Here is a 112,973-nt window from a genome sequence, read left to right on the forward strand (position 1 = left end):
TAACTGGCGGCGCGAGCCGGACGCGCACCTCATCGAATGTCGGTGTCGCGCTGCGGCATTTGACGGTGACCCGTTGCTTTAGCTCTTTTGTTTAGAAAGGCGATCATTCGAAAATGCCCGGTTTGAGCGAGACTGTCCATATCGTGAGAGAGATCTGCATAGCCGGCGCGATTCTTGGTATCGTCTACAATATTCTCGCTGCAATCCTGGCGACTCGCTTTAACAGACCGTCGACGCTCGACCGATTTTCGACGCGACCGGTGACGATATTGAAGCCGTTGCACGGAAGCGAGCCAGGCTTGTTTCAGCGGCTCGCGTCGCTTTGCAAGCAGCGGCATGGCGGAAAGATCCAGCTTATCTGCGGGACGCAGCAATGCGCCGATCCCGCAAATCAGGTGGTCCGGCTCGTGCAGAGGTTGCATCCTGTCATGGAGATCGATCTTGTTGTCGGCGACCGCTTGCGGGGCGAGAATCCAAAAATCGCAAATCTGGTCAATCTGGAAGCGAAGATTCGTCACGAAATCGTCGTCTTGTCCGATAGCGATATCGTCGTCGATGATCAGTTCGTCGGTCGCCTCGTTGCCGAGCTCGATAACTCCCAGATCGGAGCGGTGACCTGCTTATACCACGGAGTTGCAGCCGGCGGCGTCTGGGCCAAGATCTCCGCGCTTAACATCAACGCACAGTTTCTCCCTAACGTGATTATCGCGTTGACGTTCGGCGCAGCCAAACCCTGTTTCGGCTCGGCGATCGCCATGCGAAAAGATGTTCTGAGACGTATTGGCGGCTTTCAACCGTTTCTGGACGAGCTCGCGGACGACTACGCGATCGGTCGAGCTGTTCGCGCGATCGGGCTGGATGTCAGTGTCCCGCCTTGGGCGGTTGGGCACGTCTGCTTTGATCGCAGCTTCCGCTCATTCTGGGAGCACCATATGCGCTCGTCGCGCACCATCCGCTCGATTGATCCCGTCGGTTATGTCGGAACCATATTCATGCATCCGGTGATGCTCGCCTTGATCGCCGTCCTGACAGGGGCGCAGCATCCGATCGCCTTGCTGAGCATCGCATTTGCCAGCCGTGCCGTCCTGAATTTCAGCATCGAACGAACCTTCAACTTGCGACCGCACGGGCTATGGCTGCTAGCGCTTCATGACACGATCTCATTTGCGGTTTTCCTGTGCAGCTTCTTCGGCGCCGAAGTCGAATGGCGTGGCCAGAACTACCAGATCTTTCGTGACGGCACGATCCAGAAGGATAGCCTCGACTAAGAATCGGGGCGGCGTTTGGCGGGCTAGCGCCCTACCGCCCATTTCGTAGCTTGCGCCGTCTACAGCGGGCGAACCGCGCAATGAGGCGGCTCAATTCGAGCTTGTACACCAGCGGCAGCCTGTTCGGCCGGCAGCCACATCATCCGGCGTTGGCCACGCTCGGGCCAACAGCGCTTTTGCGCGCGCACTTTCAACCGAAACAGCCGGATTGTCATTCGGCATGCAAGAATTGCATGCCGAATGACAGCGAAGTGCGGCAAGTTCAACAGGCCCGCGACAAGAACGGGTTCAAGGCCGGCTCAACGGATGCGCGTTGGGGCAACGAAACCCAAGCCGCCGTGAAGCAGTTCCAGCAGAGCAAGCAGCTACAGGCGACGGGACAGCTTGACCGGCAGACGGTCGCCGACTTCGGGTTGGATGCTTCCAAGTTTCTGCAGGCGCAAAAGTAACGGCTCAGGAACCCTTCAGCGAACTGGCCGCTCCCCGACGCGATCCCCTCCTCCCGCCGGATTGCGTCGCGGGCCCCAAGCTCGGCGCCTGAGCTTCGGGCTCTGTCCCCCGCTTCTAACTTCGGGACAGATAATCGCTAAAAGTCAGCGCGAACATGAACATCATCCAGAACAGGCCGGTGATCGCGACGACGCGCACCAGCATCGTCCCGCTCTTCAAATCCATCAGGAAGATCGCGAGTACAACGGCCATCGCCGCCGCAATAATGAGATTGAGCGCAACGTTGCCGGCGCCGAGCGGTAGGTAGGCCGAAGCGAGACTAATCGCTGCAAGAACGAGCAGCGCGGCCCATGCCAGCACGGGTCCGCGCCAAAGAGTTTTATGGCCGCCTGATGCTTCGTTCATGATCGACCAGCCAAGTAGATCAAGGGGTAGAGGAATATCCAGACCGTATCCACGAAGTGCCAGTAGATCGCCACACCTTCCACGGTTGAGCCCTGCACCGGAATGGTCTCGCGCCAAAACAGCGTCATGACCACGGCGACAACACCGATGCCGGCGGTCAGATGGATGGCGTGGACACCGGTCATGATCCAGTACAGCCCCCAGAAGATCGCGGTGGCCGGGGGTGTCAGGGGGAAGCCAGGTCCGGGAACCAGATGCTCGTCGATATCACCGCGATATTCCAGGCCCTTCGTGACCAGGAACGCGACGCCGAGAACGGCTGTTGCGCCGAGGCAGACGAGCGTTAGCCATCGCAGTTGGGCCGTCGCCGCGCGCAGCGCAATCGTCATGGTGAGACTCGAGGTCAGGAGGAGCGCCGTGTTGATGGAGCCATAGATGATCTCCGTGTGTGCCGCTGCAATCCGAAACGCCTCTGGATTGAAGCTTCGATAGATCGCATAGCTGCAGAACAGCGCCGCAAAGAACAACACCTCGCTGGCGAGGAAGAACCACATGCCGAGGCCGACCGCTTCGCGCTGCAAGCGAATGTCAGGCCAAGGCTCCTGCAAAGCGCCGGAGAGATCGGTCACCGCGTGCCCCCCCCGGCCCGCCATCGGCGCCTGTTCGTCCTCCTCGCGCGCACGGCCCACGTCGTGATACTGATATGGCGCAGAAGTGACCTGCGGCGGTTGCAGAAAGTTCTGCTTCGGTGGCGGTGAAGGCGTCTGCCATTCGAGGCCTGTCGCGCCCCACGGATTGTCCCCAGCCCGGGCGCCGTTGAACAGCGACCACCCGAGGTATCCGAGCGGCAGAAGATAGGCGACGGCGAGCATCGCTGCCCCGCCGCTCGACAGCACGTGCCAGATCTGAAACACGTCCGGATAGAAATGGTAGCGCCGAGGCATGCCGAGCCAACCCATGATGAATTGCGGGATGAACGTCAGATTGAACCCGAGAAACATGGTGATGGCAGCGAGCTGAGCTGCAAACTCGTGGTAGCGCCGCCCGGTCACCTTGGGCCACCAATAGTGAATGCCGGCCATAAAGGCAGAAACCGTTCCGCCGACCATAATGGTGTGAAAATGCGCAACCACGAAATAGGAATCCGTGGTCGCGATATCGATCGGAACCGAGGCGAGAAACAGTCCGGTGAGGCCGCCGATGGTGAACAGTCCCAGAAAGCCCAGCGCATAGAGCATGGGCGCCTCGAAGCCGATTTGTCCCCGATAAAGCGTCGCGGTCCAATTGAAGACCTTGATCGCCGACGGGACGGCCACAATGAAGGACAGAAAGGAGAAGATCAGGTTTGCGAGCGGTGACTGGCCTGCAACGAACATGTGATGTCCCCAGACCATGAAGCCGACCACGCCGATCATGAGCAAAGCATAGACCATGAACGCGTAGCCAAATACCTGTCTCCTGGCGAAGCAGGCGAACACCTCCGATACAACGCCCATGGCCGGCAGGATCATGATGTAGACGGCGGGATGGCTGTAAAACCAGAACAAGTGCTGAAACAGCACCGGATCTCCACCGACGCGGGCATCGAAGATTGGGAGGCCGAACAGCCGCTCTGCACAGATCAGGAGCAGCGACATGGCAAGGACAGGCGTCGCGAGCACCATCACCATGCTGACGACGTACATCGACCAGCCAAACAGCGGCAGGCGAAACCACGTCATACCGGGTGCGCGCAACAGGTGAATGGTGGCCATGAAGTTGACGCCCGTCGCGATCGACGAGAAGCCGACCACGAATACGCCGACCGCAGCTGGGACAACGCTCGAGTGCGAATAACTGGACGAGAATGGCGGATAGAACGTCCAGCCGGTGTCTACGCCGCCGCTCAGCAGCACATAGACCGTGAAGCTGGCGCCGATCATGTAGAGGTACCACGACAACAGGTTGAGACGCGGAAAGGCGACGTCGGGCGCACCGATCATCATGGGCAGGACGAAGTTCCCCATCGTGGCGGGGATTGACGGCACCAGGAAGAACCACACCATGATGATGCCGTGAATGCTGAAGGCGCGATTGTACTCGTCGGAGGTCATGAACCAGCCGGTCGGGCTGATCAGTTCGAGCCGCACCAGGCCGATCGCGATGCCGCCGATGAAGAAGAAGATGGTGATGGAAACCGCATAGAGAATGGCAATTCGCTTGTGATCCGTGGTCAAGAGCCACGACAGCACCGTGTGACCTTCGTCGAGATAGCTGGCGGCCGCGTGCTCTTCCGCCGGCGCATATGGCAATGTCATCTCGCTCATGGCAGCGGAGCTCCTTGCCCTGTATCGGCCGATTGGCCGGAAAGTGATTTGATGTACGCGACCAGCGAGATGACTTGCCCGGGGGTGACCGAGCCGCTGAAGTTCGGCATCAAGGGCGGAAAGCCGGCCACCCTGTTCTTGTCAGGCAGGAGGATGCAGTCGCGCAAATAGGCTTCATCGGCCGTGACCGTCCGGCCGTCGGCAAGCTGGACTGAGCTGCCAAAGACGCCTTTCAGGTCCGGCGCGTGGACGGTCGAGCCAGGAGTGTGGCATCCAGAGCACCCCAGCGAAAGGAACAACGCCTTGCCTTGGTGGGCAAGATCATCGCCCTCTGGCAGCGCGGCGTTCCATCGCGAATATTCCTCCGGAGTTACGACCACAAGGCGCCCCGCCATGACCGAGTGATCTGTGCCGCAGAATTCCGCGCACGTCAGATGAAAAACGCCGGTCTTGGTCGCATTGAACGAAAGATAGGTGTAACGGTCCGGCAGGACGTCCTGCTTCAGCCGGAGCGCTGGAAGGTAGAGGTCATGGATCGCGTCCTGCGACGTCATGATCAGCCGCACGTTGGTATGGACGGGCACGTGCAGTTCGTCGATTTCACGCGCCCCGCTCGGATGCTGGATGCGCCACATCCATTGCTTGGCGACGACATGGATTTCCAGGGCAGGCTCGGGAGTGGCCAGCGCCGATAGCTGGCGGGATGCCGCCCACCAGAACAGGAACAGAAACGTAAAGAACGTCGTCGCGGTCCAGCCGATTTCGATCTCCCGATTGAGGCGTTCCGGCGTCTCACCGCGCGGTGCGCCGGACCCCCTGTGGTAGCGAATCAGGAAATAGGTGATCAGCCCCGCAACGAGCGCGACCACGGCTCCCGAGACTACGGACAGTAGTATGAACAGCGCATCGACATGCGCGGCATAGTCCGAAGCAGCGGTGGTGAACTCGGTGAGCTTCATGGCGGCAAGCTCCGACGGTCACGCAGCGCCATCAGGGAAATGCCGCTCAGCAGAACAACCAGCGTGATACCTGCGGCGAACGCGAGCAAGCTGCTGATGCGTTCCGTGTAAACTCCCTTCACCGGATCGTAGCCGTAGCACAACAGATGGATGCGATCGGCGAGAGTGCCTACCGAGCCTCGCCCCGCATCCACAACGGCTAGCCGCAGATCAGCGCCGTCAAGGCCGAGCGGCGACAGGACGCGCCGCACCCTGCCATTTGCACCAACGACATAGACTGCAGCTGGATGGGCATATTGGTCGTGCTCCGCATCGTAATAGTAATGCAGCCCGGCTGCTTGCGCGACGGCGCGGACGGCCGCTTCGCCGCCGGTCAGAAAGACCGCAGCGGCGTTGATCGAGCTTCCGCTGTCGATGTGCCGCACGCGCATCGCCTGCGCCGCCGCCGGCTTATCCTTGGGATCGATGCCGATCGCTACCAGGCGATAATCGGCACCGGGCTTGAGACCGGTCTTCGCCAAGCCGCTGGTGGTGAATTCCAGGATGGGCCCGCACAACGTCCGACAGGTGTAATCCGCGAAGACGAGAACCGTTGGCAGGCCGCCGATAGCGGTGCGCAGGGTCACGGCACGACCGGCTTCGTCGATGAAGCCAACGTCGAGCGGCAGCGCTGCATCCGGTGCCGGCGCCGCCTCGACCTTCCTGACCTCGGCATCAACGAGCCCCGCTCTCGCCGGCCCCAACGCCGCAAGCGGCGCGCAGATCAAGAGCAGGATATGGGCGAAAGACATTCTCATTTGCCCGGCTCCGGCGGCGATTGTGCACCTTTGGGCGCAGCCGAAGGTGACTTCCCTTGCTGGATCGTTGTTCGCTCGCCCGCAGCGGTAGGCGCCGACAGCGCAGCCTCCGGTGAGGACAGCAGCGGCTCGTAGGCGCTACCGCCCTTCTTCACGAGCAATTGCATCGCCCGTTCGATTGGCACTTGCACCGTCGAGTGCTGCTGATCCGCCCATTGCCAGGTTTCGAGCGTCTTGCTGTGAGCATCGGTAATGCGCCGCAGTTCCTCGCTTTCGGATGTGTCCACGCGCGGCTGTGGGAACGCCTGAGGAGCCGGCAGACCCCTTGGGGGCGCCACGGCGTGATAGATTCCGTAGAGGCCGCCGATCGACACCACGAGCAGGAGCAGCGCGCCCAGCGCTGACCAGCCCACGAAAGCCATGCCAACATTCGGCGATTCGGGGACGTAGCGGATATGATGGTGCTCACGTGACATCGAGCGTCCCCCATGCGAACGGCCGTGGTCCTCTCCGCGCAAGGAAAGGAGTCACGCCGATGATGATGAGGCCGATGCCGATGATGGACAGCAATGCGCTCGCAAGCACGGCGACGCCCCTCGGCGGCGCAATAAGATACGCGTCATTCGCACCGATCCCGACGAGCGTTGTGAGACCGATCGCCCGCAGCGGGCGTCGGTTGTTCCGCACCCGCGCCTGAATCAAGGCAAGCGTCGGGATCAGGGATCCGAGCGCGAAGGCGGCGACCGCCAGTGCGGTCCAGGGCAAGTCACCTCGCGCCACGAACCAGACTTCTTCGCGCGGAAGATCGCCATACCAGATGACGAGAACCGCCATGAAGTCGATGTAGGTAATCCCAAGAATCGTCGCCAACAGCAGCGCGCCGACGTCACCGACGGCCGGCTCGTCGTCCGGCGCCGGCATCCACACCGCAGCCCAGGCCAACGCAGCAACAAGCGAGGAAACTGCAACGCTTGCCCCGAACGACGAGGATGTAAAGGGCGCCTCCATCGAGAGATACCAGTCGATCGACACACTGCTGATAATGGCGGAATGGAACACCAGTCCGAACGCCGCCAGCAGCTGGCCTCGCGCGCCGGCGGCTCGCGGAAGAAGAAACGCCAACGCCGACCAACCGGTCAATGCCACCAGTGAGCGGACGACAAAGGCCGGACGATTGAGATAGAGCAACAGCACATCCGGCTTCACCGTCGACGGCTGCTGCGCCCACGGATACAGTGCCGGAATTGCCACAAAGATCGGCACGGCAAGAGGAACAAGTAGCGGTATGGAAGCTGCGGCCGGTTCGGTGGCGGGCGCGATGATCTCGCCCCAGTCCCCGGATGTAAGCCGATGAATCATCATGAGGGAGAGACTTCCCACCAGGATCTGCGCCCAGAACACAAATCCGACGAGCCACCCTGCGGAGGCTGCCGCCGGATCAACGATCGCACACCCAACGACGCCGAGCAGCGCCGCGACGCCGCCGATCAGTCCTGCGATGCTCCGGCTGCGTGGGGTCATCTGAGGTGCTCCGCTGCATCGGGTACATCGGCGACCTTGGTTCGCCGCGACAATTGCAGGGCACGGATATAGGCGGCGATTGCCCACCGATCATGGGGCGGCACGCGATCGGCGTAAGAAAACATCACTCCATAGCCGTTGGTGATGACGTCGTAGAAGTGCTGGGCCGGAGCGGCCAGAAGACGGTCGATGTGATAGGACGGCGGCGCCGGAAATCCATGCGCGACGATGACACCGTCTCCGTCTCCTGCTAGACCGTGACAGGGTGCGCAGAAGACGCCGAAACGCTCGCGCCCACGCGTCAGGAGCGTCTCCGTGACTGGCGGCGGATCCTTGGCAGCAGCGGCACGCTCGACGTCGCCCTGCGCGACCACACCGTCCGGAAGCGGCCGCGCAGTCGTCCCGTCCGGCCACAGCGCGGTCGGTGCATAGGTCGTGAGCTTGCGCTGCTCCGTCATGCTCAGATCGCAACCGGCAAGCAGACCGACGCATGCCGCCATCGCCAGGAGCTTTGCGGTCACGCGCATCATGACTGGACCTCCCGTACCGAAATGGCACCGAAGCCCGCGAGCATCTCAGCCGCGGCGGACCGATCGTCGTTGTCCTGCGGACACTCGATCGCCAGCATGAAGCGGTCCTGGCTCGCTCCTCCAAAGCCGCCCGAGGCGAACAGCGGGTTGCTGAGATAGGGCATCCCTGCCTCGAAAAGAAACGTTGCGAAGCCGCAAACCGCCGCCACGAGAATGCCGGTCGCAAACGGGACCAGCATGAAAGTGGGCCATGCGTCGAGCGGACGTCCGCCGCTGTTATAGGGATAGTTGATGACCGCCGAATAGTATTCGAGGCCATAAGCCAGGGCGGCCGTCAAAACGCCGCCGGCAAACATCACCGGACGTATCCGGCTCGCCCGATGACTGTGCGCAACAGAGAGCTCCTCGAGCGGATAGGGCGTGTATGCCTCAACCACACGGCATGGTGCGTCGCGCGCGCGGCGGACCGCCTCGACGAAGCGCCGCTGATCCGTGAACTCGCCGAGAAGCAGCTGCGTCATGGCGATTGCCCCTCCGCGATGAGCTTTCGCACCTCATGCATTGAAACGACCGGAATGACGCGTACGAAGACGAGAAACATCAAGGCGAACAGGCCGAGCGAGCCGAACGTCACCATCCAGTCCCAGATAGTCGGAAGGAATATCCGCCACGCGCTCGGCAGATAGTCATGCGACAGCGTGTTCCAGATGATCAGGATGCGCTCCAGCCACATCCCGATGTTGATGATGACGGCGATGACGAAGACAGCGGCCACGCTGCGGCGTACGCCCGCCCACCAGAATGCCTGCGGTATCACCACATTGCAGAGCAGAAGTGCCCAGAACAACGGCGCGTAATGCCCGGCGAACTCGAACATTACGAGGCTGCGATCCGCACGCTCGCCGCCGTACCAGGCATTGAACCATTCGGTGGCGTACGACAGGCCCATGATGATCGACGCCGCCAGCATGATCTTGGCCATCACGTCGAAATGCGCCGTTGTGATCAGGCCGTGCATGCGAAAGCCCCACCGCACCAGCGCCGCCAGACAGGCAACCATGGCAAAGCCGGAATACATCGCACCGACCACGAAGTACGGCGGGAAGATCGACTCCTGCCAGCCGGGCATCAGGCTGGCGGCAAAGTCCATCCCGACCACGCTGTGCAGCGACACGACAAGGGGAACACCGAGGCAGGCCAGCGCGAGATGAAGTTTCTCGTAAACCTGCCATTGCCGCGACGATCCGCACCAGCCAAGGGCGAGCGCTCCGTAGAAGGCCGCCTGCCCCCGCTTTTGCGCGCGGTCCCGCATGGTCGCGAAGTCCGGAATCAGGCCGACATACCAGAACAGGATCGAGAAGAGGATGTAGCTCAGGATCGCCCAGAAATCCCAGATCAGCGCGCTGCGCCACTGCGGCCAGACATGCATCGTGTTGGGATAAGGAGTGAGCCAGTAGAAATAGAGCGGCCGCCCAAGGTGAATGATGGGAAAAATTCCGGCGATCGTGGCGGCAAACAACGTCATCGCCTCGGCGAAGCGATTGGTCGACGCTCGCCACCTTTGGCGCATCAGCAACAACATCGAGGAAATCAAGGTTCCCGCGTTCCCAATGCCGATCCACCAGACGTAGTCGGCGATGGCAAAGCCCCACACAACTGTTGAGTTCACACCCCAGATGCCGATGCCGCGATAGAAGACGAGAAACACGGTGACCAGAAATGCCATCGTGGCCGCAAGGCTCACGCAAAATCCGATCCACCATGCGCGCCAGCTCCAGGACGAGCGCTCCAGCAATGGCGCTGCAACGATTGCGTTGACGACTTCCATGCTGCGCGCCTCCGGCAGCGTCCATCGCTCCGACTCAGCCGATTTCTCCACAGGGATGGGCAGCGCCATGGTCATGAGCGAGCCTTCCCATAGTCCGAATTGGGGTTGTGCAGACGAGCCAGATAGGTCGTTCGCGGACGTGTCCCAAGCTCGCCTAGAAGCGAATAGCTCCTTGGGTCGGCACGCAACGCATTGATGCGTGAATTCGAATCGGACATGTCACCGAAATGGATCGCCTTGGTTGGGCATGCCGCCTGGCAGGCCGTGACCACCTCACCTTCCCGGATCGCGCGACCTTCCCGTTCGGCGGCGCGCCGGGCGACGCTGATCCGCTGGACGCAGTAGGTGCACTTCTCCATGACACCCCGGCTGCGGACGGTTACGTTCGGATTGAAGACGGCCTTGGCGATATCCTCGCCAAGATTGCCGTACTCCTGGCCATCGGCGTAACCCGCGAAATTGAAGCGGCGGACCTTGTACGGACAGTTCGATTCACAGAAGCGCGTGCCGACGCAGCGGTTGTAGACCTGAACGTTCAGTCCCTCGCTATCGTGAATCGAGGCCGCCACCGGACAGACAGGTTCGCATGGTGCGTGCTCGCAATGCATGCACGGCGTCGGACTGAAGCCCGGTCGCGCATCGACCACATAATGGTCGATCCGCATCCAGTGCATGTCGCGGCCCATGGCGATTTCGTCGGGACCGACAATCGGAACGTTGTTCTCGGCCTGGCACGCCACGACACAGGCGTTGCAGCCGATGCAGGCCGAAGCGTCGATCGCCATGGCCCATTCGTAAGTGTCGGCATGCGCCGGCGGGTAGAGTGTCGGCGGGTCGCTGCCGGGCCGCTCGAAATGGAAGTTGCCGCTGGCGAGGTTCGCGAGCGTCAAGCGCGGCTGTAGCTTTTCAGCCTCGCTTTCGAGATCGAAAAAGTGTTGCGTCTGCAATAACTCGGTTCGGCGCCCCGTCCTGGCAATCGTGATATTGTCGATCAGCCACGGCGAATCTGCGTTCCGCCAAGGGTAAACGTCGAAGCCGATACCGGTCCCGATCGTCCCGGCATTCCTTCGACCGTAGCCAAGCGTCGTCGCCAGCACGCCGGCCGCCTGCCCCGCTCTCACCAGTGCCGGCACTTCGAGCGTCGTTTCGCCGCGCTTGAGCTGCACCACCTCGCCATCACGGAGCCCGAGTTCCCGCGCATCGGGCTCCGCCACGTGCAGCGCGTTTCCCCAGACCTGGCTGGTGAATGGCTTCGGGCATTCCTGCAGCCAAGCGTTGTTGGCCATTGCTCCATCGAAGACGGAAGGATCGGGAGCGAGCGCCAGTGTAAGGTTCCCCGCGACAGCGGCTGGAGCGAGCTTGGGAAGATTGACCGGCGGCAGCGAAATCTTCGCGAAAGCCGAGTTGGCAACGACTCCATCGTGCAAGGTTTGCCGCCACCAATCCGCGCGGTCCTTGTCGGCAGCAGCCGACCTCCACTGGTTGCGAAGGATGTCGAGCGTCGGCGAACTGGCCTCCCCCTGCAGCATTGCCAGGATCTGATGCTGATCACGGCTGTCGTAGAGCGGAATGAGCAGCGGCTGGATAATGCTCGCAGTTCCGTCAAAGGTCCTGATGTCGGACCAGCGCTCCAGCACATGCGTAAGCGGAAGGTGCCACGTGCAATGTTGCGCTGTTTCGTCACGGAAGCCGCCAAAATGCGCCTTGAAGGGCACCGCCTTGATCGCTTCGTCTACCCCGAGCGAGCCGGGGGCGTCATAGACTGGGTTAGCGTCAAGGATGATCAATGTCTCGACGCGCCCCCCGCTCACGTCGGAGACAAAGTTACGCAAGGATTCGGTGTGCCCCTCCGTAACGGGGTCGACTGGCGCAATGAAGTCCACCGGCGCCTGCAGCTGCCCGTTGATCCAGTGGCAAAGCGCATGGACCTCTGACGGTTGCCGCGGTCCAGCCGTCACCAGGGCCGCACCGCGCCGCGCCTGGAGATCCGCCGCGGCCGCCGCGGCAAATTCCTTGGCCTGATCCGGCAGAGTAGCCGGCTCAAGCGGCGCCCCCATCGCGCGCGCAACCTCGATCGCCACGTTGCGGATCAATTCGGGTCGCAGGGCGACGCGGTGATCGGCCAGCGCTCCGGTCAGGCTCCAGTCCGGTTCGGCAGAATAGAGCCGCAGCGAGTTCGCCGGCACCTGCGGGCGGCGCGCATCGACGATCTCGCGCGCATAGCGGATTTGTTCCGGACCAACGCCAATCGGATCACCATCGAGCGTAAGCACGACGCGGGCATCGGGAAAGCGCGGCAGTGCGGTCGCGAGACGGCCGAAGGCCAGCTTCACCCCGTTGCGTATCGCGTCGTCCTCGATCGCTTCGTAGCGATACCACTTCATCTGCGGCATCGAGCGCTTCAACGTGTCCAACTGAGCAATCATGCTCGGCGAAGTGACGCGCCCGGTGAGGATCGCCAATCCTTCCCCTTGCTTCGCGCGATGCTGATCAAGTCGCGGGCCCAGCGCGGCATCGAATGCGCTCCACGACTGAACCCGGCTCTCGCTATGTGGTGCCTTCGAACGATCCGGGTCGTAGAGCGACAGCACCGTTGCTTCGCCGTAGACGTCGGTTGAGCCGAGGCTGGCTGGATGGCGTGGATTTCCTTCGATCTTGATGGGGCGGCCTTCGACCGAGGTGACAAGGACTCCGCGACCGTAACCGGCAAGGGGCAACGCGCTCGCGAACCGCAGCGGTACGCCCGGCGTCGCACGTTCGGGGATCTGCACATAGGGCACGACCTCCTCCGGAGGGCGCCCGCAGGAGGCCAGCGTGGCCGCAACGCCGGTCATGAACAGCTTCAATGCGGCACGGCGATCCATGCTGGGATCCGACACGTGCAGGTCATGCCTGATGTTGCGAGTGACTTTCATGGCGGCTCATCGATGGCAGATCGAACAGTCCGTGAGATGCTTGTTGTCGAGGTACTGATGCGCCAGGATGACGCCGCGCTCGGCCTGGTCATCCGGAAATTTCCAGTACGGATCGAACACTTTGGACGCCGGGCGCATCTTCGCTGCGGGATTGCGGTGACAATCGAGGCACCATCCCATCGTGAGCGGAGCGGCCTGCCGCATCAGCGGCATGTTTGCGACGTCGCCGTGGCACGTCGTGCAGCCGATGCCTTTGGCGACGTGGATCGAGTGGTCGAAGTAGACGTAGGCCGGCAACCGATTCACCTTATTCCAGTGAATAGGGCGGCCTTCCGCAAGGCTCTTCCGGACCGGTGCAAGCATCGCGGCCTGCGTGTAGAGCTGGGAATGACATGTCATGCAGGTGTGGCTCGGCGGGATGCCGGCAACGGGCGACGACTCAACACTGGTGTGGCAGTAGCGGCAATCGAGGCCGAGACCGCCGACATGATGCGCGTGGCTGAAGGGTACAGGCTGATCGAGCGTGATCTCTTCACCCGTTACATGCTCTGAGGCCGATACCCAGTACGCGAGACCAATAGCAATCAGCGGCACGACCACAATGGCTACCAGAACGCTGCGCGCGACCGTATCCGCGAGAGGTCGGAATAAGTGCGGCATGCTGTTCTCACCGGCCCCAAACCGCGCTCCAACATCTGGCGACGAAACCCGCCCCTCTAACGCGATCACAAATCCATGGTTCCTAAGCGGCGTTGCGCCCACACAAGGACGCCTCCTGCAAAGGCTGGAAGAGTTCGTGTTTAAGCCGCTCGACTTGCTTGGACTTTCTTTCGGTTATCCTCTCCAGCCAGCTCGATCGGGACGACTTCTCCGATAAGAACTTTAGTATGACATGCCAACTGCTCAGGTTCGGCATCGTTCACTTCCGGAACAACCGCACTTACGAGTGTCTTGGCGCGATCCTAAGTTGGAAATCGTCACCCATACATGCCGCCACCGATGTCGCACGATTTCGGAAGCCGCCGCTCGAGTTGGTCAGCAGCGGCGAATACTGCCGCGGCGTCGGAGACGTCCACCGCTTCCCATTCCACGGCCTTGACGCCGGATGCCAGCAGTTCCCGTTGGACATCCTTCAGCGCGGTTGGGTCTCGCGCGATGAGACCAACGCGATCGCCCTCCTGAGCGAAGCGATGGGCGATCGCGCGGCCCACCCCAGCGGAAGCGCCGGTGATGATAACGGTGCGGCCGGGACGCTTCACTTGAAGCATCGGCGATCAGCTATGGTTGAGCTCGTCGGTCCGGATCGGCTCGGCGTCGATCACTGTCACGTGGGGTTTCGCCAAAAGATCCTCGTGCGACATCCGGGCCAGGACTGGCAGCTGCAGCACGGTCGCTCGCTGTCCCGGGCGAAGGTCCGTCAACAGCACGACCTGGCCGTTCGGAAATTCGATGGCGTCGTGATGTCGGGATGCGCGCTCCATGTTCACCTGCCGGAAGCGCGCGAGCCGACCGCAGTGCGGCCTTCTCTGAAACAGACCAAAGAGCGGGCGACGCCACTCGACGTCATTTTCAAACGCAAGTTCGGTGCCCGGCAGAAGACAGACCGCTACCGCGGGCTCATTGACGGCTGCAAAGCCGCGGGTACTGGAGCCTGGAAAACATGTCGTTACGAGCTCGTCGCCGGCTTTGGCTGATCGCGACAGAACGGAGTGAAGGCTGTAGTCACACATGGAGGCCTCTTTCGCATGCTCGGATCCCCCGCCGCAGTCGCCTAACCTTCTGCCGCCGTGCGTTGTTCCTAACGGAAGTTTAGTGCCCGGGTATCGAACAATCTGGTGGTCCGGCGCGTTTTGCCCCTGTTCCTCCCGTTTTCTCGTGGTGTTGAGCAAATTGTAATGATCCGGTCGGCGATCGTCAGAATCGTTTGCGTCTGCGCCCAATTTCACCGGGCTGTGATCGTCGCCGGAGCGGTGTTGATGGCAGTGGCGGCCATCTTCGACGTGACGCGTTTCTCGATCAACACTGACGTCGAGCGACTGATCGCCCAGGATTTGCCCTGGCACGAGCGCCAGATCGCTTTCACGCAGACGTTTCCGCAGAAGGGCATTTCAGCGGTCGTGACCGCGCCAACGCCCGAAAACGCCGAGCAAGCCACCGATGCGCTCGCGCAATCCCTGAAGAAGAATCCCAACCTTTTTCCGCGGGTCGCACAGCCGGACAGCGGAGATTTCTTCGATCGCAACCAGCTTCTGTTGGCCTCGACGTCCGTCGTCAGGCGGACCGTTGCGGGCCTGATCCAGGCGGAACCGGTCCTGAGCGAGCTCTCGCGAGACACGACCCTTCGCGGCGTCATGAACGTTCTGTCGTTTGCTGCAGGCGAAGTTCGGCGCGGGCGGCTCAAACTCGATCAATTGAAATGGCCGCTAACGCTTGCCGCTGAAACCCTGAATGACGTCCTGTCCGGCAAGCCGGCTACTTTCTCCTGGAAGGAACTGCTTCAAGGGCATCACTCATCCGCAGACGAGCGGCGGCATTTCCTGGAGATCGAGCCGCGGCTTGATTTCACCAAGCTGCAGCCTGGATCGGTTGCGGATCGAGGTATTCACCAAGTAGCGGCGCAATTGGACCTGAAGCAAAGGTTCGGCGCGATAGTCAAGTTGACCGGACAGGTCCCCATGGATGACCAGCAGTTTTCGGTCATCCGAGACAGCGCACTGCGCGACACCATCACAGCCGCGCTAGGAGCCTGTCCAGTTAGCTCCGGGAAGGCGGGCTAATGATAGCGGCTCATGCGACCCTCGCCAGCTTGACGAGGTTGTGAGCGGTGCAGATCAGGGCCCATTCGGCCTTCACTTTGTCGATGCCGCGCAGCAGGAATTGCCTGAACCCTCTTGCCTGTTTGATCTGTCCGAAGACGGGTTCGACGATCTGCTTACGCAAGCGGTAGCGACTTCGGTAGCCGGCGCGCTTGAGCTTGGTGCTCATCCTGGCGATCAGCGATCCGGCTCTTGAAGCCGTTTTCGCAGTGGCGGACGGGGTGCCGTGCTTCTGCCTCCCGGTGGCGATGTAGCCCTCGATGCGCCGCCGCTTGATCGTGCGAAGATTGGCGGCGGAGCAGTAGCCGGCGTCGGCCGACACTTCGTCGGGATTGGTCCCCAAATTGGCCCTGATCCCGTCGAGCAACGGCGCCAGTTGCGCCTGATCGCTGGAGGAACCGGTCAGCGTCTGCGCCACGATGATCTGATGGGCACCATCGACCGCGGCCTGGGCGTTGTAGCCCTGGATGTAACCGTCCTTGGTCTTCAGGATGCGGCTCTCCGGGTCGGTGAAATTGCGTTGCGCCTTGCCGTCGGGCTCGGTTTTCGTCGGCGTCTTGCCGCTCTTCTTGCGGCCTTCGGCGACGCGACGCTCCTCGGCCTCGGCCCGCGCCTTGCTCTCCGCCTCGGCTGCAGCCTTGGCTTCGGCCTCCAGCGCGGCCTTGGCCTCGCGTATCTTCTCAAGCCGCTTCTGCTTGTCGGCCACCCAATCGGGCATTTCGTCGCCGCGCTGGTCGCCGTAGCGCTGGTCCTCCTCCGCATCGGCGGCCTCGGCGGCCTTGAGCCAGCGATCGACCTCCGCTTCAAGCTCCGCTTCCCGCTTCTTCATGCGATCGTAGCTCATCGCCTTGTGCTTGGACGCGTTCGCCTTGATCTTGGTGCCGTCGAGCGCAACGTGCCCGAGCTTCACCAACCCGGCCTTCTCGGCGAGCTTCAGCACCTGCACAAACAGGTCGGCCAGCGCCTTAAGGTGCCGCCGCCGGAACTCCGAGATCGTGCGGAAGTCCGGCGGGTCGCCGGCCACGATCATCATGAAATCCGCCCGCTCCACCGTCGCCTTGGCGATCCGCCGCGACGAGTAGATGCCGCTCGCATAGCCGTGCAGAAGCAGCGCCGTCATCATCCGCGGATCAAACGGCGGCTGACCCAGCCCACTCCGGTAGCTGCCGAGGAGCGCCGATAGATCAAGGCTTTCCCTGACCAGCGACACGATCAACCGCGAAACGTGATCTTGCGGCACATAATCCTGCACGCGCGGCGGCAGAAGCTGGGCCTCATCGATCTTCCAGGGGCGAAATTCCTTGCTCATCGCTATGTAAGGAATCAGACTCGCACCCTCTTGACCAGTCACTACTCAGACAGGCTCCTAGCTGCGTTGATTTGATCTTCGTGCGAGGCGGACCTCACTTCGGTCGAAAACGCCGTGCTAGCGCGCCTCCAGCATGGCGACGCGGAAGCCCAAATAGATGAAGAGACCGCCAAGCGAGCGGTTGATCCAGGCAATGACGCCGGCCGATTGCCGGATACGGCCGGCGGCCTTCGACGCAAAGGCTGCGACGCCAAGGCACCACAGCGTGCCGTTGACGATGAAGACCAGCCCGAGCATCAGGAAGGCGAGCGGCTTGTGCGGCGAATCCGCTGCCACGAATTGCGGCAGGAAAGCCAGGAAGAACAGCGCCACCTTGGGGTTGAGGATGTTGGTCAGCGCCCCCTGCCAGAACACCCGGGAGACCGAGGTCTCGCCGCCCTGCGCCGTGATCTCAGCGATCGGCTTCGCACGCGACAAGAGCATCTGCAGGCCGGTCAATACCAGATAGGCCGCGCCGACCAGCTTGACGGCCAGGAACGCGGCCGACGACGCCATCAGGAGCGCCGACAGCCCGATCGCCGCGCCCGTCACATGAACCAGACAGCCGCAGCTGATGCCGATCGCGGCAGCGGCCCCGCCGCGCCACCCGAGTTGGATGCTGCGGCCGATGATGTAGGCGGTATCAGGCCCCGGCGTGATGTTGAGCACCAGACCGGAGAGAATAAAGAGCCAGAGTTCGTGAATTCCGAGCATGTGAGCGAGACTAACCTATGGAAGTAAGAAAGCGGAAAGGGCTCTCGATCAGGATCGCGCCATCCCGACGACACACGAATCCGGTAGAGAACTGGACCACAGCGTCCGTTCGCAGCATGCCAACTCCTGCTACAATGCATTATAGCTGCCTGCAAAGCGAACTTCCGTCAGGCCCGGCATGTCTTGTAAGTATTGGACTCGGTCACGTCGGCTGAGTGGCCATCCAGGGCACAGGACACATGGAAAGACGGCTAGCTGCCATTCTTTGCGCTGATATCGCCGGTTATTCCCGCATGATGGGTGCCGACGAGGCGGGCACGCATGCCTCGTTCAAGGCCCATCGCAGCGCGATCTACCCGATCATCCTCAACCATGGCGGCCGGATCGTCAAAAATACCGGCGACGGCTTCCTGCTGGAATTTCCGAGCATCATCGGCGCCATCGAGGCCGCGGTCGCGATGCAGAGCCTGATGGCCGAGCGCAACGAGCACCTGCCGGCCGACCGCGCCATGCACTTCCGGATGGGCGTCCATATGGGCGACGTCATGGCCGACGAGGACGAGGTGTTCGGCGACGACGTCAACATCGCCGTCCGCCTCGAGACGGTCGCAGCTCCCGGCGGCATCGCGGTGTCGGAGAAGGCGCGCACCGAGGCGGGGCGGCGGCTTGCCGTCACCCTGATCGACGCCGGCCCGCACCGCTTCAAGAACATCGCCGAGCCGATCAATGTCTGGACCTGGTCGCCGGCGGGATCGGAAGTCCAGGAGAAGCCCCCGCAGGAGGGGCCGCATCTGCCGGGGCAGTACCGGACCGCGATCGTCGGCGTGTTGCCGTTCGACAATCTCAGCGGCAGCGCCGACGAATATTTCTCCGACGGTCTGACCGAGGATCTGATCCACGCGCTGTCGCTGCAATCCTTCTATCGCGTGCTGAGCCGGAACTCGACCTTCGCCTACAAAGGCAAGAACGTCAGCACCCGCCTGATCGCGCGCGAGATCGACGCAACCTATCTGATCCAGGGTTCGGTGCGGCGCGCCGGCAACAAGATCCGCGTCACCGCCGAATTGATCGCGCCGGAGAAAGGCGAGCAGCTGTGGACCGGACGCTACGACCGTGACATGGGCGACCTGTTCGCGATGCAGGACGAGATCACGGCCAACCTCTCGGCTGCGGTCGCGCAGGAGATCTATCGCGCCGAGGCCTCCGCGCCGGCGCGCTCGCCGAACTCCGAGTTGACGGCGTGGGATCGCTTCCTCAAAGGCCTGTCACACTACTATCAGCAAACCAAGGCTGATTTCGAAACCGCAATCGCCCTGTTCAAGGAAGCGATCGAGCTCGATCCCGGGCTCTCGATAGCGCGCGCCTATCTCGCGCTGATCCAGATCCAGGGTGCCCAGTTCGGCTGGATTCAAAGCACGCGTGAGCTATGGGCGTCATCGGTCAGTCTGGCGGAGAGCAGCGTCCGGCTCGACCCGCGCTCCTCGTTCGCATTTTCGCTGCTGGCCTATCTGCACGCGATGCAGGGTCACTACGAAGCTGCGATGGACGCCATCAAGCGGGCGATCGAGCTCAATCCCTACGACATGGGAGCGCGCGGCGTGCTCGGGATCTGTCACATGGTGGTCGGCGACCACCGCAAGGCGGTCGAGCTGTTCTCGACGGCGGTCCAGCGCGGCAACAGCGACCCCCGCTACCAATGGGCGGCGCTGAACGCGTTCAGCCATTACTTGCTCGGACAATATGACGCATCGCTGTCGTGGTCGCGCGAGGCGCTTTATCTCAACCCGAACCATCTGCAGGGCCTTGCGATCCGCGCCGCGGCGCTCGCTCAACTCGGACGTTCGAACGAGGCCACAGAGGCGGCCGAGGCGCTGCTCGGCAATTATCCGACGCTCACGGTCGAACGGCACTTGCGCAATTTCCACTGGAAGAACCCGGCCGACATCGCCCACTATCGTGAGGGGCTCTTGAAAGCCGGCGTCCCCTTCGGCAAGCTCGCTTTGGTTGCATCCTCATCAAGGTTCGCCGTAGACTCCTGAGCCAATTCATCGCTTCGTAATTGGTGGTTCTTAGACTGAAGACTTTTCAGGATGTGATTTCATGCCCGATCTGGCCGCAGGCGAGGCGCCCGCCCCGCAGGTTTCACCTGATAATCCCTGCCCGTTCCTGCGCGCGCTGGCGGCCGGCGGCTATGTCGGCGGCCATGTCGTGCCGCTGCCGGAGCTGACCCGGACTATCGGCCGCGCGACCGGCAAGACGGGCCTGCCCGCGCTGATCGCAGGTGCGCAGATCTTCATGGTGGCGCAGATCGCAAACGGCCTCGGTCCGTTCAGCCAGCTGCGCAGCCTGACCAAGGGCGCCATCCTCGACGAGTTGCGCAACGGCCCGCTCGACAAGCACGGCGCCGGCTCGCGCATCCTCGACCAGCATGCCGTGGTGCATGAGGACGAGATCGCGCGTCTCGCCACCTTCGGCAAGGACTACAAGAGCCCCGATGGCAGCGTCGAACGCGGGCTGTCGGCGTCCGACATCAAGGCCTTCATGGCCGCCAATCTCCAGCGCGCAAATGACGAGCATCCCTGGTATTACGCGATCCTGCGCTGCTACTACCCGCTTCTGATGCTCGGTGAATGGCCGGTGCTGCTCGATATCATGGGCAAGGGCGACGGCAAGGATCGCTATCTCAGCGTCGCCGAGGTCAGGACCCTGTTCGTCGAGCGGCGCTTTCCCGACCGGATCGTCGCGCTCCTGAACAGCTAGAGTCGTGTCTGCGCAGTCTTCTTTGACGCGTTTTCTTCACGCGAACCGGTCTCCACTTCGCTCGAAAACGCTATGGTTCACTTGAACAGCGGCGTGCCCGGCACGAAGGCGTCGAACGCCGCCCAGAATTGCGCGCGGTAACGGTCCTGCTCCTGCAGGATCTCGTGCTTGGAGCCGGCGATCACGAGGTGCGAGCCGGCGCGCAGATGATAGGCAAACTCCTCGATCGCCGGCGTCGACACCACCTGGTCGTTGCTCGCCGCGAGCATCAAGATCGGTTGGCGGATGTCTGACGGATAGGACAGGCCGCGGAAGGTGCGCATCGCGGTGAACGCCGTGTCGGCCCAGGCAACCGTCGGCGCCGCGATGCCGAGCGTCGGATCTTCCTCCAGGATCGCAGCGTTGCGGGCGTAGCGCACAGGATCGTTGGTCAGGGGATTGCCGGCGAAGTCGGACAAGCCGACGAGCTTGTCGCTGCCGCCCGGAACATAGTTGCCGCCCTGCCCGGTCAACCGCATGAGCCGCAACAGCGCGCTCGGGACGAACGACACGCGGCGGCCCGGCAGGTCGATCATCGGCGCCGACAGCACCATACGGTCGAACCAGCGCTTGCCCGCATGCGCCAGCCGCAGCATCACCGCCCCGCCCATCGAATGCGCCAACGCGAAGTAGGGCGGCGGACAATCCGGCAGCACCACCTGCTGCACGAAGGTCTCGACGTCGATCTCATAGTCGGCGAAGGCGCGCACATAGCCCTTGCGGGGATCGCGCAGCCGCCGCGACGAGTGGCCCTGTCCGCGCCAATCGATCATCGCCACCGCGAAGCCGCGATCGCGCAAATCGCGCACGGTCTCGAAGTATTTCTCGATCATCTCGCCGCGCCCGGTGAAGACACAGACGGTGCCCTTGCGGCCGGGCGGCGGCGCCCATCGCGCAAAACGAAGCTCCGCTCCGTCTGGGGTCTTGATCGTGCCGCTGACAACGTCCTCCGGAACCGGATTGGCAGGAATCGAGACGAGCGTCATGCAGGGAACCGGCAAGGTGGACGGGTGGAGATCAAAGGCGCGGGCGCCAGAAAGCGACGCGATTTCGGCCTCTTGAACGCGACATAGCCCCTCCCATATCACTGGAGTGCAGGCCGCTACCAGTGTTTCGGAACCGGAACATCAGGCTGCACACACTTAAGCCCGGCCCGATGGCGGGCGGGTAACTGAACAGTCGCTCAATGGAGGACTACCCTATGCGTAGCTACGATCTCACCCCGTTCTATCGTTCCACCGTCGGCTTTGACCGCCTCTTCAACCTGCTCGACCAGGTGACCTCGGACGGCAGTCCCGGTTATCCCCCCTACAACATCGAGCGCACCGGCGAGAACGCTTACCGGATCAGCGTTGCGGTCTCCGGCTTCTCACAGGCCGAACTCTCGATCGTCGCGAAGGAAAACACGCTGACGATCAAGGGCGAGAAGACCGCCAACGAGACCTCCGGCAACAACTCGGAAGTGCTCTATCGCGGCATCGCTTCGCGTGCCTTCGAGCGCGTCTTCCAGCTTGCCGACTTCGTACAGGTGAAGAACGCCTCGCTCGAGAACGGCCTGCTCCACGTCGATCTCGTCCGCGAGATCCCCGAGGCCAAGAAGCCCCGCAGCATTCCGATCAGCGGCGAGAAGGCCCCACAGGTCGTCGACGGCTCGGCCAACAAGGTTGCTGCCTGATCAGCCTCCAGCGTCGGCAGATATTGGCCGCACGCGAAAACGCCCCGGGAAACCGGGGCGTTTTTTGTTGTCTGATAGCTGCGTTGCTCCAGACGGCGCGGCGGCAGGATCTATTCGAACCCCTGCACCTTCGGCATCTCCTGGGTCGGCAGGATCGCAGGCGCGGCCGGCGCCGCTGCCGGCGGGGCGGCCTGGCCGATCGTCGACACCGCGGGCTGCGCGGGCGCAGCCCCGGGTGCTGCGGCCTGGGCTTCAGCCGGCTTTGGCGCGGCAGCGACCGTCTGCTGGGCCGGCGCGGGTGCTGCCGCTTCTGTGGGAGCGGGCGCAGGTACCGCGGCCTGGGCCGGAGCTGGCGCCGGCGCGGGCTTGGCCGCGAGCGGGCTCCGCTTCGGCACCGGCACCGCGCGGCGTGCAACATGCGGGATCGGTAATGGCGGCCGTGGCACCCGGGCCTGGATTGGTCGCGGCATCGGGCCGATGGGGCCGTAGGTCGCGGTCGGCTCGTTGTCGTAATCGTCGCCCATCCGGTCGGCCGGCGTGAAGCTGACGATCCGGCCGTTGCGGGCGTCGATCACCAGCCGTCCGTCAGCGCCGTCGCGGTCGATCACCGAAATTGTGTAGACGAAGCCGCGCTGCTGTGGGGCGCCGAGCGGCAAGTACCCGTTCTCGCGCAGCACCGTGTAGACCTCCACCGGCGGAAGCAGGCTCGGGACCCGGCCATAGCGGGGCGGCGGCGGAACATCCGGCGGCATGGCGGCATAGGGCCCGTCCAGATCGGACACCCTGATCAAGGACGGACTGCCGAACTGAGCGGGGGTCAGCAACTGCGCGTGCGCCGAGGCGGCGCCGAGCGCCAGACCGGCCGCCGCGACCCAACCTGTGTACAACTTCATCGCCGTAGCTCCTGTCTGCCCCGCGCCCGTGGAACGTTCTCGCTCTCTTGTCGGTTGCCCGGCACGAAATTTCATGATGAATTCCGGCGGTCCTTGGCCGGTCCTTGGGCCACATCACGGCGCGTTTGCTTCAAATCGGGGGCGGTCCGCGCCCGCCGAGACGTCCGATTTGACATGCGGGCGAGGACTTTCACGCGCTTGTGTGATAGACAAAAATTTGGCAAGGTCGGAGTTAGGACAGCAAAGCTGTCTCAATTTCGGGGCCATCCCGGCATAGGGATTGCAACGAAACCTCGGCGCCCCGGGCTCCGAGAATGCTGCAGGCAGGGCCGTTCCTCAGGGACGTTGAACGCCCCTCGCCTGAATTAAAGAAATTGCGGCTCGCGGCGGACGAGCGGTGGCCCCGGTGGGTGCCGCAACGCCCAAGGTGCGCCAATGACAGTGAGGCCCCTTTACGGAAGGGAGAGGACACATGAGCGGGTCGGAATTCGAGCGCGAAACCATCGTGGCAGGAACGCTGTCGGCGACCGCGGACTCGAAAGCCGCCGAGCCCGCGCGTGAACTGCACCCGCTTGAACTCCACACTTGGCGCCCGAAAGCCGAAGGCCTGTTCGATCCGAGCCTGGAAAAGGATTCCTGCGGCGTCGGCTTCATCGCCAACATCAAGGGCCAGAAGTCGCATCAGATCGTCTCCGACGCGCTGAGCATCCTGTGCAATCTCGAGCATCGCGGCGCCGTCGGCGCCGACCCGCGCGCCGGCGACGGCGCCGGCATTCTGGTGCAGATCCCGCACGCCTTCTTCACGCGCAAGACCGCCGAGCTCGGCTTCAAGCTGCCGAAGCCCGGCGACTACGCCATCGGCGCGCTGTTCATGCCGCGCGATTCCGCGTGGCGGAACGTGATCAAGAGCATCATCGCTGACGAGATCAGGAACGAGGGCTTCAAGCTGCTCGGCTGGCGCGACGTGCCATCAGACAATTCCTCGCTCGGCGCCACCGTGAAGCCGACCGAACCCTATCACATGCAGGTCTTCATCGGCCGCAACGGCGCCGCCAAGAGCGACGACGATTTCGAGCGCCGGCTCTACATCCTGCGCAAGTCGATCTCGCAGGCGATCTACCAGCGCCGCGACCGCGGCATGTCCGGCTACTACGTCTGCTCGATGTCGTGCCGCACCGTGATCTACAAGGGCATGTTCCTCGCCGACCAGCTCGGCAAGTATTATCCCGACCTGCACGAGGCGGATTTCGAGAGCGCGCTGGCGCTGGTGCATCAGCGCTTCTCGACCAACACCTTCCCGACCTGGTCGCTGGCGCATCCCTACCGGATGATCGCCCATAACGGCGAGATCAACACGCTGCGCGGCAACGTCAACTGGATGGCGGCCCGCCAGGCGTCCGTGCATTCGGAGCTCTACGGCAAGGACATCAGCCGTCTCTGGCCGATCTCCTACGAAGGCCAGAGCGACACCGCCTGCTTCGACAACGCGCTCGAATTCCTCGTGCAGGGCGGATATTCCCTTCCGCATGCCGTCATGATGATGATTCCGGAAGCGTGGGCCGGCAATCCGCTGATGGATGAGCAGCGCCGCGCCTTCTACGAATATCACGCCGCGCTGATGGAGCCGTGGGACGGCCCGGCTGCGATCGCCTTCACCGACGGCCGCAAGATCGGCGCCACCCTCGACCGCAACGGCCTGCGCCCGGCGCGCTACCTCGTCACCAAGGACGACCGCATCGTGATGGCGTCCGAGATGGGTGTCCTGAAGATTCCGGAGGAACAGATCGTCACCAAGTGGCGGCTGCAGCCCGGCAAGATGCTGCTCGTCGACCTCGAGCAGGGCCGCCTGATTCCGGACGACGAGATCAAGGCCGATCTCGCCAAGAGCCATCCCTACAGCGACTGGTTGCATCGCACCCAGATGCAGCTCGAGGAGCTGCCGGATGCACCGACCAAGGGCGTGCGCTCCAACCTGCCGCTGCTCGACCGGCAGCAGGCGTTCGGCTACAGCCAGGAAGACATCACCATCCTGATGACGCCGATGGCTGCCACCGGCGAGGAAGCCGCGGGCTCGATGGGCAACGACACGCCGATCTCGGCGCTGTCGAACCGGCCGAAGCAGCTCTTCACCTACTTCAAGCAGAACTTCGCGCAGGTCACCAACCCGCCGATCGATCCGATCCGCGAGGAGCTCGTGATGAGCCTCGTCTCGATCATCGGGCCGCGGCCGAACCTGTTCGACCTGCAGGGACTGGCCTCGACCAAGCGCCTCGAAGTGCGCCAGCCGATCCTGACCGACGCGGACCTCGAGAAGATCCGCTCGATCTCCGACGTTGCCGAAACGCACTTCAAGTCGCGCACGCTCGACACCACCTTCCACGCCGGCTTCGGCGCGGCGGGCATGGAGCAGGTGCTCGACGAGCTCTGCGCGCGCGCCGAGGGCGCGGTGCGCGAGGGCATCAACATCATCATCCTGTCCGACCGCATGACCGGCACCGACCGGATCCCGATCCCGTCGCTGCTCGCCTGCGCCGCCGTGCATCATCATTTGATCCGCACCGGCTTGCGCACCTCGGTCGGCCTCGTGATCGAATCCGGCGAGCCGCGCGAAGTGCATCACTTCGCCTGTCTCGCGGGCTACGGCGCCGAGGCGATCAATCCCTATCTCGCGTTCGAGACCATCCTCGCGATGAAGGACAAGCTGCCCGGCGCGCTCGACGACTATGAGGTCATCAAGCGCTACATCAAGTCGATCGGCAAGGGCCTGCTCAAGGTGATGTCCAAGATGGGCATCTCGACCTACCAGTCCTATTGCGGCGCGCAGATCTTCGACGCGGTCGGCCTGAAGGCGGACTTCGTCGCCAAGTATTTTGCCGGCACCCACACCCGCATCGAGGGCGTGGGCCTTGCCGAGATCGCCGAGGAGACGGTGCGGCGCCACATCGACGCGTTCGGTGACGCGCAGGTCTACAAGAGCGCGCTCGACGTCGGCGGCGAATATGCCTTCCGCACCCGCGGCGAGGACCACGCCTGGACCGCGGAATCGGTCTCGACGCTGCAGCATGCCGTCCGCGGCAACTCGCAGGAGCGCTACCGGGCGTTCGCCAAGATCCTCAACGAGCAGTCCGAGCGGTTGCTGACGCTGCGCGGCCTGTTCCGGATCAAGACCGCCGATGACGACAAGCGCAAGCCGGTCAAGCTCGAGGAAGTCGAACCGGCCAAGGAAATCGTCAAGCGGTTCTCGACCGGTGCGATGTCGTTCGGCTCGATCTCGCGCGAGGCGCATACCACGCTCGCGATCGCGATGAACCGGATCGGCGGCAAGTCGAACACCGGCGAAGGCGGTGAGGAAGCCGATCGCTTCAAGCCGCTGCCGAACGGCGATTCGATGCGCTCGGCGATCAAGCAGGTCGCCTCGGGCCGGTTCGGCGTGACCACGGAGTATCTCGTCAACTCCGACATGATGCAGATCAAGATGGCACAGGGCGCCAAGCCCGGCGAAGGCGGCCAGTTGCCCGGCCACAAGGTCGACGCGACCATCGCCAAGGTCCGGCACTCGACGCCGGGCGTCGGCCTGATCTCGCCGCCGCCGCATCACGACATCTACTCGATCGAAGATCTCGCCCAGCTGATCTACGACCTCAAGAACGTCAATCCGGACGGCCAGGTCTCGGTCAAGCTCGTCTCCGAGGTCGGCGTCGGCACGGTTGCCGCCGGCGTCGCCAAGGCGCGTGCCGACCATGTGACGATCGCGGGCTTCGAGGGCGGCACCGGCGCCTCCCCGCTGACCTCGATCAAGCATGCCGGCTCGCCGTGGGAGATCGGTCTCGCCGAAACCCACCAGACGCTGGTGCGCCAGCGGCTGCGCAGCCGCATCGCGGTGCAGGTCGACGGCGGCTTCCGCACCGGCCGTGATGTCGTGATCGGCGCGCTGCTCGGGGCCGACGAGTTCGGCTTCGCCACCGCGCCGCTTATTGCGGCGGGCTGCATCATGATGCGCAAGTGCCACCTCAACACCTGCCCGGTCGGTGTCGCGACCCAGGACCCGGTGCTGCGCAAGCGCTTCACCGGCCAGCCCGAGCACGTCATCAATTACTTCTTCTTCGTCGCCGAGGAAGTGCGCGAGATCATGGCGCAGCTTGGCTACCGCAAGTTCGACGAGATGGTCGGCCAGGTCCAGATGCTGGACCAGACCGCGCTGGTCTCGCACTGGAAGGCCAAGGGCCTCGACTTCTCCAAGCTGTTCGTGCGGCAGCCGGAGGAGAAGGGCCAGACGATCTATCACTCGGAAGCCCAGAACCATCATCTGGAAGCCGTGCTCGACCGCCGGCTGATCGAGAAGGCGCAGGCCGCGCTCGATCGCGGCGCGCCGGTCAGGATCGAGGAAGAGATCCACAACACCGACCGTTCCGCCGGCGCAATGCTGTCGGGCGCGGTAGCGAAGATCTATGGCCATGAGGGGCTGCCGCTCGACACCATCCATGTCGACCTGAAGGGCACGGCGGGACAGGCGTTCGGCGCGTGGCTTGCCAAGGGCGTCACCTTCGAGCTCGAGGGTGAAGGCAACGACTATGTCGGCAAGGGCCTCTCCGGCGGCCGCATCATCATCAAGCCGCCGAAGGTCTCCGGCATCGTTCCGGAAGAGTCGATCATCGTCGGCAACACCGTGATGTACGGCGCGATCGCGGGCGAGTGCTACTTCCGCGGCATCGCCGGCGAGCGCTTCGCGGTGCGCAACTCCGGCGCGGTCGCGGTGGTCGAAGGCTCCGGCGACCATTGCTGCGAATACATGACCGGCGGCATCGTGGTGGTGCTCGGCAAGACCGGGCGCAACTTCGCGGCCGGCATGTCCGGCGGCATCGCCTATGTGCTGGACGAGGCCGGCGACTTCGCCAAGCTCTGCAACCTCGCGATGGTCGAGCTGGAGCCGGTGCTGTCGGAGGAGATGATCAACGCCGGCACCTATAATCACTCCGGCGATCTCGAGGCGCATGGCCGGGTCGACGTGTTCCAGAACCTGCTCGACTCCGACGTCGAGCGGCTGCACGTCCTGATCACGCGTCACGCCAAGCTGACCGGCTCGAAGAAGGCCGCCGAGATCCTCGCGAACTGGAAGACGTGGCTGCCGAAATTCCGCAAGGTGATGCCGGTGGAGTACCGCCGCGCGCTGAAGGAAATGAAGGCGAACGCCGACGCCGAGCCGAAAATCGCGATCGGTGCGTAAGCTTTGGACGGAACCGTCATTGCGAGCGCAGCGAAGCAATCCATAGATCCCGCGGATGGATGGATTGCTTCGTCGCTCGGCTCCTCGCAATGACGGGACGTGAGAGAAGACATTTGGACGAACACATGATGCAGGGGCATCGGGTTTAATGGGAAAGATTACAGGTTTTCTCGAGATCGACCGCAATGAGCGCAAGTACACGCCGGTCGCCGAGCGGTTGAAGAACTTCAACGAGTTCGTCATCCCCTTGAGCGAGAAGGACACGCGCGACCAGGCCGCGCGCTGCATGAACTGCGGCATCCCCTATTGCCACGGCACCGGCTCCGCCGCGCCGGGCACGCCGGGCTGCCCGGTCAACAACCAGATCCCCGACTTCAACGACCTCGTCTATCAGGGCAACTGGGAAGAGGCCTCGCGCAACCTGCACTCGACCAACAACTTTCCGGAGTTCACCGGGCGCATCTGTCCGGCGCCATGCGAGGCGTCCTGCACGCTCAACATCGACGACAACCCGGTCACCATCAAGACCATCGAATGCGCGATCGTCGACCGCGCCTGGGACAATGGCTGGCTGAAGCCGGAGATCGCTACGGAGAAGACCGGCAAGAAGGTCGCCATCATCGGCTCCGGCCCCGCCGGCCTCGCCTGCGCGCAGCAGCTCGCGCGCGCCGGCCACGAGGTGCATGTCTACGAGAAGTACGCCAAGGCCGGCGGCCTGCTGCGCTACGGCATCCCCGACTTCAAGATGGAAAAGAACATCATCGACCGCCGAGTGGCGCAGATGGAAGCCGAGGGCGTCACCTTCCATTACGGCAAGCCCGTTGGCGGCATTGCCATGAACGCGATCGATCCGCAGGAGCTGGTCAAGCAGTATGACGCCGTCGCGCTGACCGGCGGCGCGGAAGCCCCGCGCGACCTGCCGATCCCCGGCCGCGAACTCGCCGGCATCCACTTCGCGATGGACTTCCTGCCGCAGCAGAACCGCCGCGTCTCCGGCGAGCCGCAGAACGGCGCCGCCGAGATCCTCGCCGGCGGCAAGCATGTCGTCGTGATCGGCGGCGGCGACACCGGCTCGGACTGCATCGGCACCTCGTTCCGGCAAGGAGCGCTGTCGGTGACCCAGCTCGAGATCATGCCGGCGCCGCCCGAGCACGAGAACAAGGGCGTGATCTGGCCGAACTGGCCGCTGAAGATGCGCACGTCGTCGAGCCAGGCCGAAGGCGCGGTGCGCGAATTCGCGGTGCTGACCCAGAAGTTCGAGGGCACCGACGGCAAGGTCACCAAGCTGCATTGCGTTAGGGTCGACGACAAGTTCAAGCCGCTGCCCGGCACCGAGTTCACGCTCGACGCCGAGCTCGTGCTGCTCGCGATGGGCTTCGTGCATCCCGTGCACGAGGGCCTGCTCAAGACCCTCGGCGTCGATCTCGACCAGCGCGGCAACGTCCGCGCCAACCTGCAGGACTACCAGACCTCGCAGGCCAAGGTGTTCTCCGCCGGCGACATGCGCCGCGGCCAGTCGCTGGTGGTGTGGGCGATCCGCGAAGGCCGCCTCTGTGCACGGTCGATCGACACGTTCCTGATGGGGAAGACGGATCTGCCGCGGTAACGCGGCAATTCGGCCGAACGACAACCACAAGCTCGACTGTCATCGCCCGCGAAAGCGGGCGATCCAGTATTCCAGAGACGCCAGGGTTTAAGCCGAGAAGCCGCGGCGTACTGGATGCCCCGCATGCGCGGGGCATGACGAGTTACGATCGCGGCGAGAGTTCAACAGCTCAATTCTGCACGCGCACGCCCAGCATCACCACCGTCGAGGCCGAGCTCTGTCCCGGCTGGTTGGAGTCCAGCCAGTCGCGGCGCACCGTGCCCTTGACCCAGAGGCTGCGGGTCATCTTGTAGATCAGGTCTGTCGACACCGAGTAGATCGAGTCGGTGCGGTTGTCGCCCTTGTACTCGAGCGTGCCGTAGGTGAACTTGCCGATCGCGGTCAGCCAGCGGCGGAAATCGTGATCGACCTCGACGGTGTAGGTGCGCGACAGCACGCCCGAGGTGCCGGGCAGCGTGGTCTCGCCGAGCTGCGTGTCCGAGTAGAACTTGGCGGTCGTCAGCGACGTCGCGGTCCAGGTCAATGACGCCGTAGTGAGCAGGCCCTCGAGCCGGCCGAGCCGCGTGTCGGCATAGTCGCGCATCGCGTAGCCGATCGAGACCTCGCCGAACAACAGCCGCGTGAACTCGAAGGACGTGCCGGCCTTGGCGTAGCCGCCGTTCGAATCGCGCGCGTAGCCGGCGCGGTCGAGATAGAGATCATGGACGCGGCTGTCGCCTTCCACCTCGAGGAACGGCTTGACGGCGGGCGTCAGCTCATAGCTGACGCGGCCGACGCCGCCATACTGGGTGAAGTTGCGATCGTCGTTCGACGACGTGGTGCCGTCGGTGAGCTTGGACCACTGATAATCGGTGCGGTCGATGGTGGCGCCGGCGGAGACCTGCAGGCGGTTGAAATTCTGGTCGAAGCCGAAGGTGCCGCCGATCGTGCTGTAGAGCGGATATCTGGCGAGGCCGGCCTGAATGTTCGGGCTGCCGGGATTGTCGGTCGAGACCAGGAAGCGCGCCTGCGCGGTGAGGCGCGTGTCTCTCGAAACGTCGAAGCGCCCGTCGACATGGCCGACGAAATTGGGACGGTCGATGTCGAGCGGCGCCGACAGCGGCGTGCCGTCGGCGTTCGGCGTCAGGCCAGAGCCATAGCCGGTGAAGGAGCCGCGCAGGTCGGCCACGACCGCGTGGCGCTCCCAGTCGGACACCGCGAGGAATTCCGGTGCGACCATGTAGAACGCGCGTCCCTGCGGCGAATACAGCCGGCCCGGATTGGTATCGTAGCCGGCCATGACCTCGACCGCGGTCTTGATCAGGAACGAGCCGGCGTAATCGCCGACCGCACCGAACGGATCGTCATCGAGCCTCAGCCGCCTGCGCGGCGGTTGCCCCGGAATGGTGCCGGCCATCGCCGGCGGGACCGGCGGCTTGTTGGCCGTGGCCGACGGCGGGATCGACAGCCGCAACTGCCCGGCGGCGTCGAGCGGCGGCGACGCAGGCGGCGGCGTGCCGGGGCCCGGCGACGGCTTCGGCCTGGGCTGGCCCGGATAATATTTCGGCCTCTGTCGCTTGCGGTTGAGCGAGTCGTAACCCGAGGTCGACGCACCGTTGGCGGCCGGCAGGCCGTAGGTCGGGACCTGGCCGGTACCGACCTGGCCGGCACCGGTACGCGATGGCGCACGCCGGTTGCGATCGAGGTCCGGTAAGCCCGAGCCGTTGAGCGAATCGCCCGCATCGGCCGTGATTGGCCGCAGCGGCGAGTTCGGATTGATGAACTGGCTTTGGCGGGTCGGGCTGAAGAGATCGGGCGTGACGGTCTGGGCCTCGGCGAGCCCCGTGGTCGCGGTCAGCGCAAGACACGGCAAGGCAACGCGAACGAGACGCCCGCGCCCAGCCCGGCCCCTTGCTGGCCTCCGCACCACGACAGAAAATACCCCAACAAATTCACGTACTTGACGGACGCATTCCAACTGCCGCCGGAAAACGTCGTTAATGCAGTAAAAACAATTATGGTTAATGAGCCGTTGAGGGCTGCGCGCCGCACGTCGCCTCTACGAGTGGACCGTGCTAAGGGAGACGCCCGGGCGCAAAGCCCCTCCCCTGGAATCCAATATGGCCAAACCGAAACCGCTGATGACCAAATCATCCGGCCCTGACGACGGTGCCGTTCAATCGGCGCTCCGCACCCTTGATGCCGAAGCGAGCGGCGTCGCCGCGATCGCTGCGGCGCTCAAGTCCGACCTCGGCGTGTCCTTCATCGCGGCGGCTGAGCTGATCCGCAACGCCAAGGGGCGGCTGATCGTCACCGGGCTCGGCAAGTCGGGCCATATCGGGCGCAAGATCGCGGCGACCTTCGCCTCGACCGGCACGCCGGCGTTCTTCGTGCACGCCGCGGAGGCGAGCCACGGCGACCTCGGCATGATCACCGCCGACGACGCGATCCTGGCGCTGTCCTGGTCCGGCGAGCAGCCGGAGATGCGCAACCTGATCGCCTACGGGGCGCGCTTCGGCATTCCCTTGATCGCGATGACGGCGGACAAGGACTCGACCCTGAGCAAGGCCGCCGACGTGCAGCTGACGCTGCCCAAGGCGCGCGAGGCCTGCCCGCACAATCTGGCGCCGACCACATCCTCGCTGATGATGCTGGCGCTCGGCGATGCGCTGGCGATCGCGCTGCTCGAAGGCCGCGGCTTCACCTCGACCGATTTCAGCGTGCTGCATCCGGGCGGCAAGCTCGGGGCCATGCTGAAATTTGCGCGCGACCTGATGCATGGCGGCGATGCCGTGCCCTTGAAGCCGCTCGGCACCAAGATGTCGGACGCGCTGGTCGAGATGACCTCGAAGGGCTTTGGCTGCGTCGGTATCGTCGACCGGCACGGGCATCTCGTCGGCATCGTCACCGACGGGGACCTGCGCCGTCATATGCGCCCCGACCTGCTGGCGCTGTCGGTCGACGAGGTGATGACGGGGACCCCGAAAACGATCGGCCGCGACACGCTCGCCGGCGAGGCGCTGGAGCTGCTCAACGCGTCGAAGATCACCACGCTGATCGTGACGGATGCGAAGAAGCCGGTCGGCATCATCCATCTGCACGACCTCTTGCGCGCGGGCGTGGCGTAGACCAGCGCGGTCTCTCACCTCGTCATTGCGAGCGAAGCGAAGCAATCCATCCTTCCGAGCGCGAGGAAAGATGGATTGCTTCGTCGCTTCGCTCCTCGCAATGACGGTTCATTACCTCGGAAACCGCGCCGCGGTCGCCTCCAGTGGCATGGCCAGCGCGTTGGTGAGATAGGAGACCGTGCGGTAGAAGCCGCACAGCAGGATGATCTCCAGGATCTGGTCGTCATCGTAATGCGCTTTCAGCGCTGCGAACTCGGCTTCGCTCAACGTCGCGTGCGCATGCAGCGCGTCGACTGCCGCGATCATGGCCTGTTCGGCCGGTGACCAGCAACTTGCGCCGGCCGGGCCGTGCACGGTGGCGCGGACCTGCTCCTCCGAAAGCTCGGCGGCCGCGCCGAACGCGGTGACGTGCACACCCCACTCATATTCGCAGGCGTTCAGCGCGCAGGTGCGGTCGATCACGATCTCGCGCTCCCGCAAGGGCAGCGGCCCGCGGTCAAGCAGGCTGCCGCCGCGGAATTTCTCCCATGCGCGCGGATGGCCGGCCATGACGCGGAACAGCACAAGCGGCGTCCTGCCGCGCATGATGCGGTCAAATTGCTGTTGAACTTCGGCTGCGTAAGGCGGATCGAGCGGTGCGATGCGTGACATGGCCTGATACTGTCGCTACAATTACTGTAGCGTAAAGCTACAATATCTGTAGCGACGTGCAAGAGGGATTCGCGCTCATGCCGAAGCAGGCTCAGTCCGCCAGACCCGGCGTCCGCGGCTCGCGGACCGGGCGCCCGATCATGGCGCTGCTCGACCTGCTGGGCCGCCGCTGGACGTTGCGGATCATCTGGGAATTGCGGGAGAGCGCGCTGACCTCGCGCGCGCTGCGCACCGCCTGCGATGAGGCGTCGCCGACGATCCTGCAGACGCGGCTGACCGAGCTGCGCGACGCCGGTTTCGTCGAACTGACCGATGACGGCTACCGCCTCACCGCGCTCGGCGGGGAGCTGTTGCAGACTTTCGCTCCGCTCAATCGCTTCGCCGAGCGCTGGCGCAGGCAGAGCAGCAGCTAGGCCACCGCCACCGTCAGGCTGGCGCCGTCGGCGCGGATGACCTTCACCCGGCTACCGGCCGGGGTATCGGGGCCGGCGATGCGCCAGATCGTATCGTCGATCCGCACGGTGCCTGTGCCGTCGATGATCGGCTTCTCCAGCGTGAATTCGCGACCGATCAGGGCCTCGTTGCGGCGATTGAGGAACGGGTTGCTCTTGCTCGCCTCCGTCGCGCTCTTGGCAAAATGCCGCCACGCCGGCACCGCGGCCGCGGCGAACACCGCGAACATCAAAAGCTGCGTCTGCCACGACGGATTGATCACGAACGACAGCAGACCGACCAAGAGCGCCGCAAGCCCAAGCCAGAACAGGAACATGCCGGGCGCCGCCAGCTCCAGCGCCATCAGGATGAAGCCGAAGATCAGCCAGTTCCAGGTGCCCAACGTCGAAAACATCTCGGTCATGACACGACCTCTATGATTGCAGGCGCGATGCTATCACGCCCTCACCTCTGCGGCGGCAGAGTCGGCCCGGCCGGCGGCACTGCCGGCGGAGTTGGCCCAGCCGGCGGCACCGAGCCGCGCCGCGCGGCCGCCGTGGCGGACGCGGCGCTCTCGCCAAACGTGGCGCGCGCGATCTCGCCGATGCCGGCAAGCGAGCCCAGCACGCTCGCGGTCTCGATCGGCAACATCAGCACCTTCTGGTTCGGCGATTCCGCGAGCAGACCGAACGCCTTGATGTACTTGTCGGCGATGAAATAGTTCAACGCGGCGACGTCGCCTTTGGCGATCGAATCCGAGACCATCTGCGTCGCCTTTGCCTCGGCCTCGGCGAGACGCTCGCGCGCCTCGGCATCACGGAAGGCGGCTTCGCGGCGGCCCTCGGCCTGCAGGATCTGGCCTTGCTTGGCGCCCTCGGCGCGCAGGATCTCGGACTGCCGCTGACCTTCCGCCTGCAGGATGTCGGCGCGCTTGACGCGCTCGGCCTTCATCTGCCGGCCCATCGCCTCGACAAGGTCGGCCGGCGGCACGATGTCCTTGATCTCGATGCGGTTGACCTTGACGCCCCAGGGCGAGACCGCGGCGTCGACCACGCGCAGCAGCCGCTCGTTGATCTCGTCGCGATGCGACAGCACCTGGTCGAGATCCATCGAGCCCATCACCGAGCGGATGTTGGTCATGGTCAGCACGGTGATCGCCTGCGTCAGGTTGGCCACCTCGTAGCTCGCCTTCGCGGCATCGAACACCTGGAAGAATGCGACGCCGTCCACCGTCACGGTGGCGTTGTCCTTGGTGATCACCTCCTGCTCGGGGATGTCGATCACCTGCTCCATCATGTTGATCTTGCGGCCGACGCGATCGAAATAGGGCACGATCAAATTGAGGCCCGGCGTCAACGTGCGGGTGTATTTGCCGAACCGCTCGATGGTCCAGTCAAAGCCTTGCGGGACGGTCTTGACCCCGGCAAACAGTGTGACGATGACGAGAAGAACAAACGCGATCGCGAAAATATCGAAACCAGTCATGAAGTCCTCCAGGGCCGGCCAGAACCGTCGCCGGGCGCGGTCCGTGCATTGGTCGGCAGGACTGCTGCGCCGGTTCAGCCGGCTGTTCTTTTGACCATTACGTAGGGAGCGGTCTTGCGGGCTGCCAGATGTATGAAGGCTGAACGGACGCGGCGTGTCCAGCGTCATGGATCGTTAACAATCTAGATCCAGTCGTTAACGATCAGATCCAGCCTTGCAGCTCGCGCAGCACCAGCTGGCGGATCACGTTCATGCCGCCGTCACTGTCGTTGAGGCAGGGGATCGCGGCGAACTGCTCGCCGCCATTGTGCCTGAAGATTTCGGCATTCTCCTGCGCGATCTCTTCCAGTGTCTCCAGGCAGTCGGCGGAGAAGCCGGGCATGACCACGGCGATCCGCCGCACGCCATCCTTTGCCAGTTTCTCGACAGTCTTGTCCGTATAGGGCTGTAGCCACTCTGCGTTACCGAAACGCGACTGGAAGGTGAGGATCAGCTTCGACGCTTCGAGCCCGAGCCGTTTGCGCAAGGCGTCCGTCGTTGCGATGCACTGAGCCTGATAGGGATCGCCCTTCTCGACATACTCCTTCGGCATGCCGTGGAAGGACGCGAGAATGATCTCGGGCTGGAACGGCATGCCAGCCAGATGCGCATTGATCGACTGCGCCAGCGCCTCGATATAGGCGGGGTCGTCGTAATAAGGCGGCGTCACCCGCAGGATCGGCTGCGCGCGCATGCCGGCCAGCACACGAAACACCTCGTCGCAGACCGTTGCCGAGGTCGCGGCGGAATATTGCGGATAGAGCGGCACGACCAGGAGGCGGCTGCAACCGCGCGCGGCGAGCGCCTCGATGCGGGACTGGATCGACGGATTCCCGTAGCGCATCGCCCAGTCGATCGTGACGTGCCCGTGATCGGCGATATCGGCCGCAAGCTTCTCGGCCTGCGAGCGCGTGATCGTCTTCAGTGGCGACTCGTTCTTCTCGACGTTCCAGATCTTCAGGTAGTCGCGCGCCTTGCTGCGCGGACGGACGCGCAGGATGATGCCGTTGAGGATCAGCTTCCAGCGCAGGCCTTGATCCTCGATCACCCGCGGATCGGACAAGAATTCCCTGAGATAGACCCGCACGCCCGCGGCGTCGGCCGTATCCGGTGTGCCGAGATTGACCAACAGCACGCCGACGCGCTCGGGCGTCGCTTCCGCGGCCCGCTTCGCACTTCCGAAGGGAATGACCGTGCTCATGATGACCTTGGGCTTCGCGCGTTGCTCCAACCTTGTCAAGCCGAGTGCGGGTTGGCTACGTTCCGCTCTGAAAAGGGGAGGAACCATGACGGTCGCCGAATGGTGCGTCTTCGGGACGCTGATGCTTTCGCTCCTGACGATCGCATCCGTGAAATGGATCGGCTTCCGTCGTTTCGACAATTCCCGGCCGCGCGCCCCCGAGTTCTACGACGACCCGATCCGGTCGCGGGCGCTCGGCGCCCACCAGAACGGCCTCGAGGCCTTTCCGTTCTTTGCCGTCGCCGTGCTGCTTGCCGAGTTTCGCCTCGGCCATCTGCGGCTGATCGACGAGCTGGCCGTGCTGTTCCTGATCATGCGCATCGCCTACGTCTTCACCTATATCGGCAACCGGCCGACGCTGCGTTCGATCCTGTGGAGCATCGGTTTCGCGATCAACATCGCGATCTTCTTCCTGCCGGCGATCCGGGGGTATTTGACGGGTTGAGGGTCCTTCTCCCTCTCCCCGTTCTTACCGGGTCGAGACGAGCGAAGCTCGCTCTTGGAGGGTTGGGTGAGGGGCTGCTTTCCACGAATCGTGAAAGTGGTGAGACCTGTACCCCCTCACCCGGATCGCTTCGCGATCCGACCTCTCCCCGCAAGCGGGGCGAGGTGACTTTAGAGGCACGTCACTCGTTCGGCCGCGACGTAGCCGAACAACAGGCCCAGCCCGAACAGCAGCACGAGCGCGGCGGCAACAAACTCCAGGCCGCGCATGATCAGCATGCCGCCGCCATCGCGCGCGGTGCTGAGCTTCTCGGCCATCCCGCGTGCCGACACCGCCACGATGGCAATCGCCGCAACGGTGATGGCGGTGCCGAGCCCCATCACGAAGGTCGCGGCGATGCCGGCCCAGAACAGGCCCTGCGCCAGCGCGAACACCAGCACCAGGATCGCGCCAGAGCACGGCCGGATCCCGACCGCGACAATCGCGCTCAGACCGCGCTGCCAGCCGCCGGGACCGGCGAGCTCCACCGGCGTCGGCCCGTGCGAATGGCCGCAATGCTCGTCATGGACGTGGTGCGGGTCGTGATCGTGGTTATGGCCGTTATCATGCCCATGATGATGATCGTGATCGTGATGCTCGTGGGCGTGGTGATGGTGCTGGTCGTGCTCATGGGCGTGGTCGCCGTGACCATGCTGACGGGCGCCTGCCATCGCCAGCGCCGGGCGCGGCACCTGCAGTGCCCGGATCAGGCCGCGGCCCTTGACCCAGAGCAGCCGGGCGCCGAACGCCGCGATCAGCGCGTAGCTCGCGATCTCGATCGCCTTCTCCGCCCCGCACATGGTCTTCGCCGTGGCATTGAGCAGCCAGGCGCAGATCCCGACGACGACGATAGCGACCAGCGACTGCAGCAGCGCCGAGGCGAACGACAGCACGATGCCGCGGCGGGCGGTCTCGCGATTGGCGACCAGATAGGACGAGATCACCGCCTTGCCGTGGCCGGGCCCTGCGGCGTGGAAGATCCCATAAGCAAAGGAGATCGCAAGCAGCGTCCAGACCGCCGAACCGTCGGATTTGGCGGCGCGGATGGTCGCGGACATCTCGCGGTAGAATTCCGACTGCTTGGCGAGCAGCCAGCCGACGAGCCCGCCCTGCGGCTCGGCCGCGCGCGGCGCGCCGAACGGATTCTGCGCCAGCAGCGCGTGGCCCGCGGCATCGAGCAGCACCACCGCACCCAGCACGGCGCCGGAGATGGCGAGGCCGCGCATCATGCGGGCGAGCATTGGCGTCATGGACACTCCACCGTGATCTTGTTGGCGAACATCATGCCGAAATTGCCGTTGCCGCCGTCCAGGAAGTTCTGCTCGCCGAGCTTCTGCGCGGCAGCGGTGCCGTCATTCGGCCGCTCGAACTGCATCTTGCAGTCGGCCGATGCGCCGACCAGCTTGACCGGATCCTTGTCGGCATATTGGAAGTCGATGAAGTAGGTCGGATCGAACACTTCGAGCGCGAGCTGCCTGGCCTTGAACGGCGTCTTCACCGGCAGCGTGAAGTGCAAGGTCAGTGCCGTGTCCTTGTATTCGAGGAAGTAGTCGACCGGTTCGGTGAACTTCTGCTTCTTGCCGTCGGCCTTGGCGAAGGTGAAATAGGCGTATTCCTTCAGCGACTCGACATTGGTCTGTGCCAGCGGCGCCAGCTCCTCGCGGCTGTAAGTGCCCTTGGTCTTGGCCTCGATGCCCTGCAGCGCATAGGTCGAGAACATGTCGTCGAAGGTCCAGGCGTGGCGGACCCCGGTGATGGTGCCGTCAGGGGCGTAGATCAGCTCGCTCCTCGCCGTGATCCAGACATGGGGATGGGCAGAAGCGGCGGCCGTGCCGAGCAGGACGGTCCCCGTCAGCACGAGCCAGCCGACAATGCGGCGCAGGATCGGCGCCACCTCAGGCCGCCTCAGGCGTTTCAAGCAGGCCGCGACGTCGCAGCAGCGCGTCCGGCTCGGGCTCACGGCCGCGGAAGGCGACATAGATTTCCTCGGGATCGCGCGAGCCACCGGACGAGTAGATGTCGTCATGCAACCGCTTGGCAATCGCGGGATCGAAGATGTCGCCGGCCTCCTCGAAGGCGCCGAACGCATCCGCGTCCATCACCTCCGACCACATGTAGCTGTAGTAGCCCGAAGCATAATGGTCGCCCGCGAAGATGTGGCCGAACTGGGTCGGGCGGTGCCGCAACGAGATTTCAGCGGGCATGCCGATCTTCTCCAGCTCCTGCTTCTCGAACGCCCGGACGTCGCGGCTGGCCGCGGCCGGCTGGGTGTGGAATTCGAGGTCGACCAGCGCCGAGGAGACGAACTCCACGGTGGCAAAGCCCTGGTTGAACCTGCGCGCGGCGAGGAAGCGCTTGAGCAGGTCGTCCGGCAACGGCTCGCCGGTCTGGTAGTGCCGGGCGAAGCGCTGCAGCACCTCGGGCCGCTCCTGCCAGTGCTCGTAGAGCTGCGACGGCAGCTCGACGAAATCGGTGAACACGGAGGTTCCCGACAGCGAGGGATAGGTCACGTCCGAGAGCATGCCGTGCAGACCGTGGCCGAACTCGTGGAACAGGGTCCGCGCGTCGTCCGGCGACAACAGCGACGGCGAGTCGTCCGCGCCCTTCGCGAAGTTGCAGACATTGATGACCAGCGGGGCGACGTCGCCGTCGAGCTTCTGCTGGTCGCGCAGCGAGGTCATCCAGGCGCCGGAGCGCTTCGAGGGCCGGGCGAAGTAATCGCCGTAGAACAGCGCCTTGTGATTGCCGCTGCGGTCCTTGACCTCCCAGACCCGCACGTCGGGGTGCCAGACCGGGATATCCTTGCGCTCCTCGAAGGTGACGCCGAACAGGCGGGTGGCGCAGTCGAACGCCGCCTCGATCATGTGGTCGAGCACCAGATAGGGCTTGATTGCGGCATCGTCGAAATTGGCCCGCCGCTGCCGGAGCTTCTCGGCGTAGTAGCGCCAGTCCCAGGGCGCGAGGGTGAAATTGCCACCCTCCTCCGCGATCAGTTCCTGCAGCGCGTCGCGATCCGCGAGCGCCCGCGCGCGCGCCGGCTTCCAGACCCGCTCCAGCAGGCCGCGGACGGCCCCGGGCGTCTTGGCCATGGAATCCTCGAGCCGGTAGGCGGCGTAGGTCGGGTAGCCAAGGATCCCGGCGCTTTCCTCGCGGAGCGAAAGGATCTCCACGATGGTCTCGTTGTTGTCATTGGCGTTGCCGTTGTCGCCGCGGGCGATGAAGGCCTTGTAGACCTTCTCGCGCAGGTCGCGGCGAGCCGAGCTCTGCAGGAACGGCTCGACCGAGGAGCGCGACAGCGTCACGATCGCCTTGCCGGGCTTGCCGCGCGCTGCTGCCGCAGCCTTGGCGGCCGCCACAAATGTGTCGGAGAGGCCGGCGAGGTCGCCCTCGCCGAGCTCCATCGACCACTCCTGCTCGTCGCCGAGCAGATGGTGACTGAAGGAGGTGCCGAGATGAGCGAGGCGCTCGTTTATTTCAGCCATCCGCGCCTTGGCGGCGTCGTCGAGGCCAGCGCCGGCGCGGCGGAAGCGGGTGTAGGTGCGCTCCAGGAGCCGCATCTGCTCGCCGGTCAGGCCGAGCGAGGCGCGCTTCTCGTGCAGCATGGCGATGCGGCCAAACAGCACAGCGTTCATCATGATCGGATTCCAGTGCCGCGCCATCCGCAGCGACACCTCCTTGTCGATCTCGAGAATCGCCGGGTTCGAATGGGCCGAGACCAGGTCGTAGAACACGGCCGAGACCTTCGACAGCAGCTTGCCGGAGCGCTCCAGTGCGGTGATCGTGTTGGCAAAGTCGGGCAGCGCCGGATCATGCGTGATTGCAGCGATTTCGGCCGAATGGTCGGCGAAGGCCTGCTCGAAAGCAGGGAGGAAATGCTCCGGCTCGATCTCGGCAAAGGGCGGCGTCTCGAACGGCGTCTGCCACGCCTTCAGGAGGGGGTTGGCCTGAGCCTGCGCGCTGGTTTCTGACATCAGATGTTCCGTTTTTCGCCTTGAAAATGCAGCAAGTCTATATCACGCGATACGGCATTTTTGGGCCTTTTGCGCTTGATAGATGGGCACTTTTCGGAGAGATTGCGCCCCCTGAACAGGACCTATTCCATGACCATGCAGCCCTCCACCTCAGGCAACCGCACCATCGTCTGGCCGAGCGTTATCACCGTGATCTCCGCGGCGATCCTGATCGGCGCGGAAGTGTTCGGCGCGGCGTTCGCCGGCGGCTGGGCGCTCGCGATTCTGTTCGGGCTGAACGACGTCGGCGCACACATCGTGCAAGCCGTGCTGTTCGGCATCGGCGTCCTGATCATGATCGCCTTCGTCCGCGCCGCTCAGCGCGTCGAGCCGTTCACGCGTCGCGCGTGAGATCAGCGATTCAAGAAAGCGCTGCGGCACAAGGCTAAAACGCACACGCTTCGTTAGTCATTCTTAACAGCTGTTCATCTTCCACACGCTGAAGCGAGCGACACGCGCGAGATCGCAAGCGCGCGTTAGGGAAATTTGTCGCTATCGCAAAAAAAATCTTGCGCGACAAAGTCAAAAGACTTATTTCCTCGCTTGCCCAATTTCGCACGTGCCTGTGGTCGTGTGTCAGTCGGTAGGTATCCGGACAAGAGGCCGGACAGCCGCCAAGGGATGGAAGAACCGAGGGTCGCCGAGCAGGCGGCCAGCATCTCTCTCCAGGGATGCCGTTGAAGGTCTCGCCACTCCTTGCAACCGTGACTGGCAGCCGGAGGCGAACCGGCGCACCCCGCTCTCCACGGGGGACGCGACTTAAAGCAACGACGGATCGGGCTTTTTTGGTCTCTACCGGCAGTCCAACGCCGGCGCGGGCTACTGAAAAGGCTTGTCCTTCATTGCCAGGTGAGCGGGCGGGAGACTCTCCCAACCAATCCACGGCAGCACAGTCTGGTTTGAGTTTTTTGGCTTCGTTGCGCCTCCATCGCGCGACACGGCCAAAGCGCTCTTATCCGACGTCACGTTGAGCGGATCCCCGTCGCTGGGGCCGTTGGAGAGTGCCATGACTGAACGTATCCAGGAATTCCTGCGCAACCGCCGCAGCGAGGGCCTCGACACCGAGCCGTGCCTCGTCGTCGACCTCGAAGTCGTGCGCGACAACTATCAGAGCTTCGCCAAGGCGCTGCCGGACAGCCGCGTGTTCTACGCGGTGAAGGCGAACCCGGCGCCCGAGGTGCTGTCGCTGCTCGCCTCACTCGGCTCCTGCTTCGACACCGCCACCGTCGCGGAGATCGAGATGACGCTGGCCGCTGGTGCGACGCCGGACCGCATCTCCTATGGCAACACCATCAAGAAGGAGCGCGACATCGCGCGCGCCTTCGCGCTCGGCATTCGGCTGTTCGCGGTCGACTGCGCCGCCGAGGTCGAGAAGGTCGCTCGTGCCGCTCCCGGCGCCCGGGTGTTCTGCCGCATCCTCTATGACTGCGCCGGCGCCGAGTGGCCGCTGTCGCGCAAGTTCGGCTGCGATCCGGAGATGGCGGTGGAGGTGCTCGACCTCGCCAAGCGCCTCGGGCTCGATCCGTGCGGCATCTCGTTCCATGTCGGCTCGCAGCAGCGCAAGGTGAAGGCGTGGGACCGCGCGCTCGCCATGGCGTCGACCGTGTTTCGCGACTGCGCCGAGCGCGGCATCAACCTGACCATGGTCAACATGGGCGGCGGCTTCCCGACCAAGTATCTCAAGGACGTCCCCCCGGTCGTGCAGTACGGCCGGTCGATCTTCCGCGCGCTGCGCAAGCATTTCGGCAACCAGATCCCGGAGACGATCATCGAACCGGGCCGCGGCATGGTCGGCAATGCCGGCATCATCGAGACCGAGGTCGTGCTGATCTCGCGGAAGAGCGACGAGGATGAGGTGCGCTGGGTCTATCTCGACATCGGCAAGTTCGGCGGTCTCGCCGAGACCATGGACGAATCGATCCGCTACGCCATCCGCACCTCGCATGACGGGGCGGACATGACGCCGTGCGTGCTCGCAGGTCCGACCTGCGATAGCGCCGACGTGCTGTACGAGAAGCTGCCGTATCCGCTCCCGGTGACGCTCGAGATCGGCGACAAGCTGCTGATCGAAGGCACCGGCGCCTATACGTCGACCTACTCGTCGGTGGCGTTCAACGGCATTCCGCCGCTGAAGACCTACCACATCTGATCCGCCTCCTGTTCGAGGCCTGACGAACCGGGAGCCGGCCCGCCGGCTCCTTCCCTGACCATTTTCGAATCTCCGAACGACGCTTGCCGCGGCGTACCCATGCCGTTGCAAGCGGGGACTGACGTGCCATGACTGCAAAACGGAACACCCCCGTTGCCCTCATCCGGAATGCCGCTCCGTTCGCGATCCGTGCGGAGCGGGCATCGGACGTCGTCGCGCGCGAAGCGCTGCTGGATGCCTGCTTTGGCGAGAACCGCCATACGCGCACCTGCCAGCGCCTGCGTGACGGACGCGCGCCTGCCGCAGGCCTGAGCCTGTCGGCCGTGCGCCAGGACGGCCGGCTGGTTGGAACCGTGCGGTTGTGGCACGTCAGCGCGGGGGGCCGCAGCGCGCTGATGCTGGGGCCGCTGGCAGTTGACGACGACTGTCGCGGCCTCGGCGTCGGCGCTGCGCTGATGCAGCGCGCGCTGGCTGTCGCCAAGGCGCGCGGCCATGGCGCGGTGATCCTGCTCGGCGATGCCCCCTATTACGCCCGCTTCGGCTTCTCGACCGCCAAGACCGGCGCGCTCTCGCTGCCGGGCGCGTTCGAGCGCGAGCGGCTGCTCGCAATCGAGCTCGTTGACGGCGCCCTCGACGGCGCCTGGGGCATGATCACGCCGACCGGCGCGTTGCTGCCCAAGGCCAAGGCATCCCGCGCCCGCAACCGGGAGGCACCGCTCGCCGTGCCGCACGCGGCCTGAGGAGCCCGGTCGCCATGTCCGAGAACCTTCCCGCAACCGATGTCGCGCGCCCGCGCCTGCGCAGCCTCGTCACCACGGTCATGCTGGTCCTGATTTCAGTCATGATCGTCAGGGACATCCTGGTGCGGCGCTGGGCCGCCACGCCGCCGTCGCCACCCGACACCACGCAGCAGTCGCGCTGAACTGGCCCCGGGGGTTGCGCGGGCGCGCAGATTGCCCGTAAACCCCGCGCCAAGCCCCCTTTCAGTCGAGGTCCGAACATGCCCCGTCGCCTGATTTCCACAGGGTCGCCCTTTGAAAAGACTGCCGGCTACAGCCGCGCCGTGGTCGACGGCGACTTCGCCTTCGTCGCCGGAACCACCGGCTACGACTACGCCACGATGACCATGCCCGATGATGTCACGAGCCAGTCACGCAACTGCTTCAAGACCATCGAGGCAGCCCTCAAGGAGGGCGGCTTCGCGATGGCCGACATCGTCCGCGCGACCTACTACCTCACCGACGTCAACGGCGCGGACGCCCATTTCGCGGTCTGCGGCGAGGTTCTCGGCGACATCCGCCCGGCGGCGACGCTGCTGATCGTCGCGGGGCTCCTGAAGCCCGAGATGAAGGTCGAGATCGAAGTCACCGCGAAGCGACGCAACCCCTGATTCACTCTACCCGCCGCTAGGCACTCTCCTGGAGAAAATGATGAGCCCCTCCTCGCAGATCCACGCGAAAATTTCCGGCCCCATTGTCATGATCGGCTTCGGCTCGATCGGCAAAGGCACCTTGCCTTTGATCGAGCGCCATTTCGACTATGACAAGTCGCGCATCACCGTGATCGATCCTAAGGACGAGGGCCGCAAGGCACATTGCGAGAAGCACAATGTAAGGTTCATCCAGCAGGCCCTGACCAAGGACAATTATCGCGACTTACTGACCCCGCTGCTCACTGAAGGCGGCGGCCAGGGTTTTTGCGTCAATCTCTCGGTCGATACCGGCTCTACCGACATCATGGAGCTCTGCAACGAACTTGGCGCTCTTTATATCGATACCGTCAACGAGCCCTGGCTCGGCTTCTATTTCGATTCTTCGAAGGGCCCGGAAGCCCGCTCCAACTACGCCCTTCGCGAAGTGACGCTGGCCGCCAAGAAGGCGCGCCCCGCGGGCTCGACGACGGCCGTCTCGTGCTGTGGCGCCAATCCCGGCATGGTCTCCTTTTTCGTCAAGCAGGCGCTACTCAATGTCGCCGCTGATCTGAAGCTCAATGCTCCCAAGCCGAAGACCAAAGCCGAATGGGCGGACTTGATGCGGCAAGCTGGTGTCAAGGGCATCCACATCGCCGAACGCGACACCCAGCGCTCCAAGTCGCCGAAAGAGCCGGACGTCTTCGTGAACACTTGGTCGGTGGAAGGTTTCCTGTCGGAAGGCGTCCAGCCGTCCGAACTCGGTTGGGGCACCCATGAAAAATGGATGCCCGAGAATGCGCGTACCCACGAAGCTGGCTGCGGCGCCGCCATTTATCTGATGCAGCCCGGCGCCAACACGCGCGTGCGCACTTGGTGCCCGACCCGCGGCGCGCAGTATGGCTTCCTCGTCACCCACAATGAATCGATCTCAATCTCCGACTACTTCACGGTGCGCGACGCATCGGGCACGGTGATCTATCGGCCGACCTGCCACTATGCCTATCATCCGGCTGACGATGCCGTGCTGTCGCTGCATGAAATGTTCGGCCGCGCAACGAAGATGCAGGAAAAGCACCACATCCTCGATGAGAACGAAATCGTCGACGGCATCGACGAACTCGGCGTGCTGCTGTTCGGCCATGACAACAATGCCTACTGGTACGGCTCGCAGCTCTCCATCGAAGAGACCCGCAAACTCGCGCCCTATCAGAACGCCACCGGCCTGCAAGTGACCTCCGCCGTGCTCGGCGGCATGGTGTGGGCGCTGGAAAACCCGAACGAAGGCATCGTCGAAGCCGACGAGATGGATTTCGATCGTCTGCTGGAAATCCAGATGCCGTATCTCGGCCCTGTGAAGGGTTTCTACACCGACTGGACCCCGCTGACGGATCGTCCGGGACTGTTTCCGGAAGATATCGATACGAGCGATCCCTGGCAGTTCCGCAATGTTCTGGTGCGCTGATCGCGAAGCGCAGTCGATCGATCACAATGCCCGGCTTCGCGCCGGGCATTTTCTTTTCATGACCTATTTCGCCATGTAATCGAACGCCACACTGCCGAGACCGAGCGTCAGATCCGCCCGGTAGTGCAGCGCCGAGACCACCTCGCGCACCGGCAGGCGGGCGACATCGCAGAGCGCGTGGGGAAACAGGCCGAGCGCGGCCGGGCCGGTCCAGGCTTCCTTCAGCGTGATGTCCTCGAGGTAAAAGCGCACGAGCTCGCAGATCCGCGGGCTGCCGTCGACGTGCGGAATGATCTTGAGGATGAAGTTCGGGACCTTCATCGCGTCCAATAAAGTGTCGTGGTCGATCTTGCGATGCTTGTAGCCCATGGTCGCGGAGGCGCAGAGCACCGAGCCGTAATGCAGCGAGCCGACCAGCACGTCGCTTTCGACCTCGATCTTGGGCCGCGCCAGCTTCTTCGGAAATCCCCACAGCTCGCGCCCGCCGGCGATCGGGCCTTCGTCGTCGAGGTACATCGCGTGGGTGTAGGCGCCCTCCTCCCCCCTGAAGCGGACCGGGATCACCTGCCCGGTTTCGGTATAGTCGCCGAAGCCGGTCGAGTCGGGCATGCGGATGAATTCGTACTTCACCACCGGCTCCGCAACCTCGAGCGGCTCCGGCACGATGGCCGCGAGCGCCTCCGGATCGGTCTTGTAGGTGATGATGAAATATTCGCGGTCGAAGAACCGGTAGGGCCCCGGCGGGAACGACGGGTTGTGGTGAGCGGCATCGAATAGGCGTTGCGCCTGACGTCCTCGATCTTCATGGAATGCCCCATCTGGCGTTGCTGTGACGCCGGATTATGGGGCGGGCGAACGGCCGAGGCGAGACCGGAAAATCGGCATCGATCGTCAAATGCGCGTCACAATGCGCGGGCTCGCGAGCGGCCTATTTCTGCTTGATCGGCGGCGCGGTCTTCTCTGCGGGCGCCGGCGGCAGCACCGGCTTGGCGCCCTCCTTCTGCGCGTTAGGGTCCGGATGTGCCGGCTGCGGCGCCGGCGTGGTCGGACGCTCGCCACCGGGCTTCGATTCCGCCGGCGGCGCGGTCTTCTGTGGCTCCGGCGAAGGCTTCAGCGGTTGTGTCGCCTGCGCCATGTGCTCGGGAGCGGTCGCGTAGATCTCGCGCAGCGAAAGGCCCGATATCGCGACGCCTGCCGCCACCAGCCCGGCGGCGATCAGCATGTCCTTGCGCAACGTTCGCCTGGTATGATCCGCAGCCATCTCGTCAACTCGCGACTTGTACACGACGTCAACGATCCTGCTACGGCATGGTTCCGTGGCGTCAGACCCCTGGAACTCAGTCCGCAGTGTTGCTTTCCCAGGTCGCGTGACGCACGCCGGGCTGACGTTCGAGATCGGCGACGACGGTATTCAACTCGCTCGGATCGATCGCTGTCGAGACCAGCGTCGCAACGATCTCCAGAAGTCCGTCACTGACCTCGACCACGGCAACGTCGGCGACCGGATAGCTCGCCGCTTCGAGCTTCTCCACCAGGCGGTCGCGCATCGCGGGCAGCGCCTCCGTGGTCACCGCGACCTTGACGTAATAGGTCGCCTCCGAGGCCTTCTCGTCGAGCGGGATGCGGTTGATGGCATTGACGAGCGGACGCAGCAGCGTGTTGCCGGCGATCACGAAGACGGTCAGCGCCACCGCCTGCGCGACCAGGTCGGCACCGGCGCAGGAGCCGACCGCGGCCGAGGACCACAGCGTCGCCGCAGTGTTGAGGCCGCGCACGTCCATGCCCTGCTTCATGATGACGCCGGCGCCGAGGAAGCCGATGCCCGACACGACATAGGCGATCACCCGCACCGCGCCGTCGGCACCCGCGAGGTGCATCGCGAGGTCAACGAAGGCGGCAGCGCCGACCGCGACCAGCACATTGGTGCGCAGGCCCGCGGTACGCTGCCGGTACTGCCGCTCCGCCCCGATCAGCGTGCCGAGCACGAAGGCAGAAGCCAGACTGATCAGGGTGTCGATGAAGTCGGCGGTCTGAAACGTCGCAAGAAATCGCATGGCACCTGCCCGGCTGGATGCCGCGATCTCTTACATTTCCAGAATGCCCGCGTCACCATCTTCCGCGCCGAAGGCGAGCAGCGTGCCCTTGGCATTCCACGCCAGCCCCGAGACCGCCGCGCCGCCGTTCCTCCGCACCAGGATCTCGGCGCCGTCCTCGAGCCGGACCATCAGCACCGTGCCGTCGCTGTAGCCGACCGCCATGATGTCGTTCTTCGGATGGCAGGCGACCACAGCAACCCGCGCCGGCATCGGCGCCAGCATCGCCGGCTCCTTGCCCATCGGGCCGTCCTTGCTGGTGAACGGCCAGACGATCACGGTATCGGCGCCCGAGGTCGCGAGCCCCTTGCCGCCGGCGCTCCATGACATCGAGCGCACGCGGCCGGGATAGCCGCTCATCCGCATGTGCCTGTTGTCGGCGAGCCGCCAGCCATGCAGCGCGGGCTCGTGCATTGCCGTGACAAGGAATTTGTTGTCCGGGCTGAAGGTGACGGCGAGGTGCGAGCCGGCCCATTCTAGGAATTCCGGATTGGCGGCCATGTTGGGAAACCACAGCGTCACGCCGCCGTAATGCGCGATCGCGAGCCGCAGCCCCTTCGGCGCGAAGGCGAGCCCGCCGACCGTCGACGGCACCTCAAAGCTCTTGTCCTCGCCCTTGAGGCTGCGGACGAAGGCGGTCTTGCCCGCCGACCACGCCACCGTGCCGTCGGTATGCAGCGCCACGTTGTCGATCCAGCGCCGCTTGGCGTCGGTCGCGATCGTCGAGGTCTCGCCCTTCGCGTCTGTTACGATCAGCTTGCCGTCGTCACCGCCGGTAACGAGCCGCTTGCCGTCTGACGCCGCGCACAGGATGGCGCCGAAATGCGTCTGCACGCGGGTGATCTCGCCATCGGCGGTCGCGATCGCCACGCTTTCTTCCGCGCCGACGAAGAACGCGCGGTCGCCGAGGAAATGCACCGAACCGACGGCCGCGCCGAGCGGGAGCAGCTTGACGCGGTCGGTGATCGAAACGATGGAGGGCCCGTCGGGCGCGTCGAAATCGCTCATCACGTGGTGATGCACTGCTCGAAGCCGTCGCGGATCGCCTGTTCGGGCAGATCGCGACCGATGAACACGACCCGGCTTTCGCGCTTCTCGCCGTCCTTCCATTTCCGCTGGTGATCGCCCTCCAACATCATGTGGACGCCCTGGAAGACGTAGCGGTCGTCATCACCGGTGAAAGCGAGGATGCCCTTCGAGCGCAGGATCTTCTGGCCCTCGGTGGCGACGAGCTGCTGCAGCCACGGCATGAACTTGGTCGGATCGAGCGGCTTCTCGGAGCGCAGCGACAGCGAGTGCATGTCCTCGTCGTGATAGTGCTTCAGCCTGCCATGGTCGTGATCATGATGGTGGTGATGATCATGGTCGTGATGGTGATGATCGTGATCGTGATCGTCGTCGGCCTCGAGGAAGTCCGGCTCGATCTCCAGGATGCGGTCGAGATCGAATGCGCCGCGCTCCAGCACATCGGTCAGCCCCACCTGGCAACGCTCGGTGCGGTGCAGCTTGGCATAGGGGTTGATGCCGCGGATGCGGGCCTCGACCTCGGCGAGTTCGGGCTTCGAGACCAGATCGGTCTTGTTCAGCACGATGACATCGGCGAAGGCGATCTGGTTCTTGGCCTCGGGCGCGTCCTTCAGGCGATCGCTCAGCCATTTGGCATCGGCTACCGTCACGACGGCATCGAGCCGGGCATTCTTCTGCACGTCCTCGTCGACGAAGAAGGTCTGCGCGACCGGCGCCGGATCGGCAAGCCCCGTGGTCTCGACGATGATGGCGTCGAACTTGCCCTTGCGCTTCATCAACCCGTCCATGATGCGGACGAGGTCGCCGCGCACGGTGCAGCAGACGCAGCCATTGTTCATCTCGAACACTTCTTCGTCGGCGCCGATGATGAGGTCGTTGTCGATGCCGATCTCACCGAATTCGTTGACGATCACGGCGTATTTCTTGCCGTGGTTCTCCGACAGGATGCGGTTCAAAAGCGTGGTCTTCCCGGCGCCGAGATAGCCCGTCAGCACGGTCACAGGAATCTTTTGCGATGCTTCAGCCATAACAACTCCGAGGAACTTGAAAGGCGCTCAACCCAGGCAGGGAGGCCCCTGCCCTAGTCGGCGAGCGCGCTGGTCAGGGCCTTTATATTGTGCCTGACCATGTCAATGTAAGTGGGGGCGTCGCCGTTTTCGCCCGTCAGACTGTCGGAGTAAAGGGTCCCGCCGATCCTGGCGCCGGTCTCGGCGGCGATCTGCCGGATCAGGCGCGGATCGCTGATATTTTCGAGAAAAACTGCCGGAATTTTCGCAACCTTGATCTGGGCGATGATAGCGGCGATATCGCGCGCGCTGGGCTCGGCATCCGTGGAGACGCTGAGCGGCGAGAAAAATGTGACCCCGTAGGTGTCGGCGAAATAGCCGAAGGCGTCGTGGGTGGAGATCACCTTGCGCCGCTCCTGCGGTATCTTCTCCACCGCCTCGCGCACCTCACGGTCGAGTGCCTCCAGCTTGGCCAGATAGGCGTCGGCATTGGCCTTGAAGACGTCGGCCTGGTCGGGGGCCACGGCGATCAGCCCGTCGCGGATATTGATGACATAGATCTTCGCGTTGGCCACCGATTGCCAGGCATGCGAATCGTCATGGCCGCCCATCTTCCGCGGCATGATGCCCTTGGTCGCCACCGTGATCGGCGCCTTGCTGCCGGAAGCCTGCAGCAACCGCGGCAGCCAGCCCTCGAAGCCGAGGCCGTTGATGACCAGGAGGCGGGCGTCGGCGACCTTCTTCGCGTCCGCGGGCGTCGGCGCGTAGACATGCGGGTCGCCGTCGGGCCCGACGAGTGCAATGACATTGACGCGGTCACCTCCGACATTCCGGACCATGTCGGCAAGGATCGAGAAGCTCGCAACGACGTTGATGCGTCCCTCGGCGCGCGCCGCACCGCTCGCCAGCACCAGTGCCAGACCGATCATCCCCACCAACTTGCGCATCGCCGTCACGCCTCGAGATGCCGGCCGGGGAAGAGCTGCCGCACCAGTCCGCTGACATTGCCGAACAGCAGCGAGGCGACATAGAGCCCCGCCGCCACCAGGATGATCGCCGGGCCGGACGGAATCCGTGTCTGATACGACAGCACGAGCCCGGCATAGCCCGACAGCATGGCGCTGGCGACCGCGATGCAGATCATCGTGGTGATGTCGCGCGACCAGAACCGCGCGATGCCGGCAGGCAGGATCATTAGCCCGACGCCGAGCAGCGTGCCGAGCGCATGGAAGCCGTTGACGAGGTTGATCACGACCAGCGCGAGGAAGGCGAGATGCGCCGGCGCGCCGGCCCGGCTCACGGTGCGCAGGAACACCGGATCGACGCATTCGATCACCAGCGGACGGTAGATCACCGCGAGCACCAGAAGCGTGAGGGTGGCGTTGAAGGCGATCACCAGCAGCGTCTGGTCGTCCATCGCCAGGATGTTGCCGAACAGCACGTGCAGCAGGTCGATATTGGTGCCCTTGATGGAAACAATGGTGACGCCGAGCGCGAGCGAGACGAGATAGAAAGTTGCGAGCGAAGCGTCTTCCTTCAATTCGGTGTTGCGGGCGACGAGGCCCGCGAGCAGCGCCACGGCAAAGCCCGCGATCAGGCCGCCGGTCGTCATCGCAAACAGATTGAGCCCCGACAGCAGGAAGCCGATCGCAGCCCCCGGCAGGATCGCATGCGCCATGGCGTCGCCGACCAGGCTCATCCGCCGCAGCATCAGGAACACGCCGATCGGCGCGCCGCCGAGCGACAGCGCGATCACGGCCGCGAGCGCGCGGCGCATGAACTCGAATTCAGTGAACGGGCCGATCAGCGCATCGTAGATCATGGCAGTCAGGCGGCCCTCGAGCGCGGATCGACCGCGCAGGCGGCGGCGCTGTCGTCGAAGGCCTCGCACATCCGCATCGCGACCGTCAGGTTTTCCGGCGTCAGCGCCTGCGCGGTCGGGCCCCATTCGACCGGCCCGCGGGCCAGCAGCAGCGTCTCAGGGAAGTTGTTGCGCACCATGTCGAGGTCGTGCAGCGCTGCCAGCACCGTGCGCCCTTCGGCATTCCAGTGCTTGACCAGCGCCAGCAGGTCGGCGGTCGTCTTGGCGTCGATCGCGTTGAACGGCTCGTCGAGCACGATCAGGCGCGCATCCTGCAACAGCACGCGGGCAAACAGCATGCGCTGCATCTGCCCGCCGGAGAGCGTGCCGATCGGCCGGTTCTCGAAGCCGTTGAGGCCGACCGCGGCGAGCGCCAGCAAAATCCGCTCGCGCGCCGCCTTGCCCATGCCGCCGAAGAAGCCGGTGCTGCGCCACAGCCCGGTGCCGACGAAGTCGAACACCGAGATCGGGAAGCTGCGGTCGATATCCGCGGTCTGCGGCAGATAGGCGATATCCCTGTGCTCGATTCCGTCGAGATCGATCCCGCCCGACAACGGCGTCAGCACGCCGGCGACGCCGCGCAAGAGCGTCGACTTGCCGGCCCCGTTCGGACCGATCACGGCGAGCAACGCACCAGGCTCGACCTCGCCGTTGAGGTGATGCACCGCCGGGTGGCGGTCATAGCCGAGCGTGACATCGCGGAATGTAACGAGCGGAGCCACGGATCACCTCATCGCCAGCCAGACAACGGCCCACAGGCAGGCGCTCACCGCGATTGCCGCGGATAGCCGGGCCGGCACGGTCATGCGCAGGATCGACCAATGCGTGACCTGCGCCGGATGCGGCGACGCCGGGCCATGGCTGTGCCCGTGGGGATGGGCGTGGCCGTGGTGGGCGTGATCGTGGGGATGCGCGTGTGCCATCAAGATAGTGTTATATTATAACATAACGCGAGTCCACAAAGCGGAACCATCATGGCTGGCAGGCAAAATCGTGAGAGATTCGAACTGTGCCGACAGAGCGACGGCCTCGTCTACACCTTCGTGCGGTCCGGCCGCATGGAACCGTCGGTTGCCAGTGCTAGGACCTCTGGATCGAGCACCGGCCGGACTGGGGCTAGGGGGTCTGGGACGCGGTGAGCCAATCCTGCACGGGCGGGCCCTGGAACGTGCTGCCGGCCGATCAGGACGACCATCCGCCCCCGCATCTCGTAAGCGGACCAGCGCCCCATCCACCACCGTCGTCCCGGCGAAGGCCCATAGGCGCTAAGATAGTTGGATTGCTTGATAGCGACGCTTGTGTCTGGGCGGCTCGCGGAGGTGCCGCCGGAGCGTGGAGCGGAGTCTGCGGAGGCAAGCGATTGCGGGCTGGGGAATGATGGCTTGCCGTAGCGAAGCGACGAGCTGGTGCAGGAGACGCCACGCCCCTGGGCGGGTCAGGCGGCGTCGGCCAAGCGGGGAGAGTCCTCGAGTTCGTCGACGAGCGGCTCGAGCAGAAGAATGATCAGCAGATGGGCAAGGATATGGGGTCTGGCGGATCGCTCGTCAGTTCCGGGCGGCCCCTTCAGGCCAATCAAGCTTTTCAGCCGCTTGAAGCCGAGCTCGATGCGCCATCGTAGCCGATAGAGGGCGAAAATGTCGGCAGTCGTGAAGTCCTTTGGTTTGAGTGAGGTCACCAGGATCACCCAATCTGCGGCGTCCAGTGTTTGCCTGGAGAGCTGATGGCCTCCCTTTTGTGCGGTCCGGCGTGCCTTGCGTCGCGCAGCCGCGGCAGCTTGCGCCGGCTTCCTGATCGCAACCAGACGCATGGCGAGCGGCACGCCAGACCTGCGTTTTATCCAGATCGGCCGATCGATCATGCCGCCTGCCGTGGCTTTGCGCAGTTCGGCCGTGAGATCAACCAGACCACCTTCGGCATCAAGCCAACGCGCACTCTTCCAGCCGGACCGGATCACGAAGTCCGCACCGGCATCGAGCAGACGTGCCATGCGCTCGGGCTGCAGATAGGCGCGATCGGCAAGACGGATTTCGCCGGCAACCGCCGGTATCCGATCCAGCGTCTCGCCCCCGCGCTCATCAGTCAATTCGAAGTGACCAAAACGCTCCCGCGGAAGATCGAACGCACTGTGGACACGCCACACCGCGTTCTTGTTCCTGCCGCTCGTCCCAGCCTTGGGGACCGTCGTGGCGTCAACAATGCGGATCAGGCGACCGCGGCTCGCCTTCGGTGCACCGCTCACAAGCGCTTGGCCTACCAGGCGCGCCAGCCAATCCCCGCATTGACGCAAGCGATACAACAGAGCCACGTTGGAGATATCGACAAGGCCCACCGAGGTTGCCCATGCCGTCGTCAACCGCAGACCCCTCTCGCCGAGACAGTACGCCAGGATCAGACGCAGCAAATCGACCGCATTGCTAATCTCTCGCGGGCGGACAAACGCCTTCGTCTCGCGGGCGCTGACCTCGAGAGCATCGGCCCCGCCAAGCCGCGCAACAACATGCGCCCAGTCTTCGTTCACAAGCGATTCGTGTCTCATCCCATCTTGGAATCACAAGCAAATCCAACGCGCAAATCCTATTTTAGCGCCTATGGGCGAAGGCCGGGACCCATACGCCGAGGCCGGAGTTGTGAACAGGACTCGTCGTTCCGGCGTCGCACAACTATGACCATTCGTGGTTATGGGTCCCGGCCTTCGCCGGGACGACATTGGATGTGTGGCGCCGCTTGTGGGTCACACGTCCGCATTCTCGCGGCGCGCAGCGTCCGAGGTTGCCTTTCGTTTCGCCCTCTCGTTGAACAGAGGGCGCAGGGAAAGCCGGGTGCCGATCGCACCCATGGGTCCCGTGCAAATGGAAAGCACGGGAGGTAGGACCACAGGTGAAACCGAAGAACACTCCGGCTTTCCCTGCGCGATGGCTTACGGCTTATACGTGCTCTCCCCGGCGAGACTGGGCTTTGTTGTCACCGTCATCAGCAGAGGCATAGCCTCTTGCTGATGAGACACCTGCCACTAGGGCGTCAGGCCTGCACGACTTCACCGTCCGCCTTACGCGCACTCGTCAGTCGCGCACTCGGCGTCCACCGCATCTCGACCCAACACTCGTGACGATCGCGAAGCGCCCCTCAAGCGGGTGAGACGGGCCATTCATACACCGAGTTGCATTTCTGTAAAACGGAAATATTTTTGCCACAGGGGCTTGCCACGTCGGGCAACTCAGTGATTGGCGCGTGAGGAAGACACCGGCGGAAGGGTTCCCTCTCCCCTTGCGGGAGAGGGTTAGGGAGAGGGGTGGTCACACGACGCGCCTCTCCGTATCGGTTTTGGACGACAAGCGAACGAATTTGCGAGAAAGCTGCCCGCATCGAACAACTCAGCCCGGCGACGTACCCCTCTCCCCACCCTCGAGAGCGAGCTTCGCTCACCTCGGTCCCCACAAGGGGGGAGGGTGCCTGAACAGCGTGCTCACCTTACCATCATTCCGGACTCGTGCTTCGCACGCCCCGGAATAACGAAGCAATTCGCTCACGCCTCGCGCGCATAGCTCTTCAATCGCGCTTCGAGCACGGCAATTACCTGATCTCGGATCGGATCGCGCGAACCCTTCAGCCACGCGACTGCGAGCGGCAGGTGGCCTGCACTGCCGCCACGCTTCAGCCTAAGCGGCACGAAGCGGACGCCGGGGATCGCCATCCGTGAGGTCCAGCGCGGCACGATGGCCACGCCGAGCCGCGCCGCGACCATGTTGACGATGGTCTGCTTCTCGTCGGCGATCTGGTGGATGCGCGGCGTCAGCCCGGCCTCGTCGAACAGTTTGACGGTGAGATCATGGCTGTGCGGCCGCGAGCGGCGCGCCGGCACGATCAAGGGCTGGTCCGCGATATCGGCCAGCGACATCACCGGCCGCCGCGCCAGCGCATGCTTTCGCGACACGGCGACCACCGCGGTCTCCTGCAGCAGCGACACAAACTCGATGCGCTTGTCAGGCCGCTCCGGCGGACGCACGAAGGCGAGATCGAGCGCACCGGAGAGCAGCTTCGGCAACAGCCGGATGGTCTTCTCTTCGAGAAGCTGCACGGCGATGTCGGGATGCGCGCTGCCGACATCGCGCAAGAGAGGCGGCAGCAGACCGGCTGCGGCACTGTCGATGGCGCCGATCCGGAACCGCCGCGTCGACGGCCTGCGCAGGCGCTTGCGGAAGCCGTCCTCGATCGCCTCCGCACGGGTCAACAGCGCGCGCCCTTCGCGCAGCAGTACGGCCCCGTCCTCAGTCAGCGACACCGCGCGCGTGGTCCGCGCGAACAGCCGCGCGCCGAGGTCTTCCTCCAAGAGCTTGATGTGACGGCCGAGCGCCGAAGGCAGCATCTGCAGGCGCTGCGCGGCACGGCCGAAATGCAACTCCTCGGCGGCGGCCACGAAGCAGCGGAGCTGATGCAGTTCCAAACGCGTGACTCCTTACGACACGACAAGCATTGACAGGCCGATGCCCTCTTCCTCCGTCATGGCCGGGCAAAAGCGCGAAGCGCGTCTTCGCGCCAGAGGTCCCGGCCATCCACGTCTTTCTCTTACGCGGCCAAGACGTGGATGCCCGGCACAAGGCCGGGCATGACGGACGCCTGGTAGGAAAGCTGGCCCGATTATATCATTTTTTGTATAAATCCGCGCGGGTTGAATGCAAAGGGCGCCCCCTTCTAGGCTTGCCGTTGGCGCGCAAGGTGCGCCATGGAACGTGATGAAGTCAGGTCCGACCACGGCAGGACTGCGCTCCCTCTCCCGCTTGCGGGGCGCGACGAGCGACGCTCGCGCGGGGAGGGTTGGGGTGGGGGCTCTCTCCACGAGTCGTACTGTGGAGAGAGCCCCCACCCGTATTGCATCTTCGATGCAATACGGCCTCCCCCGCAAGCGGGAGAGGCGAAGTGGAGGCTGCGGATACTCCGCCTGACCCACACTTATCGCGTGCCAAGAAGAACACCAACCCGAGGGAGGCCCATGGCCGGCGAGCTTCAGACGCGCGTGCTGCGCAAGATTTCACTGCGCATCGTTCCATTCATCATGCTGCTGTACTTCGTGGCCTTCATTGACCGCGTCAACATCGGCTTCGCGTCGCGGACCATGAACAAGGACATCGGCCTGTCGCCGACGGTGTACGGCTTCGGTGCCGGTATCTTCTTCTGGGGCTACTTCCTGTTCGAGGTGCCATCCAACATCATCCTGCACAAGATCGGCGCGCGGATCTGGATCGCACGGGTGATGATCACCTGGGGCCTCGTCTCGGCCGCGATGGCGCTGGTGCAGGGCGCGACCAGCTTCTATGTGCTGCGCTTCCTGCTCGGCGCCGCGGAGGCCGGCTTCTTCCCCGGCATCATCCTTTATCTCTCCTACTGGTTCCCGGCGCGTCAGCGCGCGGCCGTCACCGCGCTGTTCATGGCGGCGGCGCCGCTGTCGACCGTACTCGGCTCGTCGGTATCAGGCGCGCTGCTCGAAATGGACGGGCTGCTCGGCTTTAAGGGCTGGCAGTGGCTGTTCGTGCTGGAAGCGGTACCGGCCGTCATCCTCGGCTTCGTCGTGCTCGGTTTCCTCACCGACCGGCCGGAGCAGGCCAGATGGCTTGCCGACGACGAGCGCGACTGGCTGGTCAAGACCATGAAGGCGGAGAACGACGGCAAGGCCGCGACCGCAAGCCACAGCATCTGGCGCGGGCTCGCCGATCCGCGCGTGCTCGCGCTGTCGCTGGTCTATTTCGGCACCTCGGCCGGGCTCTATACGCTCGGGGTGTGGGCGCCGCAGATCATCAAGCAATTCGGCCTGTCGTCGCTTGCGGTCGGCTTCCTCAACGCGGTGCCCGCGACCGTCGCCGTGATCGCCATGATCCTGTGGGCGCGGCATTCGGACCGCACCGGCGAGCGCACCTGGCACGTGGTGATCGCCTGCCTGATCGCCGCTGCCGGACTTGCGCTGGCGGGATTGTGGACCGGGCTTGCCGCCGTGATCGCGGCGCTGACCCTGGTCAATATCGGCATCTCCTCGTCGAAGCCGCCGCTGTGGAGCATGCCGACCATGTTCCTGTCGGGCTCGGCCGCTGCCGCCGGCATCGCCACCATCAACTCGATCGGCAATCTCGGCGGCTTCGTCGGGCCTGCGATGATCGGCTGGATCAAGGAGCGGACCGGCAGTTTCGACGGCGGCCTCTATTTCGTCGCCGGCCTGCTGGTGCTCTCGGCCGTGCTCACGCTGCTGCTGTCGCGGGCCAACACCAAAGCGAACGTCGCCCATCAACCATCACCTGCCCGGTCCCACTGACCACACTCGCAATCAGGAGATTTTCATGCGCACCCATTCCATCGCCGCCATCCCCGCCGACGGCATCGGCCCCGAAGTGATTTCCGCGGGCGTCCGCGTGCTGGAGGCTTTGGCAAAACGCACCGGCGACATCAGCTTCAACGTCAAGACCTTCGACTGGGGCTCGGACTATTACAAGAAGCACGGCGTGATGATGCCGGCGGATGGCCTCGCCGAGCTGAAAAAGTTCGACGCGATCTATTTCGGCGCGGTCGGCGCGCCCGACGTGCCCGATCACATCACGCTGTGGGGCCTGCGCCTGCCGATCTGCCAGGGCTTCGACCAGTACGCCAATGTGCGGCCGACCAAGATCCTGCCCGGCGTCGCCTCGCCGCTGCGCAATGCCGGCGTCGGCGATCTCGACTGGGTGATCGTGCGCGAGAATTCCGAAGGCGAATATGCCGGCATGGGCGGCCGAGCGCACAGGGGCCTGCCGGAAGAGGTCGGCACCGAAGTGGCCGTGTTCACCGCGTCGGCGTGACGCGGATCATGCGCTACGCGTTCCAGCTCGCGCAGTCGCGGCCGCGCAAGCTGCTCACCGTGGTCACCAAGTCGAACGCGCAGCGTCACGGCATGGTGATGTGGGACGAGATCGCGGCCGAAATCGCCGCGGAATTCCTCGACGTGACCTGGGACAAGATGCTGGTCGACGCCATGACGGTGCGCATGACGCTGCATCCGAAGAGCCTCGACACCATCGTCGCCACCAACCTGCACGCCGACATCCTGTCCGATCTCGCCGGCGCGCTGGCCGGCAGCCTCGGCGTCGCGCCGACCGGCAATATCGACCCGCAGCGCCGCTTCCCCTCGATGTTCGAGCCGATCCACGGTTCGGCCTTCGACATCACCGGCAAGGGCATCGCCAATCCGGTCGCCACCTTCTGGACCGGCGCGCAGATGCTGGAGCATCTCGGCGAGAAGGACGCCGCGGCGCGGCTGATGGCCGCAGTCGAGAAAGTGTGCGCGGCCGGCGTGCTGACGCCCGACGTCGGCGGACGTGCGACCACGAAGGAAGTCACGGATGCCGTGATCGACGCGATTCACGGATCGAATGTGTGAGGGTGCTGCGGCGTTAGCTATCCGCGAACTCCGTTCGCCTCTCCTGCTTGCGGGGGAGGCCGGATCGCATTTGCGATGCGATCCGGGTGGGGGCTGTGTCCGCGATACGACTCGTGGAGAGAGCCCCCACCCCACCCTCGAGAGCGAGCTTCGCTCGCCTCGGCCCCCCGCAAGCGGGAGAGGGAGCCCGAGCAGCGTGCGCACCTTACGACGTTGCCACTCCCCAAAACGCAAACCGCCCGCTTGCGTGGGGCAAGCGGGCGGCTCGCGGCCGTTCAGGTGCTATGGGGGCACATCGCCTGAAGGCTCAGGTCTTCCGCGTGACGCTCAACCCTGCGGCGGCTGCGGCGGCTCGGGCGGCTGATCGTTCGGCGGAGTCGGACGGGTGCGGTGCTGCGCCATGAAGGCGTCGAACTCTTCCTTGTCCTTGGCGTGGCGCAGACGGCTCAGGAAATCCTTGAACTCCTTCTGCTCCTCTTCCAGACGGCGCAGCGTCTCGGCGCGATACTCATCGAAGGCGCGGTTGCCGCTCGTGGGCGGGCCGAAGCCCCAGCCGAAGCCGCGGCGCTCCATGCGGTCGCGCATGCGGTCCACCTTGTACTGCATCCGCTCCATCTTGTTCTGCCAGCGATCCATATCGTGGTGACTCCAACAGGCCATTTTTCTGCTCCCGAGTGTGAAAAGGAGAAGGGCGAGACCGATCGGCCACCAGATCATGAAGCCGAGGATGATCAGGGCGATCTTCAGGGGATGCCACGGCGCCCAGTACACGTGCATGTGCGGGGGGTGCGATTCATCGACGGGGCCGCGCCAGCGATTGACATCAGCGGTGTAGGCCATTGACCTTCTCCATCACGGCATCACGCCGTTGTGAATGTAAATAACATTTACATACGTAGCCGATCCCTTCGGAAAGTCAAGCAGCGCGGATGACGCACCCCTGGGATTATTTTTGGAACCTTATTTCGGCTTGCCCCAGGGACCAGCGGGCTTTTGCTCGGCCGCCGCGGTGTCGGCCCTGCGATCCGTCGGGAAGCCGAGGCCGCGCAGATAGATCAGCACTTCGGCTTCCAGCAATTCCTCCGGCGACATCGGCAGCTTGCGCCGCGCGGCATCGCCGCGGCCGAACAGCGAGGCCACGCCGTGCGACATCGCCCAGATGTGCAGCGCCATCATCATCGCCGGCGGACGCGGCATGCCGGGCGGCGCCAGCGCCGCGAGCCGCTCGGCGGCGGCGCGGATGATCGCGAAGGCGCGCTCGCTCGCAGCCATCAATGTCGGGTTGGCATCGGGCGGCAGCCCGGATTCGAACATCGCCGAGTAGAATGCGGGCTCCTCGCGCGCGAAGGCGAGATAGGCCTTGCCGACGCGCTCGAATGCCGTGACGGTGTCGGGGCGCCCGTCGTCCCAGGCCGCTGTCAGCAATGCCTCGAACTGCTCGAAGCCGCGCTGCGCGATGCTGGCGAGCAATTCCTCACGGTCGCGGAAATGCCGATAGGGCGCGGCGGGGCTGACGCCGGCCATGCGCGCGGCGTCGGCGAAGGTGAAGCCGGCCGGCCCCTTCTTCGAGATCAGGTCGAGCGCGGCCTGCAGCAGCGCTTCCTTGAGATTGCCGTGGTGATAGCCGCGCTCGGTGCGGCCCTGGTCCTTGCTCCAGCTCATGTGAATAACTTTTACATGAGCCGGCCGCAAAGGTCACTAGCGGCGGGACGCGGTCTTCATCAAGATCAGCGGACCGCTCCTGCTGTCGATGCCGAGTTAGCGTCCCGGGATCGGCAGCACGGGCATGATCTCGACCGCCTCGCCGGGGAAGATCGTGAAGTGCGGGTGGTTCTCGAACAGTTTTGCGGCGGCCTCGTGCGAGGCGGCGCGCACCACGGTGAAGCCCGTCATCGCGTTGGTGATGTCGGCGATCGCGTTGGCGTCGACCTTCTTGGTTTTGCCGAGCGGACCGCCCATCTCGACGATCGCGTCGTGATGCTTCTCGACCCAGGCGCCCCAGGCGGCCATGCCCTGCTGCTCCTTGGCGCGCCGCTCGGCTTCCGGCATCTTGTTCCAGGCTTCCATGCGCGGGCCGCCCTTGCTGCCGAGATAGATGGCGAGGAATGTGTTGGTCGTGCTCATGTGCTGCTCCGTTGCGGTTGGTGGATTGACGATCGGTCGGTGAATCAGCGCAGCGCCTTGCCCCAGCCGCCCTGCGGATGCTCGAAGGTGGCGGCGGCCTGTTGGACCTCCTCGGAGAAATCCCCGATCTCCTGTACCTGGCGAATCTCGATGATCTCGTTGCCGGAGGCCGGGCACTGCTTGGCCCATTCGATCGCCTCGGCGCGCGAGGCAACCTCGATCATCCAGAAGCCGCCGATCACCTCCTTGGACTCGGTGAACGGACCATCGGTGACCACGGGCGTGCCGGTCGCGAACGAGACGCGCGCGCCGGTGGCCGGCGGATGCAGGCCTTCGAGCGTGATCAGCACGCCGGCATCCTTCAGCGCCTGATTGTATTTCATCATCGCGGCGACGCGCTCGGGGTCGAGGTCGAGCTTGGCCGGCGCGCTCTCATAGCCGAGCGGGATCATCAACATCATGAAACGCATTGCATGGCACCCTTTGGTTTGACGTCGGTCCGGTTCGAACCCGGACCGGCTCTCGGATGTAAGACGGCCGGGGTTTTGCACAACCGACACGTGGCGGGAAATAATTTCGCACGTCATTGACTTTGGCCTGCACAATCGGCATGGACACCGCCCTCAGCGATCCTGCCGGACCAGCGCACCGTCCTGGTGCGAGGGGCCGAAATAGACGTCGATGCGCTTCACCTTGTCGCCGTCGAACACGAAGAACTCGGTGTTGCGAAAGCTCTTGCCGTCCTTGGCGACGCAGCGATAGGTGACGAAGACCTCACCTCCCTCGACCATGATCCGCTCGATCTCGTGGCGGCTGATCCAGTCGCTGCTGCGCCAGCACTCGGCGAAATATCTCGGCTTGTCGATGTTCTCGCCGTAGGGCGTATTGAAACGGAAGTCGTCCGCGAACGCCTGCTCGACCGTCCTGCGATCGTCGGCGAGATAGGCGGCGAAGATTGCACGGACGATCTCGGCCTTGTTGCCAGCTGCAGCCATGTCGTCTCCACATGCTCGGCCGCGCGCGATCCGGCGGGACGATTCCGCCGGATCGCGGGCCTCGGGTGGAAGACGAACGGAACCGGCCGATCAAGACAACCGGGCCGGATTTTTTTGGGCCCGATTGGACCTCAGGTCTGCATGACCTCAGCTCTCTTTGGGGAACATGCCGAAATAGGGCTCGGCCTCCCGGAGGACGCGCGCGAAGGACGGCCGCGCTTTCAGCCGCTCCAGATAGGCGGCCAGGTGCCGATGGGCATCGTCGAACGCCGAGACCTTGTTGCCGTAGAACAGCGCCGGCGCGGCGGAGCAATCGGCCAGGGTGAAGCTGTCGCCCATCATCCAGCCGCCATGCGCGAGCTGCTGGTCCAGCATCGCATAGCAGGTACGGAGCTGCGCCCGCGCCTCCGCCACGCCATGCGGGTCCTTCTTGTCCGCCGGGCGAAGCCGGTCGCCGACGATCTTCTGCATCGGCAGATGAACGTAGAGGTCGAGGACGCGGTCGCGCAGCCGGGTCTTGAGCGCGAGGTCGGGATCCTCGGGAATCAACCGCGTGGCAGCAGGGTAATGCCGGTCGAGATATTCGATGATGATGCTGGATTCCGGTACCGTCTCTCCCCTCGCCGCGTCGCTGAGCACGGGAAAGCGGCCGATCGGCGATATCCGGAGCAGCGCCGCGCGCTGGTCGGGATCGCCGAGATTGACCAGGTTCGGCGTGAACGGCGCGCCGTTCTCGTAAAGCGCGACGAGCGCCTTCCAGCAGAACGAGGACAGCGGGTGGTAATGCAGTGTCAGCGACATCGGAGCTCCATCATCAGGTCAGCGGCCACAGGACGAACCGGAGGCGGCCGCGCCGACATCCCGTGGTGCAATTATTTTTGCGGCCGGATGCTGGGTGAGAGAGCAAACCGGCCGCTGAAATTGGAGACAATGTCGCACGGTTGACATCGCAGGATAAAGGTCGCAGACGCTGCCTTGATCGCAAGCAGACGCCGCTCGCCCGAACAATGGACCGCATCATGACCTCGTCTCCCTCCAAAGTCGCACTCGTCACCGGCGCCGCTCGCGGCATTGGGCTGGCCGCGGCGAAGCGCTTTCTCGCCGAGGGTTGGCGCGTTGCGCTGCTCGATATCGAGGGCGCGTTGCTGGACAGCGCGGTCGCGGCGCTGAAGAAAGGTGACGACACGCTGGCGCTGACCTGCGACGTCTCCGATGCCGACGGCGTCGCGGCGGCGATCGCTTCGATCAATCGCCACTTCGGCCGGCTCGACGCGCTCGTGAACAACGCCGGCGTTGCCGTGTTCGCGCCGGTGCTGGAGACCTCGGACGCCGACTGGAGCCGCATCATGGCGGTCAACCTCACCGGGCCGTTCCTGTGCACCAAGGCGGCCGCGCCCCTGATGCGCGAGCACGGCGGCGGCGCGATTGTCAACATCACCTCGATCTCGGCGGTGCGCGCCTCGACGCTGCGCTCGGCCTACGGCACCAGCAAGGCGGGGCTTGCGCATCTCACCAAGCAGCTCGCAGTGGAGCTCGCTTCGCTCGGCATCCGCGTCAACGGCGTCGCGCCGGGGCCGGTCGAGACCGCGATGGCCAAAGCGGTGCACACGCCGGCGATCCGCGCCGACTATCACGACGCGATCCCGCTGAACCGCTACGGGCTGGAGGAGGAGCTGGCGGACGCGATCTTCTTCCTGTGCTCGGATCGCGCCAGCTATATCACCGGACAAATTCTCGCCGTCGACGGCGGCTTCGACGCCGCCGGCATCGGCCTGCCGACGCTGCGCGGCCAGCGGCGGAACGGGTAGCGACCACGCAAATCCTCTCGCCGTCATTGCTGTCGCGCAGCAACCGGGCCGTGCCCCTTCGAGGCTCGCTCCGCTCGCACCTCCAGCGACAACGGCAAAGCCGTTGCGCGGGGGGGGGGGGACGGGAATGATGGCGCCCGAATTGCTCTACCGCTGATTCACCGCGACCACGCGCCACGCGTTGGAGAGCCGGTCGATCCGCGTCAATGACAGTGGATCGATCACAAAGCGCAGCGCGGTCTCGGGCGCGAGATCGAGCGCGATCGCAAGGATCGCGCGGATGGTGCCGGAATGCACCACCAGCACCGCGTCGCCCGCCGGCAGGCGCGCAAGCCCTGCCCGCGCGCGCGTGATCTGATCGGCAAAGCTCTCGCCGCCGGGCGGCCGGTTGCGGCCCGGCGCGCTCCAGAACGCGCGATAGGCCGCGCCGGGCTCGGCCTCGAGCTCGCTGTGCCGCCGTCCGGTCCAGTCGCCAAAATCCTGCTCGCGGAAAGCCTCGTCCTCGATCGCGTCAAGGCCAAGCCGGACCGCGGTCTCGCGCGTGCGCCGCGCCGGGCTGCAGACGGCGAAGGCACCGGCCGGCAGCCGCGCCTGCAATGCTGCGAATGTCGCGGCAGCGCCGAGATCGGCCGGCGCATCGGGCGCGTGGATCACGCCGCGCGGCCCGTCGACCGGCGCGTGGCGGATCAGCCAGAGATGCGTTTCGCCAGGCATTGCGCTCACCCGAGCCGCGCCGCGAGCAGCACCAGGATCGCGGTCTCCGCAACCTGCTCAGCGCCGCCGAGCACGTCGCCGGTCTGGCCGCCGATGTGCCGTTTTGCCAGCAATGCGACGACGCATGCGCCGGCGCCTGCCGCGATCGCCGCCAGCAGCGCATCGGAGAAGCGTAACGACAGCAGGGCAATCGCCAGCGCGATGGCGGCCGCGACCGCCGCAATCGCGGCGTCGGGCCGGCCGGCATTGGCCGCGAGCCCATCCTTGCGCGCGTAAGGCAGGCTGATCGACAGCCAGGGCAGCACGCCGCGGCCGAGCGCATGCGCGGCGATCAGGCTCTGCACGACGGCGCCATCGGGGATCGCCGCCACCGCCGCGACCTTGGCAGTAAAGCTCACCACCAGTGCCAGCGCGCCATAGGTGCCGAGCCGGCTGTCGCGCATGATCTCGAGCTTGGCGGCGGTATCGCGGCCGCCGCCAAAACCGTCCGCGACATCGGCCAGCCCATCCTCGTGCAGTGCGCCGGTCAGGAGCGCGCCGCCGCCGAGCGCGAATGCCGCGGCCGCCAGATCCGGCACGCCGGTCACGCGCAGGAGCAGGCAGACGAGCCCGATCGCCGCCCCGATCAAGGCGCCGACCAGCGGAAAGAGCCGCTGCGCCCGCACGAAAAATTCCGGCCGCGCACCATCGGGATGCGGCATTGGCAGGCGGGTCAGAAAGCCGGTGGCTATCCTGAGATCCTGGAGCCATTGATCCATGGTAGCGGCCTGTAAATTGAATTAGCTTGCGGCCCCGCTCGACGAGGGAATCGCATGCAGTTCAACACTCTAGACGACATCCGCAGCTTTTGTCGCGACCTCCCCGGAGGCGACGATGGATGCGCGGAGGCGGCCGCACGGCGCCAGCAGAACCTGACCAAGCCGCCGGGCAGCCTCGGGCGCCTGGAGGACCTCGCGATCTGGCTGGCACGCTGGCAGCGGCGTGAGCTGCCCCGGCTCGATCGCGTCACCATCGCCGTGTTCGCCGGCAATCACGGCATCGCCGAGCGCGGCGTCTCCGCCTATCCGTCGGAGGTCACCGCGCAGATGGTGGCGAATTTCGCGGGCGGCGGTGCTGCGATCAACCAGATCGCCAGGCTCGCCGGTGCCGAGTTGCGCGTCGAGCCGATCGAGCTTGGGCGGCCGACGCGCGATTTCACGATTGCGCCGGCCATGGACCCGGCCGATTTCCTTATGGCCCTCGACACCGGCTGGCGTACGGTGCCCGACCAATCCGACCTGCTGGTGCTGGGCGAGATGGGCATCGCCAATACGACGGTGGCCGCGACACTCTGCGCGGCGTTGATGGGCGGACGCGGCGCGCGCTGGGCCGGCCGCGGCACCGGCGTCGACGATGCGGGCCTGCAGCGCAAGCGCGTCACCATCGATGCGGCGCTGAAATTCCATCACGGCCTGCTCGACGATCCGCTGGCGGTCGCAATGTCGCTCGGCGGCCGCGAACTCGCGGCCATCGCGGGCGCCGTGCTGGCGGCTCGGGCCAGGCGCATTCCGGTGCTGCTCGACGGCTTCGTGTCGACCTCGGCGGTGTTGCCGCTGGCGCGGCTCGCGCCCGATATCCTTGCGCATTGCCGGGCCGGGCATGTGTCGGCCGAGCTCGGCCATCGCGAATTGCTGCGCGAGCTCCAACTTGTTCCCCTTCTCGATCTCGACATGCGGCTCGGCGAGGCTTCCGGCGCCGCCGTTGCGATCCTGCTCCTGCGCGCGGCGCTCGCCTGTCACGGCGGCATGGCGACCTTTGCCGAGGCCGGCGTCTCCGGCGCCGACTGAGGGGACGCTGCCGAACCGTTCTCCCGGTTCATATGGACCAAATCTGTCCGCAGCCTGATTTTTGCCCGAGACGGGGTATCGGTCTTGATGATGCCCCGATCCGCGCGCATGTCTTCGCGCAACAGATGCGGTGCGACCCTGATCGCACCGGCGGGGAGGATTGCGCTGATGAAGATGCTTCTCGCTGCGGCCGGCCTCTGTGCAACGGTTGCCTCCGCGCATGCCGAGGTGCGCATTCTTGCAAGCCCCGGCGGACCGGTCGGCCCCTTTATCGAACTGTTCGACAAGGTTCGCGAATCCGGAGAGCGCGTGGTGATCGACGGTCCGTGCCTGTCGGCCTGCACGCTGGTGCTCTCGATGGTGCCGCACGACCGCATCTGCGTGACGCGGCGCGCCGTGCTCGGCTTCCACGCTGCGCGCTCGATCGACGGCCGCGGCCGGACCTATGCGGAGCCCGAAGCATCGGAAGCGGTGCTGGAGGCCTATCCGCAACCGGTGCGCGGCTGGATCATCCGCCGCGGCGGACTGAGCTCGCGACTGCTCCTGCTGCGCGGCCGCGAGCTCGCGGCTCTCTATCCGCGGTGCCGATAGCTCGCGTCTTGCCGTCTCTCTTGACGCGCTGACGCTGCTGGCCCGCCATCCCCGCGCAACGGCTTGCCGTTGTCGCTGGAGGCGCGAGCCCGTGCGAGCCTCGAAGGATGCACGGCCACAGTCGGGCCGTCGCCCTTCGAGACGGCCGCGTTGCGGCCTCCTCAGGGTGACGGACAATGAGCGTTACCGATCGAGGTCACGCCTACATCTGCGCCGGACAGTTCACCATCCAGGGGATACCGAACTGATCGACGCACATGCCGAAGCCGTTGGAGAAGAAAGTCTTGCCGAACGGCATGGTGACGGTGCCACCCTCGGCTAGCGCCTTGAACCGGCGTTCGGCCTCAGCGGGATCCTCGACCTGCAGCGCGACATGAAACCCCTGTGGCTTCTGGAAATGGCCGGGAGGTGCGTCGGACGCCATGATGATCTCGCCATCGATCGTGATCCTGGCGTGCATGATCTTGTCCTTCCACCCGGGCGGCGTCTGCATCTCCGCATTGCCCTCTCCGTAGGGGAACGATTCCTCGATCCGCGCACCCAGCACCTTCTGGTAATGTTTCAGCGCGGCGCCGCAATTGCCGTCGAAGGAAAGATAGGGATTGACCTGCATCGCGTGCTCCTTGGTGTAGTTATTTTTCGGCGAGCGTCTTCAGATTGGCGAGACCGACCTCGAAATCCTTGCCGATCATGTGATCCAGGTTCATGAACACCTGCATCAGCTTCGACATGAAGGCAGCCGGACCGTACATGGTCCATGTGACGTTGGTCGCATCGCCCTGCGGCAGCATTGTGAACTCGGCGGTGTTGTGGCCCTCGAACGGCGTGAGGAAGTCGAGCTTGATCACGATCTTCGACGGTGCCTGGGCGTCCAGGATCTCCATCCGGCCGGAACCGACATTCTTGTTGCCGTCCCAGGCATAGACCGCGCCCTTGCCGTTCGCAGCACCATCATAGGTGCGCTTCATCGCGGGGTCCCTGGTCTCGTAGGGCGACCACGTCGTCCACCGATGGAAGTCGTTGATCAGCGGAAAGATGCGCTCCGCCGGCGCCTCGATGCTGGCCGCACGCGTGACCCGGAACGTGTTCGGCTTGATCGCCGCCCGGATGAGGACGACCGCAATCGCGATCGCCAGGATGACGGCGATAATGGCAATGATCTCGAGCACGACGGTCTCCGCAAGGATAGATTGAGGGATGGCTCAGCGACGAAACGGAAGCAGCGCGTGCAGATTGCTATCGCGCAGATACAGCCCGCCCCACAGCACCAGGCCGAGATAGAGCCCGAACAGCGTGTGGGTGAACAGCGGACTGCCGATCCGCATATGGGAGGCGACCGCGCCGCCGAGATAGCCGGTGAGCAGGATCGCGCCGAGGATCGAGGTCGGCGGCACGGAGTAGAGCAATGTGCAGACGATGGTGATGAGGCCGAGGCTGCGCGCCAGCGTCTCGCTCGCACCAAAGCCCATCTTGTCCATCGTGTCCGTGACGACCGGCCACGGCACCAGCTTGATCGCGCCGTCGAACAGCAGGAAGACGATGACAAGGCCGCTCATGATGCGGCCAGTGATGCGCGCAGGCTTTGAGACTTCGATCTCCGCATTCGTCGACATGGCTGGCTCCGCAAGGCTTGGTGATGCTCTGCCATCATGACGAACGGCTGGGTGCGGGGCCGACAGAGATGGCGAAGATTTTTCAAGAGCGGGGATGAGATGAGATTAAATGGCAACCGCGAATGAGCTGCGTTCCCTCTCCCGCTTGCGGGTCGCGACGAGCAGAGCTCGCGCTCAGAGGGCTGGGGTGGGGGTCTCACCGCGAGTCACATTGTGGGAATAGCCCCCACCCGGATCGTATCTTTGATGCGATCCGACCTCCCCCTCACTGCAAACTCGCCGATCTTCCTCAACCTCGCCCCGCTTGCGGGGAGAGGTCGCCGCGCCTTGCGCGGCGGGTGAGGGGGTCAGGTCTCTCCACATCCGGAGCTCGTGGAAGCAGCCCCTCACCCCAACCTCTCCCCGTGAAGAACGGGGAGAGGGAGCGGAGAGAGTGCGCCAAGCGGGAGAGGTGCAGCGAGACTGTGGCTGCGCTATTGCTGACGACTACTTCGCCTCCGCGCTGCGCGGCTGGCTGTCGCGCATCAGGCGGTCGATATGCATGCGGATGTGGGCGGCTTCCGCGGTCGTGTTGGCGAGCGCGATGGCGCGGTCGAAGGCGACGCGGGCCTCGCCGTTGCGGCCGAGCTGCATCAGGAAGGCGCCGCGCACGCCGAAATAATGGAAATAGTTGGACAGCCGCGGCGCCAAGGGCTCGATCATCTCGAGGGCGGCTTCGGCTCCCTTCACCTTGGAGACGGCCACCGCGCGGTTGAGCGTCACCACCGGAGAGGGCTGCATGACCTCGAGCGCGCCGTAAAGCAGATCGATCTGCGTCCAGTCGGTATCCTCAGGCGTCCCGGCGCGGGCGTGAAGTGCCGCGATCGCCGCCTGCACCTGATACGGTCCGCTCCGGCGGTGGCGCATCGCCTTGTCGATCAGCGCTAGGCCCTCGGCGATCAGCTCCTGATTCCACAGGCTGCGGTCCTGGTCGTCGAGCAGGATCACCTGGCCGTCGGCATCGAAACGCGCCGCCGCGCGGGCGTGCTGCAGCAGCAACAGCGCCGTCAGCCCCATGATCTCCGGCTCGCTCTGGAACAGGCGGAGCAGCAGGCGGGCAAGCCGAATCGCCTCCTCGCACAGCGGCGAGCGGATGTCGGCGGTATCGCCGCCGGCGGAATAGCCCTCGTTGAAGATCAGGTAGATCATCGCGGCAACGGCGGCGAGCCGCTCGCTGCGCTCGACCGCGCCCGGGGTCTCGAACGGCACCTTGGCATCGGCGACGCGTGCCTTGGCCCGCGTGATGCGCTGCTCCATCGCGGCCTCAGAGACCAGGAAGGCGCGCGCGATCTGCTTGACGGTCAGGCCGGAGACGATGCGCAAGGCGAGTGCGATCTGCTGCGTCGCCGGCAGGTCCTTGTGGCAGCAGATGAACAGCAGCCGCAGGATGTCGTCGCGATAATGCGAGCCGTCGAGCCGTTCGGCAATCTCGTCCTCGGCGTCGTCGAGATCGGAGATCGTCTGGTCATCCTCGGGCAACGGCTCCTGCTTGCGGTTGCGCCTGATATCGTCGATCACGACGTTGCGGCCGACCATGATCAGCCACGCCGCGGGATCGCGCGGTGGTCCGTTCTGCGGCCAGCTCTTCAGCGCCCGCAGGCAGGCGTTTTGGAAAGCCTCCTCGGCGGTGTCGAGATTGCGGAAATAGCGCAGCAACGCGCCGACCGCCTGGGGACGCGCAGACGTCAGCGCGGCATCGATCCAGGCGGTATCGGTCACGACTTGACACTCCCCGGCTTGAAGACGCCGACCGGACGGATCTCATAGGTGCCGCCTGGATTGGCCGCGCCGAGATCGCGGGCGACGTCGAGCGCCTCGTCGAGGTTCTTGCAGTCGACGACGTAGAAGCCGAGCAGCTGCTCCTTGGTCTCGGCGAACGGGCCGTCCAGCACCAGCGGCGGATCATCCTTGCGCAGCGTGGTCGCGGCCGTGGTCGGCAGCAGGCGCGCCACCGGGCCGAGCCGGCCCTGCTTGGCGAGCTTGTCCTGCACCACGGATAGTTTCTGCATGACGGCGGCGTCGTGCTCCTTGCTCCAGGAGCCGACCATGTCTTCGTCGTGGTAGCAGAGAATGGCGTACAGCATCGAAAGGGTATCTCCGTTCATTCCAAGAACGAACGATTATGCCCGTTGCCGACAGGGGGACGGAAGAAATTTTGCTGCGGGTTCCGACGCCTACGATCCGATATGGCCGATCTCGGCAGATGGAGATGACGGCAGGTGAAGACGGCGGTGCAGGCGCTGCAGATGCAAAGGATGGCGACGAGGCTTTGAGGTCGCGGCAATCGCGCGCCGGACCATCGCTGCGACGATCGCGGCATTCCGGTTACCAGTAGACGCCGTAGCGGGCGGCGATCCGGCGCGGTGGTCATGACCGCCGGCTGAGGCGTGTCGTTGGTCGCAAGCACGAGGCTACGGTTCTGGCCGGGCCGAGACGGAGACGAGCACGAAGGCGGCCATCAGGAACAGTTTGCGCATGGAAGTTGTCCCCTGTTGATGGCAGGAGACTAGGGTCGCGGGTCGGCCCGCTCTGTGACGTATATCACGCTGATGTTGGAGGTATCTGGATGAGGAAAGGCGCGCTCGCGCTGCTGGTGAACGGCGGCACGGAAAACTGGTCGCCGGCGCGCTGGAAGGCGCGGTTCGACGCGGTCTGCCCCGACCGCCGCGTGGTGCTGCTGCCTGACCCGGCGCTCGATCCGGCCGAAGTGCACTATGCCGCGGTGTGGAAGCCGAAGCCCGGCGAGCTGGCCGCGTTCGGCAATCTGCGCGTCATCTTCAATCTCGGCGCCGGCGTCGATGCGCTGATGGCCGACCGCTCGCTGCCCGACGTGCCGCTGGTGCGGGTCGCGGTCGGCGACCTCACCGACCGCATGACCGAATACGTCGTGCTGCATGTGCTGATGCACCACCGGCAGGAGCTGTACCTGCGCGAGTCGCAGCGACTGAAGCGCTGGGCGCCGAAATACCAATGGGCGGCGGGCGCGCTCACCGTCGGCATCATGGGGCTCGGCACGCTTGGCGCCGCCTCGGCGCACGCGCTCCGCGCGCTGGGCTTCCGCGTGGTCGGCTGGAGCCGCAGCGAGAAGCGGATCGAGGGCATCACCTGCTTCCACGGCCCCGACGGGCTGGATGCATTGCTGCGCCAGACCAACATCTTGGTCTGCCTGCTGCCGCTGACGCCGGAGACGCGACACATCCTCAACCGCGAGGTGTTCGCGAAGCTGAACCGGGATAGCCCGCTCGGCGCGCCCGTGATCATCAATGCCGGCCGCGGCGGCCTGCAGAACGAGGCGGACATCCTGCGCGCGCTCGACGACGGCACACTGGGCGCGGCCTCGCTCGACGTCTACGAGACCGAGCCACTGCCCGAGGCGAGCCCGTTCTGGAGCCATCCGAAGGTGGTGCTGACGCCGCACAATGCCGCCGACACCGACGCCGACGAGATCTCGAAATACGTCGCGCAGCAGATCGCGCGCTTCGAGGCCGGCGGCGAACTCGAAAACCTCGTGGATCGCAAGCGGGGGTATTGACCCGCTCGCGCGAACGCCGAGACCAGCGGCGCGGGCGAGCGAGCTAGGACGGCTTGCGCGCGATGGTGACGTGTGTTGCGTTCGGGCTCGCGACACGCGAGACAACCGCATAACCCAAGCCGGGCAGGTCGAGCCCCGAGAACAGGTGCGACGCGAGAGAAATTCGCGGCTTCTATTTGGCCCCGCACATCACGTCGATGGCCCCCTGCACGATCGCTTCCAGCTCCTTGCGCGGCACGCGGGCGCGGGCGCGGATCGCGATGGTGTGGATGGTGGCGGATGCGAGATGAGCCAGTGCAGCCGCGTCGGCCGTATCCGGCAACTCGCCGCGCTCCTTGGCGAAGCGGAAGCAGATCGAAAACGCCTTGTCGAGCTCGGTGAAGCCTTCCAGCACCATGGCGCGGATATCAGGATCCGCCACCGCTTCGGAGGCGGCGGTCATCACCGTGAAGCAGCCGCGCGGCGATTCCCCTTCCGTGTAGATGTCGAGCGCGATGGCGTAGATCCGCGCCAGCCGCTCCCTGAGCGGTGCCTCGGCGCGGAAGATGTCGACCATCGCGGCGCGCGCGTCGTCGCGATAGCGCTGGTAGCTCTTGATGTAGAGCTCGCGCTTGTCGCCGAACGCGCTGTAGAGGCTCGGCCGGTTCATTCCGGTGGCGGCGCTGAGATCGTCGAGCGACGTCGCGGCGAAGCCGTCTCGCCTGAACAGATCGAGCGCCTTGCCGAGCGCGACGTCGGGCACGTAGGCGCGCGGCCGCCCGCGCCGTTTCGGTGCTATCGGCGCATCGATCTTGGCAGCAGATGGCGGCTTCCTATTTTTTTGTACCATTTTGCATTAAATTCCTTGACGCCTCCGATATTATTCGAGACAGTACAAAAATCAACACGGCCGGAATATCCGCGCCCAGCACCGCCAAGGAGGCACCCATGGACCTTTATTTCTCGCCGCTCGCCTGCTCGATGGCGACCCGCGTTGCGCTCTACGAGGCAGACCAGCCGGCCAACTATCTCGAGGTCGATCCCAAGACCAAGCAGGTGCGCAACGACGGCTCCGACTTCAACAAGGTCAACCCGCTCGGGCTGGTGCCGGCGCTGCGCACCGACGACGGCGTGGTGCTGACCGAGAACGCGGCGATCCTGCAATATGTCGCAGACCGCTTTCCGCAGGCGGGTATCGGCACGACATCGAATGCCGAGCGTTCGCGGCTGCATCAGTGGCTGTGCTTCATCGGCACCGAACTGCACAAGGGCCTGTTCCTGCCGCTGCTCGACAAGAAGGCGCCGCCGGAGGCGAAGGCCTATGCGCTGGAGAAATACACCTCGCGGCTCGATTATCTCGAGGATCACCTGAAAGGCCGCGACTATCTGCTCGACCATTTCAGCGTCGCCGACGCCTATCTCGTCACCGTCATCAACTGGACCATGGCGACGCCGCCGATCGAGCTCGCGAAGTGGCCGGCGCTGAAGGCCTATTACGAGCGTCTGCGCACGCGGCCCTCGGTCGCAAAGGCGATCGCGGAGGAGTTCGAGCTCTACAAGGCCGAGATCGCCCGCCACAAGGCTGCGGCGTAGGGCGGTCTCTCACCATGCGTCGTCCCGGCGAAGGTCGGGACCCATACGCCGCGGCCCCTCGATTTTGGGCGGTTGGAGTCGATACCTCGCGCACCAATCAGCGACGGTGGTTATGGGTCCCGGCCTTCGCCGGGACGACAACTAAAACGGCTCCTGCCCCAATCCCGGCACATCGGCCGGGCGCGGCCCCGGGGCGGGCCAGTGGAAGCGGCGGTCTTTCTCCGTGATCGCGATGTCGTTGATCGAGGCTTCGCGCCGACGCATCAGGCCGTGCTCGGCGAACTCCCACTGCTCGTTGCCGTAGGAGCGAAACCAGTTGCCGTCGGCATCGTGCCACTCGTACTGGAAGCGCACCGCGATGCGGTTGCCGTCGAACGCCCAGAGATCCTTGATCAGGCGATAGTCGAGCTCCTTCTCCCATTTGCGGGTGAGGAAGGCCACGATCGCCTCGCGGCCCTGAAGCACTTCGGAGCGGTTGCGCCAGCGGCTGTCCTCGGTATAGGCGAGCGCGACGCGGACGGGGTCGCGTGAGTTCCAGGCATCCTCCGCCATGCGCGCCTTCTGCGCGGCGGTCTCGCGGGTGAAGGGTGGAAGCGGCGGGCGTGACATCGGCGATCCCTCGCGGTTGTGGTCACGCGCAAATCTATCGGCGCGCCGTGGAGAGTCGATGGGGCGTTTCCTATCGCCCGATAGCTAGGCCATATCGGCCTTCATCAACGCGCGAATCGTCTTCGGAATCGGCTGCGCGCGGCCGCCGCTGACGAACGCGACGCGGACCTCGGCCTTCACAAGCACGTCATCGCCGCGCCTGACCTCCTGCGCCAGCGTGATGGACGCGCCCTTCACCGCGATCGGCCAGGTGACGACGTCGAGGACATCGTCCATCCGCGCGGGTTTAAGGAAGTCGAGCGTCATCGAGCGCACGACGAAGGCAAACCCACCGGTCTCCTCCTGCGCCTCCTCGAACAGCGCCTGCTGCTCGGCGCCCATCAGGCGGAGATGGTTGGTGCGCCCGCGCTCCATGAAGCGCAGATAGTTGGCGTGATAGACGATGCCGGAAAAATCGGTGTCCTCGTAATAGACGCGGACCTGCATGTGGTGGCGACCGTCGCGGATCTGGCCGTCGAGAATGGGTGAGGTCAATTGCGGCCCCCGATTGCGCTACGTTTCGCTCGTTGTGCGCAAAATAGCACGCCGGCGCAAGCGTGGTCAGGAGACCAGCGGCCCCTTTGCACCGAGCGTCACCTGCACGATCTCAGGGGGAACGCCGAGGCGGAACGGCATGATGCTGCAGCCGAGGCCGCCGGAGACGATGACGTCGGTCTTCAGCTTGAGGTGGCCATAGGCGAGCCGCATGCCGTGCTTCACGGGCACCGCGGGCGACCAGCCGAGCAGCCGAACCTGGCCGCCATGGGTGTGGCCGGACAGTTGCAGCGCGACGCGCGAGGGTACGCGGAGCGCGATGTCGGGCTCGTGTGCGAGCAGGATCACCGGCGCATCGTCGGTGACCTTGGCGAGCGTGGCACCGAGATCGTCGACACCGATATGCGCGATGCGGCGAAAGCGCCGCGCCGGCAGATAGGCGAGCTGATCGCCGAGGCCGGCGAGCCAGAACGGACGGCCGTCCTTGGTCAGCCGCACCACATCGTTCTCGTAGACGGGAATGCCCACCCGCTCCAGCGCCCGACGGGCAACCGGGATGCCCTGTCCCTTGCGCTGCAGGGTCTTGTCTTCCCAATAATCGTGATTGCCGAGGATGGCGTGCACGCCGAGCGGCGCCTTCAGGCCGCCGAGCACCGCGGCCCATTCGGACGCCGGAATGAAGCGGGTGACATGACGAAGCCCCGCGACATAGTCGCCGAGCATGACGACGATATCGGCATTCAACGCGTTGGTGCGGTCGACGATGTCAGCGATGCGATCGAGCGACATCCAGGGATCGCAGGCGTGAATGTCGGCGAGCGCTGCGATCTTCAGCGGAAAATCCGTCGGCCATCGCCGCGGCGACAAATCGTAGCGCGTGAGCGTGAGCCGAACGACCGGCTCGCTGACGCCATAGGCCGCGGTCGAGGCGCTGGCGGCGGTCAATCCGCCAACGGAGCGGAGGAAGTGACGACGTGAAATCATGGGTGTGCGATCAATGATACCTGGTCGACCATAGGCCCGTTGATTGAAGCGAAATTGGGCCGCGTTTGTGCAGAGAACCTGCAGACACGCCGCAAGGTTACCCTTTAGGGTTACCGGCAGCGCCGTGCGCTGCATCAACACGTCTTTTCACGTCTTCGAGAGCGCAACCGCGGCCACCGTGGCAGCACGACCAGATCATACTGGCGGCGAACTACAGCTACAGGTGATCCGGGCGTATGGATCAGTCTTCGTCACCATTGCCGCCGAACAGGCCGAACTGCGCGGGATCGCGGTTGGGTTCGGCAAGGCCGAGATGACGGAAGGCGTGCGAGGTCAACAGACGGCCGCGCGGCGTGCGCTGCAGATACCCGCACTGGATCAGATAGGGCTCGATGATGTCCTCGATCGCGTCGCGCGGCTCCGACAATGCCGCCGCCATGGTCTCGACGCCGACCGGGCCGCCGCCATAGTTCAAAGCGATCGTTGTGAGATAACGGCGGTCCATCGCATCGAGGCCGGCGCTGTCGACCTCGAGCGCACTCAGCGCGCGATCGGCGATGCCGCGGTCGACGGAGTCGGCATCCGCTGCCGAGGCAAAATCCCTGACCCGGCGCAGCAGGCGGCCGGCGATGCGCGGCGTGCCGCGGGCGCGGCGCGCGATCTCGTTGGCGCCGTCGGGGCTCATGCCGATGTTGAGCACGCGGGCGCCGCGGGTGACGATCTTCTCCAGCTCCTCCTCGGTGTAGAAGTTCAGCCGGATCGGAATGCCGAAACGGTCGCGCAACGGATTGGTGAGCAGGCCTGCGCGCGTCGTCGCGCCGACCAGCGTGAACTTTGAAAGCTCGATCTTCACCGAGCGCGCCGCGGGTCCCTCGCCGATGATGAGGTCGAGCTGGAAATCTTCCATCGCCGGATAGAGCACTTCTTCCACCGCTGGGCTCAGGCGATGGATCTCGTCGATGAACAGCACGTCGCGCTCTTCGAGATTGGTGAGCAGCGCGGCGAGATCGCCGGCCTTGGCGATGACGGGGCCCGACGTGGCCCGAAAGCCGACGCCGAGCTCGCGGGCGACGATCTGCGCCAGCGTGGTCTTGCCGAGGCCCGGAGGCCCGACGAACAGCACGTGATCCAGCGCCTCGCCGCGCTTCTTCGCCGCCTCGATGAAGATCGAGAGATTCTTGCGCGCCTGCGCCTGGCCGACGAACTCCGTCAGCGACTGCGGGCGCAGCGCGGTGTCGCCGACGTCATCGGAGCGGCGTTCGGGCGTGACGATGCGGGAGGGCGTGTTCATTGGCACAACGTGGCACTGCGCACATGCGGCATAGGCGGTGGCTGGGCTCCCCTCCCCCTTGTGGGGTCGAGACGAGCCAAGCTCGCTCTTAGGGGTTGGGGAAGGGGGGCCACACGAAGACCGCCTCCGTGGCTACCCCTCTCCCCCACCCTCCCCCACAAGGGGGGAGGGAGCGCAGCGGAGCACGCGGACCAAGTGGCGCACAATCTCGGAAACGTGTTCACTTCGACAATTCCTTCAGGCCCAGCCGGATCAGTTGCGCGGTTTCGGCCTTCTCACCGGCGCTGCGCGAGGCGGCGGCGATCGCGGCGGCGGCCTGCGGCTGGCCGTAGCCGAGATTGACCAGCGCGGAGATCGCGTCCGTGACGGGCCGCGGCGCGCGGTTGTTGTCGATCGCGCCCGAAAGCTGCACCACGGCCGGATCGACATCGGCAAAGCCGGGCGCCTTGTCCTTCAATTCGCTGACGATGCGCTCGGCGACCTTCGGCCCGACCCCCGGCGTGCGGGCGACCGCCGCCTTGTCGCGCAGCGCGATGGCATTTGCGAGGTCGGTCGGCGGCAGCGTGCCGAGCACCGCGAGCGCGACCTTGGCGCCGACGCCCTGCACGGTCTGCAGCAGGCGAAACCACTCGCGCTCATGATCGCTGCGGAAGCCGAACAGCTTGATCTGGTCCTCGCGGACATAGGTCTCGATCGACAGCACCGCAGCCGCGCCCGGCGACGGCAGCGCCTGCAGCGTGCGGCTGGCGCAGTGCACCTGGTAACCAACGCCGCCGACATCGAGAATCACATAGTCCTCGCCATAGGAATCGATCAGGCCCTTGAGCTTGCCGATCATCGTGCCACCTCGGACTTGGCGCTCGCGTCGCGTTCGTTCGCTTTGGCGTTGGCTTTGGTGAGGCAAGCACCGGCGGAAGGGTTCCCTCCCCCCTTGCGGGGTCCGAGGCGCGCGAAGCTCGCTCTCGAGGTTAGGGAGAGGGGTACCACTTGCTCCGCCTTATGAGGCAGAGCACGGACGGCGCTCACATCGTGATCGATTCCCGTGCGAATTTCGTTGATAGGTCGCCGTCGCATCTCATGCGTCGGAGCCTGCGGCTTACCCCTCTCCCCAACTCTCCCCCGCAAGGGGGGAGGGAGCCCGACAAGCGTGCTCTCCTCACGTCGCGCGAAGTCGAAGTCCCCCCTCATAGGCTTGCCACCTTCAGCCGCAGCGCGGCGCTCTGGCGGTGATGCGCGTGCGTGATCGCGATCGCCAGCGCATCGGCCGCGTCGGCGGATGGCGGCTCGGCTTTCGGTAGCAGGATCTTCAACATCACCTGGATCTGGTTCTTCTCGGCATGTCCGGCGCCGACCACCGTCTTCTTGACCTGGTTCGGCGCGTATTCCGCGACAGAGATGCCGAACATTGCAGGCGCCAGCATGGCAACGCCGCGCGCTTGCCCGAGCTTGAGCGTGGCGACGCCGTCCTTGTTGACGAAGGTCTGTTCCACCGCCGCCTCAGCCGGCCTGTAGTCGCCGAGCACGGCGGCAAGCCCCTCATGGATCGCGAGCAGGCGGCTCGCGAGCGGCAGGCTATCGGGCGTTTCGACCGAGCCGCAGGCGATGTAGACCAGCCGGTTGCCCTCGGTCTCGATCACGCCCCAGCCGGTGCGGCGGAGGCCCGGATCGATACCGATGATGCGGACGGGGGAGCGAATCGGCTGCGATGTCATGGGGGAGTGATACCGCCTGTGCACCGAGAACGAAACACAAACGGAGCGTCATCCCCTGCCCCGCTTGTCATGCCCTGCTCGTCATCCCCGCGAAAAGCGGGGATCCAGTATGCGCGGCAGGGCTCTGGAATACTGGGTCGCCCAGTCAAGCCGGGCGATGACAGCAATGCAAGCGGCGTCAGCCGCCCATCTTCGCCATGAGCGCGTCGGACACTTCGAAATTGGCGAACACGTTCTGCACGTCGTCGTGCTCGTTGAGCATGTCCATCAGCTTCAACAGCTTTTCGCCGGTCTCATCGTCGACCGAGACGGTGTTCTGCGGCTTCCAGGTCAGCGCGGCCTTGCGCGGTTCGCCGAACTTCGCCTCCAGCGCCTTGGCGACCTCGCGGAATGTATCCTGCGAGGCGTAGACCTCGTGGCCGCCCTCGCTGGAGACCACGTCGTCGGCGCCGGCCTCGATGGCCGCATCCAGCATGGCGTCGTCGGAGGCGACGCTCTTGTCGTATTCGATGATGCCGGTGCGGTCGAACATGAAGGCGACCGAGCCGGTTTCGCCGAGATTGCCGCCGGACTTGGTGAAGAAGGAGCGGATGTCGGAGGCGGCGCGGTTGCGGTTGTCGGTCAGTGCCTCGACGATCACGGCGACGCCGCCGGGACCATAACCCTCGTAGCGGATCTCTTCGTAGTTTTCGCCGTCGCTGCCGGACGCCTTCTTGATGGCGCGCTCGATATTGTCCTTGGGCATGTTCTCGGCGCGCGCCGCGACCACGGCGGCGCGCAGACGCGGATTCATCGCCGGATCCGGGGTGCCCAGCTTGGCCGCCACGGTGATTTCGCGGGCCAGCTTGCCGAAAAGCTTCGACCGCTGGGCATCCTGCCGGCCCTTGCGGTGCATGATGTTCTTGAATTGGGAATGGCCGGCCATGCGAGGTCTCTTGGAAGCGTCAGGTCAAAGGGGGTGGAAAGCGCGGCCTTATAGGCCTCCCTCCGGCCAAAATCAAAGATCGGCGGGGCGTTCCGTCACAGATACTACCGCAGGCCGGAATATGAGGCACCTGTTAACCATGACTTCATGACCGGATGAGAGGATCGGCCGTCCCACCCTTATTCCCAAGAGTCCCCCATGGCGTTCGGTTTGTTTCGAAGGCGAGGGCCGGAGCCGGTTGCACCTGCCGTCAAATCAGAGGTTCCGGCCGCGAGTGTCGCGCCCGAAGCCCTCACCTCGACCGAGAGCGATTCGGCCAGGGAAATCCTGGAACTATTGGAACTCGAGCTCGGCGGCATGATCCGTCAGCTCGAGCGCGCCGCAGGCTCGGTAGCCGCGGGTGCAGAAGCCACGGCCGCGACGCTTGCGACCATCCGGGCGCGCACCGACGCGCTGACCGGCCGCACCAGCGCCGCGCAGAGCACCGCGACGACATTCTCGGAAGCCGCCGACAGGTTCACCCATTCCGCCGACGGCATCGGCCAGCAGGTGCGCAACGCCAGCAAACTCGCCGACGACGCCGCAGCCGCGGCGCGCGAAGCCACCGCCAATGTCGACCGCCTGCGCGAATCCTCGGCCGCGATCGGCAACGTTGTCAATCTGATCGCGCAGATCGCGCGCCAGACCACGCTGCTTGCGCTCAACTCGACGATCGAGGCGGCGCGCGCCGGCGCCGCAGGCAAGGGCTTTGCGGTGGTCGCAACCGAGGTCAAGGCGCTCGCGGTGCAGACCCAGAGCGCGACCGAGGAGATCACCAAGAAGATCGAGGCGCTGCAGAAGGACGCCACTGGATCCGCGGACGCCGTGCACCGCATCTCGCAGGCGATCGAAGCGATCCGCCCGGTCTTCGAGCACGTCAACGGCGCAGTCGTCGAGCAGAACCAGATCACCGGCGAGATCGGCCAGAACGCCGCCTCCGCGTCTCACTTCATCGTCTCGGTCGGAACCAGCGCCGGCGAGATCGACAGCGCAACGCAGGAAGCCGCAGCGCATGGCGACAACGTCGCCAGGGCCGGCAAGGCCGTGACCGCCTTCGCCCAGAAGCTGAAGACGCGCTGCGGCAGAACGAGTGCGAGGATCACCGCAGGAACGAGCGCCTGCCCTGCAGCCTCGGCATCGAGATCAAGACCGCGCGCGGCACTATCACCGCGCCGGTCTACGAGCTTGCGATGGACGGCCTCCTGATCGGCGGGCCGGAGGCCGACAAGCTCCCTGCGCATGAGAACCTGAGCGCGACCTTGCAGGATATCGGCGCCTGCCGCATCAGGATCGGCGAACGCTCCAGGGCCGGCGCACAGGCGCGGTTCGAGGCGCCGACCGCCGAGCTGCGCGAGAAGATCGAAGACAGGATGTGGGCGATCCACGAGGAGAATACCGAGTTCGTCACCCGTGCGATGGAAGCAGGCGGCGCGCTGACTAAAATCTTCGAGAACGCCATCGCAAACGGTGCAGTCACGATCGACGACCTGTTCGACACCGACTATGTCGAGATACCGGGCACCAATCCGGTGCAGTACCGCACCAAAATGCTCGATTGGGCGGAGCGCGCGCTGCCGCCGTTCCAGGAAGCGTTCCTCGCCAGGGATCCGCGGATGGCGTTCTGCGTCGCGATCGACCAGAACGGTTATCTGCCCGTCCACAACAAGCTCTACTCGCATCCGCAGCGGCCGGGCGATGTCACCTACAACACCGCCAACTGCCGCAACCGCCGCATCTTCAACGATCCGGCGGGGCTTGCCGCTGGCCGCAACCAGCGCGCCTATCTGATCCAGACCTATGCGCGCGACATGGGCAACGGCACGACCGTGATGATGCGCGAGATCGACGTGCCGATCCGTGTGCGCGGACGGCACTGGGGCGGCTTCCGCACCGCCTACAAGCTTTGACGAGAATTTCTGTAGCCCGGATGGAGCGCAGCGTAATCCGGGACCAACGTGCCCACGGTCGAGAACCCCGGATTTCGTTTCACTCCATCCGGGCTACGCGACGAAACGCACCAGTGCACGCTCAGGCAAGACGAAGGCGCGAATCGCGCTTTAGGATCGGAACGGAGAATGCCGCGACGGGTCGACGGGCGGTTCTGACGGAGGAAGCTCGAAAATGTCGGTTGCGCAAGCTGCAGTTCTGGACACGTCCTCCGACCAGACGCTGGCCGAACGGCTCATCGACCAGCTCGCCAACCGGATCGGCGGGCTCGGTGTGGAGCTGGCCGACATCGCCGGCAACGTCCAGGAGGTGGCAAACCGCGTCAGCAACCAGTCGGAGCGCTTCCACCATTTGCAGAAGACCGCCGAGACCATGGTCTCGGCCAATCGCGACATCGCCAATGCGTCGCAGGCGGTGCAATCGACCACATCCGCCGCGGTCGGCCAGATCTCGGAGTCTCGCAGCGTGGTCGAGACCGCGGTCGGTCACATCGCAGAGCTCGTTGCCGCGGTCGGACGGATCGAGGCGCGGCTTGCCGCAGTCGGCTCCGCGCTGAGCCAGGTCGCCAAGGTCTCAGGTTCGATCGAGGCGATCGCGAAGCAGACCAACCTGCTCGCACTCAACGCCACCATCGAGGCCGCGCGCGCCGGCACCGCCGGTCGCGGCTTTGCCGTGGTCGCGAGCGAAGTGAAGAGCCTGGCGGAGGCGACCCGCCAGGCGACGCATCAGATTTCCGACACCGTGCGCGATCTCGACGGCCAGATCGGCAGCCTGATCGGCGAGAGCAGCGACGCCTCACTGCGCGCAAAGAGCGCTGGCGAAGGAGCCCAGCAGATTTCCGGCATCATCATGCGCGTGCAGCAGGGCTTTTCATCTGTCGGCGCCGAGATCGACAGCGTGGCGCGCGCCGCGACCTCGAATCTCGGTCATTGCGACACCGTGATTGCGGAGCTGAACGAGCTTGCCAAAGGCGTCGATCTCTCCTCGCGTGACCTCAAGCACGCCGACGAGCGAGTGACGAAACTGCTCGAAACCTCGGAACACCTGATCGCGATGATCGCAGATAGCGGTGTGCAGACCTTGGACGCGCCGTTGATCCGCGTCGTGATCGAGACCGCAAAGCAGATCTCGGACCTGTTCGAGCATGCGATCGCGCGCGGCGAGATCACGCTCGCGCAATTGATGGACGAGAAATACCGCGAGATATCGGGCACCGATCCGAAACAGTACCTCACCGATTACGTGGCCTTCACCGACCGCGTGCTGCCCGCGATCCAGGATCCGATCCAGAAGAGCGACCCGCGCATCGTGTTCTGCGTCGCCTGGGCCAAGGGCGGCTATCTGCCGACCCACAATCCGAACTACCGGCTGCCGCAAGGCCCCGATCCGGTCTGGAACAACGCCAATTGCCGCAACCGCCGCCTGTTCAATGACCGCGCGGTGAAAAAGGTCGCGGCAAATACAAAACCGTTCCTGCTGCAGACCTACCGTCGCGACATGGGCGGCGGCAATTTCGTGCTGATGAAGGACCTGTCATCGCCGATCTTCGTCGGCGGCCAGCACTGGGGCGCATTCCGGATGGGCTTCCGGCAGAACTGAGTGGCGCAGCCGTCATTGCTGAGCAGTTCGCGATAAAATTGCAAAGCAATTTTGCGCTGAAGCGACGAAGCAATCGGTGCCGACGCTTGCGTGCCATGGATTGCTTCGCGGAGCCTGTCATCGGGCGCGCGTTCGCGCGACCCGTGAGGTCGCAATGACGTGGATGGATCGGTAGCCCGGATGGAGCGAAGCGCAATCCGGGACCAACATGCCCGCGGACGAGAATCCCGGATTTCGCTTCGCTCCATCCGGGCTACGCACTCGCGATCACGTCACCCAGAACTCCGGCACCGCGGGCGCAAGCCGGCCGCCGGCGCGCACCGGCGCGACCTTCACCGCAAGCCCGGTCGCATCGTCGGTCTCCACCGCGACGCCGCTCAGCGTCGCAACGCCGGCGGCCGGCTCGAAACGGGCGGACGGAATGCCGGTGAGGAAACGCTGCAGCGGCTCCTCCTTCTGCATGCCGATCACCGAATCGTAGTCGCCGGTCATGCCGGCGTCGCTCATATAGGCGGTGCCGCCAGGCAGCACCTGGTGGTCGGCGGTCGGCACGTGGGTGTGAGTGCCGACCACGAGGCTGACGCGGCCGTCGCAGAAGAAGCCCATGCCCTGCTTCTCGCTGGTCGCCTCGCCATGGAAATCGACGACGATGGCGTCGGCGCCCTCGCGCAACGGGCAAGCATCGAGCTCGCGCTCGACCGCGCTGAAGGGATCGTTGGCGGACGGCTCCATGAACACGCGGCCGATCGCATTGATGACCAGCGCACGCTTGCCGTTCTTGGTGTCGATCAGCGTCGCCCCACGGCCGGGGGAATGGCGCGGGAAGTTCAGCGGGCGGATCAGCCGCGGCGCGCGCTCGATGAAGACCAGCGCTTCCTTCTGATTCCAGGCGTGGTTGCCGAGCGTGATCGCGTCGGCGCCGGCGTCGAGCAGCTCCTGGTAGATCGCCTCGGTAATGCCGAATCCGCCGGCGGAGTTTTCGCCATTGACGATGACGAGATCCAGCGACCAGTCCCTGATCATGCCGGGAAGATGGTCGGTGATGGCGGTGCGGCCGGTCCTGCCGACGACGTCACCAACGAAGAGAATACGCAATGCTAGGCACTCCGGAAATCGAACGTCTTACGCTCCGTTAGCACATAATCCAGCGGAACGTCGTGCGACAACGCCGGGATCACCTTGGTTTCCTGCGCGGCGAACGCAAGCCCGACGCCGATTACATGCTTGGCCTTGCGCAGATGTGCGAAGGTATAGTCGTAATAGCCGGCGCCGTAGCCGATGCGATGGCCGAGCCGGTCGAAGGCGGCAAGCGGCACCAGCATCACGTCCGGATGCACCTCGGCGGCGGCCGGCGACGGCTCGGGGATGCCGAGCGGCCCGAGCATCAGCCTCTCATTCGGTGACCAGGCACGGAAGGTCAGCGACTGGCCGCGCGCATTGACGCAGGGCAGCGCGAGCCGCGCGCCCTTGGCTGCAAGCTTCAGCATCAGCGGTGTCGGATCGATCTCGCTGCGGATCGGCGAATAGCCCGACACGATCATGCCTGAAGTGATCTCAAACGGCGCGCCGCGTTTCGCCAGCGCCTCGGCTGCAGCGCGGCGCTGCTCGTCGCTCAGCGCATCGCGCTTGGCCAGCGCCAGCGCCCGGAGTTCGGCCTTCGATGGAGATGCATGCATGACCATCTTCCGCTGTCATCGTCCGCGACAGCGGACAATCAAAAATTCCAGAGACGCCCGCAATCTTGCGGCCAGGCCGCGGCGTACTGGATACCCCGCATCGGTGGGGCAGTCACGGCTACTCGCTCAAACCGCCGCAACGCGGCGATACGGAAACAGCAAAAACTCGAAGCACGATCCGGAAAAGTGCGAAGCGGTCTTCCGCGGAGATCATGCTCAAACACAACGCTAAAGCGCGATGACCTCATCGCGCTTTAGCGTGCGAAGCCGCAGAGGCCGTTGGAGCGCTCGATCCCGGAGTTCCCTACGAAAGTAGGTGGGCACCATATGTCCGGGTCCACGGACCCGGCCAGGGACAGTTCCCTAAAGGATCGATAAGGCCCCGGGGATATATGGCTCCTGACGCACGACGCAGCTTCGCGGCGGCTAATGTAGCGACGAAGTGGTTCTTCCGCCAGCGACTAGTTCTACTGCGTCATAACCCCTCATCCTGAGGAGCCCGGGACAGGCGGGCGTCTCGAAGGATGTGGGCCACAGCCGGGGCCTCATGGTTCGAGACGCGCGGCGCCTGTCATCGGGCCGCGCCTTGCGCGGACCCGTTGGCGCTCCTCACCATGAGGGGCTTGGTAGAGTCGGGGAAGGGCGCGGTAGCTTGGGCCATTCGGCAACGCCCCGTTTCCCTTCCTCGCTCATCAAACCGGACGTGCGGAGCTACCGCATCCGGCTTTCCGACTGGCTTCAGTGCAAGGCCCACGGCGGCGGTCCCAAGTGGACGCGTCGGAGGTGCAAGACCCCGAGCGCGCCAAACACAGCCTCTCGCGGGAAGAGGCGGGTGCCACGCGACGGCACCTTGTGACGTCGGACCAGGAATCCGCGGACCCGTTCGTACACATGGTTATCGACGGTCCGGTACGCCGGTTTCCGAGTGCCGTAGCCGAAGTACGTGCTCCAGCCTCGCAACAAGCGATTGAGCCGGTCACGCACGTCAAGCCAGCACCCGGTGTTGCCGGGGACCAGGATATCGCTCACCTTGGCTTTGAGCCGCTGAACACTCTTCTTGGACGGGCTCGCGCCCAGATACCAATGGCCATCTTTCCGGTACCGATGCGGCCCGAAGCTATAACCAAGGAAGTCGAAGCTCTCGCGCCGGGCATCCTTCACCGAGGTTTTCGCCTCGTTGAGCGTCAGCCCGAGTTTCGTCATCACCGCTTTCGTCCACGCCAGAGCCTCGTGCGCATAGCCGCGGCTGAGGATGACGAAGTCGTCGGCGTACGAGACGATGTGGGCGCGGAAGGCTTCGCCGCGTCCGGTCAATCGCCAATGCTTCAGGAACCGGTTCATATAGATGACGGAGAGCAGCGGGCTTGCAACACCGCCTTGCGGTGTGCCGCGCTTGCTGTTCTTGCCGCCACTCATGCGCCGCTTCCCGTTGCCGTCCCGCTCCTCGACCGGCGCTTGCAGCCACAGCTTGATCAGCCACAGCACATGCCGGTCAACGATGCGTCGGGCCACCGATTTGAGGAGGTCCGAATGCGGGATCGTGTCGAAATATTTCGACAAATCGGCGTCAACCACGTCGGTATAGCCCCGGCAAATCAGCCGGTGCGTTTCCTTGATCGCATCGACCGCGCTGCGACGCGGACGATAGCCATAAGCACTGTCCTCGAAGTCCGCTTCGAATATCGGTTCCAACACGAGTTTGGCGGCAGTCTGAATGACGCGACAGCGGATCGTGGGAATGCCGAGCGCGCGCTCGCCTCCCCCGGGCTTCGGGATCATCACCCGCCGCACCGGATCGGGTCGGTACGTCTTCGAAACGAGGTCCTCGCGCAGCCCCGCTAACCATGCTTCCACGCCCGACGCCTCGATCTGCTCAAAGGTCACCCCGTCAACACCAGGCGCACCCGCATTGGCACGGGCCAGCGCGTAGGCGTGGCGCAGAATGTCCTCACGGCAGATCTTGTCGTAGAGCAAATAGAAGCGGTAGGCAGGCTCCGCCTTCGCCTTGCAATAGAGCTTTCTCTGAAGGGTCCTGATCCTTTCAGGCGTTTCGAGGCTCATCGCCAATCACCTGTTTCCTCACCGTCTTTGAAAGCACACCAGAAGTCAGGGACCTTCCCTCCGCCGGCATTACCCGGTTTCAACGGTACCGCGTCCCTGTCCGACTCCCGCTGCAGGCCGCCGCCAATTGCGACGTTGAAGACGCGACCTCCGCCCGCTGCGGGTCTCCCCCGATTACCCGCATCGCCCTTCCAGCGTGCCGAGTCCACTACCCCGGCGGATCAAACAGGTGCGCACGTCGATTGCTTCCCTATCCACACGGCCTTCCCCGTATCTCAGGCGGGTCGGCATCCGCATCTTCACTTTCGAGGCCTGCTCAGACTTCACTCATATTACGGCCCGCTGGATTGCTCGACCGCCCAAGGCGGCCTTTGTCACGAGGCTTCGAACCGGCCGGTTACCCGACCGATCCGCTCGTCAGCTACCAGATCAATCGACAACTATCTGGGTGGAATCCTCCTCCACTGGTGATGCGCGCCGTCGGGGCGCACTGACACAGCCGGGCTAACCGATCGCGATCCCGCCGCCGATGGTGCGGTTGAGCACCTGCGTGGTGTGCTCGATCCGCTCGGCCGCGGCGTTGAGCGCATTGCAGACGGCGACCTGGGTCGCGCGGGCGCGGTCGGCGGCGGCAACGCGCGCGCTGCGCAGCTGTTCGACCTCTTCCTCGAGGTTGCGGATGCGCGATCCGGCGTCGACCAGTTCGTCGCAGGCGGTGAGCGCCGCCATCACCGTCAGCCGCGCATCGCCGATCTCGCCGAACTTGCCGCGCAGCGATTCGATGCGCTGCTCGAGGTTTTCCGCGAGCTTGAGCAGCCGCACCTCCTGGCCCTCCTCGCAGGCCATCCGATATTGCCGGCCGTTGATGGTGACGTTGATATGGCTCATCTCGTCTCTCCGCCCTCCAGCACGGCGCGAATGGTGCCGATCGCCGCGTCGAGCCTTTCCGCGATCTCGCGATTGGCGCGCTCGAGCTTGCGCGTCTTCACCAGCGATCCGTCGAGCTCGTCGGCGAGCCTGGAGCGATCGGCGCCGAGCGCCTGAATCCGGCTCGCCAGCTCGTTCTCGTCGCGATCGGCCTCGCGCCGCCGCTCCACCGAGCTCTCCAGCGCATCGAGCGCCGCCATCAGCCGCTTTGTCGCAGCATCGATATCGGCAAGAGGTGCCTCGGTATTGCCAGACCCGTTGGCGGGACGATCACTCATGACACGCGGCGCGGACCCTTCGTAAGTTGGCCTGGGTAGCCTGCTTGAGGTTAGCCTGCCGCACGGCAAAACCGGCGTATCGGCAAGCGGTTAGGGGATGAAATTTACGTGGCGAGCGAGCCCAGCGCAATGTCGGCGCAGAGCTATGCACCGAACAATCGAAATGGTCGATTTCGAGCAACTTTTCCCCGTTTTGGGGCATTTGATCGCCTTGGACTTGAGGATTTGAGGTGCTAATCCACCCCTCAACCCCGTAAGGCCATCACGCGCGTGTCGCGGCTGCCCGCCCCGATGCGTCCCGCAACCAACTCCTCATTTCAGGCGGACTTTCATCATGACGCAGGTCGATCACACCCGTATGGCCAATGCGATCCGTGGCCTTGCCATGGACGCCGTCGAGAAGGCGAATTCCGGCCATCCGGGCCTGCCGATGGGTGCCGCCGACATCGCCACGGTACTGTTCACGCAATTCCTGAAATTCGATGCGGCCGACACGGCTTGGCCCGATCGCGACCGCTTCGTGCTGTCGGCCGGCCACGGCTCGATGCTGCTCTATGCCTTGCTGTACCTCACCGGCAACAAGGACATGACGCTCGACCAGATCAAGCATTTCCGCCAGCTCGGATCGATGACGCCGGGACACCCGGAGAATTTCCACACCAAGGGCATCGAGACCACCACTGGCCCGCTCGGCCAGGGTATCGCGACGGCGGTCGGCATGGCGCTGGCCGAGAAGATGCTCGCCGCCGAGTTCGGCAAGAAGATCGTCAACCACCACACCTATGTGCTCGCCTCCGACGGCGACCTGATGGAAGGCATCTCGCAGGAAGCGATCGCGCTGGCCGGTCACTGGCGGCTCAACAAGATGATCGTGCTGTATGACGACAACGGCATCTCGATCGACGGCCCGACCTCGCTCGCGGATTCCGTCGACCAGGTGAAGCGCTTCAAGTCGGCCGGCTGGGCCGCAGAGCTGATCGACGGCCAGGATCCGAAGGCGATCGCCGCCGCGATCACCCGCGCGCAGAAGTCGAACAAGCCGTCGCTGATCGCCTGCAAGACCACGATCGGCTACGGCGCACCGCACAAGGCCGGCACCGCCAAGGCGCATGGCGAGGCGCTCGGCGCCGACGAGTTGAAGGCCGCCAAGGAAAATCTCGGTATCTCGCTCGAGCCGTTCTCGGTGCCGGATGACGTGCTGAAGGCCTGGCGCGAAGCCGGCAGCCGCGGCGCCGCCGCGCACAAGGCGTGGGATGAGCAGTTCGCCCAGCTCGGCAGCCGCAAGCGCGCCGAGTTCGAGCGCCGCCTGCGCCACGAGCGCCCGCAGTCGCTCGCCAAGGCGCTGCGCGCGCACAAGAAGGCGCTCTTGGAGAATCCGCTCAATGTCGCGACCCGTAAATCGTCGGAGGCCGCGATCGAGGTGATCGCCGCCGCGATGCCGATGGAATTCGTGGCCGGCTCCGCCGATCTCACCGGCTCGAACAACAACAAGGCGAAGTCGGCGGTGGCGTTCGCCGCCAAGACGCCGAAGGGCCGCTTCATCCATTACGGCATCCGCGAGCACGGCATGGCGGCGTGCCTGAACGGCATCTTCCTGCATGGCGGCTTCGCGCCGAACGGCGCGACCTTCCTGGTGTTCACCGACTATGCGCGCGGCGCGATACGGCTGTCGGCGCTGATGGGCACTGGCGTCGTCTATGTCATGACCCATGACTCGATCGGCCTCGGCGAGGACGGCCCGACGCACCAGCCGGTCGAGCACCTCTCGGCGCTGCGCGCGATGCCCAACATGCGCGTGTTCCGTCCCTGCGACGCCGTCGAGACCGCCGAGTGCTGGGAACTGGCGCTCAATCGTGTCGAAGGGCCGACCGTGCTGGCGCTGACCCGCCAGAACCTGCCGCAGCTCCGCACCACGGCGCCGAACGACAACCCGTGCAGCCACGGCGCCTATGAGCTGGTGGCGGCGCAGGGTGACGCAAAAGTGTCATTGTTCGCCTCCGGTTCCGAGGTCCAGCTCGCGGTCGAGGCGCAGAAGCAGCTCGCCGGACGCGGCATCGCGACGCGAGTGGTTTCGGTGCCTTCGCTGGAATTGCTGCTGGCGCAGCCCGCCGAGCGCCAAAATGCCATTATCGGCAACGCTCCGGTCAAAATCGCGGTCGAAGCCGCCGTGCGCTGGGGTTGGGATGCCGTGATCGGCCATGATGGCGAATTCGTGGGCATGCGCAGTTTCGGCGCCAGCGCCCCGGGGAAGGACCTTTTCAAACACTTCGGCATTACTGCTGAGGCCGTCGTTAACGCTGCGCTGAAGCGCATCTGACGCCGGCCAGACACCCGCCGGCCGACGGTTGAGCTTGCGACGAAAAAGGATTACCAAAGCTCCATCTTTTCCGTCCGCGCCCGGCCGAACCGGGCGTTCCGCCGTAAAACCCTCGTGGGAGGTCTCCCGCGGGGCGGGCATCAGCTTTTAGAGGAGAGACGAGCATGGCAATCCGCGTCGCGATCAACGGGTTTGGACGTATCGGCCGCAATGTGTTGCGCGCCATTGCCGAGTCCGGCCGCAGGGATATCGAGGTGGTCGGCATCAACGACCTCGGTCCGGTCGAGACCAACGCGCACCTGCTGCGCTTCGACTCCGTGCACGGCCGCTTCCCCGGCACCGTGACCGTCGAGGGTGACACGATCAGCGTCGGCGACAGCAAGATCAAGGTCTCCGCCGAGCGCGATCCCTCGAAGCTGCCGTGGAAGGCCCTCGGCGTCGATGTCGCGCTGGAATGCACCGGCATCTTCACCTCGAAGGACAAGGCCTCCGCGCACCTCACCGCCGGCGCCAAGCGCGTGCTGGTCTCGGCTCCGGCTGATGGCGCCGACGCCACCATCGTCTACGGCGTCAACCACGAGACGCTGACCAAGGACCACATGGTGGTCTCGAACGGCTCCTGCACCACCAACTGCCTGGCCCCGGTCGCCAAGGTGTTGAACGACACGGTCGGCATCGAGACCGGCTTCATGACCACGATCCATGCCTACACCGGCGACCAGCCGACCCTCGACACCCTGCACAAGGACCTCTATCGCGGCCGCGCGGCGGCGATGTCGATGATCCCGACCTCGACCGGTGCGGCGAAGGCGATCGGCCTGGTGCTGCCGGAGCTGAAAGGCAAGCTCGACGGCGTCGCGATCCGCGTGCCGACCCCGAACGTCTCGGTGGTCGACCTCAAGATCGTCGCCAAGCGCGCCACCGATGCCAAGGAGATCAACGAGGCGATGAAGCGCGCCTCCGAGCAGCAGCTCAAGGGCATCCTCGGCTACACCACTGCGCCGAACGTCTCGATCGACTTCAACCACGATCCGCACTCGTCGACCTTCCACATGGACCAGACCAAGGTGCAGAACGGCACGCTGGTGCGCGTGATGTCGTGGTACGACAACGAGTGGGGCTTCTCCAACCGCATGGCCGATACCGCCGTCGCGATCGGAAAGCTTCTCTAAGACAGACGATCCGTCATGCCCGGCCTTGTGCCGGGCATCCACGTCTTAGGCCCCTCATGTCAAGACATGGATGGATGGCCAGGACTTGGGAAAGCGAAGCGCCGCCGTCCCTCGGACGGCTATGCCCGGCCATGACGTAGGAAACACCCCCGTGACAAAATCATTCCGCACCCTCGACGACGTCGACGTGAAGGGCAAGCGCGTGCTGCTGCGCGTCGACCTCAACGTCCCCATGGAAAATGGCCGCGTCACCGACGCCACCCGGCTAGAGCGCGTCGCTCCCACCATCACCGAAATCTCCGACAAGGGCGGCAAGGTGATCCTGCTGGCCCATTTCGGCCGGCCCAAGGGGCGCGATCCCAAGGAGTCGCTCAAGCCCGTGGCCGAGGCGCTGTCCGAAGTGATCAAGCGCCCTGTCGCCTTCGCCGACGACTGCATCGGCGACGTCGCAGCCAAGGCGGTTGCTGCGCTGAAGGACGGCGATATCCTCTGCCTCGAGAACACCCGCTTCCACAAGGAGGAGGAAAAGAACGACGCCGGCTTCGTCGCTGAGCTCGCCAAGCTCGGCGACATCTGGGTCAACGACGCATTCTCCGCCGCGCACCGCGCACACGCCTCGACCGAAGGCCTCGGCCACAAGCTGCCGGCCTACGCCGGCCGCACCATGCAGGCCGAGCTCGATGCACTCGGCAAGGCGCTGGAGGCGCCGACCAAGCCGGTGATCGCGATCATCGGCGGCGCCAAGGTGTCGACCAAGATCGACCTTCTGGAGAACCTGGTGACCAAGGTCGATGCGCTGGTGATCGGCGGCGGCATGGCCAACACCTTCCTGCACGCGCAAGGCGTCGCCATCGGCAAGTCGCTGGCCGAAAAGGACCTCGCCGCGACCGCGCTCAAGATCCTGGACAAGGCCAACGCCTCCAACTGCGCGATCATCCTGCCGGTCGACGCCGTGGTCGCCAGCCAATTCTCGGCCAATGCGCCGTCGCATGCCTACGGGCTCGACGCGATTCCCGCCGACGGCATGATCCTCGACGTCGGCCCGCAATCGATCGCGCGCATCCATGCCGCGATCGACGATGCGGCAACCCTGGTGTGGAACGGACCGCTCGGCGCCTTCGAGCTGACGCCGTTCGACCGCGGCACGGTGGTGTCGGCGAAACATGCCGCCGAACGGACCAAGGTGAAGGAGCTGATCTCGGTCGCCGGCGGCGGCGACACTGTCGCGGCGCTGAACCAGGCCGGCGTCGCCGGGGATTTTTCCTATGTCTCGACCGCGGGCGGCGCGTTTCTTGAATGGATGGAAGGCAAGCCGCTGCCCGGCGTCGAAGTTCTGAAGAAGGGCTAACTCACATCCGATCACGCGCGAAGGCGCTGCAATACAGGGAGAAAACTGAATGGCTCGCATTACGTTGCGGCAACTGCTCGACCACGCGGCCGAGCATGATTACGGCGTTCCGGCGTTCAACATCAACAACATGGAGCAGGCCCTGTCGATCATGGCCGCAGCCTCCGAGGTTGACGCCCCCGTCATCATCCAGGCCTCGCGCGGCGCGCGCTCCTATGCCAACGACGTCATGCTCAAGCACATGATGGACGCCCTCACCGAGATCTATCCGCAGATTCCGGTCTGCGTGCATCTCGACCACGGCAACGAGCCCGCCACCTGCATGACCGCGATCCAGGCCGGCTTCACCTCTGTGATGATGGACGGCTCGCTCAAGGCCGACGGCAAGACCCCCGGCGACTGGGATTACAATGTCGGCGTCACCAAGACCGTGACCGGCATGGCCCATCTCGGCGGCATCTCGGTGGAAGGCGAGCTCGGCGTGCTCGGCTCGCTCGAGACCGGCATGGGCGACAAGGAAGACGGCCACGGCGCCGAGGGCAAGCTGTCGCATGACCAGCTGCTGACCAATCCCGACGAGGCCGTGAAGTTCGTCAAGGAGACCAGGGTCGACGCGCTGGCGATCGCGATGGGCACCTCGCACGGCGCCTACAAGTTCACCCGCAAGCCCGATGGTGACATCCTCGCCATGAACGTGATCGAGGAGATCCATCGCAAGCTGCCGAACATGCATCTGGTGATGCACGGCTCGTCGTCGGTGCCGCAGGAGCTGCAGGACATCATCAACGCCAATGGCGGCAAGATGAAGCCGACCTGGGGCGTGCCGGTCGCCGAGATCCAGCGCGGCATCAAGAACGGCGTGCGCAAGATCAACATCGACACCGACAACCGCATGGCGATGACCGGCCAGATCCGCAAGGTGCTGAAGGACAACCCGGAAGAGTTCGATCCGCGCAAGTACCTGAAGCCCGCGATGGAGGCGATGACCAAGCTGTGCAAGCAGCGGCTGCAGGAGTTCAATACCGCGGGCCAGGCCAGCAAGATCAAGCGGGTGCTGACCACAGCGGAAATGGCCAAGCGCTACGCCGCAGGCGAGCTCGCCCCGAAGATCGCCTGACAGCATCATCGCCTGACAACATTAACGACGGGACATCGCTTCTGACGCAGTCGGGAACGGTGTCCCCCATCGGCCCGCCGCCGCTGCAACCTGGCGGCCGCGACGAACGTTTTCTAGGCAATTGCCCGAGAACCGCCTATTTTGGTTTGCAAAGGCAATGCGCTCCGGAGGACGTCTCGATGAATCTTACTGACCTCAACAAAGTCGCCCTCGCCATGGTCACCCCGGGCAAGGGCATCCTCGCCGCCGACGAATCCTCAGGCACGATCAAGAAGCGTTTCGACGCCATCAAGGTCGAATCGACCGAGGAGAACCGCCGCGACTATCGCGAGATGCTGTTCCGCTCGCAGGAGGCGATGAGCAAGTACATCTCCGGCGTCATCCTCTACGACGAGACGATCTGGCAGAACGCCAAGGACGGCACGCCACTGGTCAAGCTGATCGAGCAGGCAGGCGCGATCCCTGGCATCAAGGTCGATGAAGGCACCCAGCCGCTGCCTGCCTGCCCCGGCGAACTCGTCACCGTCGGCCTCGACAAGCTCGCCGAGCGGCTGAAGAAATATTACGAGCGCGGCGCGCGCTTCGCGAAATGGCGTGCGGTGATCGATATCGGCGCCGGGATCCCTTCCATGACCGCGATCCGCGTCAACGCGCACGCGCTGGCCCGCTACGCCGCGCTGTGCCAGGCCGCGCAGATCGTGCCGATCGTCGAACCGGAAGTGCTGATGGACGGCGACAACGACATCGACCGTTGCTACGACGTGACGCAGCGTGTGCTGAACAGGACGTTCCAGGAGCTGCGGGTACAGCGCGTCGCGCTCGAAGGCATGATCCTGAAGCCGAACATGGCGATCTCGGGCAAGAAGTGCCCCAAGCAGGCTTCCGTCGAGGAGGTCGCCGAGAAGACGGTCCGCCTGCTCAAGAGCTGCGTGCCGGCCGCGGTGCCGGGCATCGCCTTCCTCTCCGGCGGACAGAGCGACGAGGAAGCGACCGCGCATCTCGACGCCATGAACAAGATCGGCAACCTGCCTTGGCATCTCACCTTCTCCTATGGCCGCGCGCTGCAGGCAGCGCCGCAGAAGGCGTGGTCCGGCAAGGCCGACAACGTTGCCGCGGGCCAGCGTGCCTTCTCGCATCGCGCCCGGATGAACGGGCTGGCGAGCACCGGCAAATGGAACGCTAGCCTCGAGAAACAGGCGGCATAGTTGGCCACAAAGCCCGTTCCGCCGCGGCCGGCGCCGCGCCTCTATCTCGCGACGCCGCCGGTCGACGAGCCTGCACAGCTTGGGGCTGAGCTTCCCGCCCTGCTGGCCGCGGCCGACGTTGCCGCGGTCCTGGTACGGCTGCGCGAGACCGACCAGCGCACCATGATCTCGCGCGTCAAGGCGCTGGCGCCTGCGATCCAGAATGCGGGCGCGGCGCTGTTGATCGACGGACATCCCGAACTGGTGGCCCGCGCCGGCGCCGATGGCGCGCATCTGACCGGCATCGCTGCGATGGAGGACGCCCTGCCGTCGCTGAAGCCCGACCGCATCGTCGGGGTCGGCGGACTTGCGACGCGCCACGATTCCATGGCTGCGGGCGAGGCCGGCGCGGACTATGTGCTGTTCGGCGAGCCCGACGCCAACGGACAGCGGCCGTCCGCCGAGGCGATCGCCGAGCGGCTGGAATGGTGGGACGAATTGTTCGAGCCGCCCTGCGTCGGCTTCGCCGCCTCGCGCGAGGAGGCCGAGGCGTTCGCCGCAGCCGGCGCGGATTTCGTCCTGGTGGGCGACTTCGTCTGGGCCGATCCGCGCGGCGCGAAAGCGGCCCTTATCGATGTGAGTGAAGCGATCGCGCAAGCGCACGCCCGGATGATCGGAAAGGCCAGGGCCGAGGGATGACGCCGGAATGAAGCGCCTGCGTCCGATAGGTGTTGCGCTCGGCTGCACGATGCTGGCGAGCGGCGCGGTGGCACAGCTGTCGATCACGCCCCCGGCGCAGCAGCCGCCCGCGCCAAAGAAGGAGGCTCCGAAGGAGCACAAGCCGAAGGTCCATTCGCTGGTCGCGAAGAAGCCCGCGCCGAAACCTGCGGCCGCTGCAACGCCGACCCCGACACCCTCGCCGACCCCGACGCAGGCCTTCGAGGATCCCAACGTCGACCTGGTCTACGGCGCCTACCAGCGCGGGCTGTACAAGACCACGTTCGACCTGGCGACCGCGCGCGCGCAGTACAACAACGATCCCAAGGCGATGACGATGCTCGGCGAGCTCTACGCCAACGGGCTCGGCGTCAAGCGCGACTACACCAAGGCCGACGAATGGTACAAGCGGGCGTCGGATGCCGGGGATCGCGAGGCGATGTTCGCGCTCGCGATGATGAAGATCGCGGGCCGCGGCAGCCCGATTGACAAGGATTCCGCGGTCAAGCTGCTGGCCTCGGCGGCCAAGCTCGGCGAGCCCAAGGCGGCCTACAATCTCGCGCTGCTCTATCTCGACGGCCAGACCCTGCCCCAGGACCTCAAGCGCTCCGCCGAGTTGCTGCGCATGGCGGCGGACGCCGGCAATCCGGAAGCGCAATACGCGCTCGCCACCTTCTACAAGGAAGGCACGGGGGTGCCGAAGGACCTCGAAAAGGCCGCACGGCTGCTGCAGGCCGCGTCTCTCGCCGACAATGTCGACGCCGAGGTCGAATATGCCATCGCGCTCTACAATGGCACCGGCACGCCGCGAAACGTGCCGGCCGCGGTGGCGCTGCTGCGCAAGGCGGCCCGGCAGAACAGCGCGATCGCGCAAAACCGCCTCGCCCACGTGCTGGCGACCGGCGAGGGCGCGCCGATGGACAAGGTCGAGGCGCTGAAATGGCACCTGGTCGCCAAGACCGCCGGCAAGGGCGACCCTGACCTCGACGACATCCTCGCCGATATGTCCCCGGAGGACCGCGCCAAAGGCGAGGCCGCCGCCCGGAAATGGATCGGAAACAACGTCAAATGACGCCTTGACGGCGCGGGCTCCAGAGGGCACCCAGTCGCAAGCCTCCGGCGCCGCAGGCCGTTCCCCGTCATCCTGAGGTGCGAGCCTTGCGGCGCAATTGCGCCGCTGGGCGAAGCTCGAAGGATGCACGGCCCCGGACCGGGCCGTCGTCCTTCGAGACGCGCGTTCCGCGCTCCTCAGGATGACGGGCAGGGTTTTGCGTATGCTGCCTGATTGATTTCCAACGCTCGAGAGCCACCAGCTTCCATCATGCTCTACTCCGCCCTCATCAATGTCATGGTCAAGGCCGCGCGGCGTGCCGGCCGCAGCCTCAAACACGACCTCGGCGAGATCGAGCACCTCCAGGTGTCGATGAAGGGGCCGGCGAATTTCGTCTCGCTCGCAGACAAGCGCGCCGAGGAGATGCTCTACGCCGACCTCGCCAAGGCGCGTCCCGGCTACGGCTTCCTCGGCGAGGAAGGCGGGCAGCGCGAGGGCACCGACAAGAGCCATACATGGATCGTCGATCCGCTCGACGGCACCACCAACTTCCTGCACGGCATTCCGCAATTCGCGATCTCGATCGCGCTGGCGCGGGAGGGCACGGTGATCGCGGGCGTGATCTACAACCCCGCCAATGACGAGCTCTATATCGCCGAGCGCGGCAAGGGCGCCTTCCTCAACGACCAGCGGCTGCGCGTCGCCGGCCGTCGCCAGCTCAACGAATGCGTGATCGCCTGCGGGCTGCCGCATATCGGCCGCGGCAATCACCAGCTGGCGCTGCACGAAATGGCCGCGCTGCAGACCAAGGTCGCGGGCTTCCGCCGTTTCGGCGCCGCCTCGCTCGATCTCGCCTTCGTCGCCGCCGGCCGGCTCGACGGCTATTGGGAACGCAATCTCAGTCCCTGGGACATCGCGGCCGGCCAGATCATGGTCAGGGAGGCCGGCGGCACGGTCTCCGGCATCCAGGGCAATGACGACCCACTGCAGACCGGGCACGTCGTCTGCGGCAACGAGTTTGTGCACGGCGAGCTGATCAAGATCCTGAAACCGCTCGGGCAGTGAAGCAGCGTACTCACTGTCATCATCCGCGAAAGTGGATGATCCAATACCCCGCGGCTGCCGTAACTGCCTGGCCCTCGCGTCACGGAATACTGGATGCCCCGCCTTCGCGGGGCATGACGAGCCAATAACCTCCAGCAAAGCTGGAGGTTTGATTGGGAACCGCCAAAGGCGGTTTTAAGGGATGTTAGGACGATTGCTTGGATTTTGGGGCAGCTGAAATCTTTAGCTCAAACTGATCCAGTTGCTGGTCGGCCATTTCCTGATTCTTGATGTAGGCCCGGATCATTTCCTCATCGCGGCCGACGGTCGTGACAAAATATCCGCGTGCCCAGAATTTGTGGCCCAGGAAATTTCGCATCTTCCGTTCGACGTTCTGCGCGATCCAGATCGAACTCTTCCCCTTCATATACCCGATGATCTGCGCCACCGAATATTTCGGAGGTATCGATATCAGCATGTGGACATGATCCGGCATCAGGTGACCTTCCTCGATCCGGCACTCCTTCCGTCGTGCCAGATCGTGAAATACCTGGCCCAGATGTCGCTTGATCTTCCCGAACAGCAGCTTCTTGCGGTACTTCGGCGTAAACACGACGTGGTACTTGCACTCCCAAGTCGCGTGATTAAGATGATTGTACTCTGCTTCCATCATGGTCTCCTTGAGGGTTCTTGGCGGTTCCCCAAGGAGACTCCATGACTTCATTCCCGCAGCTGTAGAACTGCCGGTTTTCGCCCCGCCATAGGCGGGGGCTTAGCAGGCTTGGTTAGGGCTTCGCCGGCGCCGGCGGACGATACGCCTCACCCTTCTCCTTCTCCGTCCCCTTCTCCCGGTCGCCCGCCAGCGCGCGTTGCACGGTGACGAAGAACACCGGGACCAGCAGCAGCGCCAGGATGACGACGGCGATCATGCCGCCCATCACGGATGTGCCGAGCGCCTGCTGGCTGGCGCCGCCGGCACCGGTTGCGACCGCCATCGGCAGCACGCCGCAGACGAAGGCGAGGCCGGTCATCAGGATCGGGCGGAAGCGCAGGCTGCACGCCTCCACCGTCGCCTCGATCAGCGGCTTGCCCTGCGCGCGCAGGTCCTTGGCGAACTCGATGATCAGGATCGCATCCTTGGCGGCAAGACCGATAATGGTGATCAGGCCGACGGTGAAATAGACGTCGTTGGGCAGGCCGCGCAGCGTCGCCGCCACCACGGCGCCGAGAATGCCGAGCGGCACGGTGAGCAGCACCGCGAGCGGAATGGTCCAGCTCTCATAGAGCGCGGCGAGCAACAGGAACACCACCAGCACCGACAGCGCGAGCAGGAACGGCGCCTGCGAGCCCGACAGCTTCTCCTGCAGCGACTGGCCGGTCCATTCATAGCCGAAGCCGCGTGGCAGCTTGTCGGCGAGCCGCTCCATCTCGGCGATCGCGTCGCCCGAGGTGAAGCCCGGCCGCGCCTCGCCGGAGATGCGCACCGCCGGATAGTAGTTGAAGCCCGCGATCTGCGTCGGCCCCTTCGACCACTCGATGGTCGCGAAGGCCGAGAACGGCACCAGCTGGCCGCGGCTGTTCTTGACGTTGTAGTTCAGGATGTCGTCCGCGTTCATGCGGCTGGTCTTGTCGGCCTGCACGATGACGCGCTGCATGCGTCCGCGGTTCGGAAAGTCGTTGATGTAGTTCGAGCCGAGATTGGTCGAGATCGTGTTGTTGATGTCCTCGAAGGTGACGCCGAACGCGCCTGCCTTCTCGCGGTCGATCACCAGATTGACCTGCGGCGCCGGCGGCAGGCCTTCGACATAGACCTTCTGCAGGATCGGGCTGGCATTGGCTTCGGTGACGAGGCGGTCGGACGCCGCGATCAGCGCCGCATAGCCCTTCTGGCCGCGGTCCTGCAGGCGGAATGAGAAGCCCGAGGAGTTGCCGAGATTGTCGATCGGCGGCGGCTGCAGCGCCGAGATCCTGGCGTCGCGGATCGACGACAGCTCGCGGTTGATGTCGGTGACGATGGCGGCCGCGGAATCCTTCGTACCCCGCTCCGACCAGTCCTTCAGCGTGATGAAGGCCTGCGCGGTGTTCATGCCCTGGCCGAGGAAGCTGAAGCCGGTGAGGAACGTCACGTTCTCGATGCCGTCGCGCTCGAGCAGATACTTTTCAACCTTCTCAACCGCGGATTCAGTGCGCGCATAGGACGACTCCGACGGCGTCTGCACGTCGGTCGTGATGAAGCCCTGGTCGTCGACCGGCAGGAAGCCGCCGGGCAGCCGCACGAAGCCGTAGGCGACGCCTGCGAACAGCGCGGCGTAGATCAGCATCAGGCGGCTGGTGCGCTTCAGCGAGCCCTGCACGGTGCGCGTATAGCCGGCGCGGCTGGTGTCGAGCGCGCGGTTGAACCAGCCGAACACGCCCTTGCGAGCATGGCCGTGGCCCTTCTGCACCGGCTTGAGCAGCGTCGCGCACAGCGCCGGCGTCAGCGACAGCGCGAGCAGCGCCGAGAAGGCGATCGCCGCGACCATGGTGACCGAGAACTGGCGGTAGATGATGCCGACCGAGCCGGGGAAGAACGCCATCGGCACGAATACGGCCATCAGCACCAGTGTGATGCCGATGATGGCGCCTGTGATCTGCGACATCGCCTTCTTGGTCGCTTCCTTCGGCGGCAGGCCTTCCTCGGCCATGATGCGCTCGACATTCTCGACCACGACGATGGCGTCGTCGACGAGGATGCCGACCGCCAGCACCATGCCGAACATGGTCAGCATGTTGATCGAGAAGCCCGCGATCATCAGCGTGGCGCAGGCGCCGAGCAGCGCCACCGGAACCACGATGGTCGGAATGATGGTGCAGCGGATGTTCTGCAGGAACAGGAACATCACGATGAAGACCAGCACCACCGCCTCGACCAGCGTCATCAGCACCTTCTTGATCGAGGCCTCGACCACCGGCGTGATGTTGTAGGGAATGTCGTAGCTGATATTGGCCGGGAAGAAGCGCGACAGCTCCTTCATCTTGGCCTCCACCGCGCTCGCGGTCGCCAGCGCGTTGCCCTTCGGCGACAGCAGCACCGAAAGGCCCGCGGTCGGCTTGCCGTTCAGGCGCGTGTTGAACTGGTAGCTGAGGCCGCCGATCTCGATCCGCGCGACGTCGCGCAGGCGGACCGTCGAACCATCATTGTTGGCGCGCAGGATGATCGCGCCGAACTCGTCGGGCGAGGACAGTTGGCCCTTCACTAGCACCAGCGCGGAGATCTTCTGCGTGTCGGTGCTCGGCTCGGCGCCGACGCTGCCCGAAGCAACCTGGGCGTTCTGCGCCGAGATCGCCCGGTTGACGTCATCCGCACTGAGGCCATAGCCGACCAGCTTGGCCGGATCGATCCAGATGCGCAGACTCCGCTCGGTCGAATAGAGCGTGGCGCGGCCAACGCCGGGGATGCGGCGAATCTCGCCCAGCACGTTGCGGATCATGAAGTCGCCGAGGCCGACCTCGTCGAGGCTCCCGTCGGTCGAATTCAGCGTGATGATCTGCAGAACGGCGGAGGAGGCTTCCTCGACCAGGATGCCCTGCTGGATCACTGCGCGCGGCAGCCGCGCCTCAACGCGCTTGAGGCGGTTCTGCACCTCGACCGAGGCCTGGCTGGTGTCGGTGCCCGGCTTGAAGTTGGCGATGATCTCGACCTGGCCGAGCGAGTCGCTGGTCGATTCGAAGTTCAGGATGTTGGCGGCGCCGTTGAGCTCCTCCTCGATCAGCCGCGTTACGCTGTTGTAGAGGTTCTCGGGCGACGCGCCGGGATAGCTGGTCGAGATCGAGATCGAGGGCGGCGCGATGATCGGATACTGCGCGACCGCGAGCAGCGGGATCGAGATCGCGCCGATCAGACAGATGAACAGCGCGACGACCCAGGCGAAGATCGGCCTGTCGATGAAGAAGCTAGGCATGAACGATCACCGCTGGACGTGAGCGGCTTGCTGCGCGTCCGTCACGGTTTCGGCCGACGCATCGACCTGCTTCCAGAGATGCGGCCGCACCTTGTCGCCCGCGGCGAATTTCTGGAAACCCTCCACCACGACTTTGTCGCCGGCCTTCAGACCATCGGTAACGAACCACTGACCACCCTGCAACGAGCCGGTGCGCACCGACTGGACCGCGACGTGATTGTCAGCCTTGACGACGTAGACCTCGCTGCCGCCGCCGCCATTGCGCTGGATCGCCTGCTCCGGCACGGCGATGGCGTCGGAGTCGATGCCCTGTTCGATCTGCACCCGGACATACATGCCGGGCAACAGGACCCGATGCGGATTCGGGAACTCGCCGCGCAGCGTCACCTGGCCGGTATAGGCGTCGACCTTGGCGTCGGAAAACAACAGCTTGCCCGGCAGCGGGTAGATCGAGCCGTCGTCGAGCACGAGGCGGACCTTCAGCGCATCGGGCGCGATGCGGTCGAGATCGCCGTTCTCGAAGGCGCGGCGGAGCTGATTCATCTCGCTGGCCGACTGCTGGAAGTCGGCATAGATCGGGTCGAGCTGCTGGATGGTCGCCAGGCTCGACGCGTCGTTCTGCACGACGAGCGCGCCCTCGGAGACCAGCGCCGCGCCGATGGTGCCGTCGATCGGCGCGCGGATTGTCGCATAATCAAGGTTGAGCTTGGCGCGCGCGACTTCGGCCTCGCGGCCCTGAACGTCGGCTTCAGCCTGCTTCAGGTTGGCGATCGCCTTCTCGTTCTCGGCCTCGGAGGTCGCGCGCTGGTGGGTCAGGGTCGCGATGCGGCGGGCCTGCAACGAGGCCTGCTCGAGCACCGCCTTGGCGCGCGACAGCGCGGCCTCAGTCGATTGCACTTCGACCTCAAACGGGCGCGGATCGATCTGGTAGAGCGGATCGCCGGCCTTGACCTCGCTGCCCTGGTGGAACATGCGGTTGACGATGATGCCGGAGACGCGCGGCCGCACGTCCGAGACGCGGGTGGGCGCGATGCGGCCCGGCAGCTCGCGCACCATCGCGCGCGCCTGCTGCTGCACGGTGACGACGCTGACGTCCGGCTCGGGGGGCTGCGCGGCGGCGGCCGCGGTGTTCGGTTCGTCGCAGCCTGCAAGCAGTGGCGCCGCCACGGCCAGCATCAACGCAATGCATGCCGATTGCGCGCGAAGTCCAGACATCGGAAAGTCGCCCCCTGATTGGTGTGAACACAGAAACGGCGGTGCCGCGTCGACACCGCTTCGATGACGGGAGAAAATAAAATCTGCTTGCTGCAACGCAATGCATTCCGCGGGCGGCTCATTGTCACACAAGCCTATCGCCCTGAATCTGCGACATCTTTTGTCGAGTCACCGGATTGTGAGCAAAGTTCCATCGCAAGCTGTGGGACTCCGTTAAGGAATGCGTGCGCGAGAACACGGCAATCGCGGGCGCGCGACGGCGGCATGCCGCAACTTTGTGCCGAATCGCCTCGTCCGCTCATCGGACGGTGCGAACCGCACGAGCGCGGCCCGTGCGCTCCGACGGGCGTGCGATCTGCGCAATGCCCGAAGACGTGCGCGAGCAGCCGGGACTCCTTTCTTGAGGTGTGTGCGAAAGGCCGCCTTCAACCGAAGAATTCCCCTTCGTGGCCCGGATGCGGCTTTCCTCACTTTCCTCCCTCCGCCGCTGTGCCATATTGATCGCAGATGCGGCCTTCGCGAACGGATGACCCGGCAATGCCCCCTTCCCGCTCCGACATGGAGATTGAACTGAGCAAACTGTCGTCGCCCCGGATCTTCCTGGTGCGGATGCTGGTGTTTCTGGTGCTCTGCGGCCTGGTCGGGGTCGTGCTGTACAAGCAGATCGTTACCGCCTTCTTCGCCAATCCCGGGCTGAACGCCCTGATCGGCGCGGTGCTCCTGATCGGCATCATCCTGGCGTTCCGGCAGGTGATCCGGCTCTATCCGGAAGTCGCCTGGGTCAACAATTTCCGCATCGCCGATCCCGGCCTTGCGATCGACCGCCGCCCGAAGTTGCTGGCCCCGATGGCCGCGATCCTCGGCGGCGAGCGCACCGGCCGGATGAGCATCACGCCGCAGACCATGCGGCATCTGCTCGATTCGATCGCGACCCGCCTCGACGAGGCCCGCGACATTTCGCGCTACATGACCGGCCTGCTCGTGTTCCTCGGCCTGCTTGGCACCTTCTGGGGCCTGATCGAGACGGTGGGCTCGGTCGGCAAGGTGATCGACAGTCTCAAGGTCGGCGGCGAAGCCGGCGCGCTCTTCGACGCGCTGAAGGAAGGCCTTGCCGCCCCGCTCGGCGGCATGGGCATTTCGTTCTCGTCCTCGCTGTTCGGCCTCGCCGGCTCGCTGATCCTCGGGTTCCTCGATCTGCAGTCGAGCCAGGCGCAGAACCGCTTCTACACCGACCTCGAGGACTGGCTCGCCACCACCGTGCGCGGCATTTCCGGCGAGGAGGGCGCCGTCGGCGGCGAGTTGCAGGGCGCGATCGACCGGCTGCGCGCCGCGGTCGAAGAGGGCGGCGGCAGCCGCGGCAGCACGGCCGCGATGGCCAATCTCGCCGAAGCGATCCAGGGACTGGTTGCGCATATGCGCACCGAGCAACAGATGATCCGGGAATGGGCCGACGGCCAGGGCGAGCAGAACCGCGAGATCAAGCGCCTGCTCGAGCGCCTCGCCCGTCAGCCCGAGAAGAGTTAGCCAGAGAGCAAGCCCATGGCCCTTGCCCGCGCACGCCGCAGCGAATCCGCCTTCAATTACTGGCCCGGCTTTGTCGACGCGCTGTCGACGCTGGTGCTGTCGATCGTGTTCCTGCTCACGGTGTTCCTGGTGGTGCAGTTCTTCCTGTCGCAGGAGGTCACCGGCAAGGACAAGGCGCTGGAACAGCTCAACGCCAAGATCGCCCAGCTCAACGACCTCTTGTCGATGGAGAAGCTCGGCAAGCTCAACCTCGACGACCAGATGGCACAGTTGCGCGCCAGCCTCGCCACCGCCGAGGGCGAGCGCGACCGCATGAAGGGGCTCTATGAGGGGCTTGCGAGCTCCGGCAACGACGCGCAGGGCCGCGCCAACGAGCTCAACAAGGCGCTGGAATCCGAGAAGGGCGTCTCCGCGCGCGCGATGGCGCAGATCGAGGTGCTGAATCAGCAGATCAGCGCGCTGCGCCGCCAGCTCGCGGCCCTGGAAGAGGCGCTCGACGCGTCCGAGAAGCGCGACAAGGAATCGCAGAACCGCATCACCGATCTCGGCCAGCGCCTGAACGTCGCGCTGGCGCAGCGGGTGCAGGAATTGTCGAAGTACCGCTCCGAGTTCTTCGGCCGCCTGCGCACGATCCTTGGCAACCGCCCCGATATCCGCATCGTCGGCGACCGCTTCGTGTTCCAGTCGGAAGTGTTCTTCGACACCGGACAGGCGACGCTGCTGCCCGAGGGCAAGACCGAGCTCGAGACGGTGGCCAGCGCGCTGATCGATATCGACAAGAAGATCCCGAGCGAGATCCCCTGGGTGCTGCGCGTCGACGGCCACACCGACGTGCGGCCGATCAACAGCCCGGTGTTCAAATCGAACTGGGAGCTGTCCGCGGCGCGCGCGATCTCGGTGGTGCAGTATCTGGTGTCGCTCGGCGTGCCGCCGCAGCGCCTCGTCGCCGCCGGCTTCGGCGAATTCCAGCCGCTCGACACCGGGCAGAACGACGACGCCTACAAGCGCAACCGCCGCATCGAGCTGAAGCTGACGGAGAAATGACAATGGCCGTGGCGTCCCTGCCAAGGCAGCGTCATGGCTGCGCCCGTCCCGACCATCCACGTCTTGATGAGCCACCGAAAGGAAGACGTGAATACCCGGGACATCTGCGCGAAGATACGCGTCTCGCTTTGGCTCGGGCATGACGATTGTGTTCCAATGAGCGCGCCCTTGCAACTTCGCCCCTATAGCGCGGCGGACGAGGACGCCGCGATCGAGCTGTGGCGGCAGACCTGGCAACAGGCCTATCCGTCGATCGACTTCAATGCGCGCGTGGCGTGGTGGCGCGAGCGCTGGCGCAACGAGCTGGTGCCGAACGCTGCGATCGTCGTCGCCGAGCAGAACGGCGCGCTGACCGGTTTCGTCACCATCGACAAGGCGGGCTATCTCGATCAGCTCGTGGTCGATCCCGGTCACTGGGGCTCGCCGCTCGCAAGCGCGCTGGTCGACGAGGCCAAGCGCCTGTCGCCCAAAGGCGTTACCTTGCTGGTCAACAAGGACAACGCCCGCGCCATCCGCTTCTACCAACGCAACGGCTTCGTGCATGCCGGCGAGGACGTCAACCCGACCTCGGGACGGCCGGTGCTGAAGATGGCGTGGATGCCGTGAGGTTGGACCCGCGCTCAGATGCCAAGCCCAGTCATTGCGAGGAGCGAAGCGACGAAGCAATCCATCTCTCCGCACGCACGGAAGAATGGATTGCTTCGCTTCGCTCGCAATGACGGCGGGTGATCTTCAGATTCAAATTTCAGATATCCGAAAGGATGTAAGTCCTCATCCTCGCGACATGTTTTGTCCGAGCTTTGCATCTCGTTCGTCCCTCTGTTCGAACAGAGGGCGCAGGGAAAGCCGGGTGCCGATCGCACCCATGGGTCCCGTGCAAATGGAAAGCACGGGAGGTAGGACCACAGGTGAAACCGGAACGATCCCGGCTTTCCCTGCGCGATGGTTTACGGCTTATACGTGCTCTCCCCGGCGAGACTGGGCTTTGTTGTCACCGTCATCAGCGGGAGAGCTTGTCCCTCGCTGATGAGACACCTGCCACTAGGGCGTCAGGCCTGCACGACTTCACCGTCCGCTATCTGCCACGCTCGTCAGCCGTGACTTCGGCGTCCACCGCATCTCGACCCAACACTCGTGACGATCGCGAAGCGCCCCTCAAGCGGGTGAGATGGGCTATTCATACATCGAGTCGCGCTTCTGGAAAACAGAAATATTTTTGATGCGAGGACTTGACTGGTTTTGCCGAATTGCCCGTCGGGTTGAATTGTCGCAGTTGGTTGCAGACGCGTAGGGTGGGTTGGCGAAGCCTAACCCGCCGCCTGTGCCGCAATCGGCGCGGCGGGTTACGCCTTCCGCTAACCCGCCCTAGGCACCACGGGCGCGCCCCGCTGCTGATCGACGCGCTCAGGAGTATACGACGTACGGGATCGCGTCTAACGCACGCCGAAGGCATGCATGCGCGCGGCCGCGCTTCGATCACGAAAACAAAAAGGTGCCGATCAGCAGACCTGCTGCAAACGCCCAGAGTCCTAACGTGCAGGCTGAAACGACGCGGGCGAAGTTGCGCAGATCCACGTCTTCCAAGCTCTCGTGAGTGCGAACCGTCAATTGCTGGCACCCTTTGCGGTGGCCGCCATGACATCCCTGACGTACCAGTCAGCTTCCACCCCATAAGTGCCGAAATGAAGGCAACAAATGGTCATGCCGACTCACGCATTTGCGCAATGCACGAAGCAGTGCGTAGCGCGTCGCGACGGGCCAGGGTCATGTCCGTGCAAGGTCAGCGGCCCTTGGGCGAGGGTACCAGCTTTGTTCAAAAGCGATAAAGATACGAATGATGTTCGTTTCCCCGGTCGGACGCGGACCGGTGCTGCCCACTCGGCCGTTTGCCAGCCTTGATCGTCGAGCAATGAGCCAAAACCTAGGCTGCTTCTACCAGCGATCCCGTCATGTCCTCCATCGCGGGTACCAGCAATGGAGCATCACAATCCTGCTGAGAGAGCTGGTCCATGAGTTCTCGCAGCCTAGGCGGCAAATCGGCGTAATCGCCTCGCAGAGCATAGCGCAGTCTCTCGCCGATCTCTTCGCAGATGGCGCGCGCGTGCTCTGGCGCGATCGGATAATGCTCAGTCATGGACCTGGACCGCTTGTGAAGACCGGAAGCCGTCAATCTGCATTTCCGCAACCGCAGATCCTGCATAGGCACAGGCGATCGAGACGAGGATCCGAACGGTGCCGAACACAGGTCGTTCTCTCTTTTCCTTTTCTTTCAATAGCAGGAGGCCGTTGCCGGGCGATTACGGAAACTGGTTCTCACGGCCTTTAGAGGAGTGGTAAACGCGAAGTTCAGGGCTCGTTTAGGAAGAGAGGTCAACGTCGCCGCGTCAGCTTGCGGCCGGTGTCCGAACCGGCGACCTTGCGGGCGTATTCGATGAACCGCTCGGGGAGCAACGTCAGCGTGCGACCATTGACGGTGATGAATCCGACCCGGCGCCGGCATTGCGCAGGCGGCGAAGAGCGTCGGCCAGAGGTGATCGAGTCGCAAGATGTCCGCCGCCGGCCTTCACATCGAGGGCCGGCGGCATTTCTTTTTTCTGAGAGTAGCGAAGCGCGTGTCTGCACGAGCTCCGAAGGGCGGACGTCTCGTCCCGTCAGGACTTGGCGCCGGCCGCGCCGGCAGGCTCAGCGAGCGCTTCATCCGCCGGCTCCGCGACAACGAATTTGAGCCCGTAGGTCTTGCCGCGGCGCCACACCACCTCGCAGGCATAGCGCTTGGAGTGATCGGCGAGCAGCGTCAGCGCGAGCCGGTCCTTCACGTCGAACACCACCTCGCTCACGATCTTGGCGCCGCCAGGCGAGACGTCGACGACAGCGCATTCGCTGTCGGTCGCGCCGTCGTCGACCGTGATCCAGGCCGCGCGCTTGTTGAGTTGGCGTCGCGGCTCGCGACTGACCTTCACCCGTGCCCCGTTGTTCGCCATCGTCGTGACCCTTGAGGACGTTGGGCGCCGCGCGCGTCGCGTAACGCGCTGGCCGTTCGGCGCTCAACCGCTCACGCCACAATGCCGCCCTCCCCGTAAAGTCCGGCTTAGCGCGATCGCTTGAACTTTACCGGAATCTTGACACGGCCTTTAAGCAACAAGGATTCCGCAATTGCATCAGCGGGATACCGGTCGCGTCGGAAACCTTCAGCTTGACTCGGTGACGGCACTGTTGATGAAGTGCCGCCGTGGCACGAGCCACATCCCCTGCAACAAGAGCGGCTTCAAGACGCCTCTTTCGACGGAAACGACCCATGCTGATCCCCCTCGCCGACGTGCCGCGCTGGTATGCCGAACGTAAACCCGCGGCTGCCATCGCCGTCAGTCACGGCCAGGACGCGCTGACCTGGGAGCAGCTCGAGCGCCGGGCGAATGCGCGGGCGCGCGCCTTTGCCGCCAAGGGCGTCAAGCCCGGCGACTTCGTCGCGATCGGGCTGCCCAACAGCAACGCCTTTTTCGAGACCAGCTTTGCGGTGTGGAAATGCGGCGCGACCCCGACCTCGCTGTCGTGGCGGCTGCCGCGCGGCGAGGCCGCCGCGGTGCTCGACATTCTCAAGCCCGCGCTGGTGGTCGGCGGCGAAGCCGACTGGAATGCGCCGAATTCGCTGCCGGCGAATTTCGTGCCGGAAGGATTTTCCGATGAGCCGCTGACGGCTCCGATCGCGCGCTACTGGAAGGCGATGACGAGCGGCGGCTCGACGGGACGGCCGAAGGTGATCCTCGATCACGGCCCCGCCGTGGTCGACACTACGACGCCGCTGCCGCTCGGGATTCCCCTGGAGGCATCGCTGCTGAATCCGGGACCGCTCTATCACAACGCGCCGTTCATCCTGTCGCATTATGCGCTGTTCGGCGGCGGACGGCTGACCGGCATGGTGAAGTTCGACGCCGAGGAGACGCTGCGGCTGATCGAGCGCGAGCTTGTGCAATGGGTGAACTTCGTGCCGACCATGATGCACCGGATCTGGGCGTTGCCCGAGGAGGTGCGCAACCGCTACGACGTCTCCAGCCTGCAGATGGTGTTTCACATGGCGGCCCCGATGCCGCCCTGGCTGAAGGAGAAGTGGATCGAATGGCTCGGGCCGGAGCGAATCTGGGAGCTCTATGGCGGCACCGAGCGGCAAGGCGCCTGCGTGATCTCGGGCGTCGAATGGCTGGCGCACAAGGGCTCGGTCGGCAAGATCGGCGAGACCGCGAAGCTGCGCATCATCGGCGAGGACGGCAACGACGTAGCACCCGGCGATACCGGCGAGATCTACTTCCTGCCCAATGAAGGCGCCGGCACCACCTATCACTATCTCGGTGCTGCGCCGAAGCGGCGGCCGGACGGCTGGGAATCGCTCGGCGACATCGGCCGGCTCGACGAGGAAGGCTATCTCTATCTCGGCGACCGTCTCGCCGACATGGTGCTGCGCGGCGGCGCCAACATCTATCCGGCCGAGGTCGAGGCCGCGGTGAGCGCGCATCCCGAGGTGCGCTCCTGCGTTGTGGTCGGCCTGCCCGATCCGGAATTCGGCCAGCGCGTGCACGCGATCCTCGAGCTCGCCGACGACGCGGATGCGCAAAAGATCGCCGACGGCATGGGCGACTTCCTGAGCGACCGGCTGAGCCGCTACAAGCATCCGGAAAGTTTTGAGCGCGTTGGCGCGCCGCTGCGCGACGATTCCGGAAAAGTCCGCCGCACGCTGCTGCGCGACGAGCGCGCCGCCTGGATCAAGGAGGACCGCGCGTTCCGCATCATGCCGGCGCGCAAGCCGTCAAGGAGCAATTGAGTTCAATTCATCTTGCGAGGGGCCGGTCTGCACGCCACATGAGCTGTGCAGGCGGCCGCTTAAGGTATATCTTTTCAGCTTCCCTGCCGGCAGAACCTCGGATTTACTTCAGGTTCCCTCGCCCTGCACGCCAGGAGATCCTTCATGCCTTCATTGACCGAATGGAAAGTGCCGCCGGCCTTTCAGCCTCGCTCCGAAGATTATCGCTTCGATCTCGATCGCGCGCTGACGAGCGTGGTCGGCCTGCATTCGATCATTCCGCCTGACGCGTTCAGCGCCGAGACGCTCGGCACCGAGCGCGCCGGCAATGGCGTGCTGATCGACGACGGGCTGGTGCTGACGATCGGCTACCTGATCACAGAAGCCGAAGCGGTGTGGCTGCATCTCGGCGACGGCCGTGCGGTCGAGGGACATGCGCTCGGCTTCGATTTCGAATCCGGCTTCGGCCTGGTGCAGGCGCTCGGCCGGCTCGATCTCGACCCGTTGCCGATCGGCTCGTCCGCGGCCACGCGGATCGGCGACAATGTCGTGGTCGGCGGCGCCGGCGGACGCACGCGCTCGGTCGCAAGCCAGATTGCGGCGAAGCAGGAATTCGCCGGCTACTGGGAGTATTTGCTCGACGAGGCGATCTTCACTCATCCGGCGCATCCGAACTGGGGCGGCACCGGGCTGATCTCCGATACCGGCGAGCTGCTCGGCATCGGCTCGCTGCAGCTCGAACGCGAGCGCTCGGGCCGGGCGGAGCACGTCAACATGATCGTGCCGATCGACCTCTTGAATCCGGTGCTGAACGATCTGCGCAAATTCGGCCGCGTCAACAAGCCGGCGCGCCCCTGGCTCGGCATGTACACAACCGAGATCGACAACCGTGTCGTCGTGGTCGGCATCGCCGGCAAGGGACCGGCGGCGCGCGCCGAACTGAAGACCGGCGACGTGATCCTGGCGGTCGCAGGCGAGAAGATGACGAGCCAGACCGACTTCTACCGCACGCTGTGGTCGCTCGGCTCCGCCGGCGTCGACGTGCCGCTGACCGTCTACCACGAGGGCGTCACCTTCGACGTGACGCTGACCTCGATCGACCGCACCAAGCTGTTGAAGGCGCCGAGGCTGCACTGAAGCGCAATTTCGGATGAATGATACTATCCACGGGCTCGCACCACCTCTCCCGCTTGCGGGGGAGGAC

At 64.8% G+C, this 112,973-nt stretch carries 103 protein-coding genes, 1 other RNA gene and 4 pseudogenes; 40 read left to right on the forward strand and 68 right to left on the reverse strand.

The window, feature by feature from the left end; genetic code table 11:
• Window positions 1–113: 113 nt before the first annotated feature.
• Both hpnI and MTX19_RS34015 read left to right on the forward strand, forming a co-directional pair.
• On the forward strand, window positions 114–1,268 hold the full coding sequence (gene hpnI, locus MTX19_RS34010) for a bacteriohopanetetrol glucosamine biosynthesis glycosyltransferase HpnI (protein ID WP_280981112.1): 1,155 nt from the start codon (window positions 114–116) through the stop codon (window positions 1,266–1,268).
• A gap of 80 nt (window positions 1,269–1,348) precedes the next feature.
• Window positions 1,349–1,717: a peptidoglycan-binding domain-containing protein gene (locus tag MTX19_RS34015; RefSeq protein ID WP_280981113.1), complete on the forward strand. Its 369-nt coding sequence runs from the start codon at window positions 1,349–1,351 to the stop codon at window positions 1,715–1,717.
• Between the two features lie 115 nt (window positions 1,718–1,832).
• Here the strand turns inward: MTX19_RS34015 and MTX19_RS34020 are convergent, their stop codons facing one another.
• The 13 genes and pseudogenes from MTX19_RS34020 to MTX19_RS34080 all read right to left on the reverse strand — a co-directional run bounded on the left by MTX19_RS34020 (window position 1,833) and on the right by MTX19_RS34080 (window position 14,247).
• Entirely contained in the window at window positions 1,833–2,123 is a 291-nt protein-coding gene (locus tag MTX19_RS34020; protein WP_280985680.1) for an oxidase, read from the reverse strand.
• The gene (locus MTX19_RS34025; protein ID WP_280986152.1) at window positions 2,120–2,776 is read right to left on the reverse strand and encodes a cytochrome c oxidase subunit 3; all 657 of its coding nucleotides are present in this window, start codon (window positions 2,774–2,776) and stop codon (window positions 2,120–2,122) included. The genes MTX19_RS34020 and MTX19_RS34025 overlap by 4 nt, the downstream gene beginning before the upstream one ends.
• Before the next feature lie 39 nt (window positions 2,777–2,815).
• Window positions 2,816–4,420: pseudogene (locus MTX19_RS34030) on the reverse strand (cbb3-type cytochrome c oxidase subunit I); the annotation flags it as partial.
• Between the two features lie 5 nt (window positions 4,421–4,425).
• Window positions 4,426–5,388 (reverse strand): cytochrome c oxidase subunit II, encoded by a 963-nt coding sequence (gene coxB, locus MTX19_RS34035; protein ID WP_280981117.1) that lies wholly within the window; start codon window positions 5,386–5,388, stop codon window positions 4,426–4,428.
• Window positions 5,385–6,185: an SCO family protein gene (locus MTX19_RS34040; protein WP_280981118.1), complete on the reverse strand. Its 801-nt coding sequence runs from the start codon at window positions 6,183–6,185 to the stop codon at window positions 5,385–5,387. The genes coxB and MTX19_RS34040 overlap by 4 nt, the downstream gene beginning before the upstream one ends.
• Complete coding sequence (locus MTX19_RS34045) at window positions 6,182–6,661, reverse strand: hypothetical protein (protein ID WP_280981119.1); 480 nt, start codon at window positions 6,659–6,661, stop codon at window positions 6,182–6,184. Before MTX19_RS34045 ends, MTX19_RS34040 begins: the two co-directional genes overlap by 4 nt.
• Window positions 6,651–7,586 carry a hypothetical protein gene (locus tag MTX19_RS34050; RefSeq protein ID WP_280985681.1) on the reverse strand — a complete coding sequence of 312 codons (936 nt, stop codon included), beginning with the start codon at window positions 7,584–7,586 and terminating at the stop codon, window positions 6,651–6,653. The genes MTX19_RS34045 and MTX19_RS34050 overlap by 11 nt, the downstream gene beginning before the upstream one ends.
• Window positions 7,587–7,702: 116 nt before the next feature.
• Window positions 7,703–8,233, reverse strand: a complete 531-nt coding sequence (locus MTX19_RS34055; RefSeq protein WP_280984973.1) for a cytochrome c — start codon at window positions 8,231–8,233, stop codon at window positions 7,703–7,705.
• Window positions 8,233–8,757 (reverse strand): DUF3341 domain-containing protein, encoded by a 525-nt coding sequence (locus MTX19_RS34060; protein ID WP_280981121.1) that lies wholly within the window; start codon window positions 8,755–8,757, stop codon window positions 8,233–8,235. The genes MTX19_RS34055 and MTX19_RS34060 overlap by 1 nt, the downstream gene beginning before the upstream one ends.
• Complete coding sequence (gene nrfD / locus MTX19_RS34065; RefSeq protein ID WP_280981122.1) at window positions 8,754–10,133, reverse strand: NrfD/PsrC family molybdoenzyme membrane anchor subunit; 1,380 nt, start codon at window positions 10,131–10,133, stop codon at window positions 8,754–8,756. Before nrfD ends, MTX19_RS34060 begins: the two co-directional genes overlap by 4 nt.
• 2 nt (window positions 10,134–10,135) lie before the next feature.
• Entirely contained in the window at window positions 10,136–12,655 is a 2,520-nt protein-coding gene (locus tag MTX19_RS34070) for a 4Fe-4S dicluster domain-containing protein (protein WP_348638241.1), read from the reverse strand.
• Between the two features lie 330 nt (window positions 12,656–12,985).
• Entirely contained in the window at window positions 12,986–13,639 is a 654-nt protein-coding gene (locus MTX19_RS34075; protein WP_280984974.1) for a cytochrome c3 family protein, read from the reverse strand.
• Window positions 13,640–13,956: 317 nt separating this feature from the next.
• Complete coding sequence (locus tag MTX19_RS34080; RefSeq protein WP_280981124.1) at window positions 13,957–14,247, reverse strand: SDR family NAD(P)-dependent oxidoreductase; 291 nt, start codon at window positions 14,245–14,247, stop codon at window positions 13,957–13,959.
• A gap of 12 nt (window positions 14,248–14,259) precedes the next feature.
• Between MTX19_RS34080 and MTX19_RS34085 the strand changes: the two genes are divergently transcribed.
• Together MTX19_RS34085 and MTX19_RS34090 are read left to right on the forward strand one after the other, a co-directional pair.
• Entirely contained in the window at window positions 14,260–14,673 is a 414-nt protein-coding gene (locus tag MTX19_RS34085; RefSeq protein ID WP_280981125.1) for a hypothetical protein, read from the forward strand.
• Window positions 14,674–14,874: 201 nt separating this feature from the next.
• Window positions 14,875–15,756 (forward strand): hypothetical protein, encoded by an 882-nt coding sequence (locus MTX19_RS34090; RefSeq protein ID WP_280985682.1) that lies wholly within the window; start codon window positions 14,875–14,877, stop codon window positions 15,754–15,756.
• 10 nt (window positions 15,757–15,766) lie between these two features.
• On the opposite strand, the gene MTX19_RS34095 is transcribed toward MTX19_RS34090, so the two are convergent.
• Window positions 15,767–17,104: an IS1182 family transposase gene (locus tag MTX19_RS34095; RefSeq protein WP_280979491.1), complete on the reverse strand. Its 1,338-nt coding sequence runs from the start codon at window positions 17,102–17,104 to the stop codon at window positions 15,767–15,769.
• Window positions 17,105–17,221: 117 nt separating this feature from the next.
• Window positions 17,222–17,857, reverse strand: coding sequence for a LysE family translocator (locus MTX19_RS34100; protein WP_280981127.1), 636 nt, complete (start codon window positions 17,855–17,857; stop codon window positions 17,222–17,224).
• A gap of 239 nt (window positions 17,858–18,096) precedes the next feature.
• Here MTX19_RS34100 and MTX19_RS34105 point away from each other — a divergent pair, with 239 nt between their 5' ends.
• Window positions 18,097–19,896, forward strand: a complete 1,800-nt coding sequence (locus MTX19_RS34105) for a tetratricopeptide repeat protein (RefSeq protein ID WP_280981128.1) — start codon at window positions 18,097–18,099, stop codon at window positions 19,894–19,896.
• Window positions 19,897–19,957: 61 nt separating this feature from the next.
• Entirely contained in the window at window positions 19,958–20,617 is a 660-nt protein-coding gene (locus tag MTX19_RS34110) for a hypothetical protein (protein WP_280981129.1), read from the forward strand.
• 77 nt (window positions 20,618–20,694) lie between these two features.
• On the opposite strand, the gene MTX19_RS34115 is transcribed toward MTX19_RS34110, so the two are convergent.
• Window positions 20,695–21,642, reverse strand: a complete 948-nt coding sequence (locus MTX19_RS34115) for an alpha/beta hydrolase (protein WP_280981130.1) — start codon at window positions 21,640–21,642, stop codon at window positions 20,695–20,697.
• A gap of 215 nt (window positions 21,643–21,857) precedes the next feature.
• Here MTX19_RS34115 and MTX19_RS34120 point away from each other — a divergent pair, with 215 nt between their 5' ends.
• Entirely contained in the window at window positions 21,858–22,331 is a 474-nt protein-coding gene (locus MTX19_RS34120; protein ID WP_280975716.1) for an Hsp20 family protein, read from the forward strand.
• Between the two features lie 110 nt (window positions 22,332–22,441).
• Here the strand turns inward: MTX19_RS34120 and MTX19_RS34125 are convergent, their stop codons facing one another.
• Entirely contained in the window at window positions 22,442–23,224 is a 783-nt protein-coding gene (locus tag MTX19_RS34125) for a hypothetical protein (RefSeq protein WP_280981131.1), read from the reverse strand.
• A gap of 472 nt (window positions 23,225–23,696) precedes the next feature.
• Here MTX19_RS34125 and gltB point away from each other — a divergent pair, with 472 nt between their 5' ends.
• Both gltB and MTX19_RS34135 read left to right on the forward strand, forming a co-directional pair.
• Window positions 23,697–28,448 (forward strand): glutamate synthase large subunit, encoded by a 4,752-nt coding sequence (gene gltB, locus MTX19_RS34130; RefSeq protein WP_280981132.1) that lies wholly within the window; start codon window positions 23,697–23,699, stop codon window positions 28,446–28,448.
• 148 nt (window positions 28,449–28,596) lie between these two features.
• Window positions 28,597–30,054 carry a glutamate synthase subunit beta gene (locus MTX19_RS34135; protein ID WP_280981133.1) on the forward strand — a complete coding sequence of 486 codons (1,458 nt, stop codon included), beginning with the start codon at window positions 28,597–28,599 and terminating at the stop codon, window positions 30,052–30,054.
• A 169-nt stretch (window positions 30,055–30,223) separates the two neighbouring features.
• Here the strand turns inward: MTX19_RS34135 and MTX19_RS34140 are convergent, their stop codons facing one another.
• Complete coding sequence (locus tag MTX19_RS34140) at window positions 30,224–31,906, reverse strand: outer membrane beta-barrel protein (protein ID WP_280985683.1); 1,683 nt, start codon at window positions 31,904–31,906, stop codon at window positions 30,224–30,226.
• Window positions 31,907–32,153: 247 nt separating this feature from the next.
• Here MTX19_RS34140 and MTX19_RS34145 point away from each other — a divergent pair, with 247 nt between their 5' ends.
• Window positions 32,154–33,161, forward strand: coding sequence for a KpsF/GutQ family sugar-phosphate isomerase (locus tag MTX19_RS34145; RefSeq protein ID WP_280981134.1), 1,008 nt, complete (start codon window positions 32,154–32,156; stop codon window positions 33,159–33,161).
• A 111-nt stretch (window positions 33,162–33,272) separates the two neighbouring features.
• Here MTX19_RS34145 and MTX19_RS34150 read toward each other — a convergent pair whose 3' ends face one another.
• The gene (locus MTX19_RS34150; RefSeq protein WP_280981135.1) at window positions 33,273–33,812 is read right to left on the reverse strand and encodes a carboxymuconolactone decarboxylase family protein; all 540 of its coding nucleotides are present in this window, start codon (window positions 33,810–33,812) and stop codon (window positions 33,273–33,275) included.
• 77 nt (window positions 33,813–33,889) lie between these two features.
• On the opposite strand from MTX19_RS34150, the gene MTX19_RS34155 reads away from it, so the two are divergent.
• Window positions 33,890–34,225 (forward strand): helix-turn-helix domain-containing protein, encoded by a 336-nt coding sequence (locus MTX19_RS34155; protein WP_348638373.1) that lies wholly within the window; start codon window positions 33,890–33,892, stop codon window positions 34,223–34,225.
• Here MTX19_RS34155 and MTX19_RS34160 read toward each other — a convergent pair.
• From MTX19_RS34160 to hemH, 3 genes are all read right to left on the reverse strand, one after another.
• On the reverse strand, window positions 34,222–34,668 hold the full coding sequence (locus MTX19_RS34160) for an NfeD family protein (protein ID WP_280981136.1): 447 nt from the start codon (window positions 34,666–34,668) through the stop codon (window positions 34,222–34,224). The genes MTX19_RS34155 and MTX19_RS34160 overlap by 4 nt on opposite strands.
• Window positions 34,669–34,709: 41 nt before the next feature.
• On the reverse strand, window positions 34,710–35,729 hold the full coding sequence (locus MTX19_RS34165) for an SPFH domain-containing protein (protein WP_280981137.1): 1,020 nt from the start codon (window positions 35,727–35,729) through the stop codon (window positions 34,710–34,712).
• 202 nt (window positions 35,730–35,931) lie between these two features.
• Complete coding sequence (hemH, locus tag MTX19_RS34170; protein ID WP_280981138.1) at window positions 35,932–36,969, reverse strand: ferrochelatase; 1,038 nt, start codon at window positions 36,967–36,969, stop codon at window positions 35,932–35,934.
• 85 nt (window positions 36,970–37,054) lie between these two features.
• On the opposite strand from hemH, the gene MTX19_RS34175 reads away from it, so the two are divergent.
• The gene (locus MTX19_RS34175) at window positions 37,055–37,453 is read left to right on the forward strand and encodes an MAPEG family protein (RefSeq protein ID WP_280981139.1); all 399 of its coding nucleotides are present in this window, start codon (window positions 37,055–37,057) and stop codon (window positions 37,451–37,453) included.
• Between the two features lie 170 nt (window positions 37,454–37,623).
• Here MTX19_RS34175 and MTX19_RS34180 read toward each other — a convergent pair whose 3' ends face one another.
• From MTX19_RS34180 to MTX19_RS34190, 3 genes are read right to left on the reverse strand one after another with little or no spacing between them, the layout of a single operon-like run.
• Complete coding sequence (locus MTX19_RS34180; protein ID WP_280981140.1) at window positions 37,624–38,742, reverse strand: nickel/cobalt transporter; 1,119 nt, start codon at window positions 38,740–38,742, stop codon at window positions 37,624–37,626.
• A complete protein-coding gene (locus tag MTX19_RS34185; protein ID WP_280984975.1) occupies window positions 38,739–39,377 on the reverse strand; it encodes a DUF1007 family protein in 639 nt (212 codons plus the stop codon). Before MTX19_RS34185 ends, MTX19_RS34180 begins: the two co-directional genes overlap by 4 nt.
• 10 nt (window positions 39,378–39,387) lie before the next feature.
• Window positions 39,388–41,463, reverse strand: coding sequence for a M3 family metallopeptidase (locus tag MTX19_RS34190; RefSeq protein WP_280981141.1), 2,076 nt, complete (start codon window positions 41,461–41,463; stop codon window positions 39,388–39,390).
• A 135-nt stretch (window positions 41,464–41,598) separates the two neighbouring features.
• Between MTX19_RS34190 and MTX19_RS34195 the strand changes: the two genes are divergently transcribed.
• The 6 genes from MTX19_RS34195 to MTX19_RS34220 all read left to right on the forward strand — a co-directional run bounded on the left by MTX19_RS34195 (window position 41,599) and on the right by MTX19_RS34220 (window position 46,524).
• Window positions 41,599–41,853: a hypothetical protein gene (locus MTX19_RS34195; RefSeq protein ID WP_280977981.1), complete on the forward strand. Its 255-nt coding sequence runs from the start codon at window positions 41,599–41,601 to the stop codon at window positions 41,851–41,853.
• 655 nt (window positions 41,854–42,508) lie between these two features.
• Entirely contained in the window at window positions 42,509–43,651 is a 1,143-nt protein-coding gene (locus MTX19_RS34200) for a type III PLP-dependent enzyme (RefSeq protein ID WP_280981142.1), read from the forward strand.
• Window positions 43,652–43,779: 128 nt separating this feature from the next.
• Window positions 43,780–44,391: an N-acetyltransferase gene (locus MTX19_RS34205; protein ID WP_280981143.1), complete on the forward strand. Its 612-nt coding sequence runs from the start codon at window positions 43,780–43,782 to the stop codon at window positions 44,389–44,391.
• 14 nt (window positions 44,392–44,405) lie between these two features.
• On the forward strand, window positions 44,406–44,573 hold the full coding sequence (locus tag MTX19_RS34210; protein WP_280981144.1) for a hypothetical protein: 168 nt from the start codon (window positions 44,406–44,408) through the stop codon (window positions 44,571–44,573).
• Window positions 44,574–44,651: 78 nt separating this feature from the next.
• The gene (locus tag MTX19_RS34215; RefSeq protein WP_280981145.1) at window positions 44,652–45,041 is read left to right on the forward strand and encodes a RidA family protein; all 390 of its coding nucleotides are present in this window, start codon (window positions 44,652–44,654) and stop codon (window positions 45,039–45,041) included.
• Window positions 45,042–45,081: 40 nt separating this feature from the next.
• The gene (locus MTX19_RS34220; protein ID WP_280981146.1) at window positions 45,082–46,524 is read left to right on the forward strand and encodes a homospermidine synthase; all 1,443 of its coding nucleotides are present in this window, start codon (window positions 45,082–45,084) and stop codon (window positions 46,522–46,524) included.
• Window positions 46,525–46,587: 63 nt separating this feature from the next.
• On the opposite strand, the pseudogene MTX19_RS34225 reads toward MTX19_RS34220, so the two are convergent.
• The 11 genes and pseudogenes from MTX19_RS34225 to MTX19_RS34275 all read right to left on the reverse strand — a co-directional run bounded on the left by MTX19_RS34225 (window position 46,588) and on the right by MTX19_RS34275 (window position 56,952).
• Window positions 46,588–47,330 (reverse strand): annotated as a pseudogene (locus tag MTX19_RS34225) (acetoacetate decarboxylase).
• Between the two features lie 122 nt (window positions 47,331–47,452).
• Complete coding sequence (locus MTX19_RS34230) at window positions 47,453–47,785, reverse strand: hypothetical protein (protein WP_280981147.1); 333 nt, start codon at window positions 47,783–47,785, stop codon at window positions 47,453–47,455.
• A gap of 76 nt (window positions 47,786–47,861) precedes the next feature.
• Window positions 47,862–48,578 carry an MgtC/SapB family protein gene (locus MTX19_RS34235; RefSeq protein WP_280981148.1) on the reverse strand — a complete coding sequence of 239 codons (717 nt, stop codon included), beginning with the start codon at window positions 48,576–48,578 and terminating at the stop codon, window positions 47,862–47,864.
• A gap of 30 nt (window positions 48,579–48,608) precedes the next feature.
• Window positions 48,609–49,625 (reverse strand): WD40 repeat domain-containing protein, encoded by a 1,017-nt coding sequence (locus MTX19_RS34240; RefSeq protein WP_280981149.1) that lies wholly within the window; start codon window positions 49,623–49,625, stop codon window positions 48,609–48,611.
• Window positions 49,625–50,671, reverse strand: coding sequence for a GTP-binding protein (locus tag MTX19_RS34245; protein ID WP_280981150.1), 1,047 nt, complete (start codon window positions 50,669–50,671; stop codon window positions 49,625–49,627). The genes MTX19_RS34240 and MTX19_RS34245 overlap by 1 nt, the downstream gene beginning before the upstream one ends.
• Before the next feature lie 53 nt (window positions 50,672–50,724).
• Window positions 50,725–51,597: a metal ABC transporter substrate-binding protein gene (locus tag MTX19_RS34250; RefSeq protein WP_280981151.1), complete on the reverse strand. Its 873-nt coding sequence runs from the start codon at window positions 51,595–51,597 to the stop codon at window positions 50,725–50,727.
• A 5-nt stretch (window positions 51,598–51,602) separates the two neighbouring features.
• Entirely contained in the window at window positions 51,603–52,472 is an 870-nt protein-coding gene (locus MTX19_RS34255; RefSeq protein ID WP_280981152.1) for a metal ABC transporter permease, read from the reverse strand.
• A 5-nt stretch (window positions 52,473–52,477) separates the two neighbouring features.
• Complete coding sequence (locus MTX19_RS34260) at window positions 52,478–53,233, reverse strand: ABC transporter ATP-binding protein (protein WP_280981153.1); 756 nt, start codon at window positions 53,231–53,233, stop codon at window positions 52,478–52,480.
• A gap of 3 nt (window positions 53,234–53,236) precedes the next feature.
• A complete protein-coding gene (locus tag MTX19_RS34265) occupies window positions 53,237–53,434 on the reverse strand; it encodes a hypothetical protein (protein WP_280984976.1) in 198 nt (65 codons plus the stop codon).
• Between the two features lie 512 nt (window positions 53,435–53,946).
• Window positions 53,947–55,029, reverse strand: coding sequence for a transposase (locus tag MTX19_RS34270; RefSeq protein ID WP_280985685.1), 1,083 nt, complete (start codon window positions 55,027–55,029; stop codon window positions 53,947–53,949).
• A gap of 1,005 nt (window positions 55,030–56,034) precedes the next feature.
• Window positions 56,035–56,952 (reverse strand): LysR family transcriptional regulator, encoded by a 918-nt coding sequence (locus MTX19_RS34275; protein ID WP_280981156.1) that lies wholly within the window; start codon window positions 56,950–56,952, stop codon window positions 56,035–56,037.
• A 546-nt stretch (window positions 56,953–57,498) separates the two neighbouring features.
• Between MTX19_RS34275 and MTX19_RS34280 the strand changes: the two genes are divergently transcribed.
• Window positions 57,499–58,809: an MFS transporter gene (locus MTX19_RS34280; protein ID WP_280981157.1), complete on the forward strand. Its 1,311-nt coding sequence runs from the start codon at window positions 57,499–57,501 to the stop codon at window positions 58,807–58,809.
• Between the two features lie 25 nt (window positions 58,810–58,834).
• Window positions 58,835–59,907 (forward strand): annotated as a pseudogene (locus MTX19_RS34285) (tartrate dehydrogenase).
• A gap of 327 nt (window positions 59,908–60,234) precedes the next feature.
• On the opposite strand, the gene MTX19_RS34290 reads toward MTX19_RS34285, so the two are convergent.
• From MTX19_RS34290 to MTX19_RS34315, 6 genes are all read right to left on the reverse strand, one after another.
• Entirely contained in the window at window positions 60,235–60,747 is a 513-nt protein-coding gene (locus MTX19_RS34290) for a DUF2852 domain-containing protein (protein ID WP_280985686.1), read from the reverse strand.
• 120 nt (window positions 60,748–60,867) lie between these two features.
• The gene (locus MTX19_RS34295; RefSeq protein ID WP_280981158.1) at window positions 60,868–61,569 is read right to left on the reverse strand and encodes a TetR/AcrR family transcriptional regulator; all 702 of its coding nucleotides are present in this window, start codon (window positions 61,567–61,569) and stop codon (window positions 60,868–60,870) included.
• A 96-nt stretch (window positions 61,570–61,665) separates the two neighbouring features.
• Window positions 61,666–62,031: a hypothetical protein gene (locus MTX19_RS34300; protein ID WP_280981159.1), complete on the reverse strand. Its 366-nt coding sequence runs from the start codon at window positions 62,029–62,031 to the stop codon at window positions 61,666–61,668.
• 44 nt (window positions 62,032–62,075) lie between these two features.
• Entirely contained in the window at window positions 62,076–62,501 is a 426-nt protein-coding gene (locus MTX19_RS34305; protein ID WP_280981160.1) for a YciI family protein, read from the reverse strand.
• A 153-nt stretch (window positions 62,502–62,654) separates the two neighbouring features.
• Entirely contained in the window at window positions 62,655–63,026 is a 372-nt protein-coding gene (locus MTX19_RS34310) for a nuclear transport factor 2 family protein (RefSeq protein WP_280981161.1), read from the reverse strand.
• 147 nt (window positions 63,027–63,173) lie between these two features.
• On the reverse strand, window positions 63,174–63,827 hold the full coding sequence (locus MTX19_RS34315; RefSeq protein WP_280981162.1) for a glutathione S-transferase family protein: 654 nt from the start codon (window positions 63,825–63,827) through the stop codon (window positions 63,174–63,176).
• Between the two features lie 218 nt (window positions 63,828–64,045).
• On the opposite strand from MTX19_RS34315, the gene MTX19_RS34320 reads away from it, so the two are divergent.
• A complete protein-coding gene (locus tag MTX19_RS34320) occupies window positions 64,046–64,834 on the forward strand; it encodes an SDR family oxidoreductase (protein WP_280981163.1) in 789 nt (262 codons plus the stop codon).
• Window positions 64,835–64,981: 147 nt separating this feature from the next.
• Here MTX19_RS34320 and MTX19_RS34325 read toward each other — a convergent pair whose 3' ends face one another.
• Together MTX19_RS34325 and cobS are read right to left on the reverse strand one after the other, a co-directional pair.
• A complete protein-coding gene (locus MTX19_RS34325) occupies window positions 64,982–65,548 on the reverse strand; it encodes a histidine phosphatase family protein (protein ID WP_280981164.1) in 567 nt (188 codons plus the stop codon).
• A gap of 5 nt (window positions 65,549–65,553) precedes the next feature.
• Window positions 65,554–66,306 carry an adenosylcobinamide-GDP ribazoletransferase gene (gene cobS / locus MTX19_RS34330; protein WP_280981165.1) on the reverse strand — a complete coding sequence of 251 codons (753 nt, stop codon included), beginning with the start codon at window positions 66,304–66,306 and terminating at the stop codon, window positions 65,554–65,556.
• A gap of 54 nt (window positions 66,307–66,360) precedes the next feature.
• Between cobS and cobT the strand changes: the two genes are divergently transcribed.
• Complete coding sequence (gene cobT, locus MTX19_RS34335; protein WP_280981166.1) at window positions 66,361–67,374, forward strand: nicotinate-nucleotide--dimethylbenzimidazole phosphoribosyltransferase; 1,014 nt, start codon at window positions 66,361–66,363, stop codon at window positions 67,372–67,374.
• A gap of 168 nt (window positions 67,375–67,542) precedes the next feature.
• Window positions 67,543–67,965 (forward strand): hypothetical protein, encoded by a 423-nt coding sequence (locus tag MTX19_RS34340; protein ID WP_280975677.1) that lies wholly within the window; start codon window positions 67,543–67,545, stop codon window positions 67,963–67,965.
• 202 nt (window positions 67,966–68,167) lie between these two features.
• Here MTX19_RS34340 and MTX19_RS34345 read toward each other — a convergent pair whose 3' ends face one another.
• The 5 genes from MTX19_RS34345 to MTX19_RS34365 form a co-directional block, all read right to left on the reverse strand.
• A complete protein-coding gene (locus tag MTX19_RS34345; RefSeq protein WP_280981167.1) occupies window positions 68,168–68,578 on the reverse strand; it encodes a VOC family protein in 411 nt (136 codons plus the stop codon).
• Window positions 68,579–68,597: 19 nt separating this feature from the next.
• On the reverse strand, window positions 68,598–69,134 hold the full coding sequence (locus MTX19_RS34350) for an SRPBCC family protein (RefSeq protein ID WP_280981168.1): 537 nt from the start codon (window positions 69,132–69,134) through the stop codon (window positions 68,598–68,600).
• 33 nt (window positions 69,135–69,167) lie between these two features.
• On the reverse strand, window positions 69,168–69,578 hold the full coding sequence (locus tag MTX19_RS34355; RefSeq protein ID WP_280981169.1) for a DoxX family protein: 411 nt from the start codon (window positions 69,576–69,578) through the stop codon (window positions 69,168–69,170).
• Between the two features lie 486 nt (window positions 69,579–70,064).
• The gene (locus MTX19_RS34360; protein ID WP_280981170.1) at window positions 70,065–71,336 is read right to left on the reverse strand and encodes an RNA polymerase sigma factor; all 1,272 of its coding nucleotides are present in this window, start codon (window positions 71,334–71,336) and stop codon (window positions 70,065–70,067) included.
• Entirely contained in the window at window positions 71,333–71,701 is a 369-nt protein-coding gene (locus MTX19_RS34365; protein ID WP_280981171.1) for a YciI family protein, read from the reverse strand. The genes MTX19_RS34360 and MTX19_RS34365 overlap by 4 nt, the downstream gene beginning before the upstream one ends.
• 482 nt (window positions 71,702–72,183) lie before the next feature.
• On the opposite strand from MTX19_RS34365, the gene MTX19_RS34370 reads away from it, so the two are divergent.
• Window positions 72,184–73,149: a glyoxylate/hydroxypyruvate reductase A gene (locus tag MTX19_RS34370; protein ID WP_280981172.1), complete on the forward strand. Its 966-nt coding sequence runs from the start codon at window positions 72,184–72,186 to the stop codon at window positions 73,147–73,149.
• 172 nt (window positions 73,150–73,321) lie between these two features.
• Here the strand turns inward: MTX19_RS34370 and MTX19_RS34375 are convergent, their stop codons facing one another.
• On the reverse strand, window positions 73,322–73,978 hold the full coding sequence (locus MTX19_RS34375) for a TetR/AcrR family transcriptional regulator (RefSeq protein ID WP_280985687.1): 657 nt from the start codon (window positions 73,976–73,978) through the stop codon (window positions 73,322–73,324).
• A 98-nt stretch (window positions 73,979–74,076) separates the two neighbouring features.
• Here MTX19_RS34375 and MTX19_RS34380 point away from each other — a divergent pair, with 98 nt between their 5' ends.
• Window positions 74,077–74,721: a glutathione binding-like protein gene (locus MTX19_RS34380; protein WP_280981174.1), complete on the forward strand. Its 645-nt coding sequence runs from the start codon at window positions 74,077–74,079 to the stop codon at window positions 74,719–74,721.
• Window positions 74,722–74,862: 141 nt separating this feature from the next.
• On the opposite strand, the gene MTX19_RS34385 is transcribed toward MTX19_RS34380, so the two are convergent.
• The 7 genes from MTX19_RS34385 to MTX19_RS34415 form a co-directional block, all read right to left on the reverse strand.
• Entirely contained in the window at window positions 74,863–75,330 is a 468-nt protein-coding gene (locus MTX19_RS34385) for a nuclear transport factor 2 family protein (protein WP_280981175.1), read from the reverse strand.
• An 84-nt stretch (window positions 75,331–75,414) separates the two neighbouring features.
• Complete coding sequence (gene ybgC / locus MTX19_RS34390) at window positions 75,415–75,864, reverse strand: tol-pal system-associated acyl-CoA thioesterase (RefSeq protein ID WP_280975668.1); 450 nt, start codon at window positions 75,862–75,864, stop codon at window positions 75,415–75,417.
• 66 nt (window positions 75,865–75,930) lie between these two features.
• Window positions 75,931–76,848, reverse strand: a complete 918-nt coding sequence (locus MTX19_RS34395; protein WP_280981176.1) for a metallophosphoesterase — start codon at window positions 76,846–76,848, stop codon at window positions 75,931–75,933.
• Between the two features lie 241 nt (window positions 76,849–77,089).
• Entirely contained in the window at window positions 77,090–78,139 is a 1,050-nt protein-coding gene (ruvB, locus tag MTX19_RS34400) for a Holliday junction branch migration DNA helicase RuvB (RefSeq protein ID WP_280981177.1), read from the reverse strand.
• Between the two features lie 220 nt (window positions 78,140–78,359).
• Window positions 78,360–78,977 carry a Holliday junction branch migration protein RuvA gene (gene ruvA / locus MTX19_RS34405; RefSeq protein ID WP_280975665.1) on the reverse strand — a complete coding sequence of 206 codons (618 nt, stop codon included), beginning with the start codon at window positions 78,975–78,977 and terminating at the stop codon, window positions 78,360–78,362.
• Between the two features lie 346 nt (window positions 78,978–79,323).
• Window positions 79,324–79,851, reverse strand: coding sequence for a crossover junction endodeoxyribonuclease RuvC (ruvC, locus tag MTX19_RS34410; protein WP_280981178.1), 528 nt, complete (start codon window positions 79,849–79,851; stop codon window positions 79,324–79,326).
• Window positions 79,852–80,029: 178 nt separating this feature from the next.
• Entirely contained in the window at window positions 80,030–80,776 is a 747-nt protein-coding gene (locus tag MTX19_RS34415; protein WP_280981179.1) for a YebC/PmpR family DNA-binding transcriptional regulator, read from the reverse strand.
• A 198-nt stretch (window positions 80,777–80,974) separates the two neighbouring features.
• Between MTX19_RS34415 and MTX19_RS34420 the strand changes: the two are divergent.
• A pseudogene (locus MTX19_RS34420) lies at window positions 80,975–82,722 on the forward strand (methyl-accepting chemotaxis protein).
• Window positions 82,723–82,936: 214 nt separating this feature from the next.
• The gene (locus MTX19_RS34425; RefSeq protein WP_280981180.1) at window positions 82,937–84,361 is read left to right on the forward strand and encodes a methyl-accepting chemotaxis protein; all 1,425 of its coding nucleotides are present in this window, start codon (window positions 82,937–82,939) and stop codon (window positions 84,359–84,361) included.
• A gap of 267 nt (window positions 84,362–84,628) precedes the next feature.
• On the opposite strand, the gene MTX19_RS34430 is transcribed toward MTX19_RS34425, so the two are convergent.
• The 6 genes from MTX19_RS34430 to MTX19_RS34455 form a co-directional block, all read right to left on the reverse strand.
• Window positions 84,629–85,456, reverse strand: coding sequence for a TIGR00282 family metallophosphoesterase (locus tag MTX19_RS34430; protein ID WP_280981181.1), 828 nt, complete (start codon window positions 85,454–85,456; stop codon window positions 84,629–84,631).
• A 2-nt stretch (window positions 85,457–85,458) separates the two neighbouring features.
• Entirely contained in the window at window positions 85,459–86,037 is a 579-nt protein-coding gene (locus tag MTX19_RS34435) for a 5-formyltetrahydrofolate cyclo-ligase (RefSeq protein ID WP_280981182.1), read from the reverse strand.
• 260 nt (window positions 86,038–86,297) lie between these two features.
• A non-coding RNA gene (gene ssrS, locus MTX19_RS34440) (6S RNA) lies at window positions 86,298–86,458 on the reverse strand.
• 317 nt (window positions 86,459–86,775) lie between these two features.
• A complete protein-coding gene (ltrA, locus tag MTX19_RS34445) occupies window positions 86,776–88,098 on the reverse strand; it encodes a group II intron reverse transcriptase/maturase (protein ID WP_280980119.1) in 1,323 nt (440 codons plus the stop codon).
• A 504-nt stretch (window positions 88,099–88,602) separates the two neighbouring features.
• Window positions 88,603–88,986: a cell division protein ZapA gene (locus MTX19_RS34450; protein ID WP_280981183.1), complete on the reverse strand. Its 384-nt coding sequence runs from the start codon at window positions 88,984–88,986 to the stop codon at window positions 88,603–88,605.
• Window positions 88,983–89,303 carry a DUF4164 domain-containing protein gene (locus tag MTX19_RS34455; RefSeq protein WP_280981184.1) on the reverse strand — a complete coding sequence of 107 codons (321 nt, stop codon included), beginning with the start codon at window positions 89,301–89,303 and terminating at the stop codon, window positions 88,983–88,985. The genes MTX19_RS34450 and MTX19_RS34455 overlap by 4 nt, the downstream gene beginning before the upstream one ends.
• Window positions 89,304–89,637: 334 nt before the next feature.
• On the opposite strand from MTX19_RS34455, the gene tkt reads away from it, so the two are divergent.
• The 8 genes from tkt to MTX19_RS34495 all read left to right on the forward strand — a co-directional run bounded on the left by tkt (window position 89,638) and on the right by MTX19_RS34495 (window position 99,274).
• Entirely contained in the window at window positions 89,638–91,620 is a 1,983-nt protein-coding gene (gene tkt / locus MTX19_RS34460) for a transketolase (protein WP_280985688.1), read from the forward strand.
• A gap of 164 nt (window positions 91,621–91,784) precedes the next feature.
• Window positions 91,785–92,792, forward strand: coding sequence for a type I glyceraldehyde-3-phosphate dehydrogenase (gene gap / locus MTX19_RS34465; RefSeq protein ID WP_280975655.1), 1,008 nt, complete (start codon window positions 91,785–91,787; stop codon window positions 92,790–92,792).
• 151 nt (window positions 92,793–92,943) lie between these two features.
• Window positions 92,944–94,140 (forward strand): phosphoglycerate kinase, encoded by a 1,197-nt coding sequence (locus MTX19_RS34470; RefSeq protein WP_280975654.1) that lies wholly within the window; start codon window positions 92,944–92,946, stop codon window positions 94,138–94,140.
• Window positions 94,141–94,189: 49 nt separating this feature from the next.
• Window positions 94,190–95,257: a class II fructose-bisphosphate aldolase gene (fba, locus tag MTX19_RS34475; RefSeq protein ID WP_280981185.1), complete on the forward strand. Its 1,068-nt coding sequence runs from the start codon at window positions 94,190–94,192 to the stop codon at window positions 95,255–95,257.
• A 179-nt stretch (window positions 95,258–95,436) separates the two neighbouring features.
• The gene (locus tag MTX19_RS34480; protein WP_280981186.1) at window positions 95,437–96,462 is read left to right on the forward strand and encodes a class I fructose-bisphosphate aldolase; all 1,026 of its coding nucleotides are present in this window, start codon (window positions 95,437–95,439) and stop codon (window positions 96,460–96,462) included.
• The gene (locus tag MTX19_RS34485) at window positions 96,463–97,140 is read left to right on the forward strand and encodes a thiamine phosphate synthase (protein WP_280981187.1); all 678 of its coding nucleotides are present in this window, start codon (window positions 96,463–96,465) and stop codon (window positions 97,138–97,140) included.
• 7 nt (window positions 97,141–97,147) lie between these two features.
• Complete coding sequence (locus MTX19_RS34490) at window positions 97,148–98,230, forward strand: tetratricopeptide repeat protein (RefSeq protein WP_280981188.1); 1,083 nt, start codon at window positions 97,148–97,150, stop codon at window positions 98,228–98,230.
• Window positions 98,231–98,479: 249 nt separating this feature from the next.
• Window positions 98,480–99,274: an inositol monophosphatase family protein gene (locus MTX19_RS34495; protein WP_280981189.1), complete on the forward strand. Its 795-nt coding sequence runs from the start codon at window positions 98,480–98,482 to the stop codon at window positions 99,272–99,274.
• Window positions 99,275–99,458: 184 nt separating this feature from the next.
• On the opposite strand, the gene tnpA is transcribed toward MTX19_RS34495, so the two are convergent.
• The 3 genes from tnpA to MTX19_RS34510 all read right to left on the reverse strand — a co-directional run bounded on the left by tnpA (window position 99,459) and on the right by MTX19_RS34510 (window position 104,409).
• Entirely contained in the window at window positions 99,459–99,923 is a 465-nt protein-coding gene (gene tnpA / locus MTX19_RS34500; protein ID WP_280984622.1) for an IS200/IS605 family transposase, read from the reverse strand.
• Between the two features lie 115 nt (window positions 99,924–100,038).
• A complete protein-coding gene (locus MTX19_RS34505; protein WP_280981190.1) occupies window positions 100,039–103,194 on the reverse strand; it encodes a multidrug efflux RND transporter permease subunit in 3,156 nt (1,051 codons plus the stop codon).
• A gap of 6 nt (window positions 103,195–103,200) precedes the next feature.
• Window positions 103,201–104,409 (reverse strand): efflux RND transporter periplasmic adaptor subunit, encoded by a 1,209-nt coding sequence (locus tag MTX19_RS34510; RefSeq protein WP_280981191.1) that lies wholly within the window; start codon window positions 104,407–104,409, stop codon window positions 103,201–103,203.
• A gap of 537 nt (window positions 104,410–104,946) precedes the next feature.
• Here MTX19_RS34510 and MTX19_RS34515 point away from each other — a divergent pair.
• The 3 genes from MTX19_RS34515 (at window position 104,947) to MTX19_RS34525 (ending at window position 107,583) form a co-directional block, all read left to right on the forward strand.
• Window positions 104,947–105,933 (forward strand): flagellar motor protein MotA, encoded by a 987-nt coding sequence (locus tag MTX19_RS34515; RefSeq protein WP_280975646.1) that lies wholly within the window; start codon window positions 104,947–104,949, stop codon window positions 105,931–105,933.
• A 15-nt stretch (window positions 105,934–105,948) separates the two neighbouring features.
• Window positions 105,949–106,977, forward strand: a complete 1,029-nt coding sequence (locus MTX19_RS34520; protein WP_280981193.1) for a peptidoglycan -binding protein — start codon at window positions 105,949–105,951, stop codon at window positions 106,975–106,977.
• Between the two features lie 156 nt (window positions 106,978–107,133).
• A complete protein-coding gene (locus MTX19_RS34525) occupies window positions 107,134–107,583 on the forward strand; it encodes a GNAT family N-acetyltransferase (protein ID WP_280981194.1) in 450 nt (149 codons plus the stop codon).
• Window positions 107,584–108,898: 1,315 nt separating this feature from the next.
• Here the strand turns inward: MTX19_RS34525 and MTX19_RS34530 are convergent.
• Window positions 108,899–109,111 (reverse strand): hypothetical protein, encoded by a 213-nt coding sequence (locus tag MTX19_RS34530; RefSeq protein WP_280981195.1) that lies wholly within the window; start codon window positions 109,109–109,111, stop codon window positions 108,899–108,901.
• Between the two features lie 517 nt (window positions 109,112–109,628).
• A complete protein-coding gene (locus MTX19_RS34535) occupies window positions 109,629–109,958 on the reverse strand; it encodes a PilZ domain-containing protein (RefSeq protein WP_280981196.1) in 330 nt (109 codons plus the stop codon).
• A 314-nt stretch (window positions 109,959–110,272) separates the two neighbouring features.
• Here MTX19_RS34535 and MTX19_RS34540 point away from each other — a divergent pair, with 314 nt between their 5' ends.
• Both MTX19_RS34540 and MTX19_RS34545 read left to right on the forward strand, forming a co-directional pair.
• Window positions 110,273–111,790: an AMP-binding protein gene (locus tag MTX19_RS34540; RefSeq protein WP_280981197.1), complete on the forward strand. Its 1,518-nt coding sequence runs from the start codon at window positions 110,273–110,275 to the stop codon at window positions 111,788–111,790.
• Window positions 111,791–111,934: 144 nt separating this feature from the next.
• Window positions 111,935–112,906 (forward strand): S1C family serine protease, encoded by a 972-nt coding sequence (locus MTX19_RS34545; protein ID WP_280981198.1) that lies wholly within the window; start codon window positions 111,935–111,937, stop codon window positions 112,904–112,906.
• Window positions 112,907–112,973 lie beyond the last annotated feature (67 nt).

This window comes from Bradyrhizobium sp. ISRA464 (assembly GCF_029910095.1).
GTDB lineage: Bacteria > Pseudomonadota > Alphaproteobacteria > Rhizobiales > Xanthobacteraceae > Bradyrhizobium.

Excerpts from the sequence above, each read along its gene's own strand:
- MTX19_RS34515 (WP_280975646.1), top strand. The coding sequence starts at position 104,947 with ATGCCCCCTTCCCGCTCCGACATGGAGATTGAACTGAGCAAACTGTCG.
- MTX19_RS34215 (WP_280981145.1), top strand. The coding sequence starts at position 44,652 with ATGCCCCGTCGCCTGATTTCCACAGGGTCGCCCTTTGAAAAGACTGCC.
- MTX19_RS34545 (WP_280981198.1), top strand. The coding sequence starts at position 111,935 with ATGCCTTCATTGACCGAATGGAAAGTGCCGCCGGCCTTTCAGCCTCGC.
- MTX19_RS34100 (WP_280981127.1), bottom strand. The coding sequence starts at position 17,857 with ATGCTCGGAATTCACGAACTCTGGCTCTTTATTCTCTCCGGTCTGGTG.
- MTX19_RS34075 (WP_280984974.1), bottom strand. The coding sequence starts at position 13,639 with ATGCCGCACTTATTCCGACCTCTCGCGGATACGGTCGCGCGCAGCGTT.
- MTX19_RS34295 (WP_280981158.1), bottom strand. The coding sequence starts at position 61,569 with ATGAGCTGGAGCAAGGACCAGGGCCGCACCGAGCGCGGCTATCACCAC.
- MTX19_RS34535 (WP_280981196.1), bottom strand. The coding sequence starts at position 109,958 with ATGGCGAACAACGGGGCACGGGTGAAGGTCAGTCGCGAGCCGCGACGC.
- MTX19_RS34385 (WP_280981175.1), bottom strand. The coding sequence starts at position 75,330 with ATGTCACGCCCGCCGCTTCCACCCTTCACCCGCGAGACCGCCGCGCAG.
- MTX19_RS34220 (WP_280981146.1), top strand. The coding sequence starts at position 45,082 with ATGAGCCCCTCCTCGCAGATCCACGCGAAAATTTCCGGCCCCATTGTC.
- MTX19_RS34145 (WP_280981134.1), top strand. The coding sequence starts at position 32,154 with ATGGCCAAACCGAAACCGCTGATGACCAAATCATCCGGCCCTGACGAC.
- MTX19_RS34025 (WP_280986152.1), bottom strand. The coding sequence starts at position 2,776 with ATGGCGGGCCGGGGGGGGCACGCGGTGACCGATCTCTCCGGCGCTTTG.
- tnpA (WP_280984622.1), bottom strand. The coding sequence starts at position 99,923 with ATGGAAGCAGAGTACAATCATCTTAATCACGCGACTTGGGAGTGCAAG.
- MTX19_RS34230 (WP_280981147.1), bottom strand. The coding sequence starts at position 47,785 with ATGGCTGCGGATCATACCAGGCGAACGTTGCGCAAGGACATGCTGATC.
- MTX19_RS34455 (WP_280981184.1), bottom strand. The coding sequence starts at position 89,303 with ATGAGTGATCGTCCCGCCAACGGGTCTGGCAATACCGAGGCACCTCTT.
- MTX19_RS34355 (WP_280981169.1), bottom strand. The coding sequence starts at position 69,578 with ATGTCGACGAATGCGGAGATCGAAGTCTCAAAGCCTGCGCGCATCACT.
- MTX19_RS34375 (WP_280985687.1), bottom strand. The coding sequence starts at position 73,978 with ATGGTACAAAAAAATAGGAAGCCGCCATCTGCTGCCAAGATCGATGCG.
- MTX19_RS34395 (WP_280981176.1), bottom strand. The coding sequence starts at position 76,848 with ATGATTTCACGTCGTCACTTCCTCCGCTCCGTTGGCGGATTGACCGCC.
- MTX19_RS34505 (WP_280981190.1), bottom strand. The coding sequence starts at position 103,194 with ATGCCTAGCTTCTTCATCGACAGGCCGATCTTCGCCTGGGTCGTCGCG.
- MTX19_RS34540 (WP_280981197.1), top strand. The coding sequence starts at position 110,273 with ATGCTGATCCCCCTCGCCGACGTGCCGCGCTGGTATGCCGAACGTAAA.
- MTX19_RS34205 (WP_280981143.1), top strand. The coding sequence starts at position 43,780 with ATGACTGCAAAACGGAACACCCCCGTTGCCCTCATCCGGAATGCCGCT.
- MTX19_RS34325 (WP_280981164.1), bottom strand. The coding sequence starts at position 65,548 with ATGCCTGGCGAAACGCATCTCTGGCTGATCCGCCACGCGCCGGTCGAC.
- MTX19_RS34175 (WP_280981139.1), top strand. The coding sequence starts at position 37,055 with ATGACGGTCGCCGAATGGTGCGTCTTCGGGACGCTGATGCTTTCGCTC.
- MTX19_RS34425 (WP_280981180.1), top strand. The coding sequence starts at position 82,937 with ATGTCGGTTGCGCAAGCTGCAGTTCTGGACACGTCCTCCGACCAGACG.
- MTX19_RS34060 (WP_280981121.1), bottom strand. The coding sequence starts at position 8,757 with ATGACGCAGCTGCTTCTCGGCGAGTTCACGGATCAGCGGCGCTTCGTC.
- MTX19_RS34155 (WP_348638373.1), top strand. The coding sequence starts at position 33,890 with ATGCCGAAGCAGGCTCAGTCCGCCAGACCCGGCGTCCGCGGCTCGCGG.
- tkt (WP_280985688.1), top strand. The coding sequence starts at position 89,638 with ATGACGCAGGTCGATCACACCCGTATGGCCAATGCGATCCGTGGCCTT.
- MTX19_RS34135 (WP_280981133.1), top strand. The coding sequence starts at position 28,597 with ATGGGAAAGATTACAGGTTTTCTCGAGATCGACCGCAATGAGCGCAAG.
- MTX19_RS34120 (WP_280975716.1), top strand. The coding sequence starts at position 21,858 with ATGCGTAGCTACGATCTCACCCCGTTCTATCGTTCCACCGTCGGCTTT.
- MTX19_RS34125 (WP_280981131.1), bottom strand. The coding sequence starts at position 23,224 with ATGAAGTTGTACACAGGTTGGGTCGCGGCGGCCGGTCTGGCGCTCGGC.
- MTX19_RS34305 (WP_280981160.1), bottom strand. The coding sequence starts at position 62,501 with ATGCGTTTCATGATGTTGATGATCCCGCTCGGCTATGAGAGCGCGCCG.
- cobT (WP_280981166.1), top strand. The coding sequence starts at position 66,361 with ATGCAGTTCAACACTCTAGACGACATCCGCAGCTTTTGTCGCGACCTC.
- MTX19_RS34340 (WP_280975677.1), top strand. The coding sequence starts at position 67,543 with ATGAAGATGCTTCTCGCTGCGGCCGGCCTCTGTGCAACGGTTGCCTCC.
- MTX19_RS34200 (WP_280981142.1), top strand. The coding sequence starts at position 42,509 with ATGACTGAACGTATCCAGGAATTCCTGCGCAACCGCCGCAGCGAGGGC.
- MTX19_RS34290 (WP_280985686.1), bottom strand. The coding sequence starts at position 60,747 with ATGGCCTACACCGCTGATGTCAATCGCTGGCGCGGCCCCGTCGATGAA.
- MTX19_RS34190 (WP_280981141.1), bottom strand. The coding sequence starts at position 41,463 with ATGTCAGAAACCAGCGCGCAGGCTCAGGCCAACCCCCTCCTGAAGGCG.
- ruvA (WP_280975665.1), bottom strand. The coding sequence starts at position 78,977 with ATGATCGGCAAGCTCAAGGGCCTGATCGATTCCTATGGCGAGGACTAT.
- MTX19_RS34020 (WP_280985680.1), bottom strand. The coding sequence starts at position 2,123 with ATGAACGAAGCATCAGGCGGCCATAAAACTCTTTGGCGCGGACCCGTG.
- MTX19_RS34080 (WP_280981124.1), bottom strand. The coding sequence starts at position 14,247 with ATGCTTCAAGTGAAGCGTCCCGGCCGCACCGTTATCATCACCGGCGCT.
- gltB (WP_280981132.1), top strand. The coding sequence starts at position 23,697 with ATGAGCGGGTCGGAATTCGAGCGCGAAACCATCGTGGCAGGAACGCTG.
- ruvC (WP_280981178.1), bottom strand. The coding sequence starts at position 79,851 with ATGACATCGCAGCCGATTCGCTCCCCCGTCCGCATCATCGGTATCGAT.
- hpnI (WP_280981112.1), top strand. The coding sequence starts at position 114 with ATGCCCGGTTTGAGCGAGACTGTCCATATCGTGAGAGAGATCTGCATA.
- MTX19_RS34525 (WP_280981194.1), top strand. The coding sequence starts at position 107,134 with ATGAGCGCGCCCTTGCAACTTCGCCCCTATAGCGCGGCGGACGAGGAC.
- MTX19_RS34255 (WP_280981152.1), bottom strand. The coding sequence starts at position 52,472 with ATGATCTACGATGCGCTGATCGGCCCGTTCACTGAATTCGAGTTCATG.
- MTX19_RS34180 (WP_280981140.1), bottom strand. The coding sequence starts at position 38,742 with ATGACGCCAATGCTCGCCCGCATGATGCGCGGCCTCGCCATCTCCGGC.
- MTX19_RS34280 (WP_280981157.1), top strand. The coding sequence starts at position 57,499 with ATGGCCGGCGAGCTTCAGACGCGCGTGCTGCGCAAGATTTCACTGCGC.
- MTX19_RS34095 (WP_280979491.1), bottom strand. The coding sequence starts at position 17,104 with ATGAGCAAGGAATTTCGCCCCTGGAAGATCGATGAGGCCCAGCTTCTG.
- MTX19_RS34450 (WP_280981183.1), bottom strand. The coding sequence starts at position 88,986 with ATGAGCCATATCAACGTCACCATCAACGGCCGGCAATATCGGATGGCC.
- MTX19_RS34480 (WP_280981186.1), top strand. The coding sequence starts at position 95,437 with ATGAATCTTACTGACCTCAACAAAGTCGCCCTCGCCATGGTCACCCCG.
- MTX19_RS34110 (WP_280981129.1), top strand. The coding sequence starts at position 19,958 with ATGCCCGATCTGGCCGCAGGCGAGGCGCCCGCCCCGCAGGTTTCACCT.
- MTX19_RS34090 (WP_280985682.1), top strand. The coding sequence starts at position 14,875 with ATGATCCGGTCGGCGATCGTCAGAATCGTTTGCGTCTGCGCCCAATTT.
- MTX19_RS34490 (WP_280981188.1), top strand. The coding sequence starts at position 97,148 with ATGAAGCGCCTGCGTCCGATAGGTGTTGCGCTCGGCTGCACGATGCTG.
- MTX19_RS34300 (WP_280981159.1), bottom strand. The coding sequence starts at position 62,031 with ATGAGCACGACCAACACATTCCTCGCCATCTATCTCGGCAGCAAGGGC.
- MTX19_RS34265 (WP_280984976.1), bottom strand. The coding sequence starts at position 53,434 with ATGGCACACGCGCATCCCCACGATCACGCCCACCACGGCCACGCCCAT.
- MTX19_RS34210 (WP_280981144.1), top strand. The coding sequence starts at position 44,406 with ATGTCCGAGAACCTTCCCGCAACCGATGTCGCGCGCCCGCGCCTGCGC.
- MTX19_RS34435 (WP_280981182.1), bottom strand. The coding sequence starts at position 86,037 with ATGCATGCATCTCCATCGAAGGCCGAACTCCGGGCGCTGGCGCTGGCC.
- MTX19_RS34530 (WP_280981195.1), bottom strand. The coding sequence starts at position 109,111 with ATGACTGAGCATTATCCGATCGCGCCAGAGCACGCGCGCGCCATCTGC.
- MTX19_RS34105 (WP_280981128.1), top strand. The coding sequence starts at position 18,097 with ATGGAAAGACGGCTAGCTGCCATTCTTTGCGCTGATATCGCCGGTTAT.
- MTX19_RS34510 (WP_280981191.1), bottom strand. The coding sequence starts at position 104,409 with ATGTCTGGACTTCGCGCGCAATCGGCATGCATTGCGTTGATGCTGGCC.
- ruvB (WP_280981177.1), bottom strand. The coding sequence starts at position 78,139 with ATGAACACGCCCTCCCGCATCGTCACGCCCGAACGCCGCTCCGATGAC.
- MTX19_RS34045 (WP_280981119.1), bottom strand. The coding sequence starts at position 6,661 with ATGTCACGTGAGCACCATCATATCCGCTACGTCCCCGAATCGCCGAAT.
- MTX19_RS34315 (WP_280981162.1), bottom strand. The coding sequence starts at position 63,827 with ATGTCGCTGACACTGCATTACCACCCGCTGTCCTCGTTCTGCTGGAAG.
- MTX19_RS34160 (WP_280981136.1), bottom strand. The coding sequence starts at position 34,668 with ATGACCGAGATGTTTTCGACGTTGGGCACCTGGAACTGGCTGATCTTC.
- hemH (WP_280981138.1), bottom strand. The coding sequence starts at position 36,969 with ATGAGCACGGTCATTCCCTTCGGAAGTGCGAAGCGGGCCGCGGAAGCG.
- MTX19_RS34380 (WP_280981174.1), top strand. The coding sequence starts at position 74,077 with ATGGACCTTTATTTCTCGCCGCTCGCCTGCTCGATGGCGACCCGCGTT.
- MTX19_RS34055 (WP_280984973.1), bottom strand. The coding sequence starts at position 8,233 with ATGCGCGTGACCGCAAAGCTCCTGGCGATGGCGGCATGCGTCGGTCTG.
- cobS (WP_280981165.1), bottom strand. The coding sequence starts at position 66,306 with ATGGATCAATGGCTCCAGGATCTCAGGATAGCCACCGGCTTTCTGACC.
- gap (WP_280975655.1), top strand. The coding sequence starts at position 91,785 with ATGGCAATCCGCGTCGCGATCAACGGGTTTGGACGTATCGGCCGCAAT.
- MTX19_RS34115 (WP_280981130.1), bottom strand. The coding sequence starts at position 21,642 with ATGACGCTCGTCTCGATTCCTGCCAATCCGGTTCCGGAGGACGTTGTC.
- MTX19_RS34345 (WP_280981167.1), bottom strand. The coding sequence starts at position 68,578 with ATGCAGGTCAATCCCTATCTTTCCTTCGACGGCAATTGCGGCGCCGCG.
- MTX19_RS34520 (WP_280981193.1), top strand. The coding sequence starts at position 105,949 with ATGGCCCTTGCCCGCGCACGCCGCAGCGAATCCGCCTTCAATTACTGG.
- MTX19_RS34310 (WP_280981161.1), bottom strand. The coding sequence starts at position 63,026 with ATGGCTGCAGCTGGCAACAAGGCCGAGATCGTCCGTGCAATCTTCGCC.
- MTX19_RS34245 (WP_280981150.1), bottom strand. The coding sequence starts at position 50,671 with ATGGCTGAAGCATCGCAAAAGATTCCTGTGACCGTGCTGACGGGCTAT.
- MTX19_RS34040 (WP_280981118.1), bottom strand. The coding sequence starts at position 6,185 with ATGAGAATGTCTTTCGCCCATATCCTGCTCTTGATCTGCGCGCCGCTT.
- nrfD (WP_280981122.1), bottom strand. The coding sequence starts at position 10,133 with ATGGCGCTGCCCATCCCTGTGGAGAAATCGGCTGAGTCGGAGCGATGG.
- MTX19_RS34370 (WP_280981172.1), top strand. The coding sequence starts at position 72,184 with ATGAGGAAAGGCGCGCTCGCGCTGCTGGTGAACGGCGGCACGGAAAAC.
- MTX19_RS34235 (WP_280981148.1), bottom strand. The coding sequence starts at position 48,578 with ATGCGATTTCTTGCGACGTTTCAGACCGCCGACTTCATCGACACCCTG.
- MTX19_RS34495 (WP_280981189.1), top strand. The coding sequence starts at position 98,480 with ATGCTCTACTCCGCCCTCATCAATGTCATGGTCAAGGCCGCGCGGCGT.
- fba (WP_280981185.1), top strand. The coding sequence starts at position 94,190 with ATGGCTCGCATTACGTTGCGGCAACTGCTCGACCACGCGGCCGAGCAT.
- MTX19_RS34240 (WP_280981149.1), bottom strand. The coding sequence starts at position 49,625 with ATGAGCGATTTCGACGCGCCCGACGGGCCCTCCATCGTTTCGATCACC.
- MTX19_RS34250 (WP_280981151.1), bottom strand. The coding sequence starts at position 51,597 with ATGCGCAAGTTGGTGGGGATGATCGGTCTGGCACTGGTGCTGGCGAGC.
- ltrA (WP_280980119.1), bottom strand. The coding sequence starts at position 88,098 with ATGAGCCTCGAAACGCCTGAAAGGATCAGGACCCTTCAGAGAAAGCTC.
- MTX19_RS34195 (WP_280977981.1), top strand. The coding sequence starts at position 41,599 with ATGCAGCCCTCCACCTCAGGCAACCGCACCATCGTCTGGCCGAGCGTT.
- MTX19_RS34165 (WP_280981137.1), bottom strand. The coding sequence starts at position 35,729 with ATGACTGGTTTCGATATTTTCGCGATCGCGTTTGTTCTTCTCGTCATC.
- MTX19_RS34320 (WP_280981163.1), top strand. The coding sequence starts at position 64,046 with ATGACCTCGTCTCCCTCCAAAGTCGCACTCGTCACCGGCGCCGCTCGC.
- coxB (WP_280981117.1), bottom strand. The coding sequence starts at position 5,388 with ATGAAGCTCACCGAGTTCACCACCGCTGCTTCGGACTATGCCGCGCAT.
- MTX19_RS34415 (WP_280981179.1), bottom strand. The coding sequence starts at position 80,776 with ATGGCCGGCCATTCCCAATTCAAGAACATCATGCACCGCAAGGGCCGG.
- MTX19_RS34365 (WP_280981171.1), bottom strand. The coding sequence starts at position 71,701 with ATGCTGTACGCCATTCTCTGCTACCACGACGAAGACATGGTCGGCTCC.
- MTX19_RS34085 (WP_280981125.1), top strand. The coding sequence starts at position 14,260 with ATGGTTGAGCTCGTCGGTCCGGATCGGCTCGGCGTCGATCACTGTCAC.
- MTX19_RS34015 (WP_280981113.1), top strand. The coding sequence starts at position 1,349 with ATGAGGCGGCTCAATTCGAGCTTGTACACCAGCGGCAGCCTGTTCGGC.
- MTX19_RS34150 (WP_280981135.1), bottom strand. The coding sequence starts at position 33,812 with ATGTCACGCATCGCACCGCTCGATCCGCCTTACGCAGCCGAAGTTCAA.